The organism is Streptomyces canus, from assembly GCF_030815415.1.
GTDB classification, from domain to species: Bacteria; Actinomycetota; Actinomycetes; order Streptomycetales; family Streptomycetaceae; genus Streptomyces; species Streptomyces canus_F.
Genome location: NZ_JAUSWW010000001.1, coordinates 2559961 through 2675303 on the forward strand (window position 1 = coordinate 2559961; position 115343 = coordinate 2675303).

95 protein-coding genes and 7 pseudogenes (2 of these 102 only partly in view) are annotated in these 115343 nt (G+C 71.4%); 58 read left to right on the forward strand and 44 right to left on the reverse strand.

Annotation, left to right across the window (positions count from 1 at the left end; translation table 11 throughout):
• A protein-coding gene (locus QF037_RS11900; protein WP_307024405.1) for a serine/threonine-protein kinase crosses the window boundary here: on the reverse strand, positions 1 to 345 show its beginning. Its footprint begins 1317 nt before the window's first position; the window shows 345 of its 1662 coding nt (coding positions 1-345); the start codon lies at positions 343 to 345; the stop codon falls past the left edge of the window.
• 63 nt (positions 346 to 408) lie between these two features.
• On the reverse strand, positions 409 to 1092 hold the full coding sequence (locus QF037_RS11905) for a ThuA domain-containing protein (RefSeq protein WP_307024407.1): 684 nt from the start codon (positions 1090 to 1092) through the stop codon (positions 409 to 411).
• Positions 1093 to 1253: 161 nt separating this feature from the next.
• Here QF037_RS11905 and QF037_RS11910 point away from each other — a divergent pair, with 161 nt between their 5' ends.
• Together QF037_RS11910 and QF037_RS11915 are read left to right on the forward strand one after the other, a co-directional pair.
• Positions 1254 to 1886 (forward strand): VOC family protein, encoded by a 633-nt coding sequence (locus QF037_RS11910; protein WP_307024409.1) that lies wholly within the window; start codon positions 1254 to 1256, stop codon positions 1884 to 1886.
• A gap of 83 nt (positions 1887 to 1969) precedes the next feature.
• Positions 1970 to 2371, forward strand: coding sequence for a VOC family protein (locus QF037_RS11915; protein ID WP_307024411.1), 402 nt, complete (start codon positions 1970 to 1972; stop codon positions 2369 to 2371).
• On the opposite strand, the gene QF037_RS11920 is transcribed toward QF037_RS11915, so the two are convergent.
• Both QF037_RS11920 and QF037_RS51450 read right to left on the reverse strand, forming a co-directional pair.
• Positions 2354 to 3040, reverse strand: a complete 687-nt coding sequence (locus tag QF037_RS11920) for a helix-turn-helix transcriptional regulator (protein ID WP_307024413.1) — start codon at positions 3038 to 3040, stop codon at positions 2354 to 2356. The genes QF037_RS11915 and QF037_RS11920 overlap by 18 nt on opposite strands.
• A 107-nt stretch (positions 3041 to 3147) precedes the next feature.
• The gene (locus QF037_RS51450) at positions 3148 to 4083 is read right to left on the reverse strand and encodes an AraC family transcriptional regulator (protein WP_307024415.1); all 936 of its coding nucleotides are present in this window, start codon (positions 4081 to 4083) and stop codon (positions 3148 to 3150) included.
• Positions 4084 to 4163: 80 nt separating this feature from the next.
• Here QF037_RS51450 and QF037_RS11930 point away from each other — a divergent pair.
• Positions 4164 to 4651 (forward strand): annotated as a pseudogene (locus QF037_RS11930) (SDR family oxidoreductase); the annotation flags it as partial.
• A 78-nt stretch (positions 4652 to 4729) separates the two neighbouring features.
• Here the strand turns inward: QF037_RS11930 and QF037_RS11935 are convergent.
• Both QF037_RS11935 and QF037_RS11940 read right to left on the reverse strand, forming a co-directional pair.
• Positions 4730 to 5605, reverse strand: a complete 876-nt coding sequence (locus QF037_RS11935; RefSeq protein WP_444972129.1) for a recombinase family protein — start codon at positions 5603 to 5605, stop codon at positions 4730 to 4732.
• A 187-nt stretch (positions 5606 to 5792) separates the two neighbouring features.
• Complete coding sequence (locus tag QF037_RS11940) at positions 5793 to 6509, reverse strand: TetR/AcrR family transcriptional regulator (protein WP_307024418.1); 717 nt, start codon at positions 6507 to 6509, stop codon at positions 5793 to 5795.
• Between the two features lie 177 nt (positions 6510 to 6686).
• Between QF037_RS11940 and QF037_RS11945 the strand changes: the two genes are divergently transcribed.
• Positions 6687 to 8315: a CocE/NonD family hydrolase gene (locus QF037_RS11945; RefSeq protein ID WP_307024420.1), complete on the forward strand. Its 1629-nt coding sequence runs from the start codon at positions 6687 to 6689 to the stop codon at positions 8313 to 8315.
• 19 nt (positions 8316 to 8334) lie between these two features.
• On the opposite strand, the gene QF037_RS11950 is transcribed toward QF037_RS11945, so the two are convergent.
• Complete coding sequence (locus QF037_RS11950) at positions 8335 to 11472, reverse strand: Tn3 family transposase (RefSeq protein ID WP_307024422.1); 3138 nt, start codon at positions 11470 to 11472, stop codon at positions 8335 to 8337.
• Between the two features lie 140 nt (positions 11473 to 11612).
• Here QF037_RS11950 and QF037_RS11955 point away from each other — a divergent pair.
• Positions 11613 to 11972: pseudogene (locus QF037_RS11955) on the forward strand (NmrA family transcriptional regulator); the annotation flags it as partial.
• A 123-nt stretch (positions 11973 to 12095) separates the two neighbouring features.
• On the opposite strand, the gene QF037_RS11960 reads toward QF037_RS11955, so the two are convergent.
• On the reverse strand, positions 12096 to 13235 hold the full coding sequence (locus QF037_RS11960) for a YihY/virulence factor BrkB family protein (RefSeq protein WP_307024424.1): 1140 nt from the start codon (positions 13233 to 13235) through the stop codon (positions 12096 to 12098).
• 284 nt (positions 13236 to 13519) lie between these two features.
• Here QF037_RS11960 and QF037_RS11965 point away from each other — a divergent pair, with 284 nt between their 5' ends.
• From QF037_RS11965 to QF037_RS12030, 15 genes are all read left to right on the forward strand, one after another.
• On the forward strand, positions 13520 to 15154 hold the full coding sequence (locus QF037_RS11965; protein ID WP_307024425.1) for an acyl-CoA dehydrogenase family protein: 1635 nt from the start codon (positions 13520 to 13522) through the stop codon (positions 15152 to 15154).
• Positions 15155 to 15559: 405 nt separating this feature from the next.
• On the forward strand, positions 15560 to 16849 hold the full coding sequence (locus QF037_RS11970; protein WP_307024427.1) for a GAF domain-containing protein: 1290 nt from the start codon (positions 15560 to 15562) through the stop codon (positions 16847 to 16849).
• Between the two features lie 152 nt (positions 16850 to 17001).
• The gene (locus QF037_RS11975) at positions 17002 to 18267 is read left to right on the forward strand and encodes a hypothetical protein (protein ID WP_307024429.1); all 1266 of its coding nucleotides are present in this window, start codon (positions 17002 to 17004) and stop codon (positions 18265 to 18267) included.
• Between the two features lie 75 nt (positions 18268 to 18342).
• Entirely contained in the window at positions 18343 to 18915 is a 573-nt protein-coding gene (locus tag QF037_RS11980) for a GNAT family N-acetyltransferase (protein ID WP_307024431.1), read from the forward strand.
• A gap of 127 nt (positions 18916 to 19042) precedes the next feature.
• Complete coding sequence (locus QF037_RS50955; RefSeq protein ID WP_310591794.1) at positions 19043 to 19126, forward strand: putative leader peptide; 84 nt, start codon at positions 19043 to 19045, stop codon at positions 19124 to 19126.
• A gap of 154 nt (positions 19127 to 19280) precedes the next feature.
• On the forward strand, positions 19281 to 20978 hold the full coding sequence (locus QF037_RS11985) for a nitrite/sulfite reductase (protein WP_307024433.1): 1698 nt from the start codon (positions 19281 to 19283) through the stop codon (positions 20976 to 20978).
• A gap of 28 nt (positions 20979 to 21006) precedes the next feature.
• Positions 21007 to 21186 (forward strand): hypothetical protein, encoded by a 180-nt coding sequence (locus QF037_RS11990; RefSeq protein ID WP_307024434.1) that lies wholly within the window; start codon positions 21007 to 21009, stop codon positions 21184 to 21186.
• Positions 21183 to 21893, forward strand: coding sequence for a phosphoadenylyl-sulfate reductase (locus tag QF037_RS11995; protein WP_307024436.1), 711 nt, complete (start codon positions 21183 to 21185; stop codon positions 21891 to 21893). Before QF037_RS11990 ends, QF037_RS11995 begins: the two co-directional genes overlap by 4 nt.
• A gap of 23 nt (positions 21894 to 21916) precedes the next feature.
• Complete coding sequence (cysC, locus tag QF037_RS12000; RefSeq protein WP_307037126.1) at positions 21917 to 22453, forward strand: adenylyl-sulfate kinase; 537 nt, start codon at positions 21917 to 21919, stop codon at positions 22451 to 22453.
• Positions 22450 to 23388, forward strand: coding sequence for a sulfate adenylyltransferase subunit CysD (gene cysD, locus QF037_RS12005; RefSeq protein WP_307024438.1), 939 nt, complete (start codon positions 22450 to 22452; stop codon positions 23386 to 23388). Before cysC ends, cysD begins: the two co-directional genes overlap by 4 nt.
• 2 nt (positions 23389 to 23390) lie before the next feature.
• Positions 23391 to 24719 carry a sulfate adenylyltransferase subunit 1 gene (locus QF037_RS12010; RefSeq protein WP_307024439.1) on the forward strand — a complete coding sequence of 443 codons (1329 nt, stop codon included), beginning with the start codon at positions 23391 to 23393 and terminating at the stop codon, positions 24717 to 24719.
• A gap of 231 nt (positions 24720 to 24950) precedes the next feature.
• Complete coding sequence (locus tag QF037_RS12015; RefSeq protein ID WP_307024441.1) at positions 24951 to 26054, forward strand: aliphatic sulfonate ABC transporter substrate-binding protein; 1104 nt, start codon at positions 24951 to 24953, stop codon at positions 26052 to 26054.
• Between the two features lie 35 nt (positions 26055 to 26089).
• Positions 26090 to 26875, forward strand: coding sequence for an ABC transporter ATP-binding protein (locus QF037_RS12020; RefSeq protein ID WP_307024443.1), 786 nt, complete (start codon positions 26090 to 26092; stop codon positions 26873 to 26875).
• A complete protein-coding gene (locus QF037_RS12025) occupies positions 26862 to 27746 on the forward strand; it encodes an ABC transporter permease (RefSeq protein WP_307024445.1) in 885 nt (294 codons plus the stop codon). The genes QF037_RS12020 and QF037_RS12025 overlap by 14 nt, the downstream gene beginning before the upstream one ends.
• A 7-nt stretch (positions 27747 to 27753) precedes the next feature.
• Complete coding sequence (locus tag QF037_RS12030) at positions 27754 to 28503, forward strand: sirohydrochlorin chelatase (RefSeq protein ID WP_307024447.1); 750 nt, start codon at positions 27754 to 27756, stop codon at positions 28501 to 28503.
• A gap of 96 nt (positions 28504 to 28599) precedes the next feature.
• On the opposite strand, the gene QF037_RS12035 is transcribed toward QF037_RS12030, so the two are convergent.
• Positions 28600 to 29583: an ArsR/SmtB family transcription factor gene (locus QF037_RS12035; RefSeq protein WP_307024448.1), complete on the reverse strand. Its 984-nt coding sequence runs from the start codon at positions 29581 to 29583 to the stop codon at positions 28600 to 28602.
• A gap of 56 nt (positions 29584 to 29639) precedes the next feature.
• Here QF037_RS12035 and QF037_RS50960 point away from each other — a divergent pair.
• Positions 29640 to 29966: pseudogene (locus QF037_RS50960) on the forward strand (MFS transporter); the annotation flags it as partial.
• Positions 29967 to 30024: 58 nt separating this feature from the next.
• Entirely contained in the window at positions 30025 to 30924 is a 900-nt protein-coding gene (locus QF037_RS12040; protein WP_307024450.1) for an MFS transporter, read from the forward strand.
• Here QF037_RS12040 and QF037_RS12045 read toward each other — a convergent pair.
• Together QF037_RS12045 and QF037_RS12050 are read right to left on the reverse strand one after the other, a co-directional pair.
• A complete protein-coding gene (locus QF037_RS12045; RefSeq protein WP_307024452.1) occupies positions 30921 to 31538 on the reverse strand; it encodes a mycothiol-dependent nitroreductase Rv2466c family protein in 618 nt (205 codons plus the stop codon). The two genes, QF037_RS12040 and QF037_RS12045, sit on opposite strands and share 4 nt — an antisense overlap.
• Before the next feature lie 55 nt (positions 31539 to 31593).
• Positions 31594 to 32601, reverse strand: coding sequence for a ketopantoate reductase family protein (locus QF037_RS12050; protein WP_307024454.1), 1008 nt, complete (start codon positions 32599 to 32601; stop codon positions 31594 to 31596).
• Positions 32602 to 32658: 57 nt separating this feature from the next.
• On the opposite strand from QF037_RS12050, the gene QF037_RS12055 reads away from it, so the two are divergent.
• On the forward strand, positions 32659 to 33504 hold the full coding sequence (locus QF037_RS12055; RefSeq protein WP_307024456.1) for a transglutaminase-like domain-containing protein: 846 nt from the start codon (positions 32659 to 32661) through the stop codon (positions 33502 to 33504).
• On the opposite strand, the gene QF037_RS12060 is transcribed toward QF037_RS12055, so the two are convergent.
• On the reverse strand, positions 33473 to 34021 hold the full coding sequence (locus QF037_RS12060) for a DUF1697 domain-containing protein (RefSeq protein WP_307024458.1): 549 nt from the start codon (positions 34019 to 34021) through the stop codon (positions 33473 to 33475). The two genes, QF037_RS12055 and QF037_RS12060, sit on opposite strands and share 32 nt — an antisense overlap.
• 254 nt (positions 34022 to 34275) lie before the next feature.
• Between QF037_RS12060 and QF037_RS12065 the strand changes: the two genes are divergently transcribed.
• Both QF037_RS12065 and QF037_RS12070 read left to right on the forward strand, forming a co-directional pair.
• Positions 34276 to 36540, forward strand: a complete 2265-nt coding sequence (locus QF037_RS12065; protein WP_307024460.1) for an MMPL family transporter — start codon at positions 34276 to 34278, stop codon at positions 36538 to 36540.
• 175 nt (positions 36541 to 36715) lie between these two features.
• Positions 36716 to 37981 carry an IS701 family transposase gene (locus QF037_RS12070; RefSeq protein ID WP_373463704.1) on the forward strand — a complete coding sequence of 422 codons (1266 nt, stop codon included), beginning with the start codon at positions 36716 to 36718 and terminating at the stop codon, positions 37979 to 37981.
• Positions 37982 to 38338: 357 nt separating this feature from the next.
• Here QF037_RS12070 and mgt read toward each other — a convergent pair.
• The 4 genes and pseudogenes from mgt to QF037_RS12090 form a co-directional block, all read right to left on the reverse strand.
• Positions 38339 to 39599, reverse strand: a pseudogene (mgt, locus tag QF037_RS12075) (macrolide-inactivating glycosyltransferase).
• Positions 39600 to 40880 (reverse strand): ABC transporter substrate-binding protein, encoded by a 1281-nt coding sequence (locus tag QF037_RS12080; RefSeq protein ID WP_307024464.1) that lies wholly within the window; start codon positions 40878 to 40880, stop codon positions 39600 to 39602.
• Positions 40880 to 41713 carry a carbohydrate ABC transporter permease gene (locus QF037_RS12085; protein ID WP_307024466.1) on the reverse strand — a complete coding sequence of 278 codons (834 nt, stop codon included), beginning with the start codon at positions 41711 to 41713 and terminating at the stop codon, positions 40880 to 40882. Before QF037_RS12085 ends, QF037_RS12080 begins: the two co-directional genes overlap by 1 nt.
• A complete protein-coding gene (locus QF037_RS12090; protein ID WP_307024468.1) occupies positions 41710 to 42645 on the reverse strand; it encodes a carbohydrate ABC transporter permease in 936 nt (311 codons plus the stop codon). The genes QF037_RS12085 and QF037_RS12090 overlap by 4 nt, the downstream gene beginning before the upstream one ends.
• A gap of 233 nt (positions 42646 to 42878) precedes the next feature.
• Between QF037_RS12090 and QF037_RS12095 the strand changes: the two genes are divergently transcribed.
• Positions 42879 to 43742 (forward strand): phosphotransferase enzyme family protein, encoded by an 864-nt coding sequence (locus QF037_RS12095; RefSeq protein ID WP_307024470.1) that lies wholly within the window; start codon positions 42879 to 42881, stop codon positions 43740 to 43742.
• A gap of 18 nt (positions 43743 to 43760) precedes the next feature.
• On the opposite strand, the gene QF037_RS12100 is transcribed toward QF037_RS12095, so the two are convergent.
• The 4 genes from QF037_RS12100 to QF037_RS12115 all read right to left on the reverse strand — a co-directional run bounded on the left by QF037_RS12100 (position 43761) and on the right by QF037_RS12115 (position 48202).
• On the reverse strand, positions 43761 to 44483 hold the full coding sequence (locus QF037_RS12100) for a 3'-5' exonuclease (RefSeq protein WP_307024472.1): 723 nt from the start codon (positions 44481 to 44483) through the stop codon (positions 43761 to 43763).
• A gap of 97 nt (positions 44484 to 44580) precedes the next feature.
• A complete protein-coding gene (locus QF037_RS12105; protein WP_307024474.1) occupies positions 44581 to 45822 on the reverse strand; it encodes an SAV2148 family HEPN domain-containing protein in 1242 nt (413 codons plus the stop codon).
• A 170-nt stretch (positions 45823 to 45992) separates the two neighbouring features.
• Complete coding sequence (locus QF037_RS12110) at positions 45993 to 47318, reverse strand: copper amine oxidase (RefSeq protein ID WP_307024476.1); 1326 nt, start codon at positions 47316 to 47318, stop codon at positions 45993 to 45995.
• A 56-nt stretch (positions 47319 to 47374) separates the two neighbouring features.
• The gene (locus tag QF037_RS12115) at positions 47375 to 48202 is read right to left on the reverse strand and encodes a Tat pathway signal sequence domain protein (RefSeq protein ID WP_307024478.1); all 828 of its coding nucleotides are present in this window, start codon (positions 48200 to 48202) and stop codon (positions 47375 to 47377) included.
• Positions 48203 to 48382: 180 nt separating this feature from the next.
• Here QF037_RS12115 and glgX point away from each other — a divergent pair, with 180 nt between their 5' ends.
• Entirely contained in the window at positions 48383 to 50500 is a 2118-nt protein-coding gene (gene glgX, locus QF037_RS12120; protein WP_307024480.1) for a glycogen debranching protein GlgX, read from the forward strand.
• Here glgX and QF037_RS12125 read toward each other — a convergent pair.
• Both QF037_RS12125 and QF037_RS12130 read right to left on the reverse strand, forming a co-directional pair.
• Positions 50497 to 50691 (reverse strand): hypothetical protein, encoded by a 195-nt coding sequence (locus tag QF037_RS12125; RefSeq protein WP_307024481.1) that lies wholly within the window; start codon positions 50689 to 50691, stop codon positions 50497 to 50499. The genes glgX and QF037_RS12125 overlap by 4 nt on opposite strands.
• 49 nt (positions 50692 to 50740) lie before the next feature.
• A complete protein-coding gene (locus QF037_RS12130; RefSeq protein WP_307024482.1) occupies positions 50741 to 51670 on the reverse strand; it encodes an MFS transporter in 930 nt (309 codons plus the stop codon).
• Between the two features lie 81 nt (positions 51671 to 51751).
• On the opposite strand from QF037_RS12130, the gene treY reads away from it, so the two are divergent.
• Both treY and QF037_RS12140 read left to right on the forward strand, forming a co-directional pair.
• Positions 51752 to 54112, forward strand: a complete 2361-nt coding sequence (treY, locus tag QF037_RS12135) for a malto-oligosyltrehalose synthase (protein ID WP_307024484.1) — start codon at positions 51752 to 51754, stop codon at positions 54110 to 54112.
• 359 nt (positions 54113 to 54471) lie between these two features.
• Positions 54472 to 55722 (forward strand): M14 family zinc carboxypeptidase, encoded by a 1251-nt coding sequence (locus QF037_RS12140; RefSeq protein WP_307024486.1) that lies wholly within the window; start codon positions 54472 to 54474, stop codon positions 55720 to 55722.
• 22 nt (positions 55723 to 55744) lie between these two features.
• Here QF037_RS12140 and QF037_RS12145 read toward each other — a convergent pair whose 3' ends face one another.
• The 3 genes from QF037_RS12145 to QF037_RS12155 form a co-directional block, all read right to left on the reverse strand.
• Positions 55745 to 56173 carry an SSI family serine proteinase inhibitor gene (locus QF037_RS12145; RefSeq protein WP_307024488.1) on the reverse strand — a complete coding sequence of 143 codons (429 nt, stop codon included), beginning with the start codon at positions 56171 to 56173 and terminating at the stop codon, positions 55745 to 55747.
• On the reverse strand, positions 56170 to 57534 hold the full coding sequence (locus QF037_RS12150) for a M14 family zinc carboxypeptidase (RefSeq protein WP_307024490.1): 1365 nt from the start codon (positions 57532 to 57534) through the stop codon (positions 56170 to 56172). The genes QF037_RS12145 and QF037_RS12150 overlap by 4 nt, the downstream gene beginning before the upstream one ends.
• A gap of 161 nt (positions 57535 to 57695) precedes the next feature.
• Positions 57696 to 58247 carry an FHA domain-containing protein gene (locus tag QF037_RS12155; RefSeq protein ID WP_307024492.1) on the reverse strand — a complete coding sequence of 184 codons (552 nt, stop codon included), beginning with the start codon at positions 58245 to 58247 and terminating at the stop codon, positions 57696 to 57698.
• A 185-nt stretch (positions 58248 to 58432) separates the two neighbouring features.
• On the opposite strand from QF037_RS12155, the gene treZ reads away from it, so the two are divergent.
• Positions 58433 to 60178 carry a malto-oligosyltrehalose trehalohydrolase gene (gene treZ / locus QF037_RS12160; protein ID WP_307024494.1) on the forward strand — a complete coding sequence of 582 codons (1746 nt, stop codon included), beginning with the start codon at positions 58433 to 58435 and terminating at the stop codon, positions 60176 to 60178.
• Between the two features lie 56 nt (positions 60179 to 60234).
• On the opposite strand, the gene QF037_RS12165 is transcribed toward treZ, so the two are convergent.
• The 3 genes and pseudogenes from QF037_RS12165 to QF037_RS12175 form a co-directional block, all read right to left on the reverse strand.
• Positions 60235 to 61170 (reverse strand): aminoglycoside phosphotransferase family protein, encoded by a 936-nt coding sequence (locus QF037_RS12165; RefSeq protein ID WP_307024496.1) that lies wholly within the window; start codon positions 61168 to 61170, stop codon positions 60235 to 60237.
• 49 nt (positions 61171 to 61219) lie between these two features.
• A pseudogene (locus QF037_RS12170) lies at positions 61220 to 62348 on the reverse strand (aminopeptidase P family protein).
• Between the two features lie 138 nt (positions 62349 to 62486).
• A pseudogene (locus QF037_RS12175) lies at positions 62487 to 63140 on the reverse strand (LysE family translocator).
• Positions 63141 to 63276: 136 nt separating this feature from the next.
• On the opposite strand from QF037_RS12175, the gene QF037_RS12180 reads away from it, so the two are divergent.
• On the forward strand, positions 63277 to 64020 hold the full coding sequence (locus QF037_RS12180; RefSeq protein WP_307024498.1) for a phosphodiesterase: 744 nt from the start codon (positions 63277 to 63279) through the stop codon (positions 64018 to 64020).
• On the opposite strand, the gene QF037_RS12185 is transcribed toward QF037_RS12180, so the two are convergent.
• Positions 64013 to 64582: a PDZ domain-containing protein gene (locus QF037_RS12185; protein WP_307024500.1), complete on the reverse strand. Its 570-nt coding sequence runs from the start codon at positions 64580 to 64582 to the stop codon at positions 64013 to 64015. The genes QF037_RS12180 and QF037_RS12185 overlap by 8 nt on opposite strands.
• Positions 64583 to 64733: 151 nt before the next feature.
• The gene (locus tag QF037_RS12190) at positions 64734 to 65594 is read right to left on the reverse strand and encodes a LysR family transcriptional regulator (RefSeq protein WP_307024502.1); all 861 of its coding nucleotides are present in this window, start codon (positions 65592 to 65594) and stop codon (positions 64734 to 64736) included.
• An 86-nt stretch (positions 65595 to 65680) separates the two neighbouring features.
• On the opposite strand from QF037_RS12190, the gene QF037_RS12195 reads away from it, so the two are divergent.
• A complete protein-coding gene (locus tag QF037_RS12195) occupies positions 65681 to 66415 on the forward strand; it encodes a CTP synthase C-terminal region-related (seleno)protein (RefSeq protein WP_307024504.1) in 735 nt (244 codons plus the stop codon).
• Here QF037_RS12195 and phsA read toward each other — a convergent pair.
• The 8 genes from phsA to QF037_RS12245 all read right to left on the reverse strand — a co-directional run bounded on the left by phsA (position 66403) and on the right by QF037_RS12245 (position 78943).
• A complete protein-coding gene (gene phsA, locus QF037_RS12200) occupies positions 66403 to 68280 on the reverse strand; it encodes an O-aminophenol oxidase PhsA (RefSeq protein ID WP_307024506.1) in 1878 nt (625 codons plus the stop codon). The two genes, QF037_RS12195 and phsA, sit on opposite strands and share 13 nt — an antisense overlap.
• A 196-nt stretch (positions 68281 to 68476) precedes the next feature.
• Complete coding sequence (cyc2, locus tag QF037_RS12205; protein WP_307024508.1) at positions 68477 to 70672, reverse strand: germacradienol/geosmin synthase Cyc2; 2196 nt, start codon at positions 70670 to 70672, stop codon at positions 68477 to 68479.
• A 999-nt stretch (positions 70673 to 71671) separates the two neighbouring features.
• On the reverse strand, positions 71672 to 72406 hold the full coding sequence (locus tag QF037_RS12220; RefSeq protein ID WP_307024509.1) for an ABC transporter permease: 735 nt from the start codon (positions 72404 to 72406) through the stop codon (positions 71672 to 71674).
• A 707-nt stretch (positions 72407 to 73113) separates the two neighbouring features.
• The gene (locus QF037_RS12225) at positions 73114 to 73899 is read right to left on the reverse strand and encodes an ABC transporter permease (protein ID WP_307024511.1); all 786 of its coding nucleotides are present in this window, start codon (positions 73897 to 73899) and stop codon (positions 73114 to 73116) included.
• Positions 73896 to 74870 (reverse strand): ABC transporter substrate-binding protein, encoded by a 975-nt coding sequence (locus QF037_RS12230; protein WP_307024513.1) that lies wholly within the window; start codon positions 74868 to 74870, stop codon positions 73896 to 73898. The genes QF037_RS12225 and QF037_RS12230 overlap by 4 nt, the downstream gene beginning before the upstream one ends.
• A gap of 145 nt (positions 74871 to 75015) precedes the next feature.
• Positions 75016 to 76182, reverse strand: a complete 1167-nt coding sequence (locus QF037_RS12235) for a damage-control phosphatase ARMT1 family protein (RefSeq protein WP_307024515.1) — start codon at positions 76180 to 76182, stop codon at positions 75016 to 75018.
• A gap of 22 nt (positions 76183 to 76204) precedes the next feature.
• A complete protein-coding gene (locus QF037_RS12240) occupies positions 76205 to 76852 on the reverse strand; it encodes a ScbR family autoregulator-binding transcription factor (protein WP_307024516.1) in 648 nt (215 codons plus the stop codon).
• 291 nt (positions 76853 to 77143) lie between these two features.
• Positions 77144 to 78943, reverse strand: a complete 1800-nt coding sequence (locus tag QF037_RS12245) for a S8 family peptidase (RefSeq protein WP_307024517.1) — start codon at positions 78941 to 78943, stop codon at positions 77144 to 77146.
• Positions 78944 to 79410: 467 nt separating this feature from the next.
• Here QF037_RS12245 and QF037_RS12250 point away from each other — a divergent pair, with 467 nt between their 5' ends.
• Positions 79411 to 80337, forward strand: a complete 927-nt coding sequence (locus QF037_RS12250; protein WP_307024518.1) for a lytic polysaccharide monooxygenase auxiliary activity family 9 protein — start codon at positions 79411 to 79413, stop codon at positions 80335 to 80337.
• A gap of 18 nt (positions 80338 to 80355) precedes the next feature.
• Here the strand turns inward: QF037_RS12250 and QF037_RS12255 are convergent, their stop codons facing one another.
• Complete coding sequence (locus QF037_RS12255) at positions 80356 to 81009, reverse strand: Tat pathway signal sequence domain protein (protein WP_307024520.1); 654 nt, start codon at positions 81007 to 81009, stop codon at positions 80356 to 80358.
• A 630-nt stretch (positions 81010 to 81639) separates the two neighbouring features.
• Here QF037_RS12255 and QF037_RS12260 point away from each other — a divergent pair.
• Positions 81640 to 82311, forward strand: coding sequence for a DUF6230 family protein (locus QF037_RS12260; protein WP_307024521.1), 672 nt, complete (start codon positions 81640 to 81642; stop codon positions 82309 to 82311).
• Positions 82311 to 82763, forward strand: coding sequence for a DUF6114 domain-containing protein (locus tag QF037_RS12265; RefSeq protein WP_307024523.1), 453 nt, complete (start codon positions 82311 to 82313; stop codon positions 82761 to 82763). Before QF037_RS12260 ends, QF037_RS12265 begins: the two co-directional genes overlap by 1 nt.
• Positions 82764 to 84138: 1375 nt before the next feature.
• On the opposite strand, the gene tatA is transcribed toward QF037_RS12265, so the two are convergent.
• A complete protein-coding gene (gene tatA, locus QF037_RS12270) occupies positions 84139 to 84354 on the reverse strand; it encodes a Sec-independent protein translocase subunit TatA (protein WP_307024525.1) in 216 nt (71 codons plus the stop codon).
• Positions 84355 to 84510: 156 nt separating this feature from the next.
• Here tatA and QF037_RS12275 point away from each other — a divergent pair, with 156 nt between their 5' ends.
• The 7 genes and pseudogenes from QF037_RS12275 (at position 84511) to QF037_RS12305 (ending at position 93100) form a co-directional block, all read left to right on the forward strand.
• Entirely contained in the window at positions 84511 to 86004 is a 1494-nt protein-coding gene (locus QF037_RS12275; protein WP_307024526.1) for an LCP family protein, read from the forward strand.
• Between the two features lie 136 nt (positions 86005 to 86140).
• Positions 86141 to 86956 (forward strand): SAM-dependent methyltransferase, encoded by an 816-nt coding sequence (locus QF037_RS12280; protein ID WP_307024528.1) that lies wholly within the window; start codon positions 86141 to 86143, stop codon positions 86954 to 86956.
• A 255-nt stretch (positions 86957 to 87211) separates the two neighbouring features.
• Positions 87212 to 88213, forward strand: a complete 1002-nt coding sequence (locus tag QF037_RS12285) for a substrate-binding domain-containing protein (RefSeq protein WP_307024530.1) — start codon at positions 87212 to 87214, stop codon at positions 88211 to 88213.
• A 132-nt stretch (positions 88214 to 88345) separates the two neighbouring features.
• A pseudogene (locus tag QF037_RS50965) lies at positions 88346 to 90269 on the forward strand (sensor histidine kinase); the annotation flags it as partial.
• Positions 90270 to 91748: 1479 nt separating this feature from the next.
• Positions 91749 to 92180, forward strand: a complete 432-nt coding sequence (locus QF037_RS12295) for a roadblock/LC7 domain-containing protein (protein ID WP_046263356.1) — start codon at positions 91749 to 91751, stop codon at positions 92178 to 92180.
• A 1-nt stretch (position 92181) separates the two neighbouring features.
• On the forward strand, positions 92182 to 92538 hold the full coding sequence (locus QF037_RS12300) for a DUF742 domain-containing protein (protein ID WP_307024535.1): 357 nt from the start codon (positions 92182 to 92184) through the stop codon (positions 92536 to 92538).
• Positions 92525 to 93100: a GTP-binding protein gene (locus tag QF037_RS12305; protein WP_307024537.1), complete on the forward strand. Its 576-nt coding sequence runs from the start codon at positions 92525 to 92527 to the stop codon at positions 93098 to 93100. Before QF037_RS12300 ends, QF037_RS12305 begins: the two co-directional genes overlap by 14 nt.
• A gap of 81 nt (positions 93101 to 93181) precedes the next feature.
• On the opposite strand, the gene QF037_RS12310 is transcribed toward QF037_RS12305, so the two are convergent.
• The gene (locus tag QF037_RS12310) at positions 93182 to 94141 is read right to left on the reverse strand and encodes an ABC transporter substrate-binding protein (protein ID WP_307024539.1); all 960 of its coding nucleotides are present in this window, start codon (positions 94139 to 94141) and stop codon (positions 93182 to 93184) included.
• Positions 94142 to 94489: 348 nt separating this feature from the next.
• On the opposite strand from QF037_RS12310, the gene QF037_RS12315 reads away from it, so the two are divergent.
• The 5 genes from QF037_RS12315 to QF037_RS12335 are packed head-to-tail and all read left to right on the forward strand — an operon-like array spanning position 94490 to position 98835.
• A complete protein-coding gene (locus QF037_RS12315; protein ID WP_307024541.1) occupies positions 94490 to 96880 on the forward strand; it encodes a sensor histidine kinase in 2391 nt (796 codons plus the stop codon).
• Positions 96877 to 97350, forward strand: a complete 474-nt coding sequence (locus tag QF037_RS12320) for a roadblock/LC7 domain-containing protein (protein WP_307024543.1) — start codon at positions 96877 to 96879, stop codon at positions 97348 to 97350. The genes QF037_RS12315 and QF037_RS12320 overlap by 4 nt, the downstream gene beginning before the upstream one ends.
• A 22-nt stretch (positions 97351 to 97372) precedes the next feature.
• Positions 97373 to 97789, forward strand: a complete 417-nt coding sequence (locus tag QF037_RS12325) for a DUF742 domain-containing protein (RefSeq protein ID WP_307024545.1) — start codon at positions 97373 to 97375, stop codon at positions 97787 to 97789.
• Complete coding sequence (locus QF037_RS12330) at positions 97776 to 98378, forward strand: GTP-binding protein (RefSeq protein WP_373463707.1); 603 nt, start codon at positions 97776 to 97778, stop codon at positions 98376 to 98378. Before QF037_RS12325 ends, QF037_RS12330 begins: the two co-directional genes overlap by 14 nt.
• A gap of 46 nt (positions 98379 to 98424) precedes the next feature.
• Positions 98425 to 98835 carry a RidA family protein gene (locus QF037_RS12335; protein ID WP_307024547.1) on the forward strand — a complete coding sequence of 137 codons (411 nt, stop codon included), beginning with the start codon at positions 98425 to 98427 and terminating at the stop codon, positions 98833 to 98835.
• A gap of 147 nt (positions 98836 to 98982) precedes the next feature.
• Here the strand turns inward: QF037_RS12335 and QF037_RS12340 are convergent, their stop codons facing one another.
• From QF037_RS12340 to QF037_RS12350, 3 genes are read right to left on the reverse strand one after another with little or no spacing between them, the layout of a single operon-like run.
• On the reverse strand, positions 98983 to 99651 hold the full coding sequence (locus QF037_RS12340) for an ABC transporter permease (protein ID WP_266886729.1): 669 nt from the start codon (positions 99649 to 99651) through the stop codon (positions 98983 to 98985).
• Positions 99648 to 100343: an ABC transporter permease gene (locus tag QF037_RS12345; protein WP_266821106.1), complete on the reverse strand. Its 696-nt coding sequence runs from the start codon at positions 100341 to 100343 to the stop codon at positions 99648 to 99650. Before QF037_RS12345 ends, QF037_RS12340 begins: the two co-directional genes overlap by 4 nt.
• Positions 100340 to 101476, reverse strand: a complete 1137-nt coding sequence (locus QF037_RS12350) for an ABC transporter ATP-binding protein (protein WP_307024550.1) — start codon at positions 101474 to 101476, stop codon at positions 100340 to 100342. Before QF037_RS12350 ends, QF037_RS12345 begins: the two co-directional genes overlap by 4 nt.
• 323 nt (positions 101477 to 101799) lie before the next feature.
• Here QF037_RS12350 and QF037_RS12355 point away from each other — a divergent pair, with 323 nt between their 5' ends.
• From QF037_RS12355 to fxsT (QF037_RS12405), 11 genes are all read left to right on the forward strand, one after another.
• Positions 101800 to 102882, forward strand: a complete 1083-nt coding sequence (locus tag QF037_RS12355) for a hypothetical protein (RefSeq protein WP_307024552.1) — start codon at positions 101800 to 101802, stop codon at positions 102880 to 102882.
• A gap of 15 nt (positions 102883 to 102897) precedes the next feature.
• Positions 102898 to 103095 (forward strand): YxD-tail cyclophane-containing RiPP peptide, encoded by a 198-nt coding sequence (locus tag QF037_RS12360; RefSeq protein ID WP_307024554.1) that lies wholly within the window; start codon positions 102898 to 102900, stop codon positions 103093 to 103095.
• Positions 103096 to 103130: 35 nt separating this feature from the next.
• Positions 103131 to 104387: an FxsB family cyclophane-forming radical SAM/SPASM peptide maturase gene (locus tag QF037_RS12365; RefSeq protein WP_307024556.1), complete on the forward strand. Its 1257-nt coding sequence runs from the start codon at positions 103131 to 103133 to the stop codon at positions 104385 to 104387.
• Between the two features lie 79 nt (positions 104388 to 104466).
• Positions 104467 to 107454, forward strand: coding sequence for an FxSxx-COOH system tetratricopeptide repeat protein (fxsT, locus tag QF037_RS12370; RefSeq protein ID WP_307024558.1), 2988 nt, complete (start codon positions 104467 to 104469; stop codon positions 107452 to 107454).
• A 181-nt stretch (positions 107455 to 107635) separates the two neighbouring features.
• Positions 107636 to 107806 (forward strand): YxD-tail cyclophane-containing RiPP peptide, encoded by a 171-nt coding sequence (locus QF037_RS12375; protein WP_307037131.1) that lies wholly within the window; start codon positions 107636 to 107638, stop codon positions 107804 to 107806.
• Positions 107803 to 109005, forward strand: a complete 1203-nt coding sequence (locus QF037_RS12380; RefSeq protein ID WP_307024560.1) for an FxsB family cyclophane-forming radical SAM/SPASM peptide maturase — start codon at positions 107803 to 107805, stop codon at positions 109003 to 109005. The genes QF037_RS12375 and QF037_RS12380 overlap by 4 nt, the downstream gene beginning before the upstream one ends.
• Before the next feature lie 76 nt (positions 109006 to 109081).
• Complete coding sequence (locus tag QF037_RS12385; RefSeq protein ID WP_307024562.1) at positions 109082 to 109444, forward strand: CU044_2847 family protein; 363 nt, start codon at positions 109082 to 109084, stop codon at positions 109442 to 109444.
• Positions 109441 to 110382 carry an AAA family ATPase gene (locus QF037_RS12390; RefSeq protein ID WP_307024564.1) on the forward strand — a complete coding sequence of 314 codons (942 nt, stop codon included), beginning with the start codon at positions 109441 to 109443 and terminating at the stop codon, positions 110380 to 110382. The genes QF037_RS12385 and QF037_RS12390 overlap by 4 nt, the downstream gene beginning before the upstream one ends.
• A gap of 184 nt (positions 110383 to 110566) precedes the next feature.
• Positions 110567 to 112840, forward strand: coding sequence for a hypothetical protein (locus tag QF037_RS12395; RefSeq protein ID WP_307024565.1), 2274 nt, complete (start codon positions 110567 to 110569; stop codon positions 112838 to 112840).
• Entirely contained in the window at positions 112830 to 114131 is a 1302-nt protein-coding gene (locus QF037_RS12400; protein WP_307024567.1) for a CHAT domain-containing protein, read from the forward strand. Before QF037_RS12395 ends, QF037_RS12400 begins: the two co-directional genes overlap by 11 nt.
• Positions 114128 to 115343: the beginning of an FxSxx-COOH system tetratricopeptide repeat protein gene (gene fxsT, locus QF037_RS12405; RefSeq protein WP_307024569.1), read on the forward strand. It continues 2114 nt past the right edge of the window; the window shows 1216 of its 3330 coding nt (coding positions 1-1216); it begins with the start codon at positions 114128 to 114130; its stop codon lies off the right edge, out of view. Before QF037_RS12400 ends, fxsT (QF037_RS12405) begins: the two co-directional genes overlap by 4 nt.

The window sequence follows — 115343 nt, forward strand, 5'->3', positions numbered from 1 at the left end:
CGGGCCGCGTCGGTGGACGGCTTCCGCCAGGGAGGGGCCGGGGATGTAGAGCGTGGCCAGCCAGGGCGGACGGGCGTCCGCGTCGGCGTCGATGAGCTCGGCGGTGTAGGCGCCCCGGACCCGGCGGGCCGCCTTGATCTCCCGGCCGAAGCGCCGCCGGAAATCCGGGTCGTCGGCCAGCTCCGGGCGTACCACCTTGATCGCCACCGGTCGGCCCCCCGCCGTGTGCGACAGATAGACCCGACCCATGCCACCCGCCCCGAGCCGGGCGGCGAGACGGTAACCGGCCACCACGGGCGGATCGTCCACCTGAAGTGGCTGGAACACGTCAGCCGCGTTGTTCACCTGTCCCCCTGCTCCCCTGATCCCCTGTCGCGCCGATCCGATCATTCGTGCGACGGCAGAAGCCTAAAGGGTTTTCTGTGACCTCTGACCGAGGTCGGGACCGTCCAGCCGGGCCGCCCACCTGATCCCGCCCAGCAGATGCGCCCGGAAGTCGGGATCCTCGTACGCCTCGGCGGCGTGGCCGAGCGCCGTGTAGAAGACGCGCCCCGCCCCCTGCTCGCGGCACCACACCAGCGGGTGGTCGGCGCCCATGCCACCGCCGTCGTACGACGACTCGTCGGCGCGGGCCAACACCCGTACCGTGCCGCGCGGGTTGGTGCGGAAGTCGTACCACTCGTCGGTGAAGTCCCATACGGCGGGCAGGTGCCGGGTGGCCGGGTGCTCGCGGTCCTCGATGACGGCCTTGCCGGGTTGGTACTCGGGGTGCCGGTCGAAGCGGGCGCCCAGTAGTTCGCCGTAGTACGGCCAGCCGTACTCGGTGCAGGCCGCCGCGTGTACGCCGACGAAGCCGCCGCCCGACTCGACATACGAGGCAAGGCGTTCGCGGCCTGTCGGGGTGAGGATCTCGCCGCTGGTGGAGAGGAAGACGAGGGCGGCGTACCGCTCCAGGGGGGACTCCAGCGCCGTCGGGTCCTCGCTCGCGTCGACCTCGAAGGCGCCGAGGGTGCGTACGGCGGCGATGGCGGCCGGGATGGAGTCGTGCCGGTAGTCGGCGGTGCGGGTGTAGACGAGGAGCCGAGGTGCCATGCCGGCGACCCTATGCCGCGGGCGGTTCAGGTCCCGCTGAATTGATCGAGCCGAAGAGATCTCGCTCAGCCACTCGATGAACCGATCCCCCGGTGTGCGGCGACAGGCCGCCGCTCGGGTGTTCCCTCCCAGAGTCCGATCTGCGTAGCCTCGGCTGCACAATGAACACCATTCCCGCACGACTCGACCACCTCGTCCTCGCAACCCCCGATCTGGCGGCGACGGTCGCCGACTTCACCCGGCGTACCGGTGTGGCGCCCGCTCCGGGCGGGGCGCACATCGGGTTCGGCACCCGCAATTACCTGGTGTCGCTGGGCGGCACGGGCTATCTGGAGATCATCGGCCCGGACCCGGAACAGCCCGAGCCGCGAGGGCCGCGCCCCTTCGACGTCGACACACTGGCGGCGCCCCGCACGGTGACCTGGGCGATCAGTCCGCCGGACCTGGACGCGGCGGTCACGACCGCCCGGGCCCGGGGGTACGACCCGGGCATGGTGCATCCGATGAGCCGTCTCAGACCGGACGGCACCCTGCTGGAGTGGCGGCTGACGGACGGCGAGACCCAACACCCCTCCGGTCTGGTGCCGTTCCTCATCGACTGGGGCACCGCGGTCCACCCGTCCGCCTCCGGTCTGCCCGCCACTCCCCTGCTGGCGCTGTCCGCGACCGCCCCCGACCCGGGCGAGATCCGCGCCCTGCTCGCCGCCCTCGACACCGAACTCACCGTCACCGAGGGGCCGGTGGGGCTCTCCTTCACGGTGGACACCCCGCTGGGGCCGGTCAGCTTCGACTGACCGTGGGCGGCGTCGTCGTCGAGGAAGAGGACACGTCCGATTCCTTCAAGACCGACCGCTCCCGCCCTGCCTACGGTGGCCGCATGACTCCACGATTCGATGCCATCGGCCTGATCGTCTCCGACATGGCCGCCTCCGTCGCCTTCTACCGCCGCCTGGGGTTCGAGTTCCCCGAGGGAGCCGAGCAGGAGGGGCACGTCGAGGCACAACTGCCCGGTGGCCTGCGGCTGTTGCTGGACACCGAGGAGGTCGTGCGGTCCTTCCACGCGAGCTGGCAGCCGCCGACGGGCGGCGGTCGCACGGGCCTTGCCCTGCGGTGCGACAGTCCCGCCGAGGTGGATTCGGTGTACGAGGAGCTGGTGAACGCCGGCCACCACGGCGAGCTGAAGCCGTGGGACGCGGTGTGGGGCCAGCGGTACGCGAGCCTGCTCGACCCGGACGGCAACGGCGTCGACCTGTTCGCGCCGCTACCCGCGGCCGAGTAGCTCGGTCAGCGGCACACCGGCCAACTCCCTGACATCCCGCGCCAGATGGGCCTGGTCGGCGAAGCCGGCGCGCACCGCCGTCTCCGCGTACGGCACCCCGCCCCGGGCCAGGCCGAGCGCCCGCTGCAAGCGCAGCACCCGGGCCAGGGTCTTGGGGCCGTATCCGAATGCGGCGAGGCATCTGCGGTGCAACTGACGGGCGCCGAGCCCGAGTTCGTCGGCGGTCGCGGCGACCGGGCGCCCCACGTCGAGGGCCGCCACGACGTGCCCCAGCAGCGGATCGGGCGGCTCGGTGTCGGCCGCCCGTCCCAACACCACTTCTTCGAGTCCGCGGGCCGGATCGCCAGCCGCGTTCACACGGGCGGTGAGCCGCCGTACTTCGGCGACCGGCCAGAGGTCGGCGAGTTCCACCCGCCGGTCGAGCAACTCCCGGGCGGGAACGCCGAGCAGCCCGGGCGCGGTACCGGGCGGGAACCGAACCCCCGCCCACGCGGTCGGCGCGCCTTCAGTGACGTACGCACGCGTGTCGGGCCCGGCGACGAGCAGCCGCCCTTCGTGCCACAGCAGATCCATGCACCCGTCGGGCAGGACGCGCCCCGGGCTGGACCCGGACGGGGTATTGGTCCAGACGACGGCACCGTCGAGCCGGGACGCCCACTCCGCGTACATAACAACCAGGCTACGCGGCACCCACCCAGGGGCGCGGGGCTGCATCGATCTGCGGCTGCGCCGCGTGGGCGCGATCAACCACGGACAACCCGCACCCGGCAGCGCTCCTACGCCACCCTCCCCCGATGCTCCTGCGGACTCACCCCGTACACCCGCTTGAAGGCACTGGACAGCGCGAACGCACTCCCATACCCCACCTGCCGGGCGATCGCGTCGAGCGTCGCGTCGCTGTCCCGAAGACGATCCGCGGCCAACGCCAGCCGCCACCCGGTCAGATACGTCATCGGCGGCTCCCCCACCAGTTCCGTGAACCGCCGGGCAAGGGCGGCCCTGGAAACCCCGGCCTTCGCCGCGAGCGACGCCACCGTCCAGGGGTGGGCCGGGTCGTCCTGGACCAGCCGCAGCACCCGCCCGACGACGGGGTCCGCCATCGCCCGGTACCACGCCGGTGCCGCCGCCTCGGGCCTGGAGAACCACGCCCGCAGTGCCGCGATGACCAGCAGGTCGAGCAGCCGGTCGAGGACGACCTCCTGGCCGGGCTCGTCGCGCACGATCTCCTCCATGAGGAACGGCGTGAGCGGGCAGTCCCACACGTCGGAGGTGAGGGTGAGCAGCGGTGGCAGCGCGTCCAGCAGTCGCCCGCTGACCTCGCCCTGCCACAGATACGTGCCGATCAGCATCACGGCCGACCCGTCGAGCCGGTCGCCCCAGCTCCGCACGCCCAGGTCCATGGAGCCGTTCAGGGCACGCCCGTCCGGGTAGTGGCACTCGGCGCCCGGCAGGATCACCGCCTGTGGTTCCGTGCCGGGGTCGTCGGCGCAGGTGTACGGGTCGGGGCCGCGGGCGATGGCGAGGTCGCCGGCCCGTAGCCGTACCCGCTCTCCCGCGTCCGGCGTGATCCACGCCTCGCCGCGGATCATGAGCATGACGGTGAGGGGGGCGCGGTCCTCGATGCGTACGCACCAGGGGGGTTCGAAACACGCTCGGATCATGAAGGCGCCCCGCGCGCGGGGGCCCTCCAAGAGGCCTGCGAGAGCGTCCATGCGGCCAGCGTAGACGGCCGCTTATGGGAATGAGCCGTTCAGCGATGGGGTGTTGGGGCGTGCGGCCGTTGACTTGAGGCATGGCAGACAACACGGCGAAGAAGACAGTGGTGGTGACCGGGGCCTCGGGTCGTACGGGCAGCCGGGTGGCTCAGGCGGTAGGGGCGGCGGGGTTCGAGGTGCGGGCCGCGTCCCGGGCCCAAGGCTTCGACTGGGAGAACCCGACGACCTGGGCGGAGGCCCTGCGGGACGCGGACGCGGCGTATCTGATGTACCCGTCGGACGTCGGCTCCCCCGCGGCGGCCGAGGGTGTCGGGGCGCTCGCCCGGGAGGCGGTCGGGCTCGGCGTACGGCGGCTGGTGCTGCTGTCGGCGCGGGGTGAGACGCAGGCGCTGGCGACGGAGGAGGCGTTGAAGTCGTCGGGGGCGCGGTGGACGGTCGTACGGGCGTCGTGGTTCTCTCGCAGAACTTCAGTGAGGGGCCGCTGGTGGCGGAGTTGCGGCGGGGGGAGCTGGCGTTTCCGGCGGGTGAGGTCGCGGAGCCGTTCCTCGATGTGCGGGACATCGCCGGCCGTGGGGACCAACGGAACAGCCAGTATCGGTGAGATTGATCTTGGTCGCGTAGCAGGTCAAGCGCACGGCCGTGGTCATGTGTCCGTGCGCTGTGCGGCGGCTTCGGCGAGGGTGCGGTACAGGGTGGGCAGGCTGGGGTGCTTTCCCGTGTGCTTGCCCCGGGTGATGACGGTCTTCTGCTGGATCTCCTTCATAGGGGTGCCCTTGGCGCGCAGGGTGAGGGCGTACTCGATCTGGTCGGCGTCGAGGGAGGGCGGCCGTCCGCCGGTCCGGCCGCGCTTGCGGGCGGATTCCTGGCCTTCCAGGGTCTTCTCCCGGGTGTAGGTGCGTTCGGCGCCGGAGAGGGCGGCGAGGACGCCGAAGAGGATGGGGCCCTGGCCGTGTCGGTCGCCGGGGTCGTACAGGCCGGTGATGGGGCCGCTCAGGAACTCCAGGGCGATGCTGGCCTTGCGCAGGTCCTCGACGGTCACGAGGAGATCGGTGCCGCGGCCGAGACGGCGGAACTCGTGGACGGTCAGGATGACCTGGACTTCTGGATGCAGCCGTTTGAAGCGGCGGGCCATCGCGACGGCCTTCTCGTACTCGGGCCAGACCTTGACACGGGTGGAGACCTTCTCGTGGAACACCTCGAAGCAGACCGGCTCCAGCGCGTCGAGCTGGGACTGGAGTTCTTGGGTGGCCGTCGAGCAGCGCGCGTAGCCGATGCGGACCGCTGTGATCCCCGCCGCGAGCGGTGCGGGCTTGGTGGGCTCGACCCCGTCGGGTTCGGGGCCAAGCACCCAGCGTTTGCCAGGGCCTCGGTCGGGCGGGGTGAGGACGTGGAGTTCCTCGGCGACGCGGGGCACGAGCTGGAGGCGGCGGGTGTGGTACTTCGCCGCGGTCTTCCCCGCGCCGGTGCGGCACGCCGACCCGGCCGGTACCTCACAGGTCGGGCACGGGTGGCGCTCGATAGAGGCGGGGCGTCGAACTCCTCGTCAGTCATGCTCGAAAACTACCGGTGGGACGAGGTTTCAAGAAAGCATTTCAAGAACCCAATTGAGAACCTGGAGGCCGGATAAACCGGACACTGTCCGGGGTTGTGGCGGCGGCTTCTCATTTGGCCATTTGTGAGAACGGGCACGGTGCGGCGGAGTGGGATCAGTCGGTGTCGAGGCCGTCGATCAGGCGGTTGAGGAACCGGGTGAAGGTGGCTTCGGGCGTGAGGGGGCGTCCGGGGGCGGCGAGGGCTTCGGCGAGTTCCGGGTGACAGCCGTCCGCGGCGACAGCCGCGAGGTAGCGGGCTTCGGCTGCGGCTCGGTCGGGGGACTGCGAGGCGGCGGTCCGCGCAATCTCATGGGCGACATGCCCGGCCACGAATGCGGTGAGTTGGGCGAAGACCTCCAGCTTCGCCGCACCGTCCAGCCCGGTGGGCCGCAGGATGGCGAGCACGCGTTCCAGGAAGGCCAGGGTGTTGGGGCCGGGGATGCGGCGGGCGGCCAGAGCGGCGGGCAGCCAGGGGTGTCGCAGCATGTGGGCGCGCTGGAGGTGAGCGATGGCCTTCAGGTCGGCGCGCCAGTCGCCGGTGGGAGTGTTCGTGGTCGGCAGTTCGCCGCTGACGTGGTCGACCATCAGTTCCAGCAGCGTCTCCTTGTCGGGGGCGTAGCTGTAGAGCGACATGGCGCCGGCTCCGACCTGTGCGGCGACTTTCCGCATGGTGACTGCTTCGAGCCCCTCCGCATCCGCCAGGGCGACAGCTGCCGCCGTGATCGCCTCTCGGCTGTAGGCGGGCTTGCGGCCCCTGCGGGGCCGGGCCGAGCTCAGCCAGAGCTGCTCAGGGTCGACGCCTGGGGGGTCGGCCCCTCCTTCACGGGGCATGGTCCGCGCTCCCTCCCTTGATCGAGGCGGCCCTTGCGGGCCTCATCCAAGCATCCTCTATTCTCGTACATCGTACGGATATTGAGGAGGGGAACGATGGCATCACGCACGCACGGTCCTGCGCCGAGGCCGACCTGGGCACCGCCTTCCGGTAAGCCGCCACTGGCCTCACGGATAATGAGGGCGACCTGGCGCGGCCTGCCGGCCAAACGACACGATGTCGGGTGGGAGCCGGGGCTGCTGGTGCCGGCCGCCGACGGCAGCCCGCTGATCACGGACCACTACTTCCCGCGCGCCGAGGGCGACTTCCCCACCCTCTTGGTGCGCTCGCCGTACGGCAGGGGCCTGCCGTGGTCTCCCATGTACGGCGTGCTCTTCGCCGAACAGGGCTTTCACGTGGTGCTGCAGAGCTGTCGCGGCACTGGTGGCTCCGGCGGTGAGTTCGATCTGTGGCGCAACGAGGTCGCTGACAGCCAGGCCACGGTGTCCTGGCTGCGCGAGCAGAGCTGGTTCAACGGAACACTGGGGACCGTCGGCCCCAGTTACCTGGGCTACGTGCAGTGGGCCCTCGCCGTGGACCCGCCGCCGGAGCTGAAGGCGATGGTGGTGCAGGTGGGGCTGCACGATCCTCACGCCCTGTTCCACGCACAGGGTGCACTCCGCCTGGAGAACGCCCTCGCCGTCGGCGTCGGCATGACGTATCAGCACCAGGGGATGGCAGCGTTTCTGAGGGCGACGCTGCGTCTGCAGCGGCGCCTGCGTGATGTCACCACCGCGCAGCCGCTGCGCGGGGCGTACGTGTCCGCCCTCGGGGACGATGTGCCCTGGCTGGACGACGTGATGTCGCACCCGGATGCCAAGGACGCGTACTGGCAAGGTGCGTCGTTGGCAGCGGTGGCGGAGCGGCTGAATGTGCCGACCAGTTTGATCACCGGATGGCACGATGCGTTGGGCGACCAGACTTTCGAGCAGTACCGCCGACTACGTGAGGCCGGCTGCGAGACCGCCTTGCTCGTCGGCCCCTGGACCCACACGTCCGCGCTGCAGCAGGGGTGGCCCGAGGTGTTCGCCGAGAGCCTCGCCTGGCTGCGCGCGCACCTGTACGCCGATCCCTCCTGCCTCCGTCCCACCAGGGTGCGCGTGCACGTCGGCGGCGAAGACGATTGGCGGGACATCGACGACTGGCCGCCGGCCACGGCCGTCAGCCCGTGGTTTCCCACCGCGCAGGGGCACCTCACCCAGCAGGCTCCCACGGAATCCGCACCACTGACGTCGTTCCGCTACGACCCGGGCGACCCCACCCCCTCTCTTGGCGGCCCGCTGCTCTCCCGTACGGCCGGTCCTCGCGACAACAGCACTCTGGAGATTCGGGACGACGTACTGACGTTCACCGGCCCCCCGCTGACCGAGCCCGTGGACATCCTCGGCCCGGTCTCCGCGCGGTTGAGGATCTCCACGGACACCGGCCACGCCGACGTCTTCACCCGCCTGTGCGATGTGGACGCACAAGGCCGCTCCGTCAACATCTGCGACGGGCTGGGCCGGCTTCGGACAGCCGAACAGGCGCCCTCGCGCATCACCGTGCCGATGAGTTCCACCGCCCACCGCTTCGCCGTCGGTCACCGCATACGCTGGCAGATCAGCGGAGGCGCCCATCCGCGCTACGCCCGCAATCCCGGCACCGGGGAGTCGCCGGTGGACGCCACCACCTTCACACCGGTGCGCATCACGCTCCATGCGGACTCAGCGCTGATGCTTGCGACGCTTGCCCACAGTTCCGGGCTCAGTCCCACGGGGAACAGCTGACGAGCCGGACCCGACGGGCTCACTGATCGGCACCGTCTTCGTCGTCCAGGCCGACCGCGTCCGGGTCGCGCAGCGGGCGCAGGGACCCGGCGGCCGGGGTGGAGGCGGTGAAGCTGTAGCGGCCCAGCACGTTGAGATTCCTGTGCTTGAGCGGGGACAGCCGGGCCACGTCTTCGTCGCGGATCTCGTGGCCCTCAGCACGGAGCTGAGCGACCGCGGCGTCGATGTACCGCGTCGTCCAGAGGACCACGGCGTTCAAGACGAGACCCAACGAGCCCAACTGATCTTCCATCCCGTCCCGGTACGCCTGGTGGATGGTGCCCTTCTTGCCGTGGCAGATGTCGCGGGCGAGCTTGTGACGGGACTCCTGGACGGTGAGCTGCTTGTGCATCTGACGCCGGTAGGTGTCGTCCACGGGGTCGACGACGGCGAGCAGGTGCAGGGTCTTGGCGATCCGCCCGTACTCGGCGAACGCCGCGCCGAGCGGGGTCGGGTGGCCCTCGCGGCCGAACATCCTCAGCAGATCGTAGGCACGGACCTGGTTGGTGACCAGGGAGCCGGCCACCCGCAGCATGTCCGGCCAGTGCGTGATCACCTTCTTCACGTTCACTTTGTTGCGCGCGAGGGACTCCAGCGGCCCGTACCCGCCCACCTGCTCGGCGCCGGGCATCTGGGCCTTCCAGAACCGCTGGTCCTGGAGATCCTTGAAGCGCGGGGAGAAGCGGTAGCCGAGCATCTTGAAGATGCCGAACACCATGTCGGAGTAGGACGCGTTGTCGGTGGCGACCATCTCCGGCTTCACCCCGCCGTCCAGATTCAGCAGTGCGTCCAGGATGAACAGCGAGTCGCTTGGGGTGCCGGGAACCACCATCTGCCCGATCCCGACCACCTGATCATTGATCGCGTTGAGCCAGGTGATGCCCTTCTTCTTCGCGAAGTACTTCGGCGAGGGAGCGGCGTTGATGGTGCGGACGGGGACGACGAAGCGCAGGCCGTCGACGGAGGCGAGCAGCCCGTTGCCCCAGAACTTGACGATCGGCACCTTCGCCTGGGCCTCAATCAGGGCGGCGTTGGCCGCGGCGATGGTGTCGGCGCGCAGGTAGTACTGGTCGACGTGGACCAGGCGGGAGCGGGTCAGCGCCTCGATGTTCGGGCTGATGACCGGGGTCATCCCGATGTTGCAGCTCTCGCTCACGAGCAGGGCCACCACCGAGGTCGCGAGGTCCTTCATCCGGGTCTTGCCGTCGCCCAGGTGCACGAAGGCATCCAGAAAGCCGGTCCAGGCGTGCACCTCGAACAGCAGGTCCGGCAGGTCGACCTTCGGGAGCATCTTCTCGACCCGCTTGCGCAGCCAGTTCAGTGACTTCGGCTCACCGAGCGCGTGGAGCTTCTCCACGTTCAGCTTCGCCCGCCCGTTGGGCTGTACCTCGATGCTGATCTTCGCGTCGTCGCCGGCCTCCTCCAGGCGTTCGGCCATCTGCTTCCACGCGGCGTCCAGCACGGCGACCAGGTCCTTCAGGTGCTGCTCGGCGTCCGCATCCAGGCTCAACCCCGCCAGGACGTCGTCACGTACGGCCTCCCACTCCTTGCCGTCCAGCAGGCGGGCGCGCGGGTCGGACCAGCGGTGTGAGGGGGAGGCGAAGATATCCCGGCGCTTCAGGGCGCGGAAGAGCTGCTCCAGCACGCACACCACGTACGCGTCGCGGTCCACCGCCCCCTCCGGCAGCTCGGCGTTCGCGTACACCGCCTTGCGCCACACCGGCGGCACCAGCTTGTCGTCGATCTCCCGCGGCAGTAGCGGCTTCTCGCTCACCCGACGCCTCGCCAGGGCGGGCAGCCGCCTCACCCCCGCCAGCACCCGTTTGCCCCCGGTCGCAGCCCCCAGCGCCGAGGTCTCGCCCAGCAGGGCCAGGAACGGCTTGACGGTGTTGTAGCGCAGCGCCAGGGCGTTGCGCATGGCGATCTCCGCCGAGTCGTCATCCTCCGGGACCAGGCGCACCACCGTGGCCGCCGCACTGGACAGCACGGCCCGTGGCGCGATCTCCTCCAGCGCCCGCCACAACGCGGCCCGATCTGGATCGCAGCCGGTCTCCTCCAGCAGCTCCAGCTCCTCGATGACCACCTTCGAGAGCCTGGCCGTGATCCTGGCAGCCTTCTCCAGCTGCGGCAGCGTGGACAGGCGTTCCTTGTCCGTGGCCCGCTTCGAGGTGCTGATCAGCCTTGTCGCCATCAGGATCTCGAACAGGTCCAGCGCGTCGTCGATCGCCTTGGCCTCCAGGTGCCGCATCACCGCGGTGAGCATCGCCGTGCGCTTCGGCTCCGAGGTCCGCTCCAGCTTCGCCGCCTTCGTGCCCAGCCCGTACCGGGCCAAAGAGGCCAGCCGGTTCGGCGGGACCTTGTTCAGCTTCACCCGCCCCAGCCGGTACGCGGCAATCTCATCCATCCGTTGGAGCGCGTTCCTCATCGCGGTGCCCGTGGTCCGCGTCGGCGGCTGGCGCAGCTGCTCCAGGTACGAGTACCTCTTGCCCTCCGGCGTCTTCAGCAGCGCCACCAAGTCCCCCGCCAACGACAGGTCCGCCCGCCGGGCGGCCTTCGCGACCGTGGTGTGCAGCCGCTTCTCCGCGATACGGCGGACCTCCGCCACCTCCCGCGCCAGCACTGACACACCCGGCAGCAGCACCCGGTTCCGGCGCAGCCAGCCCACCGCGTGGTCGAACAGAGCCTTCGGCCCCTCCGCATGCGCCGTCCACGCCCGCCCATGCAGGAACGCCCGGAACTTCCGGCCCATCTCATGGTCCTCGTACGCGTGATAGCCGTACGCGTCACGTATCTCCCACGCGTGGTCGTACACCGTCTGCCGCCGCTCCGTGTATCGCTTCACGCACGACGCGTCCTCGATGCCCAGCTGTTCGGCCAGATGCTCGACCACCGACCACGGCACATCCAAGGGGTCCTCACCCAGGAACAGCCCCGCATACCGCACCGTGCACATCTGTAGCGCGAACCCGAGTTGGTGGTGCTTCGTACGCCGCAGCGCGATCAGGTCCCGGTCCACGTCGTCCAGGAAGAAGAACCGCTCCAATTCGGGCCGTGTCGGCTCCTCGCAGAACCTTCCGTACGCCTCGGCCTGCTCATCGGTCAGAAATTCGACTGGCATGCGGCGGACGTAACCACCCGCCACGAGCGAGCGCGGATCTTGCGGTGAACCCCCAGCCGAGGCGGGTGGCCTGTGCTAGTGGATCAACCTTCGGGGTCCATGATCAATCTCACCGATACTGGCTGTTCCGTTGGTCCCCACGGCCGATCGCGGACGTGGTCGCGGTGGCGTTGACGTCCGGGGACGCCTATGTGGGGCGGACGCTGGAGCTGACGGGGCCGCGGTTGCTGTCGTTCCGGGAGGCGGTCGCGGAGATCTCCGGGGCCACCGGGAGGGAACTGGCGTACATCCCGGTTCCGGCGCGGGACTACGGGGACGCGCTGGTGGGGTTCGGGGTGCCGCCGGAGGAGGCGGAGTTCCTGGTGGAGGTGTTCGAGGGGCTGCTCGACGGGCGGAACGCGCGTCTCACGGACGGGGTCCGGGAGGTGCTGGGGCGTGCGCCTCGGGACTTCGGGGACTTTGTGCGGGAGGCCGCGGCGGCGGGGGTCTGGAAGGGGTAGCGCCGCGGGGGTGCGGGAGCCCCGCCGGGTGCCGGTTCATCGTGGCCGGTCGCGCCCACCCGGCGGTAGCCGCACATCGGTACAGCCCCGGGCCCCCGGGCACACCCGGCAGCCCGGCGACTTCTAGGAACCGTCCTCCTTGTGCGGGGGGTGCGTGCTCTTCGCGTGGGCTCGCAGTCTCGCCGTCACGTCCTCCGGCGGCAGGAACCGCGACCATCGCTCGGGGAACTCCGACGGCATGTCGGGGTCCTCCGGGTCGATCTTGTGGTGGGCCGCGGCTCGTGCGACGTACTCGGCGACCTGTGCCTCGCGGACCCGCTCGTTCGCGGCGCGGGCCGCCGCCGTCGCGGCGGCCGGCCAGACGCGGTCGATCGCGGCGTTGACCGCGGCGCCGACGAGGACGGCGAAGGCGGAGACGCCGATCCACAGCATCACGGCGACGGCGGCGGCGAGGGAGCCGTAGATCGAGGCGCCCTCGATGGTGTTCGTGAGGTAGATGCGCAGCAGGAAGCTGCCGAGCACCCACATGGCGAGGGCGACCAGTGCGCCGGGCACGTCCTCGATCCAGGGGGAGCGCACGGGGACGGACACGTGGTAGAGCGTGGTCAGGAAGGCGATCGACAGGACCATCACCACCGGCCAGTACAGGATCTGCACGAGGGTCTCCGACCACGGAACGATCCGCACCACCGCGTCCGGGCCCGCGACCATCAGCGGCAGCGCGATGGAGCCGATCAGCAGGGCCGCGAGGAAGAGCAGGAACGCCACCAGTCGGGTCTTGACGATCCCCCGGACGCCGTCGAGGCCGTACATGACGGTGATGGTGTCGATGAAGACGTTGACCGCGCGCGAGCCGGACCACAGGGCGAAGAGGAAGCCTATGGAGATGACGTCGGGGCGGCCGCCGTTCATCACGTCGTCGAGGATCGGCTGCGCGATCTGCCGCACGCCCTTGTCGGACAGGACGGTACGCGAGGCCTCCAGGAGGTTGGCCTCCAGGCTGCTGATGCTGTCGGTGCCGGTCCAGTCGTCGACGTAGCCGAGCAGGCCGATCATGCTGAGCAGCAGCGGCGGCACGGACAGCAGCGTGAAGAACGCGGCCTCGGCCGCGAGGCCCAGGATGCGGTACTCCATGCACGAGTTGACGGTGTCCTTGAGCAGCAGCCACGCGGTCCTGCGCTTGGAGACGTCCCGATAGAGGGCACGCGCCCGGTGGAGGCGGCCGGAGGGATGCCGCTGGGGGGATTCACTTGCTGGCTGCACGCCCTAAAGGTATCCGTCGCGGGAGGCTGCGCTCATCCCCCGGGTGGGCGTCGGGCGTGTGTGAGCACGTAGGCGATTCGAACCGTTTTCCTGTCATGTCTACGTTGTCCTAAATGTTCGGTCACTTATGGCCGCCGTGAAGCTGGCGATCGCCCTGGACCGGGCGATCCCGGGCGGGCGCGGGGCTGTATCGATGTGCGGCTGCCGCCACGTGAGCGCGACAAGCCACGACCGCCCCCACCCGCCGAACGACTTCACGCGCCCGCGGCGGGTAGGTTCCCCACATGGCAGGCAGCACGCACACCGTGACCAACCAGCCCCCACCCCTGATCGGCCACGATGTCTACACAGCCGACAAAGCCCTGGTGGCGGCCGTGGAACGGCATGTGGACCCCGTACACCTGGACGACGTCCGAAGCGAACTGGCCGCCTTCGGCAAAACCTCCGGCTCCGCCCAGGTCCAGGAATGGGGCGCACAGGCCAACGAGAACCCGCCCCGTCTGAGGACCCACGACCGCTACGGCCACCGCATCGACGAGGTCGACTTCCACCCGGCCTGGCACCGCCTCCTCGGCAAGGGCGTCTCCGCCGGCCTCACGGCCGCCTGGACCCGCCCCGCCGGCCACGTCCGCCGAGCCGCCGCGTTCCTGATCTGGACCCAGGTCGACGCCGGCAACCTCTGCCCCCTGTCGATGACCCACGCCGCCGTCCCCGCGCTCCGCACGGACCCCGTCCTCGCCGAGGACTGGGAGCCTCGTCTGACCTCGGTGGTCTACGACCGTGAGCTGCGCCCCGCGCATCAGAAGGCGGGCGCCCTGTTCGGCATGGGGATGACGGAGAAGCAGGGCGGCAGCGACGTACGGGCGGGCACCACCCGGGCCACCCCGCTGGCCGAGGACGGCACCTACGAGCTGACCGGCCACAAGTGGTTCTGCTCGGCCCCCATGTCGGACGGGTTTCTCGTCCTCGCCCAGGCCCCCGAGGGCCTCACCTGCTTCCTCGTCCCGCGCGTCCTGGACGACGGCACCCGCAACCCGTTCCGTATCCAGCGCCTCAAGGACAAGCTCGGCAACCGCTCCAACGCCTCCGCCGAGGTCGAGTTCGACGGCACCTGGGCACGCAGGGTCGGTGAGGAGGACCGGGGGGTGCGGACCATCATCGAGATGGTCGCGGCGACCCGGCTCGACTGCGTGCTCGGTTCGGCGGGTCTGATGCGGCAGGCCGTCACCCAGGCCGTCCACCACTGCACGTACCGCGAGGCCTTCGGCGGCAAGCTCGTCGACAAGCCTCTGATGCGCAACGTGCTGGCCGATCTCGCCCTGGAGTCCGAGGCGGCGACCACCCTCGCGCTGCGGCTCGCGGCGGCCTACGACGACGGCGGCGAGCAGGAGCGGGCCTTCCTGCGGATCGCGGTGCCGGCAGCCAAGTACTGGGTGACCAAGCGCTGCCCCCCGGTGACGCTGGAGGCCGCCGAGTGCCTGGGCGGCAACGGCTACGTCGAGGAATCCGGCATGCCCCGGCTGGTGCGTGAATCCCCGCTCAACTCGATCTGGGAGGGCGCGGGCAACATCCAGGCCCTGGACGTCCTACGGACCCTGCAACGAGAGCCCCTGGCCCTCAACGCCTACCTCCAGGAGGTCGGCAAGGCCCGCGGCGCCGACCACCGCCTGGACGGCGCGATCAAGAACCTCCTGACGGAACTGGCCGACCTGGAGGGCATCGAGGCCCGAGCCCGACGACTCACCGAGCGACTCGCCCTCGTGCTCCAGGGCTCGCTCTTGGTCCGTTTCGCACCACCGGAGGTAGCCGACGCATTCTGCGCGTCCCGCCTGGGCGGAGACGGCGGCTCGACCTTCGGCACCCTGCCCCCGACGCTGGATCTGGCATCGGTGGTGGACCGGTCAAGGCCGCAGGCCTGACCGTCCAGGGGTGCGGGGAACCGCGCGAGCAACCACGAACCACCCGCGGACGCCACCGCGCATCAACCCGGCACCCCCTACCGCGAAAACGGCCCGACCGCCGGAGGTAGGGGGTGGTGCTGCGCCGACACGGCACCACCCCCGCCTTGGCCCGTTCGAGGCCGCGAACGCCGCTCGGGACGGCGTCGCTCAAGTTTCAAACAAGGCCTGGCCGTCCACCAGGGTTGCAGGGGGTTGCAACTTGCTGCTGACTGTGGCCGGACTGTGTCCCTCCGCGAGGGCCGAAAGGCACTATGAGACGGACAGTCAGGACGGACGTCGTACACGTGGCCGAAAGGCGACGAGGAACCGGTTGTCCGCAGCCCTTCATCAGCCCCTCATCAGCCCTTCATCCGGGAGGATCCCGTGGCGCACCCGCTGACGGACGTCACCCAGCTCGCCGCCGTGGACGCGGCGCGTGCGGCACGGGTGCTCAGCGACGTGCGCTCCGCCACGCTCTCCGGGCAGCGGGCCCCGGTCGCACCCCGTCCGGTGATCGAGCAGTCCTGGGGGCGGATGCTGCGCGGCGGGGTCGATCCCGACCATGACTTCCGGAGCGGGCTGCTGTCCCGGGAGGAGGTGCTGCGGCGGCGGGAGACCTCGGTGCTGCGGCACGTCCTGCCGGTGCTGCGGCAGGGGCTGGTGTCGGTCGCGGACGCCGCCCACCACATCATGGTGGTCGCCGACGAGGACGGCCGGGTGCTGTGGCGGGAGGGCAGTTCCCCGGTGCTGCGCAAGGCCGACGGGACCGGCTTCGAACTCGGCGCGGACTGGCGGGAGAGCGTCATCGGCACCAACGGCATCGGCACCCCGGTGGTGGCCCGCCGACCGGTGCAGGTCTTCGCCTCCGAGCACTTCGTACGTTCGCAGACCTCCTGGACCTGCACCGGGGCGCCGATCACGGACCCGCGGGACGGCCGGCTGATCGGTGTGGTGGACGTGAGCGGGCCGCTGGACACGATGCATCCGGCGACCCTCGCCTGGGTCGACTCGGTGGCCAAGCTCGCCGAGGCCCGGCTGCGGGAGCTGCACCAGGCCTCCCTCGAGCAGCTGCGCGCGGTGGGGGCGCCGGTGCTGGCACGGCTCGGCGGCCGGGCCCTGGTGGTGGACGGGGACGGCTGGACGGCCGCGGTGGCCGGGATGCCGTACCAGAACCGGATCGGGCTGCCCAAGTCGCTGACGGCGGGCCGGCGGTGGCTGCCGACGCTGGGCCTGTGCTCGGTGGAGCCCCTTGCGGGGGGCTGGCTGGTGCGGGCGGCGGCCGAGCCGGTGCCGGCGGGCACCGCCCGTATCGTCCTGGATCTGTCGCAGCCGCGCCGCTGGTCGGTGACGGTGTCCGGGATCGCCGGGTCGTGGAGCCATGAACTGAGTCCTCGGCACGCCGAGTTGCTGTATCTGCTGGCCGTGCACCGGAGCGGTCGCAGTGCGGCGGGCCTGGCCGAGGACATGTTCGGCGACCCGGAGCGCAGGGTGACGGTGCGCGCGGAGATGTCCCGGATCCGCCGGTATCTCGGGGGACTTCTGGAACACCGGCCGTATCGATTCCGCGAGGGTGCGGAGGTCGAGGTCCTCCGCCCCGCCGACCCGCACGACCTGCTGCCGCACTCCACGGCACCCGCGGTGACCGGCAAGCGGTTGTCCGCACACCTGCCCTGAAGCACCCAACAGGCGGCATCTTTCGCATATTTGCGGGGTCTTCGTCCCCGGCAGGGTCCGACTGCCGTAGCATCCCTCTACGGGCCACCCCACCTGCTCCTCCGTCAACGTACGGATCACCAGGCGCAGTTGGCCCGCCTCGGGAGGACGACATGATGCAGCGCGGCAGACACCGCAGGCAGAAGCGGGGCAGAGCGGCACGCGCCTTCCTGGCCGGGACCGCCCTCGCCCTCACCGCCGCCGCCACGATGATCAGTGCCTCACAGGCCACGGTCGCCGACGATCCCGGGGCGTTGAAGCCGCTCGCCACGTCCGCCGAGACGGACGTCCTGCGCCTGCGGGAGCACCTGGAGCCGCAGCGCAGCCTCGACCGGCTCTCCTCCGCGATGGGCACACCGGCCGGCGTCAGCGCGGTCCTCGACAGCGCCGACCACACGCTGCGCACCGCCGCCGACTGCGCTCCCACCGAGCGTGAGGCGCTGCCCGTCGAGCCGGCCGCCACCCGCGCGTACTGCTGGGACGCCGCCGACACCCGGTCCTGGCGGGCCGGCGCGGTCACCACCTCGGGCGACGCGGACGACGACGGTCTGTGGGGGCAGAACCGGGTGATCCTCTCCGCCTGGTCGCAGGGCGCCCATGATCTGGCCCGGGTGGCGTTCATCGACGCCAACGACCTGGAGCGGCCCACCTACTCCTGGGTCCTGCTCACGGTCCCGGTCGACGGCGGCCGCGACTACCGCGCCCTCGACTCCCGGGTCTCCGGCATGGTCTGGTACCAGGACAAACTGCTGGTGACCGCCGCCGAGGGCCTGTACGTGTACGACATGGACCGCGTCCAGCGCACCACGGTGGACAGCCCCGCCGTCGGCCGCGTGGACGGCGGCTGGGCGGCGCACGGCAGCCGCTGGGTCCTGCCCGCGGTCGGCACCTACAGCCTGGCCGGCGGGAAGGCCGCCGCGCAGCCCGGCTATCTCTCCCTGGACCGCAGCACCTCCCCCGACAGCCTGGTCGCGAGCGAGTGGGTCTCCAGGGACGACGACCGGGACGTCCGGCTGTGGCGCTACGACTTCAGCGCCGCCTCCGACCGCGCCGGCCTCCTCACCACCGACCCCGCCGGGTACACCCGGGTCGACGAGGCGTACGAGACGAAGGCGGCCGGTGTCGGCGCCGTGCTGTCGTACGGCTCGAACTGGTACCTGGGCCGTGCCGCGGACGCGGACGGCGGCCACGGGACGCTGTGGCGGCAGAGCGCGACCGGCGCGCGGGCCACCCGGTGCGGCACCGACGAGACCCGCCAGTGCTGGAGCACCGAGTCGGAGTCCCTCTCCTACTGGGAGGCGACCGGTGAGGTCTGGTCCCAGTCGGGCCGGGTGCTGTTCGCCATGCCGCTGGCCTCGGTCGACCGAGCGCTGGGTTAGGGCAGGACCACGGCCCGCCGGGCGGGTCACGGAGCCGTTCGACAGATGATCGGGCCGGATGGTTCCCTGGCAGGCATGGCCGACATCCCCGTGACCACCTGGTCCCTGGAACAGACCGACCCGACCGACGTCCTCCCGGCCGCCGGGCCGGACGGTGACGTCAGGATCGTGCGCTCCGAGGTCCCCTCCCCCGAGTTCAGCCGCTTTCTGTACGCCTCCGTCGGCGGCGACATCCGCTGGATCGACCGGCTCGGCTGGACGTACCGGCAGTGGGAGGAGCACCTGGGCCGGCCCGGCGTGGAGACCTGGGTGGCGTACGACCGGGGCACGCCCGCGGGGTACGTGGAGCTGGAGCCGCAGGACGACGGGGTCGTGGAGATCGTCTACTTCGGACTGGTCCCGGCGTTCCGGGGCCGCCGGATCGGCGGCCACCTGCTGTCGTACGGCGCCGCCCGCGCCTGGGACCTCGCGGACCGCTGGCCGGGGCTGGCGCCGACGAAGCGGGTCTGGCTGCATACGTGCAGCCTGGACGGCGAGCACGCCATGGACAACTATCTGCGCCGGGGCTTCAAGCTCTTCGACACCAAGGTCGAGGAGGAGCCCGATGTGGCCGCTCCGGGGCCCTGGCCGGGCGCCTACCCGGTCTGACCTGCGCGGACAAGACTCCGCGCGCGGTATGTGATCGAGACCACCCTTGTCTCACTCTTCGGGACAAGGTTGTCCGCATGATGGACGAAGCTGGACTGTGTCCAGATCGCCGTGACACGCTTCCGTCATGTCTGGAACTGGAATTGCCTTGGTGAGTCGGCGGCACGTCGACCTCGGCCGCATGTCCAGCGCCATCTGTCCGGCGCGCTAGCGCTGCATCCGATAGTGGCCTCCGGCCACGGGGCAGCGCCGCCCGACATCTCCCGCATTGGTCTCATTCCTGCGCAATGCTGCGCACATACACGTATGCGCCCGTACGCGCAGGTCAGAGCCGCTTTCCCGCCTGTCCCGAAGGACGAATAACCATGGCCGCCACCCCGCAGAACCCTGCTGCCACGACTCCCCGCCGCAAGGTGAGCCGTCACCGCGGTGAGGGTCAGTGGGCCGCGGGACACCACACCCCGCTGAACGGCAACGAGCAGTTCAAGAAGGACGACGACGGTCTCAATGTGCGGACACGCATTGAGACGATCTACTCCAAGCGGGGCTTCGACTCGATCGACCCCAACGACCTGCGCGGCCGGATGCGCTGGTGGGGCCTCTACACCCAGCGCAAGCCCGGGATCGACGGCGGCAAGACCGCGATCCTGGAGCCGGAGGAGCTGGACGACAAGTACTTCATGCTGCGGGTGCGGATCGACGGCGGACGCCTCACCACCCAGCAGCTGCGGGTGATCGGCGAGATCTCCGAGGAGTTCGCGCGCGGCAGCGCGGACGTCACCGACCGGCAGAACATCCAGTTGCACTGGATCCGCATCGAGGACGTCCCGGAGATCTGGAACCGCCTCGAGGCGGTCGGCCTGTCCACCACCGAGGCCTGCGGCGACTGCCCACGCGTGGTCATCGGCTCGCCGGTCGCCGGTATCGCCGAGGACGAGATCATCGACGGCTCCTGGGCCATCGACGAGATCCACGAGCGGTACATCGGCAGCAAGGAGTTCTCCAACCTGCCGCGCAAGTTCAAGACGGCGATCTCCGGCTCCCCGCTCCTCGACGTGGTCCACGAGATCAACGACATCGCCTTCGTCGGTGTCGAGCACCCCGAGCACGGCCCCGGTTTCGACCTGTGGGTCGGCGGCGGTCTGTCCACCAACCCCAAGCTCGGCGTCCGTCTCGGCGCCTGGGTTCCGCTGGACGAGGTGCCCGAGGTGTGGGCCGGTGTGGTCGGCATCTTCCGCGACTGGGGCTACCGCCGCCTGCGCACCCGGGCCCGTCTGAAGTTCCTCGTCGCCGACTGGGGCCCGGAGAAGTTCCGCCAGGTCCTGGAGGACGACTACCTGAAGCGCAAGCTGGTCGACGGCCCCGCGCCCGCCGAGCCCTCGGGCCGCTGGCGCGACCACGTCGGCGTGCATCGCCAGAACGACGGCCTGTTCTACGTCGGTTTCGCCCCGCGCGTCGGCCGTGTCGACGGCGCCACGCTGACGAAGATCGCCGAGGTCGCGGAGGCACACGGCTCGGGCCGGGTCCGGACCACCGTCGAGCAGAAGATGATCATCCTCGATGTCGAGGAGGCGCAGGTCCAGCCGCTCGTCGAGGCCCTGGAGGCGCTCGACCTCACCGCCAAGCCCTCTCCGTTCCGGCGCGGCACCATGGCCTGCACCGGCATCGAGTACTGCAAGCTCGCCATCGTCGAGACCAAGGCGCGCGGCTCGCAGCTGATCGACGAACTGGAGCGCCGGATCCCGGAGTTCGACGAGCCGCTCACCATCAACCTCAACGGCTGCCCGAACGCCTGCGCCCGTATCCAGGTGGCGGACATCGGTCTCAAGGGCCAGCTGGTCCTCAACGACCAGGGCGAGCAGGTCGAGGGCTACCAGGTGCACCTGGGCGGCGCCCTCGGCCTGGAGGCCGGGTTCGGCCGCAAGGTGCGTGGTCTGAAGGTCACCTCCGAGGAACTGCCCGACTACGTCGAGCGGGTCCTGAAGCGGTTCCAGGCCGAGCGCGAGGAGGGCGAGCGCTTCGCCGCCTGGGCCTCGCGTGCCAGCGAGGAGGCCCTTTCGTGAGCGCAGCGAACGAAACGAAGGACGCAGTATGAGCGAGCGGGCCGCCCCCTTCTACTGCCCCTACTGCGGCGACGAGGACCTCCGTCCGAGCGAGCAGTCTCATGGCGCCTGGGAATGCGCGGCGTGCAACCGCGCATTCCAGTTGAAGTTCCTCGGGCTGCTCGCCCGGGGCCTTCAGCACTCCGACGCAGGGGGAGATCAGATATGACCGCGATTCAGGAAGAGCGCACCACCGACGATCTCAGGACGCTCGCCGAGCAGGCGGGCCGCGACCTGGAGGACGCTTCCGCGCTGGAGATCCTCCAGTGGGCCGTCGACACCTTCGGGGCACGCTTCTGCGTGACCTCCTCGATGGAGGACGCGGTCGTCTCCCATCTGGCGTCCCGGGTCCGCAAGGGCGTGGACGTCGTCTTCCTCGACACCGGCTACCACTTCGAGGAGACCATCGGCACCCGCGACGCGGTCGAGGCCGTGATGGACGTCAACGTCATCACGCTGTCGCCGACGCGGACGGTCGCCGAGCAGGACGCCGAGTTCGGCCCGAAGCTGCACGACCGCGACCCCGACCTGTGCTGCAAGATGCGCAAGGTCGAGCCGCTGGAGCGGGGCCTGAAGGACTACCTGGCCTGGGCGACCGGGCTGCGCCGCGACGAGTCCCCGACCCGGGCGAACACCCCGGTCGTCGGCTGGGACGAGAAGCGCCGGAAGGTCAAGATCTCCCCGATCGCCCGCTGGACCCAGGACGACGTGGACTCGTACGTCGCCGAACACGGCGTCCTCACCAACCCGCTGCTGATGGACGGCTACGCCTCCGTCGGCTGCGCCCCCTGCACCCGCCGGGTCCTGGAGGGCGAGGACGCGCGCGCCGGGCGCTGGGCGGGCCGCGGCAAGACCGAGTGCGGGTTGCACGAATGACCATCACCGAGAAGGAGTTGCACGTGACGACCGGAGCCACCGTCTGGCTCACGGGTCTGCCGAGTGCCGGCAAGACCACCATCGCGTACGAGCTGGCAGGCCGGCTGCGCGAGGAGGGCCATCTCGTCGAGGTGCTCGACGGCGACGAGATCCGCGAGTTCATCTCGGCGGGCCTCGGCTTCAGCCGCGAGGACCGGCACACGAACGTGCAGCGCATCGGCTTCCTCGCCGAACTACTCGCCCGCAACGGCGTCAAGGCGCTCGTCCCGGTGATCGCGCCCTACGCGGACAGCCGTGAGGCGGTGCGCAAGCGTCACCAGGAGAGCGGGGCGGCGTACCTGGAGATCCACGTGGCCACTCCGGTCGAGGTGTGCTCCGTACGCGATGTGAAGGGTCTGTACGCCAAGCAGGCCGCGGGCGAGCTGACCGGGCTGACCGGCGTCGACGACCCGTACGAGGAGCCCGACTCGCCCGACCTGCGGATCGAGTCGCAGGACCAGACCGTCCAGGAGTCCGCGGCGGCTGTGCACGCGCTGCTCACCGAGAGGGGACTGGCATGACGACGACCGTTGCGGCGGTGGAGGAGGGTACGGACGCTCCGTACGCCCTCTCCCACCTGGACGCCCTCGAATCCGAGGCCGTGCACATCTTCCGCGAGGTGGCGGGCGAGTTCGAGCGGCCGGTGATCCTGTTCTCCGGCGGCAAGGACTCCATCGTCATGCTGCACCTGGCGCTGAAGGCGTTCGCCCCCGCGGCGATCCCCTTCTCGCTGCTGCACGTCGACACCGGGCACAACTTCCCCGAGGTCCTGGAGTACCGCGACCGCACCGTCGAGCGGCACGGTCTGCGGCTGCATGTCGCCTCCGTGCAGGACTACATCGACCGCGGTGTCCTCAAGGAGCGCCCGGACGGGACCCGCAACCCGCTCCAGACCCTCCCGCTGACGGAGAAGATCCAGGCGGACAAGTTCGACGCCGTCTTCGGCGGTGGCCGGCGCGACGAGGAGAAGGCCCGCGCCAAGGAGCGGGTGTTCTCCCTGCGGGACGAGTTCTCCCAGTGGGACCCCCGCCGCCAGCGTCCCGAACTGTGGAACCTCTACAACGGCCGGCACGCCCCCGGCGAGCACGTCCGCGTCTTCCCGCTGTCCAACTGGACCGAGCTGGACGTCTGGCAGTACATCGCCCGCGAGGGCATCGAGCTGCCGGAGATCTACTTCGCGCACGAGCGTGAGGTGTTCTCGCGCTCCGGCATGTGGCTGACTCCCGGCGAGTGGGGCGGCCCCAAGGACGGCGAGACGGTCGAGAAGCGCCTCGTGCGCTACCGGACCGTCGGCGACATGTCCTGCACCGGCGCGGTCGACTCGGACGCGGTGACGCTGGACGACGTCATCGTCGAGATCGCCGCCTCCCGGCTCACCGAGCGGGGCGCGACCCGCGCCGACGACAAGATGTCCGAGGCCGCGATGGAAGACCGTAAGCGCGAGGGGTACTTCTAAGCATGAGCACGACCACGGAACTCTCCGAGACCACGCTCCTGCGGTTCGCCACCGCCGGCTCCGTCGACGACGGCAAGTCCACGCTGGTGGGCCGGCTGCTGCACGACTCCAAGTCGGTCCTCACCGACCAGCTGGAGGCCGTGGAGCGCGCCTCCGCCTCGCGCGGCCAGGAAGGCCCGGACCTCGCACTGCTGACGGACGGTCTGCGGGCCGAGCGCGAGCAGGGCATCACCATCGACGTGGCGTACCGCTACTTCGCCACCGCCAAGCGCCGGTTCATCCTCGCGGACACCCCGGGGCACGTGCAGTACACCCGCAACATGGTGACGGGTGCCTCCACGGCCGAGCTGACGGTGATCCTGATCGACGCCCGCAACGGTGTCGTCGAGCAGACCCGCCGGCACGCCGCCCTCGCGGCGCTGCTGCGGGTGCCGCACGTGGTCCTCGCCGTGAACAAGATGGACCTGGTCGACTACCAGGAGTCCGTGTTCGCCGCGATCGCCGAGGAGTTCACGGCGTACGCGCTCGAACTGGGCGTCCCGGAGGTCACCGCGATCCCGATCTCGGCGCTCGCCGGTGACAACGTGGTGGAGCCGTCCGCGAACATGGACTGGTACGGCGGCCCCACCGTCCTGGAGCACCTGGAGACGGTCCCGGTCATCCACGACCTGAGCCACTGCCACGCGCGGCTGCCCGTGCAGTTCGTGATCCGTCCGCAGACCGCCGAGCACCCCGACTACCGCGGTTACGCCGGTCAGATCGCCGCCGGTTCGTTCCGTGTCGGCGAGTCGGTGACCGTGCTGCCCTCGGGCCGCAGCTCGAAGATCTCCGGCATCGACCTGCTCGGCGAGCCGGTCTCCATCGCCTGGACGACCCAGTCGGTGACGGTCCTCCTGGAGGACGACATCGACATCTCGCGCGGCGACCTGATCGTGCCCAGCAAGGACGCCCCGCCGACCACCCAGGACATCGAGGCGACCGTCTGCCATGTGGCCGACGCGCCGCTGACCGTCGGTCACCGGGTGCTGCTCAAGCACGGCACCCGCACGGTGAAGGCGATCGTCAAGGACATCCCGTCCCGTCTCACGCTCGACGACCTGTCCCTGCACCCGCACCCGGGACAGCTCGTCGCCAACGACATCGGCCGGGTGAAGGTCCGCACCGCGGAGCCGCTGCCGGTGGACTCCTACTCGGACTCCCGGCGTACCGGTTCGTTCATCCTGATCGACCCCAACGACGGCACCACGCTCACCGCGGGCATGGTCGGCGAGTCGTTCGCGTCCCCGGAACCCGTCAAGGACGCGTCCGAGGACGACGGGTGGGACTTCTGACATGAACTCTCCCGACATCTACTCCACGTTCGCGAAGGAGGGCGGCCGCGTCGGCAGCGGTGCGCTCGGCAGCGGGCAGGGCGGAGTGGCGCGATGTGTGCGTTGACGTACGCGCACCGCTTGCGCGCCCCGTCCCCCCACCCGACGTCCCGGACGAGACGAAGACCTGCCGACCTCCCGGCCACGACCTGAGAGACCGTGACCGCCGGGCCTCCGAGAGGAACACCTCCCGTGCCTGCAAAATCCGCTCTTCGCCGCACCCTCGCGGTCATAGCCGCGCTCCCCCTTCTCACCCTCGCCGCCTGCGGCTACGGCTCCGACGCCAAGGACGACGACACCGCCAAGGTCGCCGCGGGGGCGAAGAAGATCGACGGTCTCGACTCCGTCAAGATCGGCTACTTCGGGAACCTCACCCACGCCACCGCGCTCGTCGGCGCGAACAAGGGCTTCTTCCAGAAGGAACTCGGCGCCACCAAGGCGTCGTACGCGACCTTCAACGCCGGGCCCTCCGAGATCGAGGCGCTCAACTCCGGCTCCATCGACATCGGCTGGATCGGCCCCTCCCCGGCGATCAACGGCTACACCAAGTCCAAGGGCACCAACCTGCGCATCATCGGCGGTTCGGCGTCCGGCGGCGTGAAGCTCGTCGTCAACCCGGAGAAGATCAAGTCCCTGAAGGACGTCAAGGGCAAGAAGATCGCCACCCCGCAGCTGGGCAACACGCAGGACGTGGCGTTCCTCAACTGGATCTCGGAGCAGGGCTGGAAGGTCGACGCCGAGAGCGGCAAGGGCGACGTGTCGGTGGTCCGTACCGACAACAAGGTCACCCCGGACGCCTACAAGTCCGGTTCCATCGACGGCGCCTGGGTGCCGGAGCCGACCGCGTCGAAGCTGGTCGCCGAGGGCGGCAAGGTGCTGCTCGACGAGGCGGACCTGTGGCCGGACAAGAAGTTCGTGATCACGAACATCATCGTGTCGCAGAAGTTCCTCAAGGCGCACCCGAAGGCCGTCGAGGCGGTCCTGAAGGCCTCGGTCGAATCCAACAAGTGGATCAACGCCAACCCGGACGAGGCCAAGGCCGCGGCGAACAAGCAGCTGGAGACCGACTCGGGCAAGGCGCTCCCGGCGGACGTCCTGGACCCGGCGTGGAAGTCCATCCAGTTCACCAACGACCCGCTGGCCGCCACCCTCAACACCGAGGCGGAGCACGCGGTGAAGGCCGGTCTGCTGGAGGACCCGCTGCTGGACGGCATCTACGACCTCACGCTTCTGAACAAGGTCCTCAAGGCCGCGGGTGAGAGCACGGTCGACGACGCCGGTCTCGGCGTCAAGTAAGTCCTGACCCCCTAAGTCCCCAGGAGGTGACGACCATGGCCACCGCGGTTGCCAAGGCCGAGCAGGCCGAATCAGTCGAGTACGCCGCCCGGATCGAGCATGTCTCGAAGTCCTTCGCCGGTCCCGCCGGGCAGCAGCTCGTCCTCGACGACATCACCCTCGATGTCGCGCCGGGCGAGTTCGTCACCCTCCTGGGGGCCTCCGGCTGTGGCAAGTCCACGCTGCTCAACCTGGTCGCGGGTCTCGACGACCCGAGCGCGGGCAGCATCAAGACGGACGGGCGCCCGGCCCTGATGTTCCAGGAACACGCTCTGCTGCCGTGGCTGACGGCGGGCAAGAACATCGAACTCGCCCTCAAGCTCAGGGGAGTTCCGAAGAACGAGCGGCGCGAGAAGGCCGAGTCGCTGCTCGAACTCGTGCGGCTGCAGGGCGCGTACGGCAAGCGGGTGCACGAGCTGTCGGGCGGTATGCGCCAGCGCGCGGCGCTGGCCCGGGCCCTCGGCCAGGAGAGCAGCCTGCTGCTGATGGACGAGCCGTTCTCGGCTCTCGACGCCATCACGCGGGACGTGCTGCACGACGAGCTCACCCGTATCTGGCAGGAGACCGGAGTCTCCGTCCTGTTCGTCACGCACAACGTGCGCGAGGCGGTGCGGCTCGCGCAGCGCGTGATCCTGCTGTCGTCGCGCCCCGGCCGGATCGCGCGCGAGTGGACGGTCGGCATCCCGCAGCCGCGCCGTATCGAGGACGCGCCCGTGGCCGAACTGTCCCTTGAGATCACCGATGTACTGCGTGGGGAGATCCGCCGTCATGGCCAGCACTGACACGACACCGGTTCAGGACGCCGGGAGCGTAGAGGCGGGCCTCGACGCGCTGGACACCCAGGTCACGGGCCGGGCGCCGTTCCGGCAGACCTTCCGCGAGAAGATCTTTCCGCCGCTCGTCGCGACTGCCGTGGTCCTGGTGATCTGGCAGGCACTGATCTCCCTCGACATCGTCACCGACCCGACCAAGCTGCCCTCCCCCGGCGATGTGGCCGCCGAGTTCAAGGACGCCTGGCTGAAGGGCAAGCTCCTCGGTTACATCTGGACCAGCGTCGAGCGCGGTCTGTTCGGCTTCCTGCTGGCGCTGGCGATCGGCACCCCGCTGGGTCTGATCGTGGCCCGGGTGAAGTTCGTGCGCGCGGCGATCGGACCGGTCCTGTCGGGCCTCCAGTCGCTGCCGTCGGTGGCGTGGGTGCCGCCGGCGGTCCTGTGGCTGGGCCTGAACAACTCGATGATGTACGCGGTGATCCTGCTCGGCGCGGTCCCGTCCATCGCCAACGGTCTGGTCTCCGGCATCGACCAGGTGCCGCCGCTGTTCCTGCGGGCGGGCCGCACGATGGGCGCGACCGGGTGGAAGGGTGCCTGGCACATCGTCCTGCCGGCCTCGCTGCCGGGCTATCTGGCCGGTCTGAAGCAGGGCTGGGCGTTCTCCTGGCGCTCGCTGATGGCGGCGGAGATCATCGTCTCCTCACCCGATCTGGGCATCGGTCTCGGCGCGCTGCTGGAGAACGGCCGCAACGCCAGCTCCATGTCGATGATCTTCGAGGCCATCTTCCTGATCCTGTTCGTCGGTATCGCCGTCGACCTGCTGATCTTCAGCCCCCTGGAGCGGCGGGTGCTGCGCAGTCGCGGTCTGCTGGTGAAGAGCTGAGGTTCGTATGCACAAGAAGCCGGTCCGCCCCGTCCTTTTGGTGATCGCCCACGGCAGCCGTGATCCACGGCACGCCGCGACGGTGCACGCCCTCGTCCGCCGGGTGCGCTCCATGCGCCCCGGGGTACGGGTGGAGACCGGCTTCCTGGACTTCAACATCCCCTCCGTCCAGGGGGTGTTGGAGTCGCTCGCGGCGGAGGGCGTCCGTGATGTGGTCGCCCTGCCGCTGCTGCTGACGCGCGCGTTCCACGCGAAGGCCGACATCCCGGCGGTCCTGCGGGACGCTCCGCCGCAGCTGCGGATCCGCCAGGCGGAGGTGCTGGGCCCGTCCCCGCTGCTTCTGTCGGCGCTGGAACGGCGGCTGTACGAGGCCGGGTTGACGCCGGCCGACAAGTCCTCGACCGGGGTCGTACTGGCCTCGGCGGGGTCCACGGACCCGGAGGCGATCGCAGTGATCGCAGAAATCGCGCGGGAGTGGCGGCGCACCGGTTGGTGTGCCGTGCGGCCTGCGTTCGCCTCCGCCGCGTTGCCCCGCACGGAGGACGCGGTGCGGGAACTCCGTTCCCTGGGCTGTTCCCGGGTGGCCGTCGCACCGTACGTGCTCGCCCCCGGCTTCCTGCCGGACCGGATCGCGCGGGGTGCGGCCGAGGCGGATGTGCTTGCCGATGTGCTCGGTCCCTCGCCGGAGGTGGCGCGGGTGTTGTTGGAGCGGTACGACGAGGCTCGGGTGCCGGCGCTGGCGGTCGTCGGCGCGTAGCCGTCTGCGGGCCGGTGGGGGCTGGTCGCGCCCACGCGGCGGAGCCGCAAATCGATACAGCCCCGCGCCCCTTGGGCGGCTGTCATCCAGGCACCTTCAACGGCACAGGTCGTCCCCCAGCCGTGTCCTCGCATACCGTACGACCCTCCCGCTGCGCGTTCTGCTGAGCAGTCCCGCGTCGTAGAGCACCGCGAGGTGCTGGCTGATCGCGCTCGGGGTGACGTTCAGGCGGTGGGCCAGTTCTGTCGTCGAGGCCGGTTCCGCCAGGAGCAGCAGGAGTCCGGCCCTGGGGCGGCCCAGCAGACGCGCCAGGGCGTCGTCGGTGACCGGGGGCGGTTCCTCGGAGAGGGTGGCGCGGCCGCGGGCCGGATAGACGAGCGTCGGCGGGCGGTCGGGGTCGATCAGGGGCTGGGCGCCGCGGGCGAACATGGTCGGCAGCAGGACGAGGCCGCGTCCCGCGATGCTGGTGTCGCCCCAGGGCGCCTGCTGCATGAAGTCCTGTGTGGACAGCCTCAGTCGGCCGTCGGTCCAGGAGAGCCGCCGGTCGAGGTCCTCGAACATCGCGCCGGCGCCGTGCTCCGCCAGCACCCGTCCGTAGTGGGCGAGGTCGGCCTCCAGGATGCTCTGCACGCGGGGCCACCAGTCGCTGACCAGGCAGGTGTGCCAGTAGGCGGCGAGTGCGTCCGCGACCCTGGCGAGGAAGGCCTCCGGTTCGGCGAGCCCCCGGGCGACGACGGGTGGCAGCGCGTCCCCGGTCCGGTAGGCGGCACGGAAGTCGGCCTCCAGGACGTCAAGGGGCGTACGGCGGACCCGGGCCAGTTCGTCCGCGAAGGCGGGGCGGGCCCGGTCGGGGCGCGGGGTGAGGAAGTCCGGCACCCACAGCCAGGGGGTGGTGAGGGCGGTCAGGAGTTCGTGGTCGAGGGCTTCGAGGCGGGGGCGCATCCGGCGCAGCCACGGCCGGTGGTGCGGGTAGCGGGCCGGGTCGTGCAGACAGCGCAGCGAGAACACCGTCTCCTGGAGCGGGGAGTACGCGAAGGAGGTGGTGGCGAGGTCACCGACCTCGAAGCGGAACTCAATCATTTAGTGCCACGCTAAATCATTGTCGGCGCGGGCCGGCCGCCGGGTGGGATGTCCGCATGACCACGACACCCGCCGCCGTGCCCGCCTCCGCGGGCCAGGAGCTGCGTCCCTCGCGGCTCCCCACCGACCCGACCCTGCGCCGTGCCGCCCTGCTCACCGCCGTCAACTCCCTCGGCAACGGTCTCTACTTCCCGCTCGGCGTCCTCTACTTCACCCGCGTCGTCGGCCTCGACGCGACCTCGGTGGGGCTCGGGATGACGGGCGCGGGCCTGGTCGGGGTCGCGGCCGGGATGCCGGCGGGGCGGGCCGCGGACCGGTGGGGTGCCCGGCAGGTGGGGGCGTGGCTGTGGGCGGGGACGGGGGTGGCGACGGCTGCGTACGTCCTGGTGCAGTCGTACCTCGGGTTCCTTGTCGCGGTGGTCTGCGCGACGGGGGCTGCAGATGGCCAGTCGCGGGGTGCAGGGCGCGATCTACGCCGATGTGCTGCCCGCGGCGACCCGGGTGGAGGCGCGGGCCTATCTGCGGATGGTGACCAACGTCTTCATGGGCGTGGGCGGCCTGTTCGGGGCGATCGCGCTCCAACTCGACACCCGCGGCGCCTATATGACGGTGATCGTGGTCAACGCCCTGTCGTTCGCGGGTCCCGCTTTGCTGCTCCCCCGGCTGCCGCTGGCACCGCACGCTCTGGAGCGGACGGCCCATGCGCCCGACGCCCCGGCCGCCGACCGCTGGCGGGCGGTGCGCGACCTGCCCTTCCTCGCGGTGACCGTGCTGAACGCGATCCTGGTCGCGCAGTACACGCTGAGCGAGGTCGGGTTGCCGCTGTGGATCGTCGAGCGGACCGAGGCGCCGCGCTGGACGGCGGCCCTGCTGATGATCCTCAACTGTGTGCTGGTGGCCCTGCTCCAGGTAGGGGTGGCCCGCCGGGCCTCCCAAGTCCCCTCCGCGGTACGGGCGATGGGCTTCTCGGGGCTGCTGCTCGCGGCGGCCTGTGCGGTGTACGCGCTGTCGGCGGGTCTGTCGCCGGTGTGGGCGGTGCTGGCGCTGGGCGTCGGCGCGGTGGTGCAGGTCTTCGCCGAGGTGCTGTCCGCGGCGGGCGGCTGGACGCTCGGCTACGAGCTCGCCGACTCCCGCGCCCACGGCGTGTACCAGGGGGTGTTCGGCGCGGGCATGTCGGCGGGCATGATGGCCGGCCCCGCGCTGGTGACGGTGACCGCGATCCAGCACGGTTCGGCGGGCTGGGTGGTGCTCGGCGTCCTGTTCGCGGCCGCGGGGCTGGCGGTGGCACCCGCCGTCCGCTGGGCGCAGCGCAACGGCGAGTGGCGCGGCGACAAGAGCTAATCGAACGACAGCCCGCCGGTGCGGGTCCGCTTGAGCTCGAAGAAGTCGGGGTCCGTGGCCAACACCCGGAAGCTGTCGAAGAGTTCGGCCGCCCGGCCGCCGCGCGGGACGGCTCGCAGTACGGGACCGAACCACACCGTCCCGTCGACGTGGAGGGTGGGCGTACCCACATAGCCGCCCGAGTCGGGCTCGACGCCGGCCTCGTGGCTACGGCGTACGGGCTCGTCGTACGAGGGGTCGTGCGCGGCGGCGGCCAGGTCCGCCGGGAGTCCGAGTTCGGCGAGGGACTCGGCGATCACACCGTCGAAGTCCTGGACCTTCCGCTCGTGGATCCGGGCGCCCGTGGCGGTGTACAGATCGCGCAGGATCTTCTCGCCGTGCCGTTCGGCGGCGGCCGCGGCGACGCGCACCGGGCCGATCGAGCGGTCGATCAAGTCCCGGTACCAGTCGGGGAGTTCGTTGCCGAGGTTGTGCAGGTAGAGGCTCATCACGTGGAAGCGGAGGTCGAGCGGGCGGGTCCGCTCGACCTCCAGCAGCCAGCGGGAGGTGATCCAGGCGAAGGGGCACGCCGGGTCGAACCAGAAGTCGACGCGGGCGGGTTCTGCGGTGGTCATGGCGCAGAGGCTAGTCAGCTATTGGCGCAGGATCCCGGCCCAATCACGATCCTTCTCAGTGGTCCACTTCGTCGGCCAGCCGCATCAGCTCGGCCACCGGCATCGACCCCGCCGCCCGGCGCTCCCGGGCGAAGGTGTTGGCGAGGCGCTGGAGCAGGTCGTTGAGCGGGGTCGGTACGCCGTGGAGGCGGCCGAGGAGGGCGATCTCGCCGTTGAGGTAGTCGGCCTCGATGGTGCCGGTGCCGCGGGTGAGGGATTGCCAGGAGGAGCCGCCGCCGCGCGGGGTGCCGTGCAGCGGGGCGAGGAAGACCTTGTCGCCGCGGACCGCCTTCTGCTCCTCGGTGCCCGCGTACAGGATCCCGGCGGCTGCGAGGACGGCCGCGCCCTCGGCCTTCACCCGCTCGAAGAGCGCCACCGCCTCCGTGCTCTCCATCGGCCCGGTGACGGCCTCCAGCGCGTTCCCGAGGTTGGCCAGCAGCTTGGCGTACTGCCAGCGCGCCACGTCCGGCGTGACCGGCGCCTCGAAGTGCGACTTCTCCAGGTCCGCGGCGACCAGCCGGGCGGTCTCGTCGGTGCCGTGCGGGTAGCGGCCGAGGTGGAGGATGCCGGTGAGCGGACTGCCCGCGGCGCTGACGACGCCCGGTTCGATGTAGGTGCAGGGCAGCCAGACGCAGACGCCGTACACGTTGCGGAAGATCCGCAGGGCGAGCCGCTGGCTCTCCACACCGTTCTGGGCGCAGAGGAGCGGCAGCCGCTCGGCCGCCGTACCGCCGCCCGCGACCGGTGCCGGGCCCCAGGCCTGGAGGGCGGCCGCACTGTCCTGGGTCTTCACGGCGAGGACGAGCACGTCGTCGGCGCGCAGCTCGCCGAGCCCGGCGGGTCCCTCGACGACCGGCAGCCGGTACGTCAGTTCGCCCTCCGGCACCCTGAGCCGTAGCCCGCCGTCCTCCAGTGCCGCGCGATGGGCGCCGCGCGCGACCAGGACCACCTCGTGCCCCGAACCCGCGAGCCGCCCGCCGATCGTGCCGCCGACCGCCCCTGCTCCGATGATGATGTAGCGCATGGGACGAGCCTCGCACGCTTGACCTTGTCCCTGGGTAAAGGCCGAGACTCCCGGGCCATGGACAGCTATCTGCCACAGACCCCGTACAGCGACCCGGGGCACCTGAACGTCACCGGCCTGCCGTCCGGTCCGGGCGAACTCGCCCTTCTCGTACGGGATCTGATCATCCATCGGCTGGAGGGACCGCGGTTCGGGTACATCGTCCCCGAGGAACGGCTGCACGAGGACGCCGAGTCGCGGTACGTCACCGAGATCCTGCGGATCCTGCGCGAGCGCCGGGACGCGCCGCTCACCGAGGCACGCGCGCCGCACGAGCGGTTCGTGGGCACCTGCCGGGACTTCTCCCTGCTGCTGTGCTCACTGCTGCGGGCGACGGGGACGCCCGCGCGGATCCGCGGCGGCTTCGCGACCTACTTCGTGGCGGGGTTCCACGAAGACCACTGGGTCACCGAGTACCGCCTGCCGGACGGGAGTTGGCGGCTGGTCGACCCGCAGGTCACGCACCCGTCGTACGACATCCCCTTCGACCCGCTGGACGTACCCCGCGACCGTTTCCTCCTGGCGGCGGACGCCTGGCGGGCGTGCCGCGACGGGGCCGCCGATCCCGCGACGTTCGGGTTCTGGAGCGTCGCGGGGCTGAGGGGGCTGTGGCTCGTGCGGGCCCGGCTCCTGCAGGACCTGGCGGCCCTGAACGGAGTGGAGCCGCTCCCCTGGGACGGCTGGGGCCCGCGGCAGGTCATGGACGACGCGGATCTCACCGCCGACGACCTCGCCCTGATGGACGCGGTCGCCGCGGGCGAGGTGCCCGACGGGATGACGTCCGCGCCGGACACGGTGACCTCGTACACCGTGTACTCGGGCCCGCGGCAGGTCACTCTGCGGCGGTCATCTCCACCAGCTTGACGACGGTGTTCCAGTTGCGGGTGGTGGCGATCAGGCCCTTGTTGACGCGTGGCCTGGCGAGCTGTTCGGCGAGCTTGGAGCGGCCCAGGCCGTTCGGGGCGTACAGGTACAGGGCACGGTCGCCGAGTTTGAACTCCTCCGGGAGGAACGCGGGTTGGTCGATCGCCGCGAAGCGGTCCGCGTCGACCGGCTGCGAGAAGTAGGTGACGTGGAGCTGCTTGCCCTCCAGTTCGGCGGCCGGGAAGGGGCAGGCGTCGGCGATCGCGGCGAGATAGGCGTGGTCGCGGACGATCACGTCGACCGAGAAGCCGAAGTGCTTCTCGATCGCGGCCGTGAGCTCGGCGGCGAGGGACTCCTCGTCGCCGTGGCCGGCGGTGAAGACGGCCTGGCCGCTCTGGAGGTGGCTGCGCACGCCGGCGTGGCCCAGGCCTTCCATCAGTGTGCGCAGTTCCGCCATCGGGACCTTCCTGGCTCCGCCCACGTTGATCCCGCGCAACAGCGCCGCATACGTCGTCATGCGCACACCCTAGGGCGGCCTGCCCCCGATGGCCTCCCCGCAGAGCCGCCGGTAGGTGTAAGGGTCACCCTCCTCCTCAGTGAGGAGGGTCCGGGGGGTCCGAGCGGACGATCCCGCCCACCTCACTTCACCAGGCAGAACGACGAGATGGCTTTATCCGCGCCATACCTTCGAATCGAACGGTGTGCGGCACGGGTCGCCATCGTCCGGTGGCGGCAGGGGGCCGTCACCTCGATCAAGGGGGCAAGCCCGTCATGGGGAACGGAGAAACACGCGTGCGGGGCCTTGCGGCCCGGGCCGGCGGCTGGAGCGCCCGGCATCGCTGGGCGGCGGTCGGCATCTGGGTGCTGTTCGTGGTCCTGGCGATGGGACTCGGTTCGGCGGCGGGCCGGGTCGACGTCGACGAGAGCGAGGGTCTGAAGGGCGAGACGCACACCGCCGCGACGATCATCAAGGACGCCGACATCGAGGAACCGGCCGGTGAGACGGTCCTCGTCCAGGCGAAGGGCAGCGGGCTGAAGGCAACGGACGCCGAATTCCGGGCCGCCGTGGAAGCGGTCGTCAAGGCCGTCGACGCGACCGGGAAGGTCACGGACGTCCAGTCGCCGTACACCGCCGACACGATCTCGAAGGACGGCCGCAGCGCGCTGGTGCAGTTCGACATGCGCGGCGACGCGGAGACCGCGGCCGAGCGGGTCGAGCCGGTGCTGAACGCGGTCGAGAAGGTCCAGCGGGAGCACTCCTCGGTACGGATCGAGGAAATCGGCAGCGCCAGCATGCAGAAGACGTTCGACGACGCGTTCGGCGACGACTTCAAGAAGGCCGAGTACTCCGCCCTGCCCGTGGCCCTCGGCATTCTGCTCGTGGCCTTCGGCGCGCTCGTGGCGGCGCTGGTGCCGGTGCTGCTGGCGGTCACCGCGATCATGGCGACGATGGGTCTGATGGGCATCGTCAGCCATGTGATGCCGATGGGCGATGTCGCCAACTCGGTGATGCTGCTGGTCGGTCTGGCCGTCGGCGTCGACTACTGCCTGTTCTATCTGCGCCGTGAACGCGAGGAGCGCGAGGCCGGCCGGGACGCCCAGACGGCCCTGCGCATAGCCGCCGCCACCAGTGGCCGCGCGATCATCGTCTCCGGTGTCACGGTGTGTGTGGCGATGGCCGGCATGCTCTTCACGGGGATCGCCGACTTCGAGGCGATGGGCCTGGCTTCGCTGATCGTCGTCGCCGTCGCCATGGTCGGCTCGATCACCGTGCTGCCTGCGGTGCTGTCGCTGCTGGGCCACCGGGTCGAGAAGGGCAAGATCCCCTTCCTCCACCCGGAGAGCCGCTTTCGCCGCAACCGCGGGCGCGTCAACCGGGAGAGCCGGTTCTGGACGGCCGTCCTCGGCGGTGTGCTGAAGCGCCCCATGGTCTCGGTCGTCGTCGCGGCCGGTGTGCTGCTCGCGATCGCGGCGCCCGCGGTCGGCATGAAGACCCAGAACCTCACGCTGGACCAGGAGTTCGGCGACTCCCTGCCGATCGTGCAGACCTACGACCGGGTCAACGAGGCCTTCCCGGGCGGCTCGGAGCCCGCCGAGGTGATCGTCAAGGCGGACGACATCAACGCCCCGGAGGTGACCAACGCGCTGGCCGCCTTCAAGCAGGAGGCGATCGCCTCGGGCGCCTCGCGCGGCCCGGTGGAGATCAAGCTGCACGACGCGCAGAACCTCGCCTTCGTGTACGTCCCGCTGGTCGGCGGCTCCGACCTCGACAAGGCGGGCGAGAGCCTGGACAAGCTGCGGGACGAGGTGCGGCCCGCCACGCTCGGCAAGGTGGACGGCCTCGAGGCGCCGATCACCGGACAGGTGGCCGGTTCGAACGACTTCAACGACCAGCTGACCGGCGCGGTCGTCCCGGTCTTCGCGTTCGTCGTGGTCTTCGCCTTCCTGCTGATGCTGCTGTCGTTCCGCTCGCTGACGATCGCGATCACCTCGATCGTGCTGAACCTGCTGTCGGTGGGTGCGGCGTACGGCATCCTCGTCGCCGTCTTCCAGCACGGCTGGGGCGCGTCCCTGGTGGGCGCGGAGGGCGTGGGCGCCATCATCAGCTGGCTGCCGCTGTTCCTCTTCGTGATCCTGTTCGGCCTGTCGATGGACTACCACGTGTTCGTGGTCTCCCGGATCCGCGAGGCCCGGCTGCGCGGCCGTACGACGAAGGACGCGATCCAGCACGGTGTGGTCACCACCGCCGGTGTCGTCACCAGCGCCGCGGTCATCATGGTCGCCGTGTTCGGGATCTTCGGCACGCTGTCCATGCAGTCCATGAAGCAGATGGGTGTGGGCCTGGCGGCCGCGGTGCTCATCGACGCGACGATCATCCGGGGTGTGCTGCTCCCGGCGGTCATGGCACTGCTCGGTGAGCGCAACTGGTATCTGCCGAAGTGGCTGAACCGGCTGCCGGACCTCACGCACGACGAGGCGCCCGAGGCCGTGGTGCAGTCGGCGCGGGACGACGAGGGCGATCGCGTCCCTGTCTGATTCCGCCCCTTGACCGAAGGCCCGTTGGTATCCCGGGGGAACCAACGGGCCTTCGCCTGCCCTCTGATCGATCGATGGTGTCGATCGCGGGGTCTCGACGCCCCGAACTAGTAGGGCTTGGTCATCTTCACTTGTGCGTGCGTGTCTGATGCTGCGTGTGTGTCGTTGGAGTGGTGTGACACCTGAGGAGATGGCCTCGGTCCGGGGGGACTTGGAGGCGTTCGCGGCGGAGTTGTTCGACGGGTTCTTCCGTGCGGATCAGCGGCGGTGGGGGCAGGCGTATGTGCGCGGGCTGCTGCTGGACGGGCAGCGCAAGTCGGTGGAGCCGATGGCGGCCCGGCTGGGTGAGGACGGCAACCGGCAGGCGCTGGCGCACTTCATCACCTCCAGCCCGTGGGATCCCGCGCACGTGCGGGCCCGGCTGGCCTGGAGGATGCACGAGGCGATCGGCCCCGAGGCGTTGATCGTCGACGACACCGGCTTCCTCAAGGACGGGGATGCGTCGGCGTGTGTGTCGCGGCAGTACACCGGCACCGCGGGCAAGGTCACCAACTGCCAGGTGGGCGTCTCGCTGCACCTGGCCAACGACCGTGCCTCGGCCGCGATCGACTGGCGGCTGTTCCTGCCCGCATCCTGGGATCCCGACGCGCCGGAGTCCGACCCGGACAAGATCGCCCGCCGCGGCCGGTGCGGGATCCCCGACGGGGTGGGGCATGTGGAGAAGTGGCAGCTGGCCCTGGACATGATCGACGAGACCCGGTCGTGGGGCATCGACGTCCCCCTGGTCGTCGCGGACGCCGGATACGGCGATGCCGCCGCCTTCCGGCTGGGCCTGGAGGAACGCAAGCAGCCCTACGCGGTGGGGATTTCTTCCCGCCATACCGCCCAGCCCGCCGACGCCCAACCCGTCCAGCCCGACTGTGCGGGCACCGGCCGGCCACCCAAAATGCAGTACCCCGAGCCTGCGCAGAGCATGAAAGACCTGGTCATCGCGGCCGGGAGAACGGCCGCGAGACCGGTGTCGTGGCGGGAAGGCTCCCGGCCGGGCAAGGGGGTCAGTGGCTTCAAGCGTATGTATTCGCGGTTCGTCGCCCTGCGGATCCGCCCGGCCGGCCGCGCCATCCGCAAGGCCACCGACGATCCTGAACTGCCCGTGCGGTGGCTGCTGGCGGAATGGCCCGCGACCGAGCCCGAGCCGGTCCAGTTCTGGCTCTCCAACCTGCCCTCCGGCATGCCACTGGCCACGCTGGTGCGGCTGGCCAAGCTCCGCTGGCGCATCGAGCACGACTACCGCGAGATGAAACAGGCCCTGGGACTGGCCCACTTCGAAGGCCGCACCTTCAACGGATGGCACCACCACGTCACCCTCGTCTCCGCCGCCCACGCCTTCTGCACCCTGCAACGACTGGCACCAGACCCAAAAGACGCCACGCAGGCCTGAGCCTCTACCAAGTGGTCCGCGACCTGCAGACCCTCCTCGCCACCTGGACCGGCACCTGCCCCACCTGCCACCGCGACATACCCACACCACTACGAACCTGACCAAGCCCTACTAGTGCCGCGGCAGGCAACGTTTGCCCGTCAAGGAGCGGCGTCGTGGGGGTCCCTCCCGCCCGAGCCGTGCGAAGCGCGGTTCGAGGGTGGGGGAGCGTGCTCTCGGCGTGCCGGCCGGAAGCCCTCGTACTGGACGTACTTGGGCTTTCGGCCGGTGCGGCGAGTGGGGGCCCCTCCCACGCCCTCAAGGCAGTGGGGGAGCGTGCCGGGCGTCGCGACGGGGCAAACGTTGCCTGCCGCGGCACTAGCTCTGGCGGGCGGGTAGTTCGGCCTCGATGAGGTCGGCTGCCCGCTGGGTGCCGCCCTCGTCGGCCATCCGGGCCTGGATGTCCTTCAGCTTCCGCGCGACCTCGGGGTCGTCCACGAGGGCGAGGGCGGTGGCCCTCAGCGTCTCGGCGGTGGCCTCCTCGGTGGGGATGTGCCGGGCGACGCCGAGCGCCTGGAGCATGTCGGCGTTGCCGAACTGGTCCACGGCCTGCGGTACGGCGATCATCGGCGTGGCGGTGGCCAGCCCCTCCTGGCTGCCGCCGGCGCCGGCATGGGTGACGAACAGGTCGGCCTGGCGCAGGATCGCCAACTGCGGCACCCATGAGCGCACTTCGACGTTCGCGGGGATGTCGCCCAGTTCGGCCGGGTCCACGCTCCTGCCGATCTGGAGCACCAGATACCAGCCCGGCAGGTCGCCGAAGGCCTTCAGGCACTCCCGGTAGAAGCCGGGCTGCTTGGTGAAGGACGACCCGAGCGACACGAGCGCCACCCTCTCGGCGTCCGCGGGCCGCTGCCAGTCGCCCTCCGCGCCGCGCTCGCCCTGGCAGGCGCCGACGAAGCTGTAAACGGTCTCGTCGACGCGGTCGGCGTGGGGCTGCAGCGCCTTGGGGATCAGGACGATGGAGCGAGGGGGCCGGCCGGCGAAGTCGTCGGGGTGCAGGGTGATCCCGTTCTCCTCCAGCCAGGCGTGGAAGCGGGCGTAATAGGCCTGTCCGCGCTCGGTCTTCTTCGGTTCCGCCCACATCGGCTCGGCGACCTCCTCCTCGTAGCCCTCCCAGGCGACGAGGTTCGGCGAGAGCGAGACGGCGGGCACGCCCCAGCGGTGGGCGAGGACGCGGGCCGGATACGAGGTGATGTCGTGCAGGACGAGGTCCGGCTCGTCCCCGTCGTACGCCTCGATCAGCTGCGGGAGCGCTTGGACGGCATCGGCGAGGAACGGCTCCACGTTGTCCAGCAGTGTGCTGCCCCATGCCTCCGGGTCGGCGCCGGGGCCGGGCAGGGTGGAGTTCCAGAGCCTGGGCTCGGCGCCGGTCCCGGCGACCTTCTCCGCGAAGACCGGCGGGATGGCGTACGTGACGCGGTGGCCGCGCGCGACGAGCTCCCGGATCACTTCCAGGCTCGGGTTCACGTGGCCGTGGGCGGCGATGGAGAACATGGCGATGTGTGCGGGAGCGGTCATGGCGCCGACCGTAGGCGAGACGATACGTCTCGTGCAACCTATTTCGCGAACCTCGCAGTTAGCGCTGATAGCGGGCGAGCACCAGATTGCCGTCCTTCTCCAGCCGCTCACGCAGCTCGTCGAGTCCGATCGCCCCGCTGTAGTACTCCTGGAAGGCGGGCGTGGCGACCTTGTCCTTCCACTCGGGGTAGCCGCGCACGGACTGGGCGGGCGCCGAGCGCAGTCGACCGGCGAGCGCGGTCCCCGTGGCCCAGTCGTTCTCGCCCGTGCGCAGGGCCGGGTCCTTCAGTGCCTCGGTGCCGGTGGGCAGCATCCAGTCGCCCAGGGCGAGGCGCACCATGTTCTTCGGCCGGAGCAGGAAGTCGACGAACTCGACGGCCTCCTTCTTGTGGGGGCTGTCCTCGGCGACGGAGAGCGTCTGCGGGCTGACGCCCTGACTGAGCCCGTCGGCACCGGCCGGGGCGGGCAGCACCTGCCAGTCGAAGCCCTTCGGCGCCTGCTGGACGATCTGCTGGCGGTAGGAGAAGCCGAGCGGGACCATCGCGTACTTGCCGCCGAAGAAGCCGGGCAGGGTGTCCGAGCCGCCGCTGCCGAGGGTGGTGGGCGAGGCGCTGTCGTCGGTGTTCGCCTGATCGTGGATGGTGCGCGGCACGACCTCGTCGCCCTCCTCGAACCGGATCGTCACCTTGCCGTCGGAGCCCCGGTGGAAGAGCTGTCCGCCCGCCGACAGGGACAGGTTGAGCGTGGCCGAGACGGGCTCCTTGAGCGGCCAGGCGACGCCGTACTTCCCCTCGCCGCTCAGCCGGTCGGTGATCTGCCGGAACTCCGGCCAGGTCCAGGGGTCCTCGGGTGTCGGGATCCGTACGCCGGACTCCTTCAGCCAGGCGGCGTTGGCGATCAGCACCCGCGGTTCCTGGAGGAAGGGCACACCGTAGACACCGTCACCGAAGGTCGTCGTGTCCCAGCTCCGCTGCGGGATGTCCGACCTGAGCCGGGCGGGCAGCAGGTCGGTCAGGTCGGCGAGATAGCCGCCGTACGCGAAGTCCGCCAGGTCGTCGGAGGCGTCATGGATGATGTCCGGCGCCTCGCCGCCCTCGAAGGAGGTGAGGAGCTGGTCGTGGACGCTGTCCCAACTGCCCTGGACGTACTCGACCTTGACGTCCGGGTGGCTCGCGTTCCACTCCTTCACCAGCTGCCGGTTCACCTCGACGGACTCCTCCTGCCAGGCCAGGGACTGGAAGCGCAGGGTGACGGTGCCGTCGTCACCGCTGTCACCGCCGCCGGTGCAGGAGGTGAGCAGCAGGGTCAGGCACAGGGCGACGATCCATCGCGTACGCATCAGCTCTTCACCGCCCCGGTCAGCATGCCGCTCGTGATCCGCCGCTGGATGATCGCGAAGACGACCAGGGAGGGCAGGGTCGCCAGGAACGCGGCGGCGGCCAGCGGGCCCAGGTCGGCGACGCCCTCCGCGCCGATGAAGTGGGTGAGGACGACCGGCAGGGTCTGTTTCTCCGGGGTCTTCAGCAGGACCAGCGCGAAGAAGAACTCGTTCCACGCCGTGATGAACGCGAACAGTGCCGTCGCAACGATCCCCGGCGCCAGCAGCGGCGCGGTCACCGACACCAGCGTCCGCAGCTTCCCGGCCCCGTCGACGGCCGCCGCCTCCTCCAGCTCGACGGGCACCGCCCGGACGTAGCCGACGAGCATCCACAGCGCGAACGGCAGCGCCCACACCACGTACACCAGCACCAGCCCGAACAGCGAGTTGATCAGCCGAAGGTTCTTCAGCACCAGGAACAGCGGGATGATCACCAGCACCAGCGGGAACGCCTGGCTGACCACCACCCAGCCGGTCGCCGCCCGCGCGAGCGGGGTGCGGTGCCGGGCCATGACGTACGCCAGCGGGGTCGCGATCAGGACGGCGACGAGTGCGGCGCCGAGCGCGGCGAGCAGGGAGTTGCCCGCCGCGCGCAGCAGCGGCTGTTCGTCGAAGGCCTGCCGGAAGTTGTCGAGGGTGGGGTCCTCGGGGATCCAGGTCGGGTGCAGACTGCCCAGTTCCCGGGGCGACTTGAACGCGGTGGAGAGCAGCCAGAGGAACGGGAACGCGAGGAAGACGAGATACGCGAGCAGGGCGGCGTACTGTCCGACGCGGCCCGCGGTGCTGGTCCTCATGCCTCGTCACCTCCCCTGATCCGGCCCACCAGGAAGACGGCGAGGAGGAGGGAGATCACCGCGACCATCACGCACCCCATGGCCGCCGCGTACCCGAACTGCCCGTAGCGGAAGGCCTCCTCGTAGGCGAAGAGCATGGGCAGCCGGGTGCGGCCACCGGGTCCGCCGCTGGTGAGCACATACACGAGGGCGAAGGAGTTGAAGTTCCAGATCAGGTTGAGGGCGACCATGGAGAGGGCGACCGGTCTCAGGGCGGGCCAGGTGACCGTCCGAAAGCGCCGCCAGGCACCGGCTCCGTCGACCGCCGCCGCCTCGTGCAGTTCGCGCGGGGTGTTCTGCAGACCCGCGAGCAGCGCGACCGTGGTGGTCGGCATGCCGGCCCAGATGCCGACGACGATCACCGCGGGCAGGGCGGTGCCCAGACCGCTGAGCCAGTCGCGGCCGTCACCGAGGCCGAGGTCGCGCAGGGTCTCGTTGAGGACGCCGGCGTCCGGGTTGTAGACGAGGCGCCACATCACACCGACGACGACCTCGGGCATGGCCCACGGGATGATCGCCAGCGCACGGGCCAGCCATCTCAGCCGCAGGTCCTGGTTGAGCAGCAGGGCGAGACCGAGGGCGAGCAGGAACTGCGGCACGGTCACCCCGACGGCCCACACCAGGCCGATCCGGAACGACTCCCAGAACAGCGTGTCGTGAAGGAGGTCCTGGAAGTTGAGGGTGCCGATCCACTGCGTGGACCGGGTCCGGCCGGACTGGGAGTCCGTGAACGCCAGCAGGATGCCGTACAGCAGCGGGCCGACGCTCAGCACCAGGATGGGGATCAGCGCGGGCAGCACCAGGAACCAGGCCCCGCGGTCCACCATCCGCCGGTCCCCGCCGGCGCGTGGCGCACCCCGCGTCGAGCGTTTGGTCACGGTCACCGTTGTCACGTGATCGGCTCCTTCGCACGGCTCGTGACGGGGACCGGCCAGGCCCCGCCCCCGGTGGGCCTCCGTCATGGTCGTGAAGGGGTCATGGGTCGTCAAGGCACCGCGCACACCGTCCGACCTGTACGAATGCGAGACTGGCCGACGGATGGCGGGAAGTCGACGCCGTGTGCACGAGCACATCGGCATATCCGGGACATCCGGCACGGGCAGGGCCGAGGAGACGGAGGCGGACAATGGACGAGGCACGGGCGCGGGACGTAGTGGCCGCGGCGGGCGTGCTGCCCGGCCCGGCCGCCGGGGCGCGGCTGCTCGCGCTGGGCGAGAACGCCGTGTTCGCCGCCGGTGACCTGGTCGTCAAGGTGGGCCGGGACGCCGAACTCCTGGACCGGGCCCGTCGGGAGCTGGCCATCGCGGCGTGGCTCGCCGAGGCGGAGGTGCCGGCGGTGCGGGCGGCCGAGCCGAAGGCCCTGCTCGTCGAGGGGCACCCGGTGACGGTGTGGCATCGGCTGCCCGATCCCGTACGCCCCGCCGAGCCCCGGGATTTGGCCGAACTCCTACGGGTGGTCCACGCTCTCCCCTCCCCCGCCTTCGATCTTCCGCCCCGCGAGCTGCTGGGCGGTGTGGAACGCTGGCTGCGTCTCGCGGGCGACGCGATCGACCCCGCGGACGCCGCGTACCTCCGACAGCGCCGCGACGGCTTCGCGGCGGCCGCGGCCGCGCTCACCCCGCAGCTGCCGCCCGGCCCCATCCACGGCGACGCCCTCCCCCGCAATGTGCACATCGGCCCCGACGGCCCGGTCCTGGTGGACCTGGAGACGTTCTCCGCCGACCTGCGCGAGCACGACCTGGTGGTGATGGCCCTGTCCCGGGACCGCTACGGGCTGCCCGCGGCGGCTTACGAGTCCTTCACCGAGGCGTACGGCTGGGACGTACGCGAGTGGGAGGGCTGCGGTGTGCTGCGGGGCGCCCGGGAGACGGCGAGCTGTGCCTGGGTGGCCCAGCACGCACCCGTCAACCCGGCGGCGCTGGCCGAGTTCGAGCGTCGGGTGGCGTCCTTGCGGGACGGGGACGGGACGGTGCGCTGGTATCCGTTCTGAGCGGTTCGCCCCGAAGGGTCAGACCGTTTCGTCCGCCAACTCCCTGAGCGGCCACGTCCCGTCGACCACCGCGTCCGCCTCGCCCTTGCGGCGCAGGAAGCTCTGGAAGTCCGCCGCCCACTCCGCGTACCACTCGATCTGGCGGCGGTGCAGTTCCGCCGGGCCGAGGGAGGCGATCTTGGGGTGGCGGTCGGCTATCGCGTGGGCGAGCCGGGCCGCGGCGAGGGCGTCCGCCGAGGCGTTGTGAGCGGCGTCGAGCGGGACTCCGTACTCCCCGCACACCGCTTCGAGGTTGCGCTTGCCGCGGCGGTAGCGGTCGATGGACCGGTCGATCGTGTACGGGTCGACGACCGGCGCCGGATCGACGCCGCCCAGGCGGTCCCGCAGCGAGGGCAGGCCGTGGCGGCGCAGCTCCGCCGAGAGCAGGGTCAGGTCGAAGGCCGCGTTGTAGGCGACGACCGGGACCCCCGTCTTCCAGTAGGTCGCCAGGACGTCGGCGATGGCGTCCGCGACCTGGTCGGCCGGGCGGCCCTCGGTGGCCGCGCGTTCATTGCTGATCCCGTGGACCGCCACCGCGTCCGCGGGGATCTCCACGCCCGGGTCCGCCAGCCATTCGCGGTGCCCTATGGGCTGTCCCGCCCTGACCTCGATCACGGCCCCCGTCACGATGCGCGCCTCGCGCGGATCGGTTCCGGTCGTCTCCAGGTCGAAGCCGATCAGCAGCTCCTGGTGCCAGCCCATGCGGCGGCCCCCCTTCTTGGTGGTGCTTTCCCCCAGTGGTCTCCACGATCCCATGCGCCACTGACAATCAGAGGACCGCGTTCCGCTTACGGAACTTTCAGGACACCGGCCGTGAATCCACCCAAGACGTTTCGAACTCCTCGCGGTAGGTCGGGAAGAGCCCGCTGTCGTCGATCTCGCCCGGCTTGACGACTTTGTTCCCGTTGCGCAGCACCAGCACCGGCGCCTCCATGCCCCGCGAGCGCCGCAGATAGGACTGCACGACGGCGACCCCGTCCGCGCCGTCCCCGTCGACGAGGTAGGCGGTGAAGCGCGGTGTCTCGTCGTAGACCTGGATCTCGAAGGCGCCCGGGTCGCGCAGCCGGGACCGCACCCGGCGCATGTGCAGGATGTTCATCTCGACTGCGCGGCTCAACTCACCGCGCTTGATGCCGAGTTCACGCTCGCGCCGTTTGACGGCACTGGACGCCGGGTTCAGGAACAGCAGCCGGGCCCGGCACCCGGCCTCGGCGAGGCGCAGCAGCCGGCGGCCGGAGAAGTTCTGCACGAGCAGGTTGAGGCCGATGCCGACGGCGTCGAGACGGCGGGCGCCGCCGAAGATGTCCTCGGCGGGGAACTGGCGCAGCAGCCGTACCCGGTCGGAGTGGACGGCGACCACGTCCGCGTACCGGTCGCCGACGAGGTCCTCGACCGCGTCCACGGGCAGCCTGCGCGCGGACGGCACGTCGCCGCCGGCGCCGAGTATCTCCAGCAGTTTCGCCGAGGCCCGCTCGGCCTGGCCCAGGACGGCCTCGGACAGGGCCCGGTTGCGTGAGACGACGTTCCGGGTCACTTCCAGCTCGTCCAGGGCGAGTTCGACGTCCCGGCGGTCGTCGAAGTAGGGCTCGAAGCACGGCCAGTGCTGCACCATCAGTTCGCGCAGCTGCGGCAACGTCAGGAAGCTCAGGACGTTGTCGTCGGCCGGGTCGAGCAAGTAGCCCTTGCGGCGGCTGACTTCGCGTACGGCGACCGCGCGCTGCACCCACTCCTGGCCGGCCGGTCCCGCGGCGGCGACCACCCAGTCGTCGCCGTGGACGGGTTCGTAGATGGGACGCAGAACAGCGGCCACGACCGCGCGCAACCGCTGTTCGACGAGGTTCAGCCAGATGTAGGCCCGGCCGGCCCGCTGGGCGCGCGTACGCACCTCGCGCCAGGCGTCGGCGTCCCAGTCCAGCTCCGGCCCGATGGAACCGGCGGCGTCCATGGGCCGTGCCAGCGACACCGTGCCGGGCGGGACGTCTGCGGAGTTCCCCTCGTGACCCTCGTCACCAGGGGGCAACTCCAGCCCTCCCGAGCCCACCCGCGCACCGCCTTCCGCTCCCCCGAGCCTGCCTGGGGGTCTGGCGTCACATGCCCGTCTGCCCGGCCTGCGGGCGGACGACGGGAATGTGACGCCAGACCCCACCCAACGATCAAGGAAGGGTACTCCGGGAGCGGTCGGCGGTGCAGCCGGATGGACAGGGTCGTTTCTCAACTACCGCGGTTCCAGTCGCCGTTCTGCCCGGCGAGGGCGGCGGGAGTGAGCGGATTCATAGCCGTGACGTCGCGCGGGGCGATGGAGAAGCCCTGCCAGTGGACCGGCATCGGCTGCTGGTCCTCGTCCCGGGCTATGTGGTGGAAACCGATGTTCATCCAGACCACGGGGTGGGTGAGGGCCTGTCCGTTCACGAACTTGTCGACGGACGAGCCCGATCCGGTGGCGCAGCCGGGCTGGTTCTCACTGGCGTACTTCTCGCACTTCTTGTACTCGGTGAAGTACACGTCGTGCTGGGTGAAGGGGCGGCCGGAGTACTTGCTGGTGGGTCCGGGGACGAGCTCGTACGAGCGCGGGTGGCCGTCCTTGTTCTTGCCCGCCGAACTCACCACGCGCCACCAGCGCATGTTCTTGCTGTCGCCCGCCAGTTCCTTGGTCACCGTGGTGCGGGTGGTCTTGGCGGTCGGGCCGTTGCCGGCGCCGGCCGGGGCGGTGACCTTCGAGTCGTACTGCTCGACCTTCGCCTTGGAGGAACCGTCGAGGGCGAAGTCGAGCTTCCAGAAGACGTTGTGGCTGTGGCTGTCCGCCTTGGCCGCGGCGCCCTTGCCGATCGGCCAGCTGCGGCCGTCACCGGCGTCGTAGTCGTACGGCGAAAGGCTGCCGGTCGCGCCGACGTTCATGTGGACGGTGCCGTCGTCCTGGAAGCGCCACTCGGTGATGTACTCGTACCAGTCGACCTTGTTGACCGTGTAGACGAGCAGGTCCTTGCCCTGCGCCTGGTAGACCGTGTTGCCCTGCTCGTAGTTCATGAGGCGGTAGGCGTGGCCGCGGGTCTTGGTGGTGGTGCACAGGCCCTTGATGTTCGGGTCCTGGTAGTACGAGGTGTTCTTGACCTTGACCGTCTTGATCGTGCCGCCGGGGCACTCCGCGGCGGTCATGTTCATCAGACCGTCGCCGAAGTTGTACGTCGTCAGGTCGTTGTACTCGCTCCTGCCGTCGTCGTACGGCACGTGGATCTGAGCGAGCCTGGCGCTGTTGAGGACCTTGATCGGCTTGGTCTCGCCGGGCGGCTGGTAGGAGATGTCCTCCAGGACGATCCCGGCCTTGCTCTCGAAGCGCCAGCACATCCGCCAGGTCGTGCCGGAGGCGAGCTTCTTCTCGATCTGGTACGCCGTGCTGCAGTCGGCGGCCGCCGCGGTCGGGGCGGCCTTCGGCTGGGCGGTGGCCGGGCCCGCACCGGTGGTCATGCCGGCCGCCAGGGCCATCACGGCGACACCCAGGAGCGTCCCCCTGCGGGCACGGCTCATTCTGTTCACACGCATGAAGAAATGACTCCCTTACAGGAGGTACGAAGGGGAAAAGTGAACGGGCGGGCGGCTCAGCCGCGGACGATCTCGACGACCTTGCGGGTGCTCAGGTCGATGACCAGGTCCCGGGTGTCGATCCACGGTCCGTTCTTGACCTTCGGGGTCAGCGTCGCGCAGCGGTGCTCGCCGCAGGCGGTGAGCGCGGCGGGCCGGATCCCCGGGTTCGCCCGGAAGACCATGCTGTTCAGCTGGAGCTGGTCCGGCGAGGTGAGCTCCTTGCCGGTGGCGTCCTTGTAGTCGCCCTTCAGCCCCGCGGACAGCGGGTCGGCGAGCAGCAGCCGGGCCGCCTCGGCCGTCTCGGCCCGGCTCAGCGGCGGCTGTACGCCGTGGCTGGTGGAGGTCCCCTCGACCTTGCCGGTGTCGAGATTGACGGTCCGGGTGACGAGGGTGTCGTCCTTGTAGTCGTAGTACGTCACGTCGGCGCGTCGCGGCGCGTCCGGGTCGTCCAGCTCGCTCGTCTCGGGGTCGGCGAGGTCGATGCCGAGCTGCTGCGGGCCGCGGTCCCCGTCGACGTCCTCACTGGCGTTGAACAGCTGCCGGTTGAGGGCGAGTTTCGCGACCCGTTCCATCTCGTCGTCGGTCAGCGGGTCGCGGCCCGTGCCCTTGTCGCCCTCGGCGGGGGCTTCCTCGACGACGCCCGGCGCACCGGCCGAACCCTGTGTCTCCTGGTCCTGCTGCTGCCCGGCGGCGGCCGCCTGGCCACCCCCCTTGGTGCCCCCCGTTTCGTCGGCCCCGGCCGTGCCCGGCAGGGTGATTCCGACCATCACGGCGGTCGAGGCCACCGCGATGGCCGCACCGGCCACCACCTTGCCAAGGTGGCGGCGCACTATTTCGCGCACGTCTTTCCCCCTGCTCCCCCTGGTCACGGGAGTATGTGATTGCCCCACAGGTCTGTGCACACCACGTATGCACCGGTCGATCGGTAAGAGGGGCGTAAGTCATGGGTGGTTCCATCACTTTCGGGGAGACTCGAGGTCAAGGCGCCCCGGCGGCGGGCACGAGCTGAAAGAGTCGTATCCATGCAGGTCTGGCCTGGAGAGGCATATCCACTCGGTGCCACGTACGACGGCGCCGGGACCAACTTCGCGGTCTTCACCGAGGCCGCGGACCGAGTAGAGCTGTGTCTGCTGCACGACGACGGCTCGGAGACGGCGGTGGAGCTGCGGGAGAGCGACGCGTTCGTCCGGCACGCGTATGTGCCCGGCGTGATGCCGGGCCAGCGCTACGGATTCAGGGTGCACGGCCCGTACGCCCCGGAGCGCGGACATCGCTGCAACTCCGCGAAGCTGCTCCTCGACCCGTATGCGCGTGCGATCAGCGGGGCGATCCAGTGGGGCGAGGAGGTCTACGGCTACCACTTCGACTCGCCCGACAAGCGCAACGACCTGGACTCCGCTCCGCACACCATGAGCTCGGTCGTGGTCAACCCGTACTTCGACTGGGGCGACGACCGCCGCCCGCGCACCGACTACCACCACACGGTGATCTACGAGGCCCATGTGAAGGGCCTCACCATGCGCCATCCGGGCCTGCCCGAGGAACTGCGCGGCACCTACGCCGCCCTCGCGCATCCGGCGATCATCGAGCACCTGACGGAACTGGGCGTCACCGCGCTGGAGCTGATGCCGGTCCACCAGTTCGTGAACGACCACCGGCTGGTCGACATGGGCCTGAACAACTACTGGGGCTACAACACCATCGGCTTCTTCGCCCCCCACAACGCCTACGCCTCCTGGGGCGACCGCGGCCAGCAGGTCCTGGAGTTCAAGTCGGCGGTGCGGGCGCTGCACGAGGCGGGCATAGAGGTCATCCTCGACGTGGTCTACAACCACACCGCCGAGGGCAACCACCTGGGCCCGACGCTGTCTTTCCGGGGCCTGGACAACGCGTCGTACTACCGTCTCACCGACGATCCCCGCTACTACATGGACACCACGGGCACCGGCAACTCCCTGCTGATGCGCTCCCCGCACGTCCTCCAGCTGATCATGGACTCGCTGCGCTACTGGGTCACCGAGATGCATGTCGACGGCTTCCGCTTCGACCTCGCGGCGACGCTGGCCCGGCAGTTCCACGAGGTGGACCGGCTGTCGTCCTTCTTCGACCTGGTGCAGCAGGACCCGGTGGTCTCCCAGGTGAAGCTGATCGCCGAGCCGTGGGACGTCGGCGAGGGCGGCTATCAGGTGGGCAACTTCCCGCCGCTGTGGACCGAGTGGAACGGGAAGTACCGCGACACCGTGCGGGACCTGTGGCGCGGTGAGCGGCGGGCGGTCGCGGAGTTCGCGTCCCGGCTGACGGGCTCCTCCGACCTGTACCAGGACGACGGGCGGCGCCCGTTGGCCTCCATCAACTTCGTGACCTGTCACGACGGGTTCACGATGCATGACCTCGTCTCGTACAACGACAAGCACAACATGGCCAACGGCGAGGAGAACCGGGACGGCGAGAGCCACAACCGGTCCTGGAACTGCGGAGCAGAGGGCGAGACCGACGACCCGGACGTGCTGGAGCTGCGCGCCCGGCAGATGCGGAACTTCATGGCCACCCTGATGCTGTCCCAGGGCGTGCCGATGCTCAGCCACGGCGACGAGTTCGCCCGTACGCAGCGCGGCAACAACAACGCCTACTGCCAGGACAGCGAGCTGGCGTGGGTGCAGTGGCCGGAGGAGGGCGAGGTCTTCGGCGATCTGCTGGCCTTCACGCGCGCGATGGTGTGGCTGCGCCGGGACCATCCGGTCTTCCGCAGGCGGCGCTTCTTCCACGGGCGTCTCGTGGAAGGCACCCATGACGAGCTGTCGGACATCGCCTGGTTCACCCACGAGGGCCGGGAGATGACCCAGCGGGACTGGGACCGGGCGCAGGCGTCGGCCATCTCGGTGTTCCTCAACGGCAACGCGATCTCCGAACCGGGACCGCGCGGGGAGCGCATCAGCGACGACTCGTTCCTGCTGATGTTCAACCCCTCGCACCGGACGCTGGACTTCGTGGTGCCGGTCAACCACGGCCGGCAGTGGGAGGTCGTCGTCGACACCGCCCTCGCCGAGGGTGTCCCGCCGGGCACCGGCCCCAAGGTGCAGGCCGGGGACCGGCTGACGCTGGTGGACCGGAGCATGACGGTGTTGCAGCGGCCGGTCTAGGAGCCGCCCGTCCGGGGACCGCCGGTGGGCACGCGCGCGTGGAGCGTGCTTCCGGCGTCCCGGACGTACGGCGTCGGCCTCGCCGTCAGCGCGATCGCGAGGGCCTGGCCGCCGACCAGGGCGCTCGTCGCGAAGGCCATCGCCTCGGCGAGCCGCGTCGGCGGCACCGCTCGCTCGGTGAGCCCGAACACCGTGATGAGGTGCGGGGCGTAGGCGACACCGAGGACGGTGACGGACCGCCTAGAGGGCGACCAGGCCGTCCGTCCACAGCAGGGGCAGGGAAAGCGCGAAGGCGGCGGCGGTGGCCGTCCGCCAGCGTGTCGCGAGCGGGACGCGCGCGGGTACGGCGGCCATGGACAGGCCCGCGACGGCGCTCATCACTCCCATGGCGGCGCAGACGAGCCCCGCCTGGTCGGGCTGTCCGAGGCGTTCGGTGAGCGCGGTGATGCCTGCCTGGCAGGCGCCGAACATGGCGACCCTGGAGGGCGAGGGCGGCGCGTAGGGCGTGGACGGAACGGGGGACACGGGGTCGGGCGGCGGGGGTGGGTGACGTGGCTGTGGGGGTGGCCTCTCGCGCCGCCGTCGGATGCAGTGCGAAGCCGGTTCCGCACACGGCCACCGACACCGCGGCGGCGCCCAGCGCGTGGGCCGGGTGGGCCAGGACCGCGGCGAGGCCGACCAGGGCGGGGCCGAGGACGAAGGAGATCTCGTCCAGGGTGCTCTCGAAGACAGGGCGGTGGCGACCGTGGTGTCGGGGGCGTCCGCGCGGCGGGCCAGGGCGATCAGGCGGGCCCGGGGGCCGATCTGCGGTACGGTCGCGCCCGCCGTCGCGCCGAGGACCGCCAGGAGCGGTGTGAACAGGCCGCCCGGCGCTCCGGCGACCAGCGCCGTGATCGCCAGGGTGTTGACGAGGGAGAAGACGAGCACGACCGTCCGCTGACCGCGCCGGTCGGCGAGCCGGCCCACCAGCGGCCCGCAGGCCACCTGGCCGAGCGCCGGCGCACCGCAGGTCAGCCCCGCGGCGGTCAGCGAACCCCTGGTGCGGGCGACGAGCAGCACGCTGCCGAACTGGATGGTCGCCGTCGGCAGTCGGCCCAGGAAGGACACGACCGGCAGCAGTGGCCCGGTCAGGCCGATGACCTCGCGGTAGGCGCGCCCCATGGTCCCCATCGCTCGAAGCCGGCCACGCGCGCGGGGGGACGTGCACGGACCGATGACACGAAAGACGGTGGGGCGGGTACGTAGGTTTGCATGACACCTGAGCGACCCGACCCGGTGGTGCCCACCGCCACATACCGGCTCCAGCTCCAGCCCGAGTTCCCCTTCGACGCCGCGGCGGCCGCCGTGCCCCACCTGGCCGCGCTCGGCGTCTCGCATCTGCACCTGTCCCCCGTCCTGGAGGCGGTCCCCGGCTCCGCGCACGGCTACGACGTCGTCGACCACGCGCGCGTACGGGCCGAACTGGGCGGCGAGGAGGGGCTGCGCGCGCTGGCCGGCACCGCGCGGGAGCACGGGCTCGGCCTGGTCGTGGACATCGTGCCGAACCACATGGCCATGGCCCCGCGCCACAACCGGGCCCTGTGGGAGGTGCTCAGGGAGGGCCCCAAGTCGCCGTACGCGCGATGGTTCGACATCGACTGGGAGGCCCAGGGCGGACAGGTGCTGCTGCCGGTCCTGGGAGGTCCGCTCGGCTCGGTCATCGGTGACCTGCGGGTCGACGGCGACGTCCTGCGCTACCACGACCACGTCTTCCCGTTGCGCGAGGGCACCGGGGAACTGCCGCTGCCGCGGCTCCTGGACGCGCAGTGGTACCGCCCGGCGTGGTGGCGGCTGGCCCGTACCGAGCTCAACTACCGGCGCTTCTTCAGCATCTCGGAGCTCATCGGGGTGCGGGTGGAGGACCCGGAGGTGTTCGAGGCCACCCACGCCAAGATCCTCCAGCTGCTCCACGAGGGCGTCGTCGACGGGCTGCGGATCGACCACCCCGACGGGCTCGCCGACCCCGACGCGTATCTGCGCAGGCTGCACGAGGCGACCGGCGGCCGCTGGACGGTCGTGGAGAAGATCCTGGCGGACGGCGAGCCGCTGCCGGCGTCCTGGCCGGTCGCGGGCACCACCGGGTACGACGCCCTGCGGCACATCGACGGCGTGCTCACGGACCCGGCCGGGTTCGGCGAACTCCTCGGCCAGTACCGGCGGTTCGCGGCCCCGCAGACGGACCGGGGCGGAGACTGGCAGGCGACGGTGCGGCGGGCGGCGTACAAGGTGCTCGCGCACGAGCTGGCCGCCGAGACCGAGCGGCTGACCCGGGTGGCGGTCCGGCTGTGCGCCACGTCCCCGGAGCCCGCGCTGCGCGACCGCGCGCCCTGGGCGCTGCGCACCGCTCTGCAGGAGCTGCTGGTCCGCATGGAGGTCTACCGGCCCTACGGCTCCGTCGACGCCGCCTCCGTCGTCACCGAGGAGGCCGCCGAGGAGGCCCGGCAGGCGTTCGTGGTGCCCGAGGAGGCCGGCGCGGTGGACGTGGTCCGTGATCTGGTGCTGGGGCGGGGGGGTGAGGGGCCCGAGCACGTGGAGTTCGGGACCAGGTTCGCGCAGACCTCGTCGGCGCTGCGGGCCAAGTCCGTGGAGGACACGGCGTTCTACCGCTATGTGCCGCTGCTGTCGGCGACGGAGGTGGGCGGGAATCCGGGCGCACCCGCGGTGTCCCCGGACGACTTCCACGCGTACTGCGCGCGCGTGCAGCGCGACTGGCCGGCGACCGGCACGGTCGTGTCGACGCACGACACCAAGCGCAGCGCCGACGTACGGGCCGCGCTGGCCGTGCTCACCGAGTGCCCGCAGCGCTGGGCCGACGTCCTGGCCGAGGTGACCCGCACCGGCGAGGGGGTGCCGGACGCGCAGGTGGCGTGGGCGGCCTGGCAGACGGTGTTCGGGCTCGGCCCGGCGGACGCGGAGCGGGTGCAGCAGGCGCTGCTGAAGCATGTGCGCGAGGCCGGGCTGTACACGAGCTGGACGGAACAGGAGCCGCCGTACGAGGACGCGGTGGCGGCCTTTGTCGCGGCGGGGCCGTCCGGGGCGCCGGGCGAGCACGTGGCGGCCTTCCGGAACGCGCTGGGGCCGTCCGTCCGGGCGAACATGCTCGGCACGGCGCTGCTCCATCTGACCATGCCGGGGGTGCCCGACATCTACCAGGGCACGGAGGCCGAGTACCGGGCCCTGGTGGATCCGGACAACCGCCGGCCCGTGCGGTTCCCGCCCGAGGAGCCCGGCGAGAAGGGCGCCCTCACCGCGGCGGCACTGCACCTGCGCGCCCGGCGCCCCGCCGCGTTCGGCGACTCGGCGACGTACGCCCCGCTGACCGCCGAGGGCCCGGCGGCGGCCCACTGCCTGGCGTTCGCCCGCTCCGGGGATGTCGTCACCGCCGTGACCCGGCTGTCGCTGCGGCTGGCGGAGGAGGGCGGCTGGCGCGAGACCCGATTGCCACTGCCACCGGGACGATGGGCCGATGTCCTGTCTCCGGGAAGGGAGTTCACGGGGCACGTGCGCGTGGCGGAGCTCTTCGAGGGGCTGCCGGTGGCGTTGCTGGAGCGGGTGGAAGGGGACCGCGACTGAAGCGGGCCCGCGAACTCGCCTCGGGCGTGGGCGCCTTCGCCGCACGCCGTCGTACGGCCCGGCCCACCGGCTCGTGACCGCGTGCGCTCCCGGAGCCGGGCCGGGCGGCCGGCGCGCGGTGACGGGCGGCGGCGCACGCTCGGCCACGCCGTGAACGGCCACCGGAACCGGTCCGGGCCTGCGCCCCGGAGTCCGGGCCCCGACCCGTCCGGCCCCGGCACCCCCGCCGGCACCAACGGCCCTTCCCCCTGGCGGTAAATGCATCCGGGCGCCCCCTGGGGGCTCCCCCGTTGCGCGCTTGACACTTCACAGAGGGCGTGGGGTACTGCGGATTGCGAAGCCGGGCGGATGTGTCGGGGGTGAGTCTCCTGCCGGAGCTGCGCTACCCCACAGTGACCGAAATCCTCACGTCCGCACGGGCGTTGGCCGCTCGCCGCCCCGCTCTCTGCACCCTGCGCGAGGTCGGCCGGTCCCGGGCCGGCAGACCTCTGCATCTGCTGTCCGTGGGCCGTGCCCGGCGTGCCGTGCTCGTCGTCGCCGGCGCCCACTCCAACGAGCCGACCGGCGGTGCGACCCTCCTCGACGTCGCCGAACGGGTACTGAACGAAAGGGAGTTGAGGTTCGGAACGTCCTGGCACTTCCTGCTGTGCGCGGATCCCGACGGGGCGAGCCTGCACCACACGCCCGCGCCGCGCAGCCTGTTCGACTACCACCTGGGTTTCTTCCGGCCCGCCGGCCACGAGCAGCCGGAGTGGTCCCCGGCGGTGCTGCCGCCGGACCGGCTGCCACCGGAGACCCGGGCCCTGACCGGCGTCATCGACGAGTTGCGCCCCTACCTCCAGGTGACCCTGCACGGCACCGACCTGGGCGGCAGCTGGGTGCAGTTGACGAAGGACATCCCCGGACTCGCGGAGCCGTTCGCCAAGTCCGCGGCGGAGCTGAACATCCCGGTGGAGCGGGGCGCCTCGGACGCCGCGGGCTGGCCCGCGTCCGGGCCCGGGGTGCATGTGATGCCGGCGCCGGGCGCGGGGGCGGCGTACCCGAGCATGCCGGACGACGCGCGCAACAGCACCTGGTACCACGCGCACCGCTACGGCGGACTGACCGCGATCGTCGAGGTGCCGATGTGGGCGAGCGACCTGGTCGACGACCCGGCACCGCATCCGGCCCCGGCCGTCGCGCTGCGACGCCTGGCGGGGCGGCTGCTGCAGGACACGCGGCAGGTGGAGCGGGTGCTCGCCGACGTCACACCGCGCCTGCCGGAGGTCGAGGGGCCGCTGCTGCGAGCCTCCAGGTGGGGCCTGGAGCTGGTGCCGGGACTGGCCGCGGACTGGATGCACACCCCGCCCGCCGACACCACGCGCGCGTACGTGGGCAGCGTGGACGCGTTCGCGCGCCGGCTGCCGCTGCGGGCGGCGTCGATGCTGCTGCGGGTGCTGCTGGAACACGACGACCGTGCGGCGCCCCGTCTGGAGCGGTTGGTGGCGTCCTGGAGCGAGGCCTTCGCGGACCGTTTCCGGGCCCGCTGGGTGCCGTTGGAGCGCCAGATCGAGCACCAGTCCCGCACGGTGGTGGCGGCGGCGATCCACGCGCGCGCGAGGGGCGTCTGAGCCCCGCCGCCACCGGCCGGACTCAGGTGGCGAGGCCGTCGAGCGCGAACACCGATCCGGTCCGCCCGGCCATCACACAGCCGTTGGAGAAGGTCTGCGCGTACTCGACCGGCCGCCCGTTCCACTGCCCCTGGGCGCGTGCGGTCACCGGGGCGTAGTGCATCGGGCAGTAGGTGTGCTTCGCAGGGAGGGCGGCGAGGTCGCCGGTCACCGCCTCCAGTTCCGCGCAGGCCTCGGCCGCTTTTCCGTGCCCCTGGGGCGGGTCGCACAGCAGCAGGGTGCCGCGGGTGCCGCTGGACCGGGCGTCGCCCTTGGTGACCGTGAGGTAGAGCCAGTTGTCGGTGCGGACGTCCTCGGGCGCCGCCTGCGCGGGGGCCGTGGTGGCGACGAGGAGGGCGGCCGCGGCGAGCAGAGTGCCTCGTACCGCCTTCGATGCGGTGCAGTTCTTCATTCCCGATGCATCGGCACGGGGGCCTCGGATCCCCACCCCTGCTCACCCGAACGGGAGCCCACGCGTGTGTGCCGCCCGGCCAGTTCGAACACGGTCTGCACCACCCGCGCCTGGTACTCCACCTGGCGCTGGACGGGGATCCAGCGTGCCCCGCAGCCGTCGTGGTAGTCGGCGCACCACTCGTCGATGAGGCGGTCCAGCTCGGGCAGGGCGTCGACCGGATCGGTCCCGGCGGCCCTCACGAGCTGGTGCAGCAGGCCCGCGGTGCGCAGCGTCAGACGGCGGCCGGAGATCCGCAGGGCGGCCAGGTGGGCGGTGCTGAGGGGCGGCAGCGGATGGGAGCCGTCATCGACGTCGGGATCCCAGGAGTCCGCGATGCCGGGGCAGACCAGTAAATAGTCGTCGACCGGTGCGAGCAGGCGCTCCGCGTCCGGGGCGGCGGTGACGAACGGGCGGACGTGCGCGTAGAGGCGCGCCAGGCGCTGGGTGTCGTGGCGCAGGGTGCGGCTGACGCCGCGCAGTACGGCGGCCGCGTCCCGGGGCGGGGAGCCGTCCTCGACGGCGGTCACGCCCCACATGGGCGCCTCGACGATCGCGGTCACGGTGCCGTACCGGTGCGGGTGGTACCAGGTCGACTCGACGGCGGCCTCGGTGATGGCGGCGGCCAGGTCGCCCCGGCGCGGCGGCGGGATACGGAAGACGGCGGGTCCCAGGACCGGCCAGTACAGGGTGTCGTACGGGCCGAGTTCGCGCGGGATGCCGAGACGGGCCGCGTGATGGGCGACGCGGCCCGCGAGGCCCGGCAGGTCATGGGTCAGTTCGACGAAGCCGCCGCCCACGTCGACGCCGTGCAGGGAGCACTGGAGGAAGGGCCGCAGTTCGTCCTGGACGTCGAGCAGGGCGCGGGTCTCCGGCAGCGTGGCGGCGTCGGCGCCGTCGGGCAGCCACTCGGGCTGTTCCAGGAAGCCGGGCCGGAAGAAGTTCCGGAAGTGCCGGCCGAGGGTGTAGGGGCCGTGCAGCCAGCCCTCGTTGCGGCGCAGACCGTCGGGGTCGAGGCTGAGCAGCAGGTTCCAGGTGGCGTCGGCGCCCTCGGTGAGCAGGGGGTCGGCGAGGGCGCGTTCGGCGAGCCGCAGGACGGTGCCGCCGCCCACGGGTTCGTTGGCGTGCGGGCCGGCGACCACGAGGGCCTGGCGGGTGCCGTGACCGACGGACAGCAGCCACAGCGGTGTGCCCGCGCGGGACATGCCGACCGTGCGGAGTCTGGCGTCGCCGGGGTGGCGGGCGACGAGTGCGGACGCCCGGGCGCCCAGCTCGTCGACGGTCGGGTAGCGGAGGAGTGGCGGCAGGGCACACCTCCACAAATGTGGTGCCGTCGGTTCACCTGATGTGCATGGTGTACGCACAGTGAGTCACGACTTGTGGGGTACGTCAACACCGCGGTCGGCAAAGGGATCTGAGCTCTCGACAGGACGTAAACCCCAGGCCAGAGCTAAGGTTCGGCTCAGTTCACGGACGCTCCGGCTCAGTCGGCGGAGAGCCGGAACCACATCCGTCCGAAGCCGATCTGGTCGCCCTCGCGGACCACGGCGGCCCCGATGACACGCCGCCCGTTCACCGTCGTTCCGTTGGTCGAACCGAGGTCCCGCAGCACCCACATGCCGCCCTGGCGGCTCAGCTCGGCGTGCACCCGGGACACCGTCTCGTGGGTCAGCCTCAGTCCGTTGGCGGGGTCGCGGCCGATCCGCAGCGGGTATCCGTTGCCGGGGTGCGGCAGCAGCAGCTTGGGCAGTCGCTCGGCCTGCCAGGCGCGGCGCAGCCGCTGGGTGAAGCCGGAGACCGCCTCCACCGACCCGAACACCAGCCGTGAGAGACGTCCTTCCGAGGGCAAGTCGGCGGTGAGCGCCGCGAGTTCGTCCGAGCGGCGGGCGGCGAGCGCCAGCTCCATGCGCCGGATGAACGTGTCGTGCGACAGCCGGCCCATCGCGACGCCGTCACGGAGCAAGTTCAGCGCCTTGTCGCGCTCCGCGTCGGAGAGCCGCGCGGGGTACGTGTTGAACTCGAAGGACGACGTCACGTTCGTGATTGTCGGGCAGTGAACGCCGAGTGTCCAGAAAACGAGAGAACAGCCGCCACGCGCGCGCACCTGACGCCACCTGCCACGACACCGGCCGCAAAAGGGAAGATTCAAAAGCGGACCGGTCCTGTTTGAAGCACCATGGACGGGCTACATCACGGTGAGCAGACGAAGGGGAACCGTCCGTGCAGTTCGAGGTGTGGGCACCGCAGGCCGACCGTGTGACGCTCCAGTGCGACGGCGCCACGCGCGCGTTGGAGCGCGATCCGGAACGGACCGGATGGTGGCGAGGTGAGGCGGAGGCACAGGACGGCTCCCGGTACGGCTTCGCGCTGGACGGCGGCCCCGTGCTGCCGGACCCGCGCTCGCGCCGCCAGCCGGACGGCCCGGACGGGTTGAGCGCGGTCGTCGACCATGGGCGGTACACCTGGCGCACGGAGTGGGCCGGACGGCCGCTGCCGGGCGCGGTCCTGTACGAACTGCACGTGGGCACGTACACGCGTGAGGGCACCCTGGAGGCGGCCGCCGAGCGCCTCGGGCACCTCGCCGAACTGGGCGTCACCCACGTCGAGTTGATGCCCCTGTGCCCCTTCCCCGGCCGGCACGGCTGGGGGTACGAGGGCGTCTCCCTGTGGGCCGTGCACGAGCCGTACGGCGGGCCCGAGGGCCTGAAACGGTTCGTCGACCGGGCGCACGAGCTCGGCCTCGGGGTGGTCCTGGACGTCGTGCACAACCATCTGGGGCCGTCGGGCAATTACCTGCCCGCATTCGGGCCGTACTTCACCGACACCCACCACACACCGTGGGGTTCCGCGGTGAATCTGGACGCGCCCGGGTCGGACGAGGTGCGGGCGTATCTGCTCGGCAGTGCGCTGGCGTGGCTGCGGGACTACCGGATCGACGGGCTGCGCCTGGACGCGGTGCACGCGCTGGCCGACACGCGCGCGTTCCACTTCCTGGAGGAACTGTCGACGGCGGTGGACACGCTCGCCGCCGAGGCGGGCCGGCCGCTGTTCCTGATCGCCGAGTCCGACCTGAACGACCCGCGGCTGATCACCTCCCGCGCGGAGGGCGGATTCGGGCTGCACGCGCAGTGGAACGACGACTTCCACCACTGCCTGCACACCGCGCTGACCGGCGAGTCCCAGGGCTACTACGCCGACTTCGGCCGCGCCCCCCTCGCCGCGCTGGCGAAGACGCTCACCGGCGGGTACTTCCACGACGACACGTACTCGAGTTTCCGGGGCCGCCGGCACGGGCGTCCGCTGGACCGTTCACGGGTGGCCGCGCACCGTCTGCTCGGCTACAGCCAGACCCACGACCAGGTGGGCAACCGCGCCCAGGGCGACCGGCTCGCCGCGTCCCTCTCCCCCGGCCTGCTGGCCTGCGCGGCGGCGCTGACGCTGACCGCCCCGTTCACGCCGATGCTGTTCATGGGCGAGGAGTGGGCGGCGGGGACACCCTGGCAGTTCTTCACCGACCACACCGATCCCGAGCTGGCGGAGGCCGTACGGCGGGGCAGGCGGCGGGAGTTCGCCGCGCACGGCTGGAAGGAGGAGGACGTGCCCGATCCGCAGGACCCGGCGACCCGGGACCGCTCCTGCCTCGACTGGTCCGAACCGGCCCGCGAGCCCCACGCGCGCGTACTGGACTGGTACCGCCGGCTCCTCGCACTGCGCCACGAACAGGCCGACCTCACCGACCCGGACCTCGCCGACACGAAGGTGGCGTACGACGAGCAGGGGCGCTGGCTGGCCTTCCGGCGCGGGGACGTGCGGGTGGCGGTGAATCTGGCCGAGGGGCCCGCCGCGATCCCTCTGGGGCCGCGCCGGGCGCGTGTGCTGGCCGCCTGGGAGCCCGTGGAGGGGCCGGGGGCGGACGGGGTGCTGCATGTGCCCGGGGAGTCGTGCGTGGTGCTGCTGCAGGAGTGAGGGGCCCGGCACGGGCGAGAGTCAGGGGCCTGGCGCGGGTGAGGAGCCCGGCGCGGCTACTCCTCCTCCTCGCCCTCCCGCAGCTCCGTCACCCGCTCCAGCAGGATCGCCTCCCAGGCGTGCCCGAGCTGCACCCGTAGCTCCGGGAGCGGTGTGGCGCCGCGGCCCTCCAGGCGTTCGGCGAGGCGGACGACCACGTCGCAGCGGGCGAGCCACAGGCCGCGCAGGCACGGGCGGGCGCCGTACCCGGCGAGGGTGGCGGCGCGGACGGCGGCGGGGGAACCGACGGCGAGGGCGAGCCCCGCGATGTCTTCGGCGGGGTCGCCGACGATCGCCTCGGCCCAGCCGAGCACACCGCGTACCCGGCCGTCGGCGCTGACCACGAGGTGGTCGCCGGTGAGCCCGTGGTGGACGAGGACGGCTGTGCCGGGCTGGGCGGCGAGCTGGACGGCGGCCGCCGAGGTGAGCTGGTGGAGGCGGCCCGCGTCGAACTCGTCCGCGGCGGCGAGGCGTCGGGCCGAGCGTTCGGCGGCTCGGCGCAGTGCCTCCAGGGAGCGCGGGGCGGTGCGCGGAACGCCGAGGGTCTCGGCCTGCCGGGCGGGCACCTCGCGCAGACCCGTCAGCAGCGCGGCCAGGTCGGCCTCGCCGACGGCGGAGACGTCGTGCTCGCGCGCCGAGCCGCCGGGGAGCAGGGCGTCGAGCGTGTAGGTCAGCCCCGGCGTCCACTCGCCGTGGGCCACGCTCGCCGGGACGGCGGCCGGGATGTGCGGTCGGACGAGGTCGCGCAGCCGCAGCTCGCGGCGCTGGCGCAGGGCGGCCTCGCGGTCGGGGGCGAGGCGCAGCACATGGCGGTTGCCGACCCACCAGGTGGCGGGCTCGGCGCTCTCGGCGACGGGACGGACCTCGGGTCCGGCGCCGGCCGAGGCGTCCTTGAGGAGGGAACGGACCAGCCGGCGGACGGTGTCCGCGGTGGGTGTCGGTGCCTGGGTCATGGTCGCGCCGTAGTCACTCGGGGGGTGTGCCGGGGCTCCTGATGGCTGTTCAGTCCACTATGACCAGGTCGCGGGTGGTGTCGTTGAGGCGGCGGCCGCCGTCCTCGGTGACCGTGACGATGTCCTCGATGCGTACCCCGAAGCGTCCCGGCAGATAGACGCCGGGCTCGACGGAGAAGCACATGCCGGGGACGAGGGGCTGCTGTTCGCCCTCGATCATGTACGGCGGTTCGTGCGTGGTGACGCCGATGCCGTGGCCGGTGCGGTGGATGAAGTACTCGCCGTACCCGGCGTCGGCGATGACCTTGCGGGCCGCCCGGTCGACCTCCTGGCAGGCCACGCCGGGGCGTACCGCGCGGAAGCCGGCCTCCTGGGCCTCGCGCACGAGGTCGTGGACCCGGCGTTCCTCGTCGGTGGGTTCGCCGACGTGGACGGTGCGGGAGGTGTCGGAGCCGTAGCCGTCCTTGAGGCCGCCGAAGTCGAGGACGACCATGTCGCCGCGCTCGATGACCCGTTCGCCGATCTCGTGGTGCGGGTTGGCGCCGTTCGGGCCCGAGGCGACGATGGTGAAGTCGACCTGGGAGTGCCCGAAGCGGCGCAGCAGACCGGCGAGGTCGGCGGCGACCTCGGACTCCCGGCGGCCGCCGAAGGGAACCTTGCGGATCTCCTCGAACGTCGCGTCGGCGGCTGCGCCCGCGGCTGCCAGCAGCTCCAGCTCCGCCGCGTCCTTCACGGCCCGCAGCATCGGCAGGGCGTCGGTGAGGGAGGCGTACGAGGTGGCCGGGAGCGTCTTCTGCAGGCTCAGCAGGTGCATCGCCCAGGCGTTGTCGCTGATGCCGAACCGGCCGCCGGAGTCCAGGAGGGCGGCGGTGGGCGGCGTAGGGGTCCTTGCCGTCGACCCAGTCGCGCAGGGTCAGCGCGGGCGCGCCGGTGGCGCGGGCGGCGTCCGGGGCCTCCAGGGCGGGGACGACGAGGACGGGGTCCTGGCCGGCGGCGAGGACCAGCAGGGTGAGCCGTTCGGTGATCGCGGGCGGGGTGTAGCCGGTGAGCCAGACCAGGTCCGGGCCGGGTGCCACGAGGAGTCCGGCGAGCCCGGCCTCGGCGGCCGCACGGGCGGCGCGCTCCATGCGGGCCCGGTAGTCGTCGGCGGTGAAGGGCGCGAGCGTACTGCCGGTCATCCGGGCCTCCCTGGGCGGACAATGGGACAACGGATGCTACGGGCAGCATCCTGCCCGGACAGCGGGGGCCGCGCGAGCCGGTTCGCGGTGTTTTCCGGGGGTGGCGGCGGATGTGTGCGGGGTCCGCCGGCCGTGGCGTCAGTTCTCCAGGGCCAGGCGGACTCCGAGCAGGAGCAGCACACCTCCGGAGACCTGCTCCAGGCGCCGGCGTACTCCGGCACGGGACAGCAGGGTGCGCATCCGGCCGACGAACCACACGTACAAGCCGTAGTAGCCGACCTCGTAGACGGCCCAGAGCGCGGCGAGTCCCACCTCCCCCACTGCCCTAAAGGCGTGGGAGGTGCCCCCATGGGCAGGTGCGGGGCGCCGTCCGGCACGAACTGCGGCAGGAAGGACATGGCGAAGACGGCCGCCTTGGGGTTGGCCAGGTTGAGCAGCAGCCCACCGCGGTAGGCGGCCCAGCCGCTTCGCACCGCCCGCCCAGCCCTCGTCGGGCCGGCCCGCCCTGCTCCGGCGGGCCTGCCACAGCGCCTGGACGCCGAAGGCGACGAGGACGACCGCGCCGACGACGCGCATGACGTCGTACGCGACCTCGGAGGCCGTCAGCAGTGCGGTCAGGCCGAACGCGGCGACGAGGCCCCAGACGAACACGCCGGTCTCGTTGCCGAGCACGGTAAGGAAGCCGGAGCGTCTGCTGCGCAGCGACTGCTTGATGATCAGCACGGTGCTCGGTCCGGGTGAGGCCGCGACGAGGGTGCAGGCCCCGAGGAAGGCGATGAGGGTGCTCGGCATGGAGCTCATCGTGGCCCGCGTCGCGGAGGCCGACCACCGATTTTCCCGCCTTAACGGTTGTGGATTGCTCAAGCATTAGCCCTAATGCTTAGATTCACGTACGCCATTAGGGTCGATCTCAGGGGGGCATCCGGCCGTGCTCGTACTCGCGCACATCAGCGATCTGCATCTGGACGGTAGCGAACGGGCCACGGAGCGCGCGGAGCGGGTGCGCGACCGGCTGTGGGACCTGCCGGGGCGGGTGGACGCCCTGCTGGTGACGGGGGACATCGCGGACCACGGCGCGGAGACGGAGTACGAGGAGGTCGCGCGGATCCTGGGCGACGCACCGTTCCCGGTGCTGACCTGCCCGGGCAACCACGACAGCCGCGCCCCGTACCGCAAGGCCCTGCTGGGGCTGCCGGCGGCGGACGGTCCGGTCAACAGTGTGCGGGTCTTCGACGACGCCGCGGTGCTGATGTGCGACTCCAGCATCCCGGGCAGGGACGAAGGCGCCCTGGAGGAGGAGACGTACGACTGGATCGAGGCGACGCTGGACGGACTCGGCCAGGAACGCCGCGCGCTGCTCGCCTTCCACCACCCCCCGGTGGCGCTGCACCACCCGCTGCCGGACTCGTACCCGTTGCGGGAGCCCGACCGGCTGGCCGCGCTGCTCGAGCGCCGCCCCGAGATCGCCGGGATCATCACCGGTCACGCCCACACGCCCGCCGCGACCGTCTTCGCCGGGCGGCCGCTGGTGGTCGGCCCGGGGGTGACGTGGACGCTGCGGATGCCCTGGGAGGGCGAGCAGATCGCGGACCGGGACGCGCCGGTCGGGTTCGCGTTCCACATCCTCGACGACACGGGGCGGCTCACCAGCCACTTCCGGGTGGTCATGTGACGATGCCGGGCACCGCGGTCAACTGCTGGTAGCCGCCACTCCGGTGACGGACCGTCAAGGTGATCTCCTTGCCGGGGCGGGTGCCGGAGACGGTGCGGGCGAGGTCGGCGGCCGAGTCGACGCGGGCCTTGCCGACCTGGAGAAGTACGTCGCCCCGGACCAGGCCCGCCGCGAAGCCGGGGCCCGGCACATGCACACCGACGATCAGGGCGCCCGTCTTCTCGGCGTCGACGGCCTCCACGCCGAGGACCGCCGTGGGCGGGGCCGGCGCGGAGGACGGCGAGGGCGACGAGGCGGCGGAGCGGGTCGGGGCGGGCGGGGTCCGCTCCGTCTGCCGCTGCAGCTCGGCGAGTCTGCTCATGCCGATCACCGTGGCGCCGACCGTGCCGAGCCCGACGCCGGACAGGACCAGGACCGCTCCGACGAACAGTCCGAGCAGCAGGGTCCGCAGCTTCCGGCCGCGGCGAGGCGCGGCGTGCGGATGCCGGGTGGCACGGGGTCTGCTGCCGCCGCCGGGCTCCTGGCCGGGCATCGGCTTCGGACGCAACGCGGTCTGTTCCATGGCTTGCCTCCGGCGGACACGGGGTCGCTCCCGGCTGGTGCTCTACCCGTGACAGCGGCGCCGGACGAGCCACGAACGAGTGAGACTGACTGGCGGTCAAGAACGGGAAGCCATGGGTGTTCGGGCCGATCGGCACCACGCACGTGCGAGCTCAGCCCGTCAGCACGTCCGCCAGCGCCGCCGCCGCTCCCCGCAGCACCCCCGTGTGGACCAGTTCGGTGCGATGGACGACTCGCGGCTCCGTGACCGCAACCGCGACCGTGCCGGGAATTCCCGTCGCCGCCGAGCGGGGCAGCAGGGTCAGGCCGCGCCCCGCCGCGGCCAGGGCGGTGAGGGTACGGACGTCCGTGCCGTCGTAGCGCAGTGCGGGGCGGAACCCGTGACCGCCGTTCGCCGCGCGGAGGTGGGCCAGGGGCAGGCCCGCCTCCGGGGCGTCCAGCCAGCGGGCGTCGGCGAGGTCGGCGATGCGCAGGCCGGAGCGGCGCGCGAGCGGATGCGCGTCGGGCAGCAGCACGCACACGGGCTCCTCGCCGGCGCCGCGCGTGGTCAGTGGTGCCACGTCGGGCAGCCGCAGCGGGTCGCTGGGGGCGGCCAGGCCGTCGATCAGGCCCAGGTCCGCCGTACCGGTGGCGACGGCCACGGGAACGGCCTCGCGGGCGAGTACCCGCAGGGTCACGCCCGCGGCCGGGAGCGCGGCCAGGACATGGGCCCCGAGCGCGGTCGGGGCGGCGGCGAGGGTCAGCCCGTACGCGGGCGCGGCCGCCATCCGGACGACGTCCGCGCGGGCCGCGTCCAGACGCAGCAGCAGGGGGCCCGCGTGTTCGAGGAGCCGCTCGCCGGCCGCCGTGGGCAGGACGGGACGGCGGGTCAGCAGCGGGGCGCCCAGGTCCTGTTCGAGGGCCTGGATGTGCTGGGACACGGCCGACTGGGTGTAGCCCAGCTCACGGGCGGCCTCGGAGAAGGAGGCGAGGCGGGCGACGGTGACATAGGTGCGCAGGAGGTGCGGGTCCATGCCTCCAGGGTCCCATCAGCTCTGCTTATCGAGAGTGCAGAAATCATCGTTGGACGCGATCCGGCGGCCGCGCCCAGGATGAGGTCATGACGAACCCAGCAGCCGTGACCGCCCGGATCGCCCTGGTCGGCGACCGATCCCCCAGCGTGGTGTCCCACACCCGCATCCCTCTTCTGATGGACTCCCTCGCCGAACGTGACCGGCTCGTCCTCGATGCCTACTGGATCCCGTCCGAGGACGCCGAGAAGGAGGGCGCCGTCAGCGGGTTCGACGCGGTGTGGGTGGTGCCGGGCAGCCCGTACCGCAGCGAGGAGGGCGTGCTCGCGGCGATCCGCACCGCGCGCGTGGAGGGCATTCCGTTCCTCGGTACGTGCGCCGGGTTCCAGCACGCGCTGCTGGAGTACGCCCGTGACGTGTGCGGCCTCGTGCGCGTGGCGCACGCCGAGACCGACCCCGACGCCGAGGACCTGCTCATCGAGCCGCTGGCCTGCTCCCTCGTCGGCCACGAGGGCGCGGTCACCATCGAGCCGGGCTCGCTCGCCCAGTCCGTGATCGGATCGGAACGCACGGTCGAGCGCTACTTCTGCGCCTACGGCGCGTCCCGCCACCTCGACACGCTGCGCGCGCACGGGCTGCGCTTCTCCGGGTACGACGAGGACGGACACGTCCGGATCGCCGAACTGCCGGGCCACCCCTTCTTCCTGGCCTCGCTGTTCCAGCCCGAGCTGGCCGGTGACGGCTCGCGCCCGCACCCGATGGTCCGGGCGCTGGCGCGAGCCGCGGTGGAGCACGCCGTGCGGTACCGGGGTCAGCCCGTGTGACCCGTCCCGTGTCCGCCGTGGTGGCCGCCGCCGTGGTCGAACTTCAGGGCCTCGGGCGGCAGGACGACGAAGGGCCGCATCATGCCCATGTCCTCGTGCTCCAGGAAGTGGCAGTGGTACATGAACCGGCCGTACGCCCCGTCGAACCTGCCCATGATGCGCAGCATCTGGTTGCCCGGGACCCGGTAGACGTCCTTGTAGCCCCGTTCGTTGGGCGCCAGCGGAATGGTCCTGGCCGGGTCGTACGCGATCGGTGTGCGGGTGCCGCCCACCGCCTGGTCGAAGCCCGTCACCACGTACGGGTCCCGTCCCAGCGCCTGGAAGTCGGCCAGGTGGATGTGCATCGGGTGCGGAATCGGCGCGAGGTTGAGGAAGCTCCACAGTTCGTGGCTGCCCTCGGCGATGGTGAAGCCCAGGCCGTCGTTGAAGGTCCGGGCCGTGCGCCGGTAGGTCTTCGTGGTGCCGTCCGGGCCGGTGACCTGGATGATCCCCTCGGCGGGGAACTGGATGCCGCTCGCGTCCTCGACCTCGGCCATCTCCCATATCTCGGGATGTCCGCCGCCGCCCTTGGTGCCGGGCGGTGTGAGCACGATCAGCCGGTGGCCGTGCGCCACGTCGTGGGTGATCCGGCGGAAGGAGCCCGAGAGCATCTCGGGCAGCTCGAAGGTGTCGGTCTCGCAGGACTCACCGACCCGGAACTCCATGACCGCCGGGTAGCGCACATTGCCCACCGGGTCGGGCACGCCCACGGGCTGGTTGGGGCCCTTGTTGAGCAGACGGAGCCTGCGGCCCGCGAGGCCGCGGAAGTCGACCAGCAGGTCGAAGCGCTCGGCCGGGGCGGCGGTCAGGGTGGGCAGCGCGCCGTCGAAGTCGATCGGCACGGGCCGCGGCAGGAGCCCGCCGTCGCTGCCGATCTGATGCACGATGCCCGGCACCGGGTTGTCGTCCTCGTCCACCAGGACCAGGTCGTAGATCCGCGCGTTCGACGCGTTCACCAGGCGGAAGCGGTACCAGGCGTCGTCCACGTCGGCGTACGGCCAGATGCGCCCGTTGACCGTGGTGTACGGGCCGAGGAACGGTGTCGTGACCGGCTTGCCCGTCTCCGGGTGGGACGGGTTCACCACGATCGTCTTGTGCAGCAGCCGGCCGTTGAGGAGGCCGTCCTCGTCGGTGTCGAGGTTGCGGTCGGCGAGCAGGAGCGGGATCTCCCGTTCCCCGTAGGGGAGATGAAGGGCGTCCTCCTCCTCGTCGCGGACCAGGTAGGTGCCGTACAGGCCCGCCATCACGTTCCACCGCGTGATGTTCATGGCGTGGTCGTGGTACCACCACTGGACCGCCTGGTGGTCGTTCGGGTACTCGGAGAGCTGAGCGTCGCCGAAGCCCACGGCGTTGTCCGTCCAGCCGTCGTTGCCGCCGCCAGTCTGGGCGCCGTGCAGATGGGTCACCGACCAGGCGGGCAGGGCGGCCACGTCCTCGTCGGGTTTGACGCCGTCGCGGCCGGGCTCGGTGGTGGCGGGCGCGGTGCCCGCCGGGCGGACCGGTACCTCGACGGCGGTGACCGGGTATTCGCTGCCCTTGGGCACGCGGTTGGTCCAGGCGATGCGGAGCCGCTGGCCGCGCCGCACCTCGATGGTGGGGCCGGGCACCAGGCCCTCGTACCCCCACATCAGGGTCGGCGGCAGCTGCGGATGCAGCCGGACCCAGGTCGGCTGCAGGGCGATCTCCGTCTCACGCAGCACATCGCCGGTGGCGGGCCGCAGGACGGGCGGAACGGGCAACGGCGCGACATACGGCGCCAGTTCGCCCGGCGCCGCCTCCTGCTCTGCCTTGTCGCTCTCCGTGATCCTCTCGATGATGTCGGTCAAGGTCGAACACCCCCGTGTGTTCTGTGGTCTTGCTTCCTTCACCCCGACAGACTCCGGGCGCATCGCCGAAGTTCCCTGAATGTCCCGTTCCGCACGAGAAGGTCCGAAAACCGCGCACGGACGCGCGAACTCCCGTTGACAGCGGCGGCTGTCACGTACGGTGACCTGCCCGGTCTCCAGGGAGCCGGGCGGCAGGTCAGCCGACGCGCGGCAGCGTCAGGGCCGGTGGCCGGTCCGGCAGGAATCCGTGGGACCGGCGGGACAGATAACCGGCCTTGTAGCGGTCGACGGTGCGGTGCCAGTGCAGGATGCCCGCCATCCAGTTCTGGAGGTCGGCGACGTAGTCGCGCATGATCTCGCGCGCCTCGTCCGACAGGCCGAAGTCGTCGTAGACGATGGGCAGTTCATGCGCGGCGACATGCTGGAACTGCCGCATGCGCTGGGTCATCAGGTCGTGGACGACGTCGAGGGCGGTCGGGTAGTCGACGCCGAAGAAGTTCTGCACGACGAGGATCGCGTTGTGGACCTCGCCCTCGTACTCGATCTCCTTCTGGTACGAGAAGACGTCGTTGATGAGCATGCCGTAGTCGATGGCCGCGTTCTCCAGCGAGCGGACCGGGCCGCTGCGGTAGACCTCCGGCGGGACGGCGGGGCCGTGGCCCATCCGGCACAGGCTGATCGTGAGGTCGGAGCCGAAGGTGGCGCGGCGCATCTCCAGATAGTCGACCGGGTCGGGGATCCGGTTCTGGACCTGATTGGAGAGCTCCCAGACCCAGCTCTCGGTCATCCCGTTCACGGAGTCCTTGAAGGAGCGGCGCTGGTACGGCGTCATCCCCGCCGTCGTGCGCGGCCACAGGTCGATCAGGCCGCGCTCCATGCCGTTCAGGGGCATCGGGACCTGCTCGCCCGCCACCGGCATGCAGTCCGACAGACGCTGGGTGATCAGCCGGGCGGCGGCGAGGTCGCGGCGGTGGCCGAAGACCAGCGGGTAGTAGTCGTCGCCGTACGTCCCCCAGGCCAGCCACTGCGCGCTGAGGTCGAGGGCCTCGGGTGTCGCGTCCGGGTCGAGTCCCGCCGAGCACAGCGGCAGATCGGCCGCGGCCAGCCTGTCCTCGTCCCAGACGCCCTCCTGGAGCATGCCCATCCGGTGCGTCCACTCGATGAGCCGGGGGCGGGCGGCGGGCAGATGCGGGCTGAGCTCGACCTCGAAGGGCATGTAGAAGTCGGGGAGTCGGGAAGGGCCGACCTTCTGGTACGGCACATGCGTGTACGCGCGCAGCCTCCCCCACTGCCCGAAGGGCGTGGGAGGTGCCCCCATCGCACCGGCCGAGGCGAGCAGGGCGCCGATGTCGGCGGCGGAGGTGCCCGGGCCGGTGAGACCGTGCCAGGGCGAGGTGGGGGTGGCGCCCTCGTTCATGTAGCGACCGGAGCGCAGGTGCCACTCGTGGCCGCCGGACTGCCAGTCCTGAAGTCCCTTGGTGTAGGCGGCGATCGCGGCGATGTCGCCCGGGGCGAGACCCTTCTCCAGGGCGAGCGCCGGCACCTCGGTGAGGGCGGTGTGCTCGAACTGGTGGAGCCGGGAGGTGAGGATGTCGTTGACGGTGTCGGCGGCCTGCTGGGTGGTGCAGCCGAAGAAGGTCTCCAGGACCAGCACGCCGTTGCTGTTCTCGCCCTCGTCCTCGACCTCCCGCTGGTAGGAGAAGAGGTCGTTGCGCAGATGGACGGCGTCGGAGAACGTCTCCATCAGGACCCTCAGCGGCCTGGACCCCGCGACGGCCACGGGCACTTCGGCGGTCGCGAACTCGACGAGCCCCGCCGACCAGGGGGCGCCGCCCACCTTGCGGCGCATCTCGATGTACTCGACGGGGTTGGCGATCCGCCCCTCGTTGATGTTGGACAGTTCCCACAGAGACTCGTTGAGGAGATGCTCGGTGGCGACGGCGAAGCGGCGGCGCCAGTCCGCCGACATGGCGGGTACGGTCCGCGTCCACAGGTCGGCGAGGCCTGCCTCGACGGGGTTCTGCGGTTCGGGCATCGGCGTGGCGAGGTCCATCGGCATGAACAGCGGCAGCCGGTCGAGGTAGGCCTTGCCGCCGGCGCGGTCCTGGGTGCGTTTGAAGATCTCCAGGAAGTGGTCGTCGAAGAAGAAGACCCACACGTACCAGTCGGTGATCAGCGACAGGGCGGGACCGTCGCAGTCGGGGTGGGTGCAGGCGCAGAGCAGACCGTAGTCATGGGCGTCGAGGTCGGACTGCTCCCAGACCCCGGATCCCTCCAGCATGCCCATGTCGCGTGCCCACCGGCTCGAGTGGGCGCGTGCCTCGTCGAGGTGCGGGTTCAGCCGGGCGGGATACGGCATGTAGAAGTGCGGGAGTTCGAAGGGCTGCGTCATGGGCGGGGCCCTACCCAGGCCCTCCGGGGGCATCCGCGGCACGGGACATGATCACACCATCGCGTGAATCGGGGCTGAACTCGGTAGTTCTCGACGGGTCTTGTGGCGTTCATCTCTACGCGCGCAGACTTCACCCTGGCTGGTCGGGGGCGGGACGAATGTGCCGACCTCGGACCACCGGCTGGTGCGGCAGGACGTGCGGGTGGCCTGACCCGGGGCTAGGTGCCCCGTACCGCCCGCCCCACCTCCGCTCTGAGCGCCACGAACTCCGGGAGTCCCCGGGTCCCGATCTGCTCCCGCTAACCCGGTAGTTCGGGCACGACCTGCGTGACGAAGGGTCAGCAGTTGCTCACCGACGACCACACATAAGGTCGGTTTAGCTAGATCGTGTGATCGTCGACTCGTGGGCTCGCGGCGCTGTAGGCCGATCAGGGTAGCGTGATGGTGCGATCTGGGACGCCGGGTACGGCGCCAGCGTGCGGGGCCCCCGCTCCACCGGAGTGATGGTTCGGGGCCTCCTCGTCACCTTTGGCCGTACCCACTTGGCCAGGTCGTGAGGGAACTGGTCTCCCGGGCCCGGACCACGCACGAGATGCGTGTCGCCGCCCCGGGGTCGAGTACGCCGGGGACCAGTGCGCCCAAGACCGTTCGGGGCGTGCGGCTGAGCGGACTCGCTCCCACTCAGTCCCCAGGAACGGTAGAGGGAGCGGCCGTAGTCCTCGAAGAGGGCCGCGAGCCGGTCGGGTACGCCGACGACGGGGGCGCCGTCAACCGTGACGGCGCCCTCGCGGGCGGACAGCAGGCCCGCGACGTACGCAGGAGAGTGGGCTTGCCGCAGCCGGACGGGCCGACCACGCACAGGAGTTGACCGTCGCGAACGGTGAGTACCGGGGGGCGCCGTAGTACGGGCCGGCTGCGTCTGGTCGGAGCTGCGGTGGTGTCACCTGGCCCGGGGCGTGGGACGGCTGCGTGCGGGTGAGCGGGTTGCCTTCGTACGGGTCATGCGGTCGCCTTCCCCCTGCCGACGAGCCGCTTCTCCACCGCCAGCAGGCCGGCGTTCAGCAGATAACCGAGGGCGCCCAGCAGAACCAGGGCCGCCCATACGGTGAGCAGGTCGGAGCGGGTCTGGGCGTCGGTGAGGGTGAAGCCGATGCCGTTGGCGGTGCCCGGGAGCAGTTCCGAGAAGACCATGAGGATGAGGGAGAGCGAAAGGCTCAGTCTGAGGCCCGCGAAGATGCGGGGCAGCGCGGAGGGGAGGATGAGGGACCAGAGCCGTTCGAGGGGGTTCAGGCGGAATACGGCGGCGACGTCGAGGTGCAGCGGGTCTATGTTGCGGGCGCCTTCCGCGGTGTTGATCAGCACGGGCCAGACGGCACCGAAGGCGATCGACGCGATCTGCATCGGCGTACCGAAGTCGAGGACCACGACGAAGACCGGGACCAGCGCGGGCGGGGGGACGGCGCGTGCGAACTGCAGGACCGGGTTGCACAGGGAGTATGCCGACCGCGAGCGGCCGACCGCGACACCGAGCGCGATCCCGGCGACGGCGGCGAGCCCGAACCCGGCACCCATCCGGCCGAGGCTGGGCAGGATGTCGGCCACGGCGGCCTCGGAGAGGAACACATGGCGGACGGGGCCGGAGAACCACAGCTCGTGGGCGTGGCGGGCGATACGGCCGGGGGGCGGGAAGTAGACGCTGCCGTGCGCCCGGGCAACCACCTCCCAGAGGGCCACGGCGACGGCGAGAACGAGCCAGCGCAGGAGGGCATGACGAAGACCGGCCGGGAGGCGCCCACGCTGCGCCGCCTCCGAGGAACGGGGTTCGGCCGTCCCGTGCCGCCGACTCCGGCGGGAGGAGCCTGGCGCCGGCCGCGCCGAACCGGGCGACCCGTCCCCGCTCGGGCCCGGCGACGCGGCGCGCGGGACACCGAGCCAGCGCAGGAGGGCATGACGAAGACCGGCCGGGAGGCGCCCACGCTGCGCCGCCTCCGAGGAACGGGGTTCGGCCGTCCCGTGCCGCCGGCTCCGGCGGGGGGAGCCTGGCGCCGGCCGCGCCGAACCGGGCGGCCCGTCCCCGCTCGGGCCCGGCGACGCGGCGCGCGGGACACCGAGCCAGCGCAGGAGGGCATGACGAAGACCGGCCGGGAGGCTCCCGCGCTGCGCCGCCTTCGAGGAACGGGGTTCGGCCGTCCCGTGCCGCCGGCTCCGGCGGGGGGAGCCTGGCGCCGGCCGCGCCGAACCGGGCGACCCGTCCCCGCTCGGGTCCGACGACGCGGCGCGCGGGAGACCGAGCCCGGCCGCGTCCGCGGCACGTACGCCCTCCCCCGCGCCCCCCTGACCATCGCCCTGCTCCTGGCCACTGCTCATCGCGTCACCTCGGCCCCGGCGCCCCGCCGCTTCATGACGCCATCCCGGCCCCGGTCCCCCGCCGTCTCATGACGTCACCCCGTCCCCCGGTGCGCCGGTGTCCACGGGAACAGCTTCCGCTCCGCCCACACCAGCACCCCGTTGATGACGAGTCCGAGTGTCCCGGCCCAGACCACGCCCGCGAGGACGTCGCGGGTGCCGTCCGTGGCGAGGCCTGCCTGGGCGATGTAGATGCCGAGGCCCTCGCCGAACCCGGCGAGGATCTCCGTGGCGACGGCGAGGATGAGGGCGACGGCGGCCGAGATGCGGATGCCGGCGGCGATGAAGGGGGCCGTGCCGGGGAGTTCGACGCGCAGGAGTACCGACAGCCGGCCGAAGCCGAAGGCCCGCAGGGTTTCCTTGGCGAGGGGGTCGGTCTCGCCGAGGCCGTAGACGGTGTTGAAGAGGATCGGCCACACGGAGGCGTAGGTGACGAGCGCGACCTTGGTCTCGGTGCCCGAGCCGAGCAGCAGGGAGACCAGCGGGATCAGTGCCACGGACGGCAGCGGCCGCAGGAACTCCACGATCGCGCGTACGGCGGCGTCGACGACCGGCACGCTGCCGAAGAGGAGCCCGAGCGGGACGGCGATGGCGCAGGCCAGTCCGAGGCCGAGCGCCCAGGCGCGCAGAGTGGCGCCGACTCCGTCCAGGAAGACGCTGTCGCCCGCCAACTCCACGGACCGTACGAGGACTTCGGAGGCGGGCGGGAAGTAGCTGCGCCGCACGATCCCGGCGCGGCTCACCGCCTCGCACACGCCGAGGGCGAGCAGTACGCCGAGGGCGCCCAGCCACCACTCCCGCAGCCGTCCCGTCCGCTTCACCGCACCAGCAACGTCGCCGGATCGATCGGCTTGCTCAACATCCCCTGTTTCTTCATGAGTTCGGTGAGCCGGGCGATCTGCGCCGCGTCCATGGTCCCCGGGAAGACCGGCAGGTCGATGGAGTCCGCCTGTTTCTCCGTCACCTTGGTGTAGGTCGGCAGCACCTCGCGCACGGCCTCGGGGTCCGCCTCGGCGATCTTCACGGCCGCCTTGAGGGCCCGCTGGAACGCGGCCAGCGCATCGGCGTTCCCGGAGGCGTACTTCTCGGTGGTGAGATATCCGCTGAGCGGGATGGACTCGACGGGTGCGGACGCCCCGTCCACGAGGACCCTGGCTCCCAACTCGTCCTGGATGGCGCTGTCGTAGGGCTCGACGGCGTGCACGGCGTCGACCTGTCCCTTGTCGAGGGCGGCACCCATCTGCGGGAAGGGGATCTGCCGGTAGACGGGCTCACCGGGGGCGCCCTGTTCCGCGAGGATCTCGTTGAACGTCAGCGACTGGACGTTATTGAGGACGTTGACGGCGAGCTTGCGGCCCGTGAGGTCGGCGACGGACTTGATGTCGGAGTCCTTCGGCACCAGCACGTCCATCATCTTCGGCGCGGCCCTGATCGCCTCGGCGACGATGCGGATGTCGAGGGTGCCCTTGTCGTGGGCCTGGAAGTAGGTGACGTAGTTCGCGCTCGCGACCATGTCGATCTGTCCCTTGGACAGGGCCGGCAGCGCTTGGAGGCTCTGCTGGATCTGCTGGACGCGGACGTCCAGGCCCTCCTTCTCGAACAGGCCCCGGTCCCGCGCGATGTAGAGCATGGCAGAGTCGACCAGGGGCAGCGCGGCCACGGTGACCGTCCGCCGGCCGCCGTCCGAGGACGTGGAGTCGTTGTCGTCGCCGCAGGCCGTGAGTGCGAGCGCGAGGGCGATCGCGGCGGCCGCCGCCTTTCCTCTTCCCGAACACGATGGACGTGAGGCCATCCGCGCATGATGACGCCCCGCTTGGCATGATCACTACACAAAAGCAAGCCAACCATCCGCCCACGTCGTTCGCCGTATCGCCGGGCGGCCGGTGCCGGGCTTCGTCAGCGGACCCACCTCGCCGCCGATACAGGCCGGTTGAGCGCTAGGGACGCACCTGGATCAGCGCGTGCGTGCCCCCGGTCCGCCAGCGCTGCCCCTCCGCCGCGACCAGCGCGGCCTCCGTCGCCGGGGCGAGGCCGGTGATCACGTCGGACTTCAGGGTGCGCAGAGCGGCCACCGGACCCGGGAAGTAGTCCGTCACGCCGGCGAAGGGGGTCGTGGGAGGCCACATCCGATCGCCCACCAGGCGGCGGTAGTTGAGGTCGCCCTTGACGACGGTCACCGCGGCTGCGGCGAACTCGGCACGGAGGTCGTCCGGCATCGCCTGGTACGGCAGCGGGGCGCAGGAGAAGGGGTGGGCGCGCACGGTGAGGCTGCCGTCGGCCATCGCCGACCACAGCCCGCGCCCGTGACCGGCCGCCGCGCCCGGCGCCCGGATCAGCCGGCGCACGGCGTCGACCACATCGGCGGTCGTGGCGTCGGAGACGTAGTACGGATACGGCTTGACGTGCAGGATCGCCCGGCGGACGCGCCCCTGGGCGAGGAGGTGGGCGATCAGGAGCAGGTCCGGGACGAGTTCGCGGCCCGCGTTGTCGGCGACGAGACAGAGGGTGTCCGCGCCGTCGAGAAGCGACCAGAGGGTGGCGCTGTCGTCGGCGACCAGCCCCGGGACGGCGTCCCGGCCCTCGGCGTCGGCGTCGGACAGGCGGAAGCCGAGGTCCGCGCGGTTGCCCCACAGGGAGCCGTGCAGCAGGGCCGCGGCCTGTTCGTCGGCGGGCCGGCCGTCGAGGGCGTCGAGCGCGGCCAGTTCCTCGTCGGTCTCCGGGGCGTCGAGTTCGGCGAGCTTGAAGGGGCGGAAGGGGTCGATGCCCTGCCAGGGACCGGAGCCGAAGTAGCCGACGGCTTCCAGGAGTTGGCGGTAGAACCGGCTCTCCGACCAGAGCCACGGCACATCGAACCAGGAGCGGCCGGTGTACTCGTCCACACCCCAGGCCGCCCAGTCGGCGCGGTCCGGCGCGGCGACGGGGAGCGTTTCGATGACGCCCTTGGTGCAGTTCTCCAGCAGCGCGTCGAGGGCGCGGTGCTGCTCGGGGCCGTAGGGGAAGGCCTCCCGAACCTGCCGGATGATCGCGGGATGCCGCTCGGCGAGCACGCTGTGCGGGAACGAACCGGGTTCGTCGGCGAGGATCACGGGCGGGGTGTCGGGCATGGGCGCCACGGTACCGCGCGGATCACGCGGTTCTGAGCTCCCGCTCCAGGTGGGTGACAAGGCTCAGATAGCGGGCGCGGCGGGGCACCGGCACCATGCCGCGGATCAGGATGTGCCACAGCCCGGCCAGTCGGCGGGGGTGACGGGTGACGGGTTCGAGGGAGTGGCCCACGACCCGGGTGCCGACCAGGGACGCGACGAGGGAGTGCGCGGCGGCGTCGACATCGATGTCGGCATGCAGATCGGACTCCTTGACCGCGTCGTGGAGTCTGCGCGTGGCGATGCCCAGGCACTGGGTGAAGGGGTGCGGAAGTTCGGGCGGCAGGTCCGGTCCGCCGGTGGCGAGCCGGAGGCCGGCGCTCGGCAGCGGTCCCTCCAGGGACAGCCGCGCCATGCCGAACGTGGAGCGGATCAGGGCCTCGAGCGCGGTGCAGCCGCGGCTGTCCATCTCCTCCGAGAGCCGGTTCAGGTTCTTGTACTGGATCTCCATGATGGCGTGAGCGAGATCCTGCTTCGCCGCGAAGTGGAAGTAGAGGGCACCCTTCGTGACTTGGGCATGATCGACGATGTCGCTGAGACTCGTCGACTCATATCCGCGCCGGTCGAACAGTTCCGCGGCGGCGGCGATGATCGCCGCGCGAGTCTGTTCGGCTCGTAACTGCCTGGCCATAGGCGAGTCTCTCCTGGAGGCGAGAGAGCATGCCCTGAAAAGAACAGGCCATGCCGTTTGTTTTTTACTCCCTGCACACGATATCTCACCGTCCGACGGCCATCACCAGGTACCTGAACTCCGTCCAGTTTCCAGGCCTCCCACAACTTGTAGACCGCTTGTGCGCGTACCGCGCGCACCGGCAGGAGAAACCGGGCGGACGGCACAGAAAAGGCGGGCCGGCCGGTGCCCCATCCGCACCGGTCGGCCCGCCTGCTCAGGGCGCGCTCAGAGAGTTCGAGCCCCTGGGGCTCAGAAGGTCAGCTTCCAGCTGTTGAGCGTGCCCGTGTCCTGCGCGGCGGTGTCCTGGACGCGCAGCTTCCAGGTGCCGTTGGCCGTCTCGCTCGAAGCGTTCACGGTGTAGGTGGTGTTGACGTTGTCCGCGGAGTCCGAGGAGCTCGCGGCCTTCAGGGTGTACACCGTGCCGTCCGGGGCGACGAGGCTGACCACCAGGTCACCGCGGTAGGTGTGGGTGATGTTCACCGCGACCTGGAGGGCCGAGGGGGCGTTGCCGGTGCGGCCGGTGACCGCGATGGAGGACTCGATCGCCGAGCCGTTGTCCGGGATGGACGCGGCGGTGGTGTTGGAGAAGGTCGTCCCCGTGCTCGTACCGCCGCTCACGGCCGCGACCGTCTTCGCCGCGTCCGCGAGACCCGCGCCGCAGCCGCCCGAGCAAGCGCCCGGCAGGGCACGGGCGTTGTTCTTGATGGCGGTCTCGATCTGGGCCGGGGTCAGCGAGGAGTTGGCCGACTTCAGCAGCGCGGCGAGGCCCGCGATGTGCGGGGTGGCCATGCTGGTGCCCTGGTAGTAGGCGTAGCTCTCGGTGGACGCCGTCGTGGCGCCGGAGTTCAGCGTCGACAGGATGCCGTTGGCGGTGCCGGTGCTGGTCTGGCCGCCGGGCGCCGAGATGTCGACCAGGGAACCGTAGTTGGAGTACGACGCCTTGGCGCCGGTGCGGCTGGTCGCGGCGACGGATATGACGTTGTTGCAGTTGCCCGGCGAGTGGTTCGCCACGTTGTCGTTGTCGTTGCCCGCGGCGACGGCGACGACAGTGCCGCGGTTCACGGCGGCGGTGATGGCGCTCTGGGTCGCGGTGGTGCAGGCACCGTCGCCGCCCAGGCTCATGTTGATGACCTTGGCGACATTGGTGTTGGCGGGCACGCCGGAGACGGTGCCGCCGGACGCCCAGGTGATGGCGTCGATGATGTCGGAGTCGTAGCCGCCGCACTTGCCGAGCACGCGGACCGGGGAGATCTTCGCGCCGTAGGCGATGCCCGCGACGCCCTTGCTGTTGTTGGTGACGGCGGCGATGGTGCCGGCCACGTGCGTGCCGTGCCAGGAGGAGCTGGACGCCGGGATGCCGGAGCCGCACTCGTTGGCCGCGTAGTAGTCGCCCGGGTCGGCCGGGTTGCTGTCGCGGCCGTTGCCGTCGACGGAGACCGCGGTGTCGGCGATGAAGTCGTAACCGGCGACGATGTTCGCGGCGAGGTCGGTGTGGGCGACGTAGCCGGTGTCGATGACGGCGACGGTGACGCCGGAGCCGGTGGTGGTGTTCCAGGCGCCGGGGACGTTCATGCCGGCCGTGGACTCGAAGAGGTCCCACTGCTTGGCGTACTCGGTGTCGTTCGGGTCGGCCTGCGGCGTGTTCAGGCGGTCCGGTACGACGTAGGCGACCTGCGGGTCGGCCTTGTACTCGGCGACCACGTCGGCGACATCGGTGCGGGTCAGGTCCGCACCCAGGTCGACGAGGGCGGCACCGGTGCCGAGGCGGCGCTGGAAGTCGACGTCCTCGCCGGTCTCCTTGCCCTTGGCGGCGGCGTCGGCCTCGGCGGCCTTGTTCGACTTGGCCTCGGTGGCACCGGACTTGTACCCGACGATGAGGCGCTCGGCCGCGATGCCGGGGGCGGCCTCGGTCTGCGCGGTGGGGACGGCGGCGGCCTGCGGGGCGGACTCCTGGGCCACGGCGACGGTGGTACCGGCCGCCGAGAACAGCGCGGCGGAGACCGCGGCGACGGAGACCAGCTTCCGTCGCAGGGAGGGGGAGGTACGCAAGGGCTTGCCTTTCGTAGCCGTCTCCGGGCAACGCGGAGCGGCGGTCTGATCGCTTCGTCGGTGAAGCGGCGGGGGGTAGATCGAAAAGCGGCGCGGTGGCCGGGCAGGGGGTGTCTGCCGGTCCACCGCGGAAGAAGGAGCGGCGTCTGGGGCGTGCGATCGCAACGCGGCGAGCGTGCGTGCCAGACGCCGCGACGCCGCGGGGGCCGGCAGACACCCCCTGGGCGCGTGAGCCGAATTGCCGAAGGGGTTACCTGTAGTTCGGCTGTGGTCGAACGATAGGCAAAGCGAAGGTCATGTGAATACAGGGGAAACCCTCGATCCGGCGGGAAACACACCCTCGCCGTCGAGGAGTTGAGCGGAAATGGTCCCTTTCACCCCTGCCGTACCGCACTGAACGCGCCGGGCCCGGTTTCCGTACTGCACGGGAGCAAACCTTTCCCGCGTCGGCCGAGGAGACGTCCCGGATGCCCCGGATGACCGCATACCGCACCGTTCTGACGGCCACCGTCGCCGCCCCGCTGCTGCTCACCGTCTGGGCGGCGGGTCCGGCGCAGGCGCACGGAGCGCCGACCGATCCGGTGAGCCGCGCCTACGCCTGCTCCCCCGAGGGCGGCGAGCGGGCGGGTACGGCGGCCTGCCGCGCCGCCGTCGCCGCGAACGGCAGTTCCTTCGCGGCCTGGGACAACCTGCGGATCGCGAACGTGAAAGGCCGCGACCGGCAGACCGTTCCCGACGGGGAGCTGTGCAGTGGGGGCCTGCCGGCCTACAAGGGCCTCGACCTGACCCGCACCGACTGGCCGTCGACGCGCCTCACGCCGGGCGCGTCGATGACGATGACGTACGCCTCGACGATCCCGCACACCGGCACGTTCAAGATGTTCCTGACCAAGCCCGGTTACGACCCGTCGAAGCCGCTCACCTGGTCCGACCTGCCGTCGCAGCCCTTCGCCGAGGTCAAGGACCCGGCGTTGACGGGCGGCGCGTACCGTCTGCCGGCGAAGCTGCCCGCCGACCGGACCGGTCGCCATGTGCTGTACACGATCTGGCAGAACAGCAGTACGCCGGACACCTACTACTCGTGTTCCGACGTGGTGTTCCCGGCGGCCGCGAAAGGCAACGCGAAAGAGAAGACGAAGGAGCCGAGTACGCCTTCGCCCTCGCCGTCCGTCGCCGCGGGCGCGAAGGCCTCCGCGAGCGCCTCGCCGAGCGCCGAGCCCCGGACGGCGACACCTGCACCGACGCCGTCGAAGGCGAGCCCCGACACCACTCCGGTGGCCTCCACACCCACCGCGGACTCCGGCCCTTCGGCCCCGCTCGTGGCGGGCGGCGCCGCCGCGGTGCTGGTGATCACCGGGGGCGCCGCCCTGGCGCTGCGTCTGCGTCGACGCTGAACGCCGTGCGCGCGAAGGTCAGTTGACGAAGACCGCCGCGCCGTCGGAGGTGGCGACCGGGGCGTACTTCGCGGTCCAGAAACCGCTGCTCGGGCAGAGCGAGGAGCCGGAGGTCCTGGTGAACTGCTGGTTGGCGAACTGGATGCTGTTGTCGGTGTTGGAGGCCGCGCCGGTGAGGCTGCCGTTCGTCGCCTGGTAGACACAGGTGACGCTGCCCAGCAGGGTCCGGAGCACGACGGTGGTCTGGATGGCCCCGGCACTCCCCGGGGCCACGGTGACGGTGCCGTCGGAGGCCACGGTGGTGGTGTACGCCAGGTTGTTGACCGTCACGCTGGTGACGCCGAGCACACCCACGTTGTTCGAGGTGCAGTTGCTGAAGGTATGACCGGTGAGCGACTCGGAGGCCGTACCGGGAGCGGCCGGGTTGCTGTCGACCGTCGCGGTGAACTGCGAGGTGGTGCAGGTGATGCCCGTGGTGCCGGTCGCGCTGGAGTAGAGCGTGGCCGTGGTGCCGCTCGCCAGGGGTGCGGTGAGCGTGGCGCCGTCGGCGACGGCGTCGCCGCCCGCGGATCCGGTGGTGAGGACGTTGTCGGCGGCCGATGCCGGGGAGATCGCCGGGAGGGTGAAGGCGGCGAGAGCGGCGGTGAGGGTGAGCAGGGTTCGCGTACGCATGCGGGGGTGCCTCTTTTCCGAGGTGGGGGGTCTGAAAGGGGTGCGAGGACGCGACGCGGCGTCCGCCGTCACCGGCTCGTCACGCCTTCTCCGTACGTGACGGACCGGCAACGGCAGCCGGCCGGCGACCGGCCGGAGAACCGTGGGGTGGCCTCCGGCCGGGCCGGGCGGAAAGGCACTCGGCACGGACCGAGGGGGGAAGCGACCGTGTGGGTGCCTGGGAGGAGGCGGGCACAGGAGGTGCCCGGAGCGGACAGGACGTCCGGGAGACGCGGGCAGTGCCGCGAGACGGATCCGGCGCCACGGATCCGGGTGAGCAGTGAGAGTTGTAGACCTGATGGTCAGTCAACGTCAAGGAAAAGCCCGCTAGTTGACGATCGTTCAATGGTTTTGCCGGGGCACTGGAATTCCTTGACGCACAAGTGGGGCACAACCGGCACCCTTTTTTCACAACTCCCTTGACCCTCGAATGTAACCCCGGGTAACTTCCTCAGCGGCTACTGCGGAGTAGCGAGAAAGCCCTTGCGCCCGCCGGGAGTTGTGAGGGTCGCGCGCCGCATGCGCTGTCCGCGCCAGGACAACGTGCCAGTGAGATGCCAGACCGCACTTTCTATGCACCTGGGAGCAGACATGGCCTCGTCCACGGACGTCTCGTCGTCCGCCGACAACACCCCCGAGAACCCGGAAAGCGGTTCCTCGCCCGACCCCGTCAGACGCGGACGGGTCCGGGCCCGCCGGGCCGCCGTGATGGCGGTGCCGGCCACGCTGGTCGCCGCGACGCTCGCGGTTCTCACCGCCGAGGGCGCGCTGGGCGTGCAGTTCGCGATCTCCGGGATGCCGTTCACGGTCACCGCCAAGGAGCTGAACGGCACCGGGTTCGAGCAGTTCGGCGGACTCGACAACATGGCGCCGGGCAGCCCCAACGAGGGTGACACCGGGGGGCAGGTGCTGGTCGTGACCTCCGCGATCAAGAGCGCGACCCTCGACAGCCTGTGCCAGAGCGTCGACCTCGGCGGCACCAACCTGCTCATCAAGGCGGGCAGCGGATCGCAGAAGGTGACGGCGACCGACCTGACCACCGACTCGACGGAGCTGACGGGCGACGCGTCCTTCACCAACATCGAGATCGGCAACGACGCCAGCACGCTCACCAAGGCCGGGGTCAAGGGTCCGATCGGCGTCTTCAGCCAGCAGTCCGACACCGTGCGCATCGCCAACCTGCGGCAGACCAACTACGCGACCACGGCAGCGGTGTTCAAGCTTCCGGGTCTCAAGCTCAGCTTCAGCAGCACGGGTTGCTGATGTCGGACACACCAACTCCACGAACCGGAGTGCGGTCGGCCTTCCGTGGCTGGCGGGCCGACCGTCCGTTCTGGGGTGGGCTGTTGCTCACCCTGGGCGGCGCCTGGATCCTGCTCACCGAGAAGGCCTCGCTGAAGGTCATCCTGCACATCGGCATGCAGGGACTGGCCGGCTATCTGCTGCCGGCGCTGATGGTGGTACTGGGGCTGCTCATCCTGTTCAACCCCACCCAGCGCCTCTTCTACTCGATCACCGGGGTCCTGCTCACCCTGGGCACCTGGCTCACCTCCAACCTGGGCGGCTTCTTCATCGGGCTCCTGCTCGGTGTCGTCGGCAGCTGCATGACCTTCGGCTGGCTGCCGGACCAGGAGCCGCGCGTGAGCCGCCGCAAGCGGCGCAAGGCCGCGCGGGCGGCGGCGCCACAGGGCTCCGCCAAGGAGCAGCCCGCCTGACCCCGCCCCACCACCGACTCCCTCTGAACCACCGGCTGTCCACCCCGACCACCTGATGCGCGCGGGATGAACAGCCGGTGTTTCAGGGGGAGTTCGCGTGTGGAGGGCTGGTCAGCGGAAGGTCCCGTGGTAGGGGTGCATCGCCTCCACGGCACGCCGAGGGCCGACCGTCGCCGTACGGTCCGAAAGGGCTGAGCCGCTCCGCGCGGGCGAGTCCCGATCCTGGCGGCACACCGCAGACCGCCGCCGGGAACGGCGCACCGTCGCGGGTCACTCACCGACGCACCACGGTAAGGCCATGCCGCACCTGGTAGTGGACATGCCGGGACGACCGGGACCGGACAGGTCAGGCCGGCCCGGGCGGGAACACCACCGCGGACCGCCATCCGGAACGGCACGCGGCCGCGGCCACTCCCACAGCACACGCCGAGGCACGACGAACCCTGCACCGGACCTGCCGGGACGACCGGACAGGCCAGGCCGGCCCGGGCGGGAACACCACCGCGCACCGCCATCCGGAACGGCACGCGGCCGCGGCCACTCCCACAGCACACGCCGAGGCACCACGAACCCTGCACCGGACCTGCCGGGACGACCGGACAGGTCACGCCGGCCCGGGCGGGAACACCACCGCGCACCGCCATCCGGAACGGCACGCGGCCGCGGCCACTCCCACAGCACACGCCGAGGCACCACGAACCCTGCACCGGACCTGCCGGGACGACCGGACAGGTCAGGCCGGCCCGGGCGGGAACACCACCGCGCACCGCCATCCGGAACGGCACGCGGCAGCGGCCACTCCCACAGCACCACGCCGAGGCACCACGAACCCTGCACCGGACCTGCCGGGACGACCGGAGAGGCCAGGCCGGCCCGGGCGGGAACACCACCGCGCACCGCCATCCGGAACGGCACGCGGCAGCGGCCACTCCCACAGCACCACGCCGAGGCACCACGAACCCTGCACCGGACCTGCCGGGACGACCGGAGAGGCCAGGCCGGCCCGGGCGGGAACACCACCGCGGACCGCCATCCGGAACGGCACGCGGCAGCGGCCACTCCCACAGCACCACGCCGAGGCACCACGAACCCTGCACCGGACCTGCCGGGACGACCGGAGAGGCCAGGCCGGCCCGGGCGGGAACACCACCGCGGACCGCCATCCGGAACGGCACGCGGCAGCGGCCACTCCCACAGCACCACGCCGAGGCACCACGAACCCTGCACCGGACCTGCCGGGTGGGCCTGAGAGTGAGCCGGCTTGCGCGGCCGAGGCAATTCTGGGCCGGTATGTCGCCGTAGCCCGCGACGCCACCAGGTGCGCCGCCGCAGGTGCGGATCGGCGCCGGTCGTCGGTCGGGCGGGAACCCCCGCGTCAGGTCGTGGGGCCCGCCGCCTGTGGGGTGGCCGGTGGCTCCGTCGCCGTGGCCGTGGTGTCGTCGTCCTTCAGCGCCTTCGCCTCGCTCTTGAGGATGCGCATGGACCTGCCGAGCGCTCGTGCGGTGTCGGGCAGCTTCTTCGAGCCGAACAGCACGATGACGACTATCGCCACGATCAGCAGGTGCCAGGGTTCCAGTCCGTTACGGAGCACGGCCGCGGCCTCTTTCCTCGGAGTTCTTCTCAACTCGCTCTTACGTCGGTCGAGCACACTTGCCCCGGCCGCCCGTCGGATGACGGTTGCTGTGGTGCGCAACTGTACAACTCAGGGCGAACATGACAAACCCCCGTAATACGCAAGAGGGCGCGCATGACGATCACCAGCACGCGAAGGCCCGCACCTGCGCGGCACCGGCAGAGCGGCCGCCGCCGGGCGGGACGTCGCCGGGGCCACCGGATACGCCTCGCGCTGCTGGTCTGCCTCTCCGTACTGGTGCTCGCGACCGCCGGTGCCGGCTGGCTCTATCTCAAGCTGGACGGCAACATCAGCACCTTCGACTCGGGCGGCCTCTCCGACCACCGCCCCGAGGCGGCCTCCCAGAAGGGCGAGAACGTCCTGCTGATCGGCTCCGACGCCCGCACCGGTGGCAACGACAAGCTCGGCGGCGGCGACAAGGACGACATCGGGCGCTCCGACACCACGTTCCTGCTGCACATCTACGCCGACCACCAGCACGCCCTCGCGGTCTCCATCCCCCGCGACACACTGGTGGCCATCCCCCCGTGCAAGCTCCCCGACGGCAGCTGGACGAAGACACAGCCCGACACCATGTTCAACGCCGCCTACTCCGTCGGCGACACCGCCAAGGGCAACCCGGCCTGCACCCAGAACACCGTCGAGCAGCTCACCGGGCTGCGCGTGGACCACACCGTCGTCGTCGACTTCAAGGGCTTCGCCCGGCTGACCGAGGTGGTGGGCGGGGTGAAGGTGTGCCTCCCCCAGGACGTCTACCAGAGCGACCTCAACCCCCACCGCACGACCCCCGGCAAGCGGCTCTTCACGAAGGGCGAGCAGACCGTCTCCGGGCAGAAGGCGCTGGACTACGTCCGGATCCGGCACGGCCTCGGGGACGGCTCCGACATCGGCCGCATCAAGCGCCAGCAGGCGTTCGTGGCCAGCCTGCTCAAGGAGGTGAAGAGCAGGGGTCTCACCCCGACCAGGCTGCTACCGCTCGCCGACGCGGCCACGAAGTCGCTGACCGTCGACTCGGGACTGGGCACGGCCGACAAGCTCATCTCCTTCGCCATGGCACTGAAGGACATCGACCTGCACAACACCAAGTTCGTGACCGTGCCCTGGCGGTACGAGGGGTCACGCGTCGCGGTCGTGCAGCCGGACGCGAGCGAACTGTTCGCCACGCTGAAAGCGGACCGCACGATCGACGGCAAGAACGCGGGCGGGAAGAAGAAATCGGCGGAGACCGCCTCCGCCACACCCGTCTCCGGGGCCGGGATCGGCGTCTTCGTCTACAACGGCACCACGGTGACCGGCCTGGCCGCACGGGCCGCCGCGACACTCACGTCGGACGGGTTCACGGTCACCGGTACGGCGACCGCGGCCACGCAGGACCACACCGGCACGTCGGTCGAGTACGGGCCCGGCGAGCTGTCCCGGGCCCGTACCGTCGCCGGAGCCTTCCCGGGTGCCGAGCTGGAGTCCGTCACGGGGGCCGGGATCAGCGTCGTACTCGGCCGGTCGTACGCCGCCGCCCCCACCGCGACCCCGACGGCCGTACCCACCGAGGTCGCGGACGGCGCGCGGTCCGCGGACGACGATCCCTGCTCGAATCTGACGTACGGATGACGCCGCGGCCGGGGATCGAGGATGCCTCCCGCCGAAGGACCCGAGGGTCGGGATTTCTCGCGCGGGCGCACAACTGCCCTGCCTTTGATGGGAAGTTGAACCCTGAACTCGTATTCCACGCGACAGGAGGGGCACATTGCCCGCCGACGGACGGCCCACCGACCGCATCGACACCGAGACCGCGCACGCCGCTCGGATCTACGACTACATCCTCGGCGGCAAGGACCACTACCCCGCCGACCGCGAGGCCGGCGACGCCATGTGCCGCGAGTGGCCCGCGCTGCCCGTGCACATGCGGGCCAACCGCGACTGGATGAACCGGGCCGTGCAGTGGCTCGCCGCGGAGGCGGGGATACGGCAGTTCCTGGACATCGGCTCCGGCATCCCCACCTCGCCGAACATCCATGAGATCGCCCAGTCGGCGGCCCCGGACGCACGCGTCGTCTACGTCGACAACGACCCCCTGGTCCTGGCGCTCTCCGAGGGTCTGCTGAACAGCACACCGCAGGGCAGGACGGCGTACGTCGAGGCGGACATGCGCGACCCGGCGGCCATTCTCGGCTCCCCCCAGTTCCGCGAGACCCTCGATCCCGGCGAGCCGGTAGCGCTGACGGTCATCGCGATCGTCCACTTCATGCTGGACGAGCACGACGCCGTGGGCATCGTCCGCCGGCTCCTCGAACCGCTGCCCTCCGGCAGCTACCTGGCGATGTCCATCGGCACCGCCGAGTTCGCCCCCGAGGAGGTCGGCCGCGTCGCCCGTGAGTACGCGGCCCGCGACATGCCGATGCGGCTGCGCACCCACCCCGAGGCCGCCGAGTTCTTCGCGGGCCTCGACCTCGTCGCCCCCGGGATCGTCCAGGTCCACAAGTGGCACCCGGACGGCACGGACACGCAGACGATCCGGGACGAGGACATCGCGATGTACGGGGCGGTGGGCCGCAAGCCATGACCCACCCCTGCCACGAACGGGCCGTGTCCCTTCGCCACAGAGTCCCCACGCTTTACGGCTGGTCCGCACCTGAACATCACGAAGCGGCACCGACAACTCACATAAAGTCGCTGCTCACTTGACTATCGACGGCCTCACGCGATTGGCTCCGGCGAGCGAGAGTCATCCGGACGACGTACACCACTTCGAACGTCCACCGGGTGCTCCCTCTCGTCGTTCCTCCAGCTCGGCCGCACAGCGAGGTGCCGCACCATCATGATCACTCCTCCCCCACCTCCCGTCTCCCCCAGACGCGTTGCCGCCCTGGCCGCCGCCGTCTGTCTGCTCGCGGCCGGCTGCTCCGCATCCGGTGACACGTCGGACTCCGCCGCCTCCGCCGGCAAGGCGGGCGGAGCCGGGCTCAGGATCGCCCTGATCACGCACGCCCCCGACGGCGACACCTTCTGGGACCTGGTGCAGAAGGGCGCCGAGGCGGCCGCCGCCAAGGACGGCGTCGAGCTGACCTACGCCGGCGACCCCGACGCCGCCGGACAGGCCGAGCTGGTGCGTGACGCGGTCCGCGAGAAGGTGGACGGCATCGCGGTGACCCTCGCCAAACCACAGGCGATGCGGGGACCCGTCGCCGCCGCCAAGGCCGCCGGTATCCCCGTGGTCGGCCTCAACTCCGGTATCGACTCCTGGCAGTCCGGCGGGCTGCTGGAGTTCTTCGGCCAGGACGAGAGCGTGGCCGGTCAGGCCGTCGGCGACAAGCTGGACGCCCTCCACGCCCGACACGCGCTCTGTGTGATCCACGAGCGCGGCAACGTCGCCCTGGAGGCCCGCTGCGCCGGGGTGAAGAAGACCTTCGGCGGCGAGACGGAGAACCTCTATGTGGAGGGCACCGACACCAAGGCCGTCGCCGCCGCCATCACGGCCCAGCTGCGGCAGGACCCGACGGTCGACGAAGTCGTCACGAACGGCGCGCAGTTCGCACTCACCGCGGTCGCGTCGGTGAAGGACGCGGGCAGCAAGGCACGCGTCGCCACGTTCGATCTCAACAAGGACCTGGTGAAGGCGGTCGAGAGCGGTGCCGTGGAGTTCGCCGTGGACCAGCAGCCCTACCTCCAGGGGTACCTCGCGGTCGACTCGCTGTGGCTGTACCGGACCAACGGCAACGTCAGCGGCGGCGGGGTGGCCCCCGTCCTCACCGGTCCGGCGTTCGTGACGAAGGCGAACGTGGACGCGGTGGCGAGGTTCGCGGCCAACGGCACACGCTGACCGGCCGGACCACATCCCTCCCTCGTTTCTCCCACCCTCCTCCCTCGTTTCTCCCACCCTCCTCCCCGCTTCTCCCACCCCCCTCCCCGCTTCTCCCACCCCCCCCTCCCTGCTCATCGCCTAGGACGACGAATGTCTCCACGGACAGGTGCCCGGCGCCGTCTCGGCTCCATACGTCTCTCCCTGATCCTGCTGGCCCTGGTGCCCAGCGTCACGCTCACCGCCCTGTGGGGTGTGACGACGACGCAGATGTTCACCGAGGGCCTGCGCCTGCGCGGACAGACCGAGTTGAGCCGGTCGACCGGTGCCATGGGCACCGACGCGACGCTCGCCCTCCAGCGCGAACGCAGCCTGTCGGCGGCACTGCTGGCCTCACCAGGCGGCTCCCGGGCCGCGCTGGACGCACAGCGCGCGGAGACGGACCGGGCGGTCGCCAAGCTGGTCGGACAGTCCGACGCGATCGCCGACGCGCCGTCGCGCATCTCGGACCAGCTGTACTCCGTGCTCGGATCGGTGGGCAGCCTGGAGTACTACCGGGACCAGGTCGACGACCCGACGGACATCACCCCCGCCCAGGTGCTGGACCAGTACAGCTCGATCATCGACGACCAGATACACGCCTTCCAGGAGCTCTCCCAGGTCGACGACGGCGACCTCACCTCACAGGCCGGACCGCTGGTCGCGCTGGAGCACGCGGCGGAACTGGTCTCGCAGGAGGACGCGCGGCTCACCCTGGCCTGGCCGACCGGGCACCTCGGCGAGAAGGAGTGGATCGCGTTCGCGCAGCTGGTCGACGCCCACCGGTGGCTCGTCGAGGACCAGATCGTCCCGCAGCTGAGCGGCAGCGCGAAGACACAGACCGAACGGATCCTGCAGAGCCCCGAGTGGCGGACCCTGGCGGACATCGAGGACCAGGTGCTCGCCGCACGGACGAGGGCCACCGACGGCAAGGTCGTGCTGCCCGACGCGCAGAAGAAGTGGACCGCCGCGCTGGACGAGGTCGCCGCCGCGTACACCCGGCTGATCCAGGACCAGACGGCCGGGCTGCTCGACCGCAGCGCGGACAAGGCGGACAGTCTGCTGTTCACCGCCGCCTCGCTGAGTGCGGGCGGGTTGTTCGGGCTGTTGGTGTGCGTCGGCATGTCCTGGCGGATCACCCGCTCCCTGTCCCGGCGGCTGCACGGCCTCCGGGAGGCCACGCTGAGCCTCGCCGAGGAGCGGCTGCCCGACGTGGTGTCGCGGCTGGAACGCGGCGAGAAGGTCGACGCGGATCTCGCGGCGCCGCCGCTGGACTACGGCGGGGACGAACTCGGCGCGGTGGCAAGAGCGTTCAACAAGGCGCAGCGTACGGCGGTGCACACGGCGATCGAACTCGCCGACACCCGGCGCGGCTTCCAGAAGGTGATCCTCGGCATCGCCCGGCAGAGCCAGAACCTGGTCAACCTCCAGCTCACCAAGCTCGACGCGCTGGAACGCCGGCACACCGACCCCGACGTCCTCAAGGGCCTGTACGAACTGGACTCCACGGCCAGCCAGTTGCGGCGGTACGAGGAGAATCTCGTCGTCATCAGCGGTGAGCGGCCGGGGCGCAGCTGGCAGGAGCCGGTCGCGCTGATCGACATCCTGCGCAGTGCGGTGGGCGAGGTCGCCGAGTACCAGCGGGTGGAGGTGCACACCGAGGAGGACGTGTATCTCGCGCCGCCCGCGGTGGCCGACGTGATCCATCTGCTGGCCGAGCTCATCGACAACGCGACCGTGTACTCGCCCGCACCCGCGCCGGTCACGGTGCAGGCCTCGTCGGTCGCCAAGGGCCTGGCCGTCGAGGTCGAGGACCGCGGTCTCGGCATGTCGGAGGAGGACTACGCCTCGCTCAACTCCCAGTTGGCGGTGCCTCCGAAGTTCGACGTGGTCGCCCTCGCCGACGACCTCCGCCTCGGCATGTTCGTCATCGGCCGCCTCGCCACCCGCCACGGCATAGCGGTCACCCTGCGCCCGTCGCCGTACGGCGGCACGACGGCGATCGTGCTGTTGCCGCAGGAGATCGTGGTACGCGACGTCGCGGATACGGATGCGCCGGGTACGGGGGTGGCGACCGGCCCGGGCACGACCTGGGACACGCCCGCGGGCCGGACCCGCATCGGTCCGGGAGGCCCGGTCCGCCACACCGACGAACCCGCCGCGGCGGGCGACTCCCCCGAACCGGCCCACGTCGTCACGGCAGTTGCTGTCCGTGGCGACATCACAAAGGCTCCTGAGCAGACGAACGCCGACGACGGAGTCCCGGCCCGACCCGGCAGCACGACAGCCGACGGACCCGGCGTGCAGCAGGACGCCCCCGAACCGGCCCGCACCGACGCCGAAGCCCTCCTCCGACACGGCGACGCGAGCGCCGGCGGACCCGACGGGTCGCGGACGGCGCCCCCGGCGGCGGCTCAACCCTCCGACTCCGACGCCGGAATCGCCGCCCGACACAGCAGCACGGACGCCGGCACACCCAGCGTGAAGCAGAGGGCGACCCCCGGAGCGCCCGAACCGGCAGACACCGACGCCGGAGTCCCTGTCCAGCACAACAGCAGGGACGCCGACACGCCCCGTGTGAAGCAGAGCGCGCCCGCGGGGGCGACTCAACTCCCTGACTCCGACGCCGGAATCGCCACCCGACACAGCAGCACGGACGCCGGCACACCCAGCGTGAAGCAGAGGGCGACCCCCGGAGCGCCCGAACCGGCAGACACCGACGCCGGAGTCCCTGTCCAGCACGACAGCAGGGACGCCGACGCGCCCCGTGTGAAGCAGAGTGCGCCCGCGGGGGCGACTCAACTCCCTGACTCCGACGCCGGAATCGCCGCCCGACACAGCAGCACGGACGCCGGCGCACCCGGGGTGGAGCAAGGGGCGCCCACGGAGGCTCCTGGACAGGCGGGCGTCGACGGTCGGACCCCCGTCCGACAGCGGCGTGCGGAAGCGGCCGGATCCGACAGGCAGGTGGGGGACGCCGGGACGACTGTCCCACCGCTGCCCGCGCGCCGACGAGGCGCACAGGACGACTCGGAGCACTCCCGCGCGGGTGAGACCGGTCGACGGGGAGGGCTCAGGGTCCCCGGGGACGTGGGTCGTGCGGGCGAGGTCGGGTACCCCGGGCGCCGCCCTGGCATGGCCCCGCTTCCCCGCCGTGTCCCCCAGACCAGCCTCGCCGTCGAGCTCCGCGAGGACGCCGCGCCCGTCGAACAGGACGGCTCCGGCGAGGAGTTCACCGCGGAGCGCGCCGCCTCCTCACTCGCCGGCTTCCAGCGCGGCACGTTCCGCGCACGGGACGAGGAGGCTGACGCGTCGGACGGACCGGAACCGGAAAACCCGCACCCCCGACCCTCCGCCCTCACCGAAGCGCCGTACGGTCAGGAGGAAACAACCACACCGGACACCCCCGGCCCCCAGCCCCCGGCCACCGGCACGGACGCCCCCGCCGACCGCTGACCTCCCCATCCCGACCGCCCTGCCCACCCCGCCGCCGCCCCCGCCGACGAAGGACGCCCTCATGACACGCCCCACCCCCGCCACCCACACCCAGCTCGACCAGCTGCTGACCGGACTCGTGGAGCGGGTCGCCGAGGTGAACCATGCAGTCGTGCTGTCCGAGGACGGGCTGGTCGTCAGCAAGTCGACCGGGTTCCTGCGTGACGACGCCGAGCGGCTCGCCGCGACCGCGTCCGGGCTCATGAGTCTCAGCAAGGGCGTCAGCATGGACTTCCGCGGTGGCCCGGTGCGGCAGGCGCTGATCGAGATGGCGCACAGCTATCTGATCCTGACCTCCGCCGGCCCCGGCGCCCACCTCGTCGTCCTCACCAATCAGGGCGCCGACGTCGGTGTGGTGGCGTACCAGATGAACATGCTCGTGAAGAAGATCGGCGAGCACCTCAGCGCGGCACCGCGGGCAGGCGTCGGCCCCACCGCCGACTCCGGCGCGTGAGGTGAGCGGAGGCGATACGGCGGGCCGTCTCGTACGGCCGTTCGCTCTGACCGGCGGACGTACCCGCCCCAGCCGCGCCGACTTCACCCTCATCTCGACGGTGACCGCGGTGGACCCGCCGCCGGTCCGGGCCCCTCGCCCGCAGCCGGAGCACCAGCGCATCCTGCGCCGGTGTGCCGAGCCGATCGCCGTCGCGGAACTCGCCGCTCTGCTCGACCTTCCGATGAGCGTGATCGTCATCATGCTCTGCGACCTGCTGGAAGCGGGCCGCATCACGGTCCGCCCGCCGCATCCGGTCGCCCCCGGCGTCGACCTGGATCTGCTGCAGAAAGTGAGGGACGGTCTTGGCCGACTCTGACACCATCGCCCGGCCGGCACCCGACACGGTCAAGATCCTGATCGCCGGAGGGTTCGGCGTCGGCAAGACCACCATGGTCGGCTCGGTCAGCGAGATCGCCCCGCTGCGCACCGAGGAGTCACTGACCGCGGCGGGCCTGGGCATCGACGACCTGCACGGCATCGAGGAGAAGAAGGCCACCACCGTGGCCCTGGACTTCGGCCGCATCACCATCAGCCGGGATCTGATCCTCTATCTCTTCGGGACCCCCGGCCAGCAGCGGTTCTGGTTCATGTGGAACGACCTGGCGCTGGGCGCCCTGGGTGCCGTCGTCCTCGTCGACGTCCGCCGCCCGGAGTCCAGCTTCGCCGCGATCGACTTCTTCGAACGCCGGGGCATCCCCTTCGTCGTCGGCGTCAACGGCTTCCACGGCGACCACCCCTACCCGCCCGACGAGATCCGCGACGCGCTCGCCCTGCCGGACCATGTCCAGGTCCTGCTCTGCGACGCCCGCGACCGCGAGTCCTCCCGGGACGTACTGATCGCTCTCATCGACCAGTTGATCGCCACGGCGGTCCCATAGAGGGCTACGACTGCGCCGACAAACGACGCGGGTGCCCTCCGTGTCGGAGGGCACCCGCGTCGGTTCGTCCGTGGTGGGGCGTCAGGACAGTCCGGCCGACTTCAGCCAGGCCTGGGCGACGTCCAGCGGGTCCTTGTTGTCGAGCTGCACCTGGGAGTCGAGGTCCAGGAGCGTCTCCGTGTCCAGCTTGGCGGAGACCGCGTTGAGCGCGTCCACGCCCTCCTGGGAGAGGCCGGACTTGTAGGCCAGCGGGGTCACGTTCGCGAAGCCGAAGAGGTTCTCCGGGTCCTTCAGGACGACGAACTTCTCCTTGGTGATGGTCGGGTCGGTGGTGAAGATGTCCGCGGCCTGCACGGTGTTCTTCGTCAGCGCCGCCTGGGTCAGCGGGCCACCCGCGTCGAGCGCCTTGAAGGACTTGAACTCCAAGCCGTACACGGACTTCAGGCCGAGCAGGCCCTGCTGCCGGGTCTGGAACTCGGGCGAGCCGCCGATGACCAGCTCGGGCGCGGCGTCCTTGAGGTCGGCGAGGGTGGACTCCGCGGTGAGGTTGTACTTCTTCGCGGTCGCCGCGTTGACGCTGACGGAGTCCTTGTCCTCGGCGGGCGACGACTCCAGCAGCGTCAGCGTGCTGTCGAGCTTCGTCTTCACCGCGGCGTTCACCGCCTCGGCGGTCTTCTGCTCGGCCTTGGGGTCGAGGTAGGACAGCAGCGAGCCGTTGTACTCGGGCAGGACGGTGATGGAGCCGTTCTTCAGCAGGCCGTAAGTGGTCTCGCGGCTGCCGATGTTGGGCTTGTAGGTGACCTTGATGCCCTTGGCCTTGAGGGCCTCGCCGTAGATGTCGGCGAGGAGAATACTCTCGGCGAAGTTGTTGGAGCCGACGACGACGGTGTCGCCGCTGCCGCTCCCCTTGTCCTCCTTGAGCGGGTCGGAGGCGTCGTCCGAGCCGCATCCCGCCAGCAGGGCCGCGGTGGCGGCGAGCGCGACGGCGGCTACGCCGGGATGCTTCCGGATGGACCTGCTGCGTGGGGCGTTGGAAGTCACGATTCCCGTTCCGGGCTGTGTGGGCTGATGAGAAACAAGCTCTGACACTGATCCAATCCAGCCAGTTCTCACTCAGTCAAGGGCAGCCTGGTCACCAATTGGCGTCAATGCGTGACCGGTTGCGAAAAGGCGTCGGCGGCCCGTCGAACAGGTGCCGTCCCGTTGTAACGGATTCTTGACTCAGGGTGGCATGATCGATCTTCCGAAGAGACGGTAGTCTCCGGGTCGTTGGCGTTCGGACACAGTGGCGTGCCGGTGCCCCATTGGTGCATTTCGACACCTTCCGACACAACCAGAATCGGTCACGTGACGCCTTCGCGCGCCGTCATCCCCCATGAAGGAGGCCTGGTGTCCTCGAGCGAGTCGGCTCCGCCTTCGGCCCCGGGTGGCATACGAGGCTTCGCCGATCGCCGGCCGTTCCGGCACAAGCTGAACGTGCTGGTCGGCGTGCCGCTGACGGTGGTCGCGGTCCTGCTCGCCTACCTCATCACCGACCAGGTCCAGCAGTCCTCGGAGGCGGCGGGCGCGGCACGGCTCGTGCGCACCAGCACCGAGGTCGCCACGCTCGTGGACCGGCTGGAGGCCGAGCACCAGCAGGCCGTCCTGCTCTCCGTGCGGCACGAGGCCACCAACGACGGCGGCACCCCCTCCCAGACCGCGTACCGCGAGGCGCAGGTGGCGGTGGACGACCAGGTCGAGGAGGTCCGCGAGGCCTTCGGTGACCGGCTCCCCGCGGACGAGGCCCGGGCGCTGCGGGAGATCGAGGGCCTGGAGAGCCTGCGCAACACCATCGAGCAGGCGTATCTGCCCGCCGACAACATCGACCCCGCCTACGCCAGTGCCGCCAAGGGTCTGATCGACGGCCTCGGCCTGGACCGCAACACGGCCTTGGCGACCACCTTCACCGGCAACCTGCTCGACTCCCTGCTGCGCGCCGACGCCGCCCACAGCGCCTTCGAGACCGGGGTGTTCTCCGCGACGACCGGTGACTCGAACGCGCTCATCGAGTTCATCGGCGCGATCGGCTCCTACGACGAGTACACCCACCAGGCCGACCGGTTCGCGCGGTTCGCCACCGAGGAGCAGACGGAGCAGCTCGCCAAGATCGAGCACAACAGTCCGCAGGCCGCGATCAACCGGCAGTTCGCCGAGCTCCAGATCGACCCCAGCTCCCTGCAGGCCGACTCCCCCGCCGAGATCCGCCGCAAGTTCGAGACGTCGCTCGACTCGTACCCCTCCTACCGCAAGCAGGCCGCGATCCGGCTGGGGATCACCACCTCGCTGATCGACCAGATCGCCGACCGCGCCGACCGTGCCTCCGACGAAGCGCTGCGCAACGCCGTCCTGCTGCTGGGTCTCGCCCTGCTCGGCTTCGTCATCTGGCTCGCGTTCTCGGTGGTGGTACGCCGTTCCGTGGTCCGCCCGGTCCAGGCGCTGACCCATGCCGCGCAGCAGGTCGCCGAAGACGCCGAGCGCGAGCTCGCCCGGGTGGCCGACGACGACGCCGAGGACGACCGCCCGGCGCGGCTGCGGGAGATGCCGGCCACGGCACGCGACGAGATCGGCGACCTCGCCGAGGCCTTCAACCATGTGCAGACCACCGCGGTCGCGCTCCTGGAGCGTCAGGTGCTCAGCCGCCGCAACGTCGCCGAGATGTTCGGCAACGTCGGCCGCCGGGTCAGCAATCTGACCACCCGGCAGCTGGCCCTGATCGACGCGGTGGAGCGCGGCGAGACCGACCCGGAGCTCCTCGAACGCCTCTACAGCATCGACCACATCGCCGTCCGTCTGCGCCGCAACGCCGACAGCCTGATGCTGCTCGCCGGCATCCGCGAGACCGTCCTGGACGCCGGGCCGATCGCGCTGACCAATGTCGTACGGGCCGCGCTCGGCCAGATCGAGGGTTTCCCACGGGTCCAGCTGCTCGCGCGGACCGAGGTCGCGGTGGCGCCCGACATCATCGGCGACCTGACCCTGATGGTGGCCGAACTCGTGGAGAACGCCGTGTCGTTCTCGCCCGCGGACAGCCCCGTCGAGGTGTTCGTGCAGAACTCGGCCGAGGGCGCGGCGATCGTGGTCGCCGACCACGGCCTGGGCATGGACCCCGAGCGGCTCGACGAGGAGAACGCCCGTATCGTGCGCCGTGAGCGTCTCGACCTGGTGCCCTCGAAGGTGCTCGGCCTCTTCGTGGTCGGCTCGCTGGCGCGCCGCTGGGACATCGACGTCGCCCTGTCCCGCACCCCTGGCGGCGGTGTCACGGCCGAGGTGACCCTCCCGCAGTCGCTGCTGCTGACGGCGGCCGCGGTGCGGCCGGCGGCACCGACCACACCGGCGGCGGCCACGGACGACTCGGGCCCCCGGCCTCCGGTCCCCGCCGGCGAACACGACGGCCCCCTCCCCCGCCGGGTGCGCCGCGAGGAGGACCCGGCCGCTCCCGAGGACGGCCTGCCCTTCATCCCCAAGGCCCGCGCCGAGGAACCGGCACCCGCCGACGACGCTTCCGGCGCCGCCCGCCCCCTGCGCCGCCGCGTGCGCGGAGCCACCCTGCGCACCACGGCCGACGCCGCCCCCGCGAGCACCCGCCAGGCACCCCGCCCCGCCGACCCGGAGGCCGTCCGCAGCTCCCTCGAGGAGTTCGAGGCCGCGGTGGAACGCGCCCACCGCGACAGCGACACGGAACCGCACCAGACCCCCCGCAAGCACGACCTGAACCACCTCCCGGAAGGAGCGGAACAGTGAGTACGTCGACAGGTGACACTCCGACGGGGAACACACCGGCCGATCTGAAGGCCGCGGCAGCCGACTTCACCTGGCTGTTGAATCGTTTCGCCACCGAGACCGCGGGCGTCGTGGACGCCATCGCCGTCTCCTCGGACGGACTGCTCATCGCGGTCTCCGAACTGCGTGAGCACGCCGATTCCGAGCGCCTCGCGGCGATCGTCTCCGGCATCACCAGCCTGGCCGCCGGCGCGTCCGGCAACTACGGCCTGGGCGGCCTCAACAAGGTCATCATCGACCTGGAGGGCGGCCACGTCCTGGTCTCCGCCATCGGCAGCGGCGCCGTCCTCGGCGTGGTCACCGACAAGGAGGCCAAGCTGGGCAACATCGCCTACGAGATGACGCTGTTCGCCAATCGGGCGGGCAGCGCGCTCAGTCCCCAACTGGTGCTGGCGCTGAAGAACAGCGTCGGCTCCCCATCGGCGCTCTGACCGGGACCGGGACGGACACGCCATGGCGGACGGCTCCTCAGCCCCGGGGCAGGACCCGGTCGGGCCCGCCTCCGCCGTGCGGCCGTTCCTGGTCACCGCCGGCCGGGTGGCGCCCGGCGGAGCCGGCCGGCCGATGCCCGTCGAGACCCAGGTGGTGGCCACCGTCGAGGGTCTCGATGCGCTCGGCGGGCTCTCCTTCGAGCAGCACGACATCGTCGCCGCCTGCCGCCGGCCGCAGTCCATCGCGGAACTCGCGGCCCGGCTGCGGCTGCACCTCAACGTGGTGCGGGTGCTCGCCGAGGACCTGCGCACGGAGGGGCAGTTGACGGTGCACGTGCCCGACTCCGACGACACGCACGACGCTTCCGTCCTGCGAAGAGTGATCGATGGCCTGCGCGCCATCCCCGACTCCCGAGGGGTACTCCGTGACTCCGACTGAACCGGCCACCCTCGACGGGTCCGGTCCGGCTGCCCCCGTGCGGCCGCCGCTCCCGGTCAAGATGGTGATCGCGGGCGGCTTCGGCGTGGGCAAGACCACCGCCGTCGGCGCCATCTCCGAGATCGAGCCGCTGACCACCGAGGCCGCCATCACGGAGGTCGCGGCGGGCGTGGACGACCTCACGCACACCCCGCGCAAGACCACGACGACGGTCGCGATGGACTTCGGCTGCATCACCATCGACCCGACCCTGAAGCTGTATCTGTTCGGCACGCCTGGGCAGGAGCGGTTCGGCTTCATGTGGGACGACATCGTCGAGGGCGCGCTGGGCGGCCTGGTCATCGTGGACACCCGCCGTCTCGACGACTGCTACGCCGCGGTCGACTACTTCGAGCACCGGCAGATCCCGTTCGCGGTGGCCGCGAACGCGTTCGACGGCAAGGTCGAGCACACGCTGGAGGAGGTCCGCTGGGCCCTCGACGTCGCGGACCACGTCCCGGTCGTCGTCTTCGACGCCCGCGAGCGCGGCTCGGTCCGGGACGCGCTGCTCGTCGTCCTCGAACTGGCCCTGGCCCGGACGGAGAGCTGACGCGGGGCACGGAATGGGCGGGAGCGAGCGGGAGTTGTGGCCTGACATGAGCCACGACGAACGCACCATCACCAATCCGCCCGCCCTGCACGACCCGACGCCCTTCGGCTACAGCCATGCCGTCTCGGCGCCCGGCGAACTCGTCTTCGTCGCGGGGCAGTACGCCTCCGACGCCACCGGCGCCCCGGTGCCGGGCGACTTCGCGACGCAGGTGGAGCTCGCCTTCGACCGGCTGCACGCGGCTCTGGAGGGCGTCGGCCTCGGCTTCGAACACGTCGTCCGACTGGGCTCGTTCGTCGTCGACCACGACCTCACCAAGCTGGAGACCCTCGGCAAGGCCCTGCACTCCCGCTTCGGCGACCGGCTCCCGGCCCAGACACTCAGCGGCGTCGCCGCCCTCGCCCTGCCGGGCATGCTCTTCGAGGTGGACGCGGTGGCCGTCCGACCGGTCGGCTAAGCGCTCCGCGGGAAGTGCCGCGATGTGCCGTCGGCCGTCCGCGGCGCCGTCGTGGCTGGTCGCGCGCACGCGGCGGAGCCGCATATCGACACAGCCCCGCGCCCCTTCAGGGCGCTGCCGAACCGTAGTCGACTCCGCCCGGACTGCTCAAGCGCTCCGGCGCACTCCCCTGGACACGGTGGCCCGTCCCACCGCCCAGAACAGTGCGAGGGTGAGCAGGGCCAGTCCAGCGACCAGCGTGGCGCCGCCGACGACCTTCTCGTAGTTGCGCTGGTAGAGGCCGTCCACGATGTAGCGGCCGAGGCCGCCGAGGCTGACGTAGGCCGCGATGGTCGCCGTGGAGACGATCTGGATGGCGCCGGAGCGCAGGCCGCTGAGGATCAGCGGGAGCGCGGCCGGGAGTTCGACGTGGAAGAGGACCCCGGCCTCGCTCATGCCCATGCCCCGCGCGGCGTCCACCGAGGAGGGGTCGACGGTGCGCATCGCCTCGTACGTGGTGACCAGGATCGGCGGGATGGCGAGGATGACGAGCGGGGTCATCACGTTGACCAGACCGAAGCCCACCAGCAGGGTGAGCAGTACCAGCAGGCCGAAGGTGGGCAGGGCCCGTCCCGCGGTGGCGATCAGGGAGAGGACGGTGCCGCCGCGCCCGTAGTGGCCGGTGACCAGTCCGACCGGCAGGGCGATCGCGGCGGCGATGAGCAGGGCCTCCAGGGTGTACTGGAGGTGTTCCGCCACCCGCGTGGGGATGCCGTCGTAGCCCTGCCACTGGGCGCTGTCGTTGAAGAAGTTGCCGATGTGGGTGAGCAGGTTCACCGTGCTGCCTCTTCCAGGACGGGGGCGGCCTTCCGTTTTCCGCGCTGCGGGCGCGGCATCCACGGCGTCAGCAGACGGCGCAGGAGCACCAGCGCGGCGTCGGCGAGGATCGCGAGGGCGGCCATGGACAGCACGGCGTTCACGGCGAGTTCCGGCCGGTTGTAGATGTTGGCGTCGTTGAGCAGGTTGCCGAGGGCGCCCTGGTTGCCGATGAGGGTGCCGACGCTGACGAGGCTGACGCTGGACACGGTGGCGACCCGCAGCCCCGCGATGATCGCGGGCACGGCGATGGGCAACTGGACCTGGACGTAGCGGCGTACGGGTCCCAGGCCCATGGCCTTCGCGGCCGCGAGGGTCTCCTGCGGGACCGAGCGGACGGCGTCGACGACGGCCGGGACCAGGACGACGAGGCTGTAGACGGTGAGCGGGATCATCACCGTCAGCTCGGTCATGCCGGTGTAGTCGATGAGCAGCACGAAGAAGGCTAGCGAGGGGATGGCGTAGAGCACGGTCGTCACCCACAGCACCGGCGGGTACAGCCAGCGGAAGCGCACGCAGAGCTGGGCCAGCGGCAGCGAGATCAGCAGTCCGGCGAGCACCGGCAGCAGCGCCTCGCGCAGATGCAGCCCGACCAGGCCCAGCCAGCTGTGCTGGAGGTCGCTGGGGATGTCGAACATACGGTCCCAGTTCATCCGGCGACCTTCGCGTCCGTACGGCCCTGTGCGTGGGCGCCGCGGATGGCCTCCGCGATGGTCTGCTGGGAGACGACTCCGGCGACCTTCCCGTCGGCGTCCACGGCGACCGCCCACCCGGTGGGCGAGAGCACCGCACAGTCCAGCGCGGCCCGCAGCGAGTCGGTGCCGGCGACGAACGGCCGCCCGTGCGACAGCAGTCGGCCGACCTCGACCTCGCCCGCCGTCAGGTGCTGCGGCTCGCTCCAGCCGAGGGGCCTGCCGTCGGCGTCCGTGACAAGGAGGTAGGGGGCGTCCGCGCTGTCGCGCACCCGCTCGGCGAGCTGCTCGGCGGTGGCGTCGACCGCGACGACCGGCCCGGTCGACAGCTCCAGCCCCGCGGACGGGAAGAAGGAGAGCCGGCGGATACCGCGGTCGGCGCCGAGGAAGTCCTCGACGAACGCGTCGGCCGGGCTCGTCAGCAGTTCGGCGGGCGGCGCGTACTGGGCGAGTCTGCCGCCGGTGCGCATCACGGCGACCATCGTGCCGATCTTGACGGCCTCGTCGATGTCATGGGTGACGAAGACGATAGTTTTACCCAACTCCTCCTGGATGCGCAGGAGTTCGTCCTGGAGGCCCTTGCGGACCACGGGGTCGACGGCGGAGAACGGCTCGTCCATGAGCAGGACCGGCGGGTCGGCGGCGAGCGCCCGGGCCACGCCGACGCGCTGCTGCTGACCGCCGGAGAGCTGGTAGGGGTACCGCTTGGCGAGCGCGGCGTCGAGTCCGACCCGCTCCATCAGCTCACGGGCCCGCTCCCGGGCCTTGTCCTTGCTCCAGCCGAGGAGACGGGGCACGGTGGCGATGTTGTCGATGATGGTGCGGTGCTGGAAGAGTCCGGCGTTCTGGATGACGTAACCCATGGACCGGCGCAGGGTGTTGACCGGCTGCCGCAGGATGTCCTGGCCGTCGAGGAGGATGGTGCCCTCGGTGGGTTCGACCATGCGGTTGATCATCCGCAGGGTGGTCGTCTTGCCGCAGCCCGAGGGGCCGACGAGAACGGTGATCGAGCGGTCGGGTATCTCCAACGAGAGCCGGTCGACCGCCACCGTGCCGTCCGGGTACCGCTTGGTGACTGAATCTATCCGTATCAAAACGCCGAATACCCTTCGGGTCTGGCCGAGGTGGACCGCTTTCGGCCGTGGTGGGGCGGGCCGTTGCGGGTGAGTCTAGACGGCTCGTGTTGACGCACTTCAGCGGGCACAATCCGGTGGGGCGGCCGGAAAGCACTGTTGACCGGGCGGGGCGCGCGTACTGTCATGGAGTTCGCACGCATCCGACCGTCCATGACGAGGAGCGCGACGTGAGTGACCGGCGCAGCCACGCGGTGCGGTGCCCCGTCACGCGTCCGCCGCACGTCAGTGACCGAAACGATTCGTATGTGACCGTCTCCGTCCGCCGGGCCCGGTGACCGGCCATGGCCTCCGGCGGATCGGCCGCGGGCGGCGGCCCCCGACTACCCTCCTCCCTTCCCGGCCGGCCCGGCTTCGACCCGGCGGTGCTGGCCCGGGGGCGGCTGCTGCTGGCGCTCGCCGACGACGCCCGGGGACGTGACGCGGCCGACGAGGCGCGGACGCTCGCGCTACGGGCGGCGGCGGACTTCGAGAGCGGCGTACGGCTCAGCGGCCGGCACGGCGCCCCCTCCGCCGTACGCTGCCGGGCCCTGCTGGACCTGGCCGAGGCCCGCGCCGTGGCCGCCGGTGACACCGGGCACCCGGGGGTCCTGGAGGCGCTGGAGCGGGCGGTGGGGGCGGTCCGCGACCAGGGGCCCGCGTTACGTGTGCCGGCCCTGCGCCGGCTGGCCGAGGCGCACACGGCCCGCTACCGGCACACCGCCGAGTCCGCCGAACTCGTCGCCGCCGACGGGTACTTCACCCAGGCCGAGGCCCTGCTGGACCGGGACGACCCGGAGCGGGCGGAGCTGCTCGCGGGCCGTGGCGAGGTGCTGGTCGCCCGGGCCGAACGGGGCGGCGAGCTGGCGGTGGCCACCGATGCCGTACGGGTGCTGCGCGCGGCGCTGGCACTGACGGCCGACAGTGATCCCCATCTGGCCGACCGGCGGCTTCTGTTCGGGCGGGCGCTGCGACATCATCACGGCGCGGGCGGAGCGCCGACCGATCTGCACGAGGCCGAGTGGGTGCTGGCCCGCGCGGCACGGGGCGCGCGCGACGACCGTACGGCGGCGCTGGCCTGGCTGGAGCGCGGCGACGTCCTGTTGACGCTGGCCGGGGACGCCGGGGCGCCCGAGTGGCTGGACCTGGCAGCCGCTGCGTACCACCACGGCGTACGCAGCGCGGAGCGGGCCGGTGAGCCGCTGCTGGCCGCGCGGGCGCATCACCAGCGCGGGGTGGTCCTGGAGCGGACGGCGGGACCGGAGCACGCGCTGGAGTCGTACCGGACCGCCTGGGCGCTGTGGCAGCGGGCCGGGGCGGCTCAGGGGCCGCAGGCCCGGTCGACGTTCGAGCGCATGACCGCGCTCGCCGGAACAGGGAGACGGTGAAAGGGAGTGTGCAGGGTGACGGAGCCGACCGGACGGGACGGACATGCGGGGACCCCGCTCCCCGATTACCGGGGCGTCGATCTGGCCGCGCTCCGCGCCCGGGTCGACCACCCCGTGCTGGGCGCGGTGCTGGCCACCCTGCTGGCCCGGTCGTGCGACGCCGACGGCGGACTCGTGGCGTATCACGAGGACTCCCCGGGGGTAGAACGGTAGCGGCGGCACCGGGCCGCCCAGGGGGAGGCGACGCTGTGCAGACCGCTTCGGACGACAGCTTACGGATCGCCCGGGACCGGGAGTTCGCGCCGTGGCCGCACGCCGGGCTGGACGTGGCGGCCCTCAGACGTGCCGGACAACGCCCCTTCCCCTTCCGCCAGTTCGTCCTGAAGGTGCACAGTCGCTGCAATCTCGACTGCACCTACTGCGTCATCTACCAGGGCGAGGACGCCAGTTGGCGCGGCCGACCGGCACGGGTGTCGCCGGGGGTGATGCGGCAGACGGCCCGGCGGATCGCCGAACACGCCGTCACCCACGGGCTGTCCGAGGTGCGGATCGACCTGCACGGCGGGGAGCCGCTGCTGTCCGGCGCCGACACCGCCCTGCAGTACACGGCCGCCGTACGCCGGGCGCTGCCGGCCGGCGTCGCGCTGCGGGCCACCGTGCAGAGCAACGGCACGCTGATCACCGACCGGACCCTGGACCGGCTCGCCGACGCGAACATCCGGGTCGGGCTGAGCCTGGACGGCGGCACCGCGCACCTGAACGCCCGCCGCGTGGACCGTGCGGGGCGGCCGTCCTGGCCGGCGGCGGAGCGGGCCGCGCGGCTGCTGGCGGACCGGCCGGAGCTGTACGCCGGGATCCTGTGCGCCATCGACATCACCAGCGACCCCGGGGAGGTGTACTCCTCGCTCGCCGAGCTGCGCCCGCCCCGCCTCGACCTGCTGCTGCCGCACGCCAACTGGTCGAGCCCGCCGCCGGGCCTGCCCGCCCGCGCCCCGGGGGCGTGGCCGGCCGTGCCCACCCCGTACGGCGACTGGCTGGCCGCCGCCTTCGACCTGTGGTGGGACGGCGCGCCCGACGGCTCCCAGCCCCGGGTGCGGCTGTTCACGGAGGTCGTGGCGCTGCTGCTCGGGGTGCCCAGCACCACGGAGTCGATCGGGCTCTCGCCGACCTGCGCGGTGGTCGTGCACACCGATGGCTCGGTGGAGCAGATCGACTCTCTCAATCTCGCCTACGACCAGGCGACCGCCACCGGTCTCGACGTCTTCGGGCACGCCTTCGACGAGGCGCTGGACCATCCGGGGATCGTCGCCCGCCAGCTGGGCGTGGCGGGTCTCGCGGACGAGTGCCGGGCCTGCCCGGTGGGCCGGGTCTGCGGGGGCGGCAACTACGGCCACCGCTACTCCCGCGGTACGGGCTTTCGGCACCCGTCCGTGTTCTGCGCCGACCTGGAGCGCCTCGTACGGCACGCGGCCGGGCGGCTGAGCGCGGTGATGCCCCCGGATTGAGCGACGTATCGCATAAAGTGCAAGCGAAACGGACAAAAATCGTTATTCCATTGATTTCGGTGTAAGGGGAGACGTTCGGATGGCCGACCGGTCCAAGGGCGCCGAGTCCCACGAGCACTTCACCATCAGCTACGCGGGATTCAACCGGCCCTGGGCGACGTGGATCGCGCACCAGCTGGAGCAGCTGGGCCACGAGACGACCCTGCTGCGCTGGGACCCTCCGGTGCGGATGCCGCTCACCGAGGCGTTGCGCAATCTGCTCCAGGCGCCCGGCCGGGTGCTGCTGGTCCTGGACGACTGGTACTTCTCGCTGGGCCCCCGCTCGGACGCCGAGTGGACGCAGGCGCTGCACGAGGTGGTGCCGGCCCATGTGGACCGGTTCTCCGCGGTCAGCGTGGCGACGAGGGCGCTGCCCGCGACGGCCGCCCCGCTGCGCCCGGTCGACCTGCGCGACCTGGACTCGCGCGAGGCCCGCCGCCGTATCCTGCGCCGCCTGGACTTCGAGGCGTCCGCCGAGCCCGCCGCCCCGTCCGGCATCTCCGCCCCCCGCTTCCCCAACGACCCGCCGTCGGTGTGGAACGTGGCACGCCGCAATGTCCGCTTCACGGGCCGCGACGCGATCCTGGAGGAGCTGCACGCCCGCTTCGAGCGCGGCGGCCGCAGCGGTGCGCGGGTGGCGCTGCGGGGCATCTCCGGCGTCGGCAAGAGCCAGATCGCCAACGAGTACTCGCACCGCTTCGGCAACGACTACGACATCGTGTGGTGGGTCGGCGCCCGCTTCCGCGCGCCCGCGCGCGAACAGTTCGCCCAGCTCGCCCCGCGCCTCGAACTGCCGGTCGGCCAGGAGCTGGGCGAGCGGATCCGCGCGGTCCACGAGGCGCTGCGGACCGGGACGCCGTACAAGAGGTGGTTGCTGATCCTGGACTCCGCGGACGACATGGAACAGATCGAGGATCTGCTCCCGGAGGGCAACGGCCATGTCCTGATCACCACCCTCACCCAGGACTGGGCGGCCTCCGGCAATGTCACCGAGATCGAGGTGCTGCCCTTCCGGCGGCCCGAGTCCGTGGCCTACGTCCGCCGGCGCGCCCAGCGGCTGAACGACACCGAGGCCGACCAGCTCGCCGACGCCGTGCAGGACCTGCCGCTGCTGCTGGCGCAGACCGCGGCCTGGCTCGACGCCAACGCGATGCCCGCCAAGGACTACATCTCGATGATCCGGCGCGGCGAGGCCAGCCAGATCGGCATCCGGATCTCCTCCGACTACCCGATGGGCTTCCAGACCAGCTGGTCGATAACTCTCAACACGCTCCAGGAGAACAACCCCGAGGCCGTGGAGCTCCTCCATCTGTTCGCGCTGTTCTCCCCGGACGCCATCCCGGTCCGGCTGATGCAGGCCGCCCACCCCTCCGACCTGCCCGACCACCTCGCGGCCCTGGCGGGCGACCCGATCCGCTGGCACACCGCGCTGCGCAGGCTGTCGGAGTCGACCGCGGTCCGGCTGGACTACGTCGAGTCCTCCGACGCCGAACCGGCCGTGGACCGCGTCTCCATGCACCGCCTCTACCACAGCTTCCTGGTCAGCACCCTGACCGAGGACCGCCGCGAGGCACTGTCGACGATCGCCTGCACCCTGCTGGCCGGCGCGGACCCGCGCCGCCCCATCGACACCCGGGAGTGGACGCGCTACGCCGAGCTCATCCCGCACCTGGAGACCGCGGGGGCCCTGGACAGCCCCGACCCGGTGGTGCGCCAGCTCGTCCTGAACTGCATCGAGTACATGCGGGTCCGGGGCGAGAACCGGGCCGCCCTCAGACTGTGCGAGCAGGCCGTCACCCGCTGGCGGACCCGGCTCGGTCCCGACGACCGGGACATGCTGATCCTGATCCACGACCACGCCAACATGCTGCGGCGCAGCGGCCGTTACCGGGAGGCGGAGGCCGTCGGACGCGCCGTCCTGGACCAGCTCGCGGAGACCCGCGCCGACGACGACCCCGACCTGCTGCGCGCCAAGAACGGCCTCGGCGGCACCCTGGTGTCGCTGGGCCGCTACGACGAGGCGCACGACATGTTCAAGGAGTGCGTGCAGGCGTACACCAGCACCCTGGGCGCCGACGCTCCGCGCGCCCTCCAGGACCGCGGCAACCTCGCCGTGGTCACCAGCCTGCTGGGCCGCTACAAGGAGTCCCTGCAGCTGCACCGTGACATCCTGCTGATCCGGGAGCGGCTGCTGACCCCGCGGCACCATCTCACCCTGCGCTCGGGCATGTTCTACGCCTGGATGCTGCGCCTTCTCGGCCGCTACGACGAGGCGACGTCACGCCAGGAGCTCAACGTCCGCGCCCACCGCAGCACGATGGACCGCTACACCCCCCAAACCCTGTACGCCGAGCACAACTTGGCGCTGTGCATGCGACGCAAGGGCGATCTGCTCGGCGCCGAGTCGCTGATGCGCAGCGTGGTCGAGCGGTTCGTGCAGCGGCAGGGCCCGAACCACCCCGACTCCCTGCTGGTGCAGGCCGACTTCGCCACGTTCAACCGCGAACACGGCAACCTGGAGCAGGCCCGGGAGTCGGCGGCGAGCGTCGCCGAGCAGTACGCCAGACTCGTCGGCCCGCAGCACCCCTACGCGGTGGGCACAGCGGGCAATGTGGCGCTGGCCCTGTGGGAGTACGGGGAGCGCGACGAGGCGCTCCGGCTCGCGGAACGGGCGCTCACGGACATGCGTGCAGCGGTCGGTCCGTCCCATCCCTGGACCCTGGGCGCCGGACTCAACGCCGGGGGCGCCCGCAGCCTCGCCGGCGACGAGGAAGGCGCGGCCGAACTGACCCGCGCCGTCCTGGAGTCGGCGCGCACGACCCTGGGCGAGACCCACCCGCTGACCCTCTCCTGCAAGGCGGCCCTCGCCTCCGACCTGCGGATACTGCGACGCGGGCAGGAGGCGTCCAAGCTGGAGCACGAGGCGCTCCAGCAGCTCTCCGACACCCTGGGCGCCCAGCATCCCCACACCCTCTCGGTCCGCCGCCGGGAACGGCCCTACTGGGACTTCGAGCCGCTCCCGACCTGACGCATAGCCAGACCCCAGCGGCCGCTGCCAACTTGAGACCTGTACAACAGCCCGGCGCGGACATTTCCGGTCCGCCGCGCCACTAGGCTGGGCCGCGCCGTGTGTCAAGAGGCCGGTTCGGCCGTTTTGGAGAGGTTTGAGCGTGCGGGGTACAGAAGGGGACAGGCCTCCCTTGCGTGGAGTGCGGGAGCCGGGCGGCGCGCTGCCCGACCTCACCGATCTCGACCTGCTGGCGCTGTCCCGTGAGTCATCGCATCCGGTGCTCGCGGCGGTCGCCACGGGCCTGCTGCCCCGCAAGCTGCGCGGCGGCCCCGCGATGGCCTTCTACGAGGACGGTCCGTATCAACTGTGACCGCACGGTGGCCGCTTGAGACCCTGGACGTCGCCGGATTACGGCGGTCCGGCGTACGGGCCGTGCCCTTCCGGCAGTTCGTCCTGAAGGTCCACAGCCGCTGCAACCTGGCCTGCGGTTACTGCTACGTCTACGAGGGCGCCGACAGCAGCTGGCGGGACCGTCCGGCGGCGGTGTCCGCCGGGGTGGTCCGGCGCACCGCGGCTCGGATCGCCGAACACGCCACGGCCCACGGGCTGTCCTCCTTACAGCTCAACCTGCATGGCGGAGAGCCCTTGCTGGCCGGGGTGGACACCCTGGTCGGCTATGTCACCGCCGTGCGGGAGGCCGTCGGCGCGGGCTGCCGGGTGGACGCCAGCGTGCAGACGAACGGCACGCTGCTCACCGAGGACCGGGTGCGCCGGCTGGCCGACGCCGGGATCGGCATCGGGGTGAGCGTGGACGGCGGCACCCCGTGGCTGAACCGGCACCGCGTCAACCACGCCGGGCGCTCGTCCTGGCCGGCGGTCTCGGCCGGGCTCGAGGTGCTGCGGCGGCATCCGCAGGCGTACGCCGGGATCCTGAGCGTGATCGACCCGGACTCCGACCCCGTCGAGGTGTACACGTCGCTCACCGCACTCGACCCGCCCTCCATGGATCTGCTGCTGCCGCACGCCAACTGGGCGCATCCACCGGCCGCGAGAGGACCCCACCCCTACGCCGACTGGCTGATCCAGGTCTTCGACCTCTGGTTCGACTCCGCCGGACAAGCCGTCCCCATCCGGCTGTTCCGCGAGATCATCGGGCTGCTGCTCGGCCTGGACGGCGGGGCCGAGGCCGTGGGGAACTCCCCGATGGTCGCCGTGGTCGTCGACACCGACGGGGCGATCGAGCAGGTGGACTCGCTCAAGACGGCCTACGAGGGGGCGCCCGCCACCGGACGTGACGTCTTCCGGCACTCCTTCGACGACGTCCTGGACCATCCCGGCGTCGTCGCACGGCAGTTGGGCCGCCGCGCGCTGGCCCCCGAGTGCCTGGTCTGTCCGCTGGCGGCCGTGTGCGGCGGGGGCAACTACGCCCACCGCTACCGCGCCGACGAGGGCTTTCTCAACCCCTCGGTGTACTGCGCCGACCTGGACCGGCTGATCCGGCACATCGCCGACCGGGTACGCCGTGCCGCCGACCTCGGGACGCCCTCGGAGACGATCGACAACCGCTGAGCACCAGGCTGTTGAGCGAGCCGGGAACGGGGAAGGAAAGCACAGGGATCCGGCTCGCAGGACGGGGGAGTGCTGCATGACGATCGTGACAGGGGTGGCGGCGGACGGCCGGGACGGACCGGTGTACGTCGAGGTGGACGGTGTTCCGGCCGCGGGCGGCGTCGACGACGTGTACCGGGGGATCGACACGCGGGGCCCCGCCGACCGGGTGCTGGAGGTGGCGCGTGACGTCTACGCCGACGGTCTCGACCTGGCCCGGCGGTGCGCGCGGCAGGCGGCGGAACAGCTGCACGACCTCGGTGAGGGGCTCAAGCCCGACGAGGTGGAACTCCAGCTGTCGATCAAGCTGGACGCCGAACTCGGCGCGGTGCTGGTGAAGTCCGGGGCGGAGGCACAGCTTCAGGTCACGTTCCGCTGGAACACGGGCGGCGCCTCGTGACCGGTGGGACCGCCGGCTCCGGGATCCACATCCTGCCGTACAGCTATGTGGTCGGACAGGCCGAGCTGAAGCTCGCGCTCGAACTGAACTACATCGCGCCGCGGATCGGGGGCGTCCTCGTCAGCGGGCAGCGCGGGACCGCCAAGTCCACGGTGGTGCGGGCGTTCTCGCTGCTGACCCGGGGAGAGCTGCCGGTCACCCTGCCGATCAACGCCACGGACGACCGGGTGCTGGGCGGCTGGGAGCTCGACGCGCTGATGCAGGGGGTGGCGCGGACCCAGCCGGGGCTGCTCGAGGAGGCCGGCGAGAAGGGGATGCTGTACATCGACGAGGTCAACCTGCTGGACGACCACATCGTCAACATCATCCTCGACGTCGTCTCCACCGGGGTGCTGTCGGTGCAGCGGGAGGCCATCGACACCGTGCGCAGCGTCAGCTTCGGTCTGGTCGGGACGATGAACCCCGAGGAGGGCGGTCTGCGGCCCCAGTTGCTCGACCGCTTCGGGCTGATGGTCGCCGTGTCCGAGCTGGACCAGGAGGCGCGGCGGGCGATGGTGCTGGCCGTGCTGCGCTTCGACGACGAGGCCGGGACGGAGTCCTCCTGGCTGGCGGACGGGATCGCCTCCGACGAGGCGCTGCGCGAGCGGCTGGACGCGGCGCGGGCGGCCGTGCAGGACGTACGGCTGAGCGAGGACATCGCCAAGCTCTGCGCCGACGTCGCCACGCAGTTGCGGGCGGTGGGGCACCGCGGGGAGGTGGTCACCGCCTGGGCCGCCCGGGCGCTGGCGGCCTTCGAGGGCACGGACGAGGTCACCCCCCACCACGTACGCAAGGTGGCCCCCCTCTCCCTCCGCCACCGCCGCCCCGAAGCGGCCCACGGCGGCCCCGTCGATTGGACACCGGAGGAGTCGGACCTGCTCGACGGGTTGCTGGGATGACGACGGGACGGGGGCGGACGACCGACCCGCGTCTTTTGCGGACACCGGTGCACTCCGGGCCCGGGCCGGTGATGCCGGCGTGCGGGCCCCGCACGCGGACAGCGACATCCTCCGCACCCGAGCGCGGTGCCGCGATGCCGGGCGCCGGGTGCCGGCAGGCGGCCGGCCGGGGTGGGGGGCCGCGATGACGGCGGAGAGGAACGGGCGGGTGGCCGGGCCGCGGCAGCGGCTGTTGCAGGTGCTGGCGTGTTCCGCGTTGGGGCCCGGGCTGGACGGGGTGCTGCTGTTCGATCTGGAGCCGGAGATGGTGGCGCCGGTGACGGACGCGTTCGCCCGGGTTCTCGGGCTGCGGAACGGGCGGCCGGTGCGGCGGGCGATGCTCGGCTCGGTCACCGGGGACGACGAGCTGTGGCTGCGGCCCACGCTGCGGCACGAGGGCGCCGGGATGAACTTCTCGCTCGCCCCGGGCCCGCTGGTCGACACCGACCCGGAGGCGTCGACGCTGGTCGTGGTCCCCGATCTGGTCCGGCTGAGCCTGCCCGGCATGAGGGCCGCGGTGCAGCTCCTGGGTGCCGACGTCGCCGCGGTCGAGCGCTCCGGCTTCCGCGCCCGCTGGCGCCCCCGGGCCCGCTGGCTGGCCGCGTGCCGTGAGTCGGAAGTGGGTCGCCTCTCCCCCCATCTCCTGGACCGCTTCCCGATCCGCCTCAACGCGGCGGGACTGGAACCGGACCGACTGCTCGACGTACTGGACCGGCCGCGGCACAGCCGTGGACCGAGCGGCTTGACCACGCCACACCTCGACGCCCGCCGCAGTGAGCCTCCCGGCCCCGGCGAGGCCGACGCCCTCTCCGGGGCCGGCCACGGGGTACAGGCCACGTCCGACGGACCCGAACGCGCCGGACTCCCCCCGCGTCTCACCCCGGCCCCCGCGCCGAGCCTCGGACGACGAGATCCGAGCGACGCCTCCCCGCTCGGCCCCGGCACCCTGAAGCCCCTCGAGCCTGGCCCGCCCGACACCCCGCACTCCCCTTCCGGGCGCGGCGAACGGGACGCCCTCGACGCCCAGGAGCCCACCCCGAGCCCCGGCACCCCGTCCTCTCACCTCGCCCCCGATGACCCCGGCCCTCTCGAGAGTCCTCATCGCGGCCTCGTTCTCGGTGAGCTTCCCGAAGCCTGGCGGGGTGTGCTGGCGGCGGGGCGGCGGGTGGGGTGTGCGATGGACGAGGAGGCCGCCGCTCGGGTCGTGGCGTTGTTCGACGGGGACCGGGGCAGCCGACGGGCCCTGGGGCTCGCGCGGCTGGCGCGGGCGTTGGCCGTGTTCGGGGGTGACGACAGCTGTGGGACCGAGCGGGTCGACGAGGCCGCCCGGCTGATCGGCGTCGCCGCGCGACCCCCCGTGCCGCCCGGCTCCGGGCTGCCCGCCGACCGCGGTCCCGTCACCCACGACGCCGACGGCGAGCGGCGGCCCGTACCCGAGCCCGCGAAGCCGGACCCGGTCGCCGACGACGGTCCCGCGGACCGCGTACCCGGCGCCGCCGTCGCCGTGCCCGCCGGACCCGCCGAGGCCCTGGACACCTTCGCCGCCGATACCGGAGACGGCGTCGGCTCCCCCTTCCCCGAGGACGACGCCCGGTTCCTGCGGGAGTTCGCCCCGCTGCGGATCCCCTGGCAGCGGCGCCCGGAGCCCAGTTCGGCGCGCGGTCCCGTGATCGGCGTCCGGTCGGCCACCACTCTGCGCGACCTCGCCTTCGTCGCCACTGCCATCGAGGCCGCCAAGCACCAGAACCTCCCCGGCCGCCGCGCCCTGCGCACGGACGGCGACGGCCGTCTCGTGGTGCTGCCCGGCGACTTCCGCAGCTACGCCCGGCTCCCCGTCGCGGAACGCATGCTGGTGCTGCTGCTCGACCACACCTGCCGCCGCGGCTGGGACTGGCAGCCCGCCCTCGCCCCGTACCTGCAATGGGCGTACACCGGACGGGCCTCCATCTGCGTGGTCGAGGTCGGCAACCGGGACGCGGCACACGAGCTGAAGGCCGACCACTTCGTGGCCCGCAGCGTCCTCGACCCCCGCGTCGGTCGCGCCCTGCACCGCCCCGCCGGGCGCAGCAGTCCTCTCGCCCACGGCCTGGCGATGACCGACCAGTTGCTGCGCCGCGCGTTCCAGCAGCGCTCCAACCTCGTCGAGGCGTGGCTGGTGGTCGTCTCCGACGGTCGTGGCAACGTTCCGCTCGACACCGGGACGGGCGACCGGCTGCCCGGCCCGGTGCGCCGTACCGGCATCGAGGACGCGCTCTCGGCGGCCGGCCGGATCGGCGCGATGGGGCGGATGCGGCTGCACTCCGTGGTCGTGGACGCCGCCCGCCAGCCGTACCCGGACCTGACGTTCCAGCTGGCCGACGCGCTCGGCGGAGTGACCGTCGCCGGACGCACCGCACGGGGGGTGACCGGTGTCCGCTGAACCGTCCGGCCCCCGCGGTCTCGGCGGGGCGATCCCGCTGGGGCCCGGCATGCCCGCCCGGCCGCCGGCGCCCGAGCCGCTGGCCGCGCCGCGCCCCGCCGCCGTACCGGAGCATGTGGCCGAGCCCTCCGAAGCCGTACGGCTGCCCGCCGCACCCGTCGATCCGGACGCCCGGCTGCCCGCCGGGTTCGCGAAGCTCTCGGTCCAGCGGGCCTACGGTGAGCCGGGGCAGGACGCGTTCTGGCTGACCGGGCACAGCGGTGAGCTGGAGAGCCGCCTCGACTCCGAGTACACCCGGCTGCGCCCTGACGACCTGGTGCTGCACAACCTGCGGCCGGGCAGCTCAATGCCGCCGAGCGAGATCCTCCTGGGGCTGGCCGAATGGTCCCGGGGTCAGGAACCCCTGGTCCGCTGGATCAATGTGCTGCGGGCCCGGCACGGTGCCGAACTGCAGCTGGTGGTCTGGGACGACACGGACTACGACATCCCCTGGGAGCTGCTGCATCTGACCGGTGACCAGGAACACGGGCTGGTCTCCGGGATCCTGGGCGCCCTGGTGACGGTGGTGCGCTGGACCACCGTCCGCGAGGCCGGAACCACCCCCTTCGGGACCCCGGCGTCCTGCTCGGGCCATGTCCTGGGCTACTACGCCGAGCAGATGAGACGGGACGTCGAGGTGTTCGAGGAGTACGTGCACCGCGCGCACATCGGCACCCCCAGGACCTTCCTCACCGAACTCACCCGGCCCGACCTCGGCGCCGGCCTCGTGTACATGGGGTGCCACGCCGAGTACGGCGCCCGTGCCCACGAGGTCAGGATCGCCTCCGTCAGCTGGAGCGACCTCAACCGGCAGGCCATGCCCGCGCTCCGGGACGGGTCCACCCTGGTCTGCCTCAACGCCTGTGAGTCCGGGCGCCTGTTCGACAACCGTGGGCGTGGGGAGAACGCCCTGCGGGGCTTCGCCGAGCTGTTCCTGCGCAAGGGGGCCGGCGGCTGTATCGCCACGTCCGGGAAGGTCGGCGACGACATCGCCCATCTGCTGATCAAGGAGCTGGTGGGCCGGGTGTGCGCCGACCCGGACCTGCCCGTCGCCCGTGCCCTGCGCGAGTTCCGGGCCAGTGCCGTGGCCCGATTACCCGACCCGCTGTCGTGGCTCGACGTCGGCAGCCGCGCCTACACCGAGCGGCAGCAGGAGATCCTGCTGGTTCTCTACAGCTTCATGTTCCTCTACTTCGGACATCCGCTCACCACCCTCCGGCTGCGGGTGCGCGCCCAGGAGGTGAGGGCATGACCGGCGACGCCTCCTCCCTGCTGGTCGAGCCCCTGGTCGGCTGGCCCCGCAAGGCGCAGGCCGGGCAGAGCTATCTCGTCACCGTCGACCTCAACGGGCCGACGGGGGACGAGGACTGGCCCTACGAGGAGGAGGAGTTCGACTTCGGGGTGGCCCTGGACGGCGCCCCGCACTTCGTGTGCGAGGCGCTGAGCGAGCCCAGCGTCGTCCTGCACCGCTTCGGCGGCACATACGGCCCGGCGCGCTTCGTGGTGACCGCCGACCGCACGCCCGGGCCCGGCACGATCTGGCTGACCATCACCAACCGCTGGGGGGTGCCGGTCCGTACGGTCGAGCTGCCCAGCGAGATCGTCGCCGAGACGGTCCCCACGGGGCCGGGACAGATCGTGGTGCCCTCGGCGAACGGCCGCCCCGCCACCCTCCCCGGCTCCCCCCGCCCCGGCACGCTCCCCGCCCCCCGCCCCTCCGACTCCTGGTCCCCCGACCACGTCACCATCAGCTACGCGGGCACCCACCGTGCCTGGGCCACCTGGGCCGCGCACCAGCTGGAGCGGCACGGCTGCCGTACCGACCTGCTGCGCTGGGACCCACCCCCCGGGGTACCGCTGAACTCGCTGCTGAGCGAGCTGCTCGGTGCCCCGGGCCGCGTTCTGCTGCTCCTGGACGAGGGGTATCTGCGGCTCGGCCACCGCACCGAGGCCGAGTGGGCCGGGGCGCTGGCCGACGTGGTCGCCCCGCGTCCCGACCGGTTCGCGGCGATCGACCTGTCCACCCGTGCCCTGCCCGCCGCGGCCGCCGTACTGGGCCCGCCCGCTCTCAGGGACCTGGACCCGGCGGAGGCGCTGCGCCGGCTGCTGGCCGCGCTCGGTCTGGAGCACACCGAGCCGGACGCCGAGGAGGACGTACCCGTCGCGCCGCGCTTCCCGGACGCGCCGCCCGCCGTGTGGAACGTGCCGCGCCGCAACTTCCGCTTCACGGGCCGCGATCCGGTCCTGGAGGAGCTGCGCGCCCTGTTCGAGAGCGGCGGTCCGGCCGGGGCGCGGGTGGCGCTGCGCGGGATCTCGGGGGTGGGCAAGAGCCAGATCGTGATCGAGTACGCGCACCGGTTCGCCAACGAGTACGACGTGGTCTGGTGGATCAGCGCGAGCTTCCGGGCCACCGCCCGCCAGCAGTTCGCCGACCTCGCCGACCGGCTCCAGCTCACCGACGCCC

Coding starts and splice junctions, on each gene's coding strand:
- QF037_RS12235 (WP_307024515.1), bottom strand. CDS start 76,182: ATGCCCGACACCCCGCCCGTGATCCTCGCCGACGAACCCGGTTCGTTC.
- QF037_RS12295 (WP_046263356.1), top strand. CDS start 91,749: ATGACACGCCCCACCCCCGCCACCCACACCCAGCTCGACCAGCTGCTG.
- QF037_RS12325 (WP_307024545.1), top strand. CDS start 97,373: ATGGCGGACGGCTCCTCAGCCCCGGGGCAGGACCCGGTCGGGCCCGCC.
- QF037_RS12230 (WP_307024513.1), bottom strand. CDS start 74,870: ATGGCCTCACGTCCATCGTGTTCGGGAAGAGGAAAGGCGGCGGCCGCC.
- QF037_RS12080 (WP_307024464.1), bottom strand. CDS start 40,880: ATGCGTACGCGATGGATCGTCGCCCTGTGCCTGACCCTGCTGCTCACC.
- QF037_RS12335 (WP_307024547.1), top strand. CDS start 98,425: ATGAGCCACGACGAACGCACCATCACCAATCCGCCCGCCCTGCACGAC.
- QF037_RS12260 (WP_307024521.1), top strand. CDS start 81,640: ATGGCCTCGTCCACGGACGTCTCGTCGTCCGCCGACAACACCCCCGAG.
- QF037_RS11940 (WP_307024418.1), bottom strand. CDS start 6,509: ATGCCCCGTGAAGGAGGGGCCGACCCCCCAGGCGTCGACCCTGAGCAG.
- QF037_RS12275 (WP_307024526.1), top strand. CDS start 84,511: ATGACGATCACCAGCACGCGAAGGCCCGCACCTGCGCGGCACCGGCAG.
- QF037_RS12050 (WP_307024454.1), bottom strand. CDS start 32,601: ATGCGCTACATCATCATCGGAGCAGGGGCGGTCGGCGGCACGATCGGC.
- QF037_RS12035 (WP_307024448.1), bottom strand. CDS start 29,583: ATGATTGAGTTCCGCTTCGAGGTCGGTGACCTCGCCACCACCTCCTTC.
- cyc2 (WP_307024508.1), bottom strand. CDS start 70,672: ATGACGCAGCCCTTCGAACTCCCGCACTTCTACATGCCGTATCCCGCC.
- fxsT (WP_307024558.1), top strand. CDS start 104,467: ATGGCCGACCGGTCCAAGGGCGCCGAGTCCCACGAGCACTTCACCATC.
- QF037_RS12165 (WP_307024496.1), bottom strand. CDS start 61,170: ATGACCCAGGCACCGACACCCACCGCGGACACCGTCCGCCGGCTGGTC.
- QF037_RS12240 (WP_307024516.1), bottom strand. CDS start 76,852: ATGGCCAGGCAGTTACGAGCCGAACAGACTCGCGCGGCGATCATCGCC.
- QF037_RS12355 (WP_307024552.1), top strand. CDS start 101,800: ATGGCCTCCGGCGGATCGGCCGCGGGCGGCGGCCCCCGACTACCCTCC.
- QF037_RS12145 (WP_307024488.1), bottom strand. CDS start 56,173: ATGAAGAACTGCACCGCATCGAAGGCGGTACGAGGCACTCTGCTCGCC.
- QF037_RS12250 (WP_307024518.1), top strand. CDS start 79,411: ATGCCCCGGATGACCGCATACCGCACCGTTCTGACGGCCACCGTCGCC.
- QF037_RS12130 (WP_307024482.1), bottom strand. CDS start 51,670: ATGGGGACCATGGGGCGCGCCTACCGCGAGGTCATCGGCCTGACCGGG.
- QF037_RS12195 (WP_307024504.1), top strand. CDS start 65,681: ATGACGAACCCAGCAGCCGTGACCGCCCGGATCGCCCTGGTCGGCGAC.
- QF037_RS12040 (WP_307024450.1), top strand. CDS start 30,025: ATGGCCAGTCGCGGGGTGCAGGGCGCGATCTACGCCGATGTGCTGCCC.
- QF037_RS12345 (WP_266821106.1), bottom strand. CDS start 100,343: ATGAACTGGGACCGTATGTTCGACATCCCCAGCGACCTCCAGCACAGC.
- treY (WP_307024484.1), top strand. CDS start 51,752: ATGACACCTGAGCGACCCGACCCGGTGGTGCCCACCGCCACATACCGG.
- QF037_RS11920 (WP_307024413.1), bottom strand. CDS start 3,040: ATGTACGCGGAGTGGGCGTCCCGGCTCGACGGTGCCGTCGTCTGGACC.
- QF037_RS51450 (WP_307024415.1), bottom strand. CDS start 4,083: ATGGACGCTCTCGCAGGCCTCTTGGAGGGCCCCCGCGCGCGGGGCGCC.
- QF037_RS12190 (WP_307024502.1), bottom strand. CDS start 65,594: ATGGACCCGCACCTCCTGCGCACCTATGTCACCGTCGCCCGCCTCGCC.
- QF037_RS11985 (WP_307024433.1), top strand. CDS start 19,281: ATGGCCGCCACCCCGCAGAACCCTGCTGCCACGACTCCCCGCCGCAAG.
- QF037_RS12025 (WP_307024445.1), top strand. CDS start 26,862: ATGGCCAGCACTGACACGACACCGGTTCAGGACGCCGGGAGCGTAGAG.
- QF037_RS11915 (WP_307024411.1), top strand. CDS start 1,970: ATGACTCCACGATTCGATGCCATCGGCCTGATCGTCTCCGACATGGCC.
- QF037_RS11990 (WP_307024434.1), top strand. CDS start 21,007: ATGAGCGAGCGGGCCGCCCCCTTCTACTGCCCCTACTGCGGCGACGAG.
- QF037_RS12010 (WP_307024439.1), top strand. CDS start 23,391: ATGAGCACGACCACGGAACTCTCCGAGACCACGCTCCTGCGGTTCGCC.
- QF037_RS11905 (WP_307024407.1), bottom strand. CDS start 1,092: ATGGCACCTCGGCTCCTCGTCTACACCCGCACCGCCGACTACCGGCAC.
- glgX (WP_307024480.1), top strand. CDS start 48,383: ATGCAGGTCTGGCCTGGAGAGGCATATCCACTCGGTGCCACGTACGAC.
- QF037_RS12185 (WP_307024500.1), bottom strand. CDS start 64,582: ATGGAACAGACCGCGTTGCGTCCGAAGCCGATGCCCGGCCAGGAGCCC.
- QF037_RS11950 (WP_307024422.1), bottom strand. CDS start 11,472: ATGCCAGTCGAATTTCTGACCGATGAGCAGGCCGAGGCGTACGGAAGG.
- QF037_RS12395 (WP_307024565.1), top strand. CDS start 110,567: ATGACGGCGGAGAGGAACGGGCGGGTGGCCGGGCCGCGGCAGCGGCTG.
- QF037_RS12100 (WP_307024472.1), bottom strand. CDS start 44,483: ATGGGCTGGCACCAGGAGCTGCTGATCGGCTTCGACCTGGAGACGACC.
- QF037_RS12045 (WP_307024452.1), bottom strand. CDS start 31,538: ATGACCACCGCAGAACCCGCCCGCGTCGACTTCTGGTTCGACCCGGCG.
- QF037_RS11965 (WP_307024425.1), top strand. CDS start 13,520: ATGGCAGGCAGCACGCACACCGTGACCAACCAGCCCCCACCCCTGATC.
- QF037_RS12030 (WP_307024447.1), top strand. CDS start 27,754: ATGCACAAGAAGCCGGTCCGCCCCGTCCTTTTGGTGATCGCCCACGGC.
- QF037_RS12265 (WP_307024523.1), top strand. CDS start 82,311: ATGTCGGACACACCAACTCCACGAACCGGAGTGCGGTCGGCCTTCCGT.
- QF037_RS11995 (WP_307024436.1), top strand. CDS start 21,183: ATGACCGCGATTCAGGAAGAGCGCACCACCGACGATCTCAGGACGCTC.
- QF037_RS12110 (WP_307024476.1), bottom strand. CDS start 47,318: ATGCGTGTGAACAGAATGAGCCGTGCCCGCAGGGGGACGCTCCTGGGT.
- QF037_RS11945 (WP_307024420.1), top strand. CDS start 6,687: ATGAGGGCGACCTGGCGCGGCCTGCCGGCCAAACGACACGATGTCGGG.
- QF037_RS50955 (WP_310591794.1), top strand. CDS start 19,043: ATGTCTGGAACTGGAATTGCCTTGGTGAGTCGGCGGCACGTCGACCTC.
- QF037_RS12060 (WP_307024458.1), bottom strand. CDS start 34,021: ATGACGACGTATGCGGCGCTGTTGCGCGGGATCAACGTGGGCGGAGCC.
- QF037_RS12085 (WP_307024466.1), bottom strand. CDS start 41,713: ATGAGGACCAGCACCGCGGGCCGCGTCGGACAGTACGCCGCCCTGCTC.
- QF037_RS11975 (WP_307024429.1), top strand. CDS start 17,002: ATGATGCAGCGCGGCAGACACCGCAGGCAGAAGCGGGGCAGAGCGGCA.
- QF037_RS12385 (WP_307024562.1), top strand. CDS start 109,082: ATGACGATCGTGACAGGGGTGGCGGCGGACGGCCGGGACGGACCGGTG.
- QF037_RS12020 (WP_307024443.1), top strand. CDS start 26,090: ATGGCCACCGCGGTTGCCAAGGCCGAGCAGGCCGAATCAGTCGAGTAC.
- QF037_RS12255 (WP_307024520.1), bottom strand. CDS start 81,009: ATGCGTACGCGAACCCTGCTCACCCTCACCGCCGCTCTCGCCGCCTTC.
- QF037_RS11910 (WP_307024409.1), top strand. CDS start 1,254: ATGAACACCATTCCCGCACGACTCGACCACCTCGTCCTCGCAACCCCC.
- QF037_RS11980 (WP_307024431.1), top strand. CDS start 18,343: ATGGCCGACATCCCCGTGACCACCTGGTCCCTGGAACAGACCGACCCG.
- cysD (WP_307024438.1), top strand. CDS start 22,450: ATGACGACGACCGTTGCGGCGGTGGAGGAGGGTACGGACGCTCCGTAC.
- QF037_RS12095 (WP_307024470.1), top strand. CDS start 42,879: ATGGACGAGGCACGGGCGCGGGACGTAGTGGCCGCGGCGGGCGTGCTG.
- QF037_RS12285 (WP_307024530.1), top strand. CDS start 87,212: ATGATCACTCCTCCCCCACCTCCCGTCTCCCCCAGACGCGTTGCCGCC.
- QF037_RS12065 (WP_307024460.1), top strand. CDS start 34,276: ATGGGGAACGGAGAAACACGCGTGCGGGGCCTTGCGGCCCGGGCCGGC.
- QF037_RS12055 (WP_307024456.1), top strand. CDS start 32,659: ATGGACAGCTATCTGCCACAGACCCCGTACAGCGACCCGGGGCACCTG.